Raw genomic sequence first — 115,343 nt, 5'->3', positions numbered from 1 at the left:
AGACGTTGGCCGAATTGCCTCATGAGCATCTTGAGCTCCTTCTGGATTTTTAGTGGCATGGACTTTAGTCGCTGCATATTGCTCGCCGTATTCTTTTTGTAGAAATTGTGAAGCTTCATGCTTAGCTACACTAGCGATTCGCGTGGAATCCGTTCGCATATAAGTTATGAGACCGACACTCCCCTGACGAGAACCCAAGTTAATTCCTTCATACAGCTGTTGTGCTAACATCATCGTTTTCCGCGTTTTAAAGTTTAACTTTCGGTTGGCCTCTTGCTGCAGAGAACTTGTTGTAAATGGTGGTGCAGGATAACGTTTCCGTTCTTTTTTCTGAACCTTAGTGACATCAAATTCTTGCTGACGATCAATTTTTTGTAAAATAGCTTGAACATCAGCTTGTGAATGTAACGCGAGCTTTTTATGATTAACACCATAGAAATTAGCCGCAAATTGATTCTTTTTTAAGCGACCAGCTTGAAAAATACTTGGGATGGTCCAATATTCTTCTGGTTTGAAATTGCGAATTGCCTTTTCACGATCAATCACCAATTTCAAAGCAACTGATTGAACCCGACCAGCACTTAAGCCCTTTTTAACTTTTTGCCATAAAATAGGGCTAATTGAATAACCAACTAAGCGATCTAAAATTCGCCGTGCTTGTTGAGCATCAACTAGATCCATATTAACATTTCGAGGGTGCTTAAAAGCATCCTTAACTGCATCTTTAGTAATCTCATTAAAAACTACACGGTTGTCATCTGCTAAATCCAATTTTAATAAATGTGCAACGTGCCAAGCAATAGCTTCCCCTTCACGATCTGGATCGGCTGCTAGATAAACTTTCTTAGCTTTTTTGGCTTCTTTTTTTAATTCTTTAATTGTATCCCCTTTACCTCGAATTGAGATATAAGTGGGTTCATAATCATGTTCGATATCAACGCCCATCCTGCTTTTTGGTAAATCACGCACATGACCCTTACTAGCTAAAACTTTATAATTACGACCTAAATACTTTTCAATTGTCTTAGCTTTGGCCGGCGATTCAACAATCACCAAGTTCTTTTTTGCTGGGCGGCGTTTGATAGTTTTTGAGCTAACCAACACGAAGCTCCTTTCTTAAATCAAGTCGCTTCAAATAATATGCCAGTTATTTCCCATTTGTCAAATCTTTTTTATCAAAAACCTAATTCTGTTAATAAATCTTGTGGTGCAAAATAGGGCCGTGCCCCAGCTGCAATCAATTCATTACAACCTTGAGATAATGAACTATCTAATGGTCCAGGAGCTGCCCAAACATTGCGATTTTCCTGGAGCGCAAGATTAGCAGTAATTAAACTTCCACTGTGATGTTTAGCTTGTGTAACTACTAAACTTTGACATAATCCAGCAATGATGCGGTTACGCTGCGGAAAAAAATAACGCTGGGGTTTAGTAGTTGGTGGATATTCTGATAGCAGTAATCCTCGTTGAGCAATCAACTTTTGTAATTTACGATTTTCAGCTGGGTAACAATAATCCACACTATTACCCACCACAGCAATCGTTTGACCACCGTTATCTAATGTAATTTGATGACACCAACCATCGGCTCCCTTAGCCAAACCACTAACAGTAACTATTCCGGCTTTCACTAAGGCAGGAACTAAGCTATGAACTACTGTTTGTGTATAAAAACTACTTTGCCTAGCACCAACGATAGCTACAATAGGCTGTTTTAATAAAGCTAAGTTACCTTGATAGTAAAGTAACGCTGGCGGATCATAAATTTCTCGCAATTGTTTGGGATAAGCAGAATCTAAAAAAGTAATTAATGGTATCAAAGGACCAATATTCTGTTGTAAGTTTTCGTGAAATAAAGTTCGTTTTTTGCTATTTATCTGTTGCTCGACAAAGTCTAATAATTGTTGTTGAGAGTAACCTTGTAAGCTCAGTTGACAAACTTTTAATAGAATTTTATTACTAACACAGCGCGTTTTTGATAAACGATATAATAATTGACGCAAACTCAAATCATCATCTCCATAATTTTTATCAAATTACGGATGAAAAGATAAATATTTTTTAACTGGTGCAAAAGAATGGCGATGAATCGGACAAGGACCTTGTTTTTTTAATCCTAGCAAATGCGCTTTCGTACCATAACCAGCATTTTGAGCCAAATCATAGCCAGGATAAGTTTGATCATACTTTTTCATCAACTCATCTCGATAAACTTTAGCCACAATACTTGCTGCGCCAATAGAAACACTACGGGCATCACCTTTTATCAGTTTAGTTTGTTCAATTGGCACCGGAATATGCATCGCATCAACCAATAAATGCGTTGGAACAACTAATAGATTTTCAACAGCTTTAGCCATCGTTAATTCGGTTGCATGATAAATGTTTTCTTGATCAATTAACTGAGGACTGCCAAGCGCAACACTTATGTCAATGGCCTCTGCTAAAATTTGTTTATACAGTTCATGACGTTTTTGATCACTCAATTGTTTGGAATCATTAATTTCAATTAAATCAACATCTGGGGGCAAAATAACCGCCGCAACTACTACCGGTCCTGCTAATGGTCCACGTCCAACTTCATCAATTCCGGCAACTAATTGTTCTCGCTGCCAAAAGGGTTGTTCAAATTTTTCTCGTTGCAAAAAAGCTTGCATTAAAGCCGCCTGTTTTTTTAATTGCTTTTGATGCTGAACTACCAGTTGCTGCACTCCACTTCTTGAATCTTGGGACAAATTATCCCAATCAGTCGCTGAAAGCTGCGGTGCTAATTTTTTAATTTGTTGAATGGTACACTTGGACCAATTAGTCATGAATATCAATCACCCGATCTAATGTGTATTTACCAAGTAATCCTTGCCGAATATCGTTAATAATTTTTATAGCTGCTTGATCATAAGCCTGATCATAACCCCATTTTTTAGTTAATTGAATTAATAATTCTGCTCCAGTTATTAATTGTTGTTCGGCATTTAGATGGTAAATTGCTTGCAATTTTTGAAAATATTGTCGTTGCCAAAATTCTAACGCATAAATTGCCAAATCCTGTTGTGGAACAACTTTATCACTAATTGCTTGTGTTAAAGCTAAATTATAACCCACTCGCTCTTCAGTAATTTTAGGCCATAAAACTCCTGGCGTATCTAACAATTCTAAATGATTTTTGGTTTTTAACCAATTTTGATTCTTAGTGACTCCTGGTCGATTTCCCGTCACAGCAACTTTTTTACCAACTAATTTATTTAATAAAGTTGATTTTCCAGCATTCGGAATCCCTATACACATGGCGCGAATAGTATAATTTTTCACACCACTTTGTTGATATTTTTTTAATTTAGAAGCCATTACTTGTTGAATCGCAGTTAAAACGCTTTGTAAATTATGAGTGTGCTGAGAATCCAAAGCAATTGCCAATTGTTGTTTTGCTTGATAGTAATTAATAAAACTGTTTGTAATCTGAGTATCTGCTAAATCTGTTTTATTTAAAATGATCAGCCGAGGTTTAGACTGAATCATTTGTTCTAAAATTGGATTAGTTGAAGAATATGGTAAGCGAGCATCACGGACTTCTAAAACAAGATCTACTAATTTTAAATGATCCTGAATTTGGTTTTTGGCTTTATTCATATGACCGGGGTACCATTGAATTGTCATATTATTTAGCCTCCAGCTTCTTAAATGCTTGATTTAACATTGGATCATTACCCTGAGCCTTTTTCAATAGTTGCTGGGTCAAAGTCTGGCGCGTCTTTGCATCCAAATTACCATTTTGCTCAGTCAAGTTTTGTTGTGCTTGAAAAGCTTTTAATGCCTGTTGCGTTGTTTCGTCTAATTGACCGTTTGCTTCAATCGTATAACCCAAAGCCTTCAGAACTTGCTGTGCAATTTTAACATCACCATTTGTTTGATTCAGTGTAATCGTTTTTTGATTAGTAAAGGATTTAATATTCAAATAATCTGGATATTTAACCTTAATGCTAGGTTGTAAACCACGGTGATTAATCCAAGAACCATTTGGTGTGAGCCATTTAGCAGTCGTAATTTTCATTTCCGAATTAGCAGTCAGTGGACTCAAAGTTTGAACAACACCCTTACCAAAAGTCTTCTCACCAATGACTGGAACCTTAGCTGATTGTTTTAAAGCAGCGGCAAAAATTTCTGCTGCACTCGCAGTTCCTTGGTCAACTAAAACAACCGTCGGTAATTTTACTTTATAACCATTAAGGTACTTAGAACTAGCCCGATAAGTCTTTTTACCATTAGTTCTAGAATCCATAATCATCAACTTTTTACCGTTTTTGACAAACATACTAGAAGCGCTCAAGGCCTGTTCCATCACACCACCGGGATTATTCCGGACATCAATTACTAATTTAGTAGCACCTTGACGCTGAACTTTTTGAATTTGTTTTTTTAATTCACTGGCGGTATGCTCTGAAAATTGTGTAATCGTAATTTCGCCCACTTTACCTTGCTTAGCGTCGATTTTACTCATGACCGTTGCAACTTGAATTGGTGCACGTACTAAAGTTTTAGTAAAAGTCTGTTCCCCACGTTTCAATTCCAGTTGAACCTTAGTTCCAGCTTTACCACGTGTTAACTGTGATGCCTGATCAACTGACATTCTAGCAGTCGAATGCTGATTAATTTTAGTAATAATATCTTTAGCTTTTAACCCTGCTTTGGCCGCTGGTGACTTAGGCATGGCAGAAACAATCTGAATCCCTGAATTAGACTGTTCAATAGTCGCACCAATTCCGGAAATCTTGCCAGAAATATTACTATTAAATGAATCTTGATCTTGATCGGCCATAAATTCCGAATATGGATCATCTAAGGCACCAACCATTCCCTTAATTGCGCCGTTAACTAACTTTTTGGATGACACTTTTTGATAATAATTTTGATTAATTGTGTCATAAACTTGTTGAACCTGACTAAAATCACCTGTATTACCTTGCGCCTTTAGTTGAACTGCTAAAAAGATAAACGTCCCAGCTACACCAACTATTACGCCAGCAATAATCGAAATGATTACCGTTGACCAAGTAAATTTCTTCTTCATAATAAAAATCGCTCGTTTCTAATTAAAATGTGCTTCTGATTCTTTATATTTAGTAAATGCTTGGTCGTAGATATCCATTGATGGTAGATAAGAACCATTGAGTTCCAAATATTCAGAAAGTTCGGTATAATCCTGTGCCTGTTTAGGAAAAGTTTGATCATAAAAAGCTGAATCTGCAAAATGTGCTAAAGCACTTGGATTATTAGGATCACGTTGAGTCATTAAATATTCATAAAAAGATTTTTCCATCAATAATACTGCTCCTAAAATTTGCTAGAATAAACACTAACTACAATTTTATTTTGTTTTAGGTCTAAATCATGAACCTTAAAATAATATCCATTGTCATTCTGATAATTTTGTAAATCAATATTAATCAGTTGTTTACCACTATCAATATTCACCCACGCCGGAAAATGATAATTATGTTGAATATAACCCAAAACAAAATTTAAAGGTATTCCTAAACGACCAATTTTTAGTTGCCGTGCCTTTAGTTGAACACCACCATTGGCAGTCGGATAAGAATCAGTTAACAGTTGAAAGTCAATCTTAGAACCTAATAAATCAGCACTACCTAATAATGAAATATGCTTACCAAACTGTAACCGATATTTAATATCTTTACTATTCAAATACTCGTTAATATAGTGATTGGCTAAGCGTTGCGCTTGCTGCTTAGTTAAAGTCACCTGAAAAACTGGTTTATCAGAAGCATTAGCTGGTGTGGGCTGTTTAGTAATTACTGTGGATTTAATGGGACGTGTTACAGCATAACCCACACTAACACTTCCAATTGCTAACACGGCTATTAAGATCAGAAAAGCCCATTTCCAAAGATTATGCTTTTTTTCAACACTACGTTTCATTGTAGATGAATCCACTCCTTTTGATTAAGATGCATTTGATGCCATAATTTTTTAGTCATTAACTGATATCCTCGGTGATTCGGATGAAAATAATCCTTTGTATATAGTAATGGATTAACCGTAGTTTTTTCCTTTTTAGAAAACTTCAACTTATGCGGATTAGCTAACGCCGAAACATCAACAAAATGCATCCGATAATTATCACGTGCTAAATCTTTACTAGATTGATTCCACTGAGCAACTGCTTGCTTCACGCTATGAGCCTTTTTAACATAAATTGCATAAGGATTATAAATTCCGATTAAAAAAATCGGCGCTTGATCATTGTATTGACGAATAGTCATAATCATCTGTGACATTTCTTGAACATACTGCTTATTTGCTTGATCAAATTGAGATTGTGACAATTGTAAACCATTTTTTTGCAATACATGCATAATATTGTTACCGCCAGCCGTAATTGTAATTAAATCACTTTGATGCAGCGCCTGTTGCAAATCTTTTTTAGTTTGCACTCGCTTTAAAATTTGCCCACTAGTTTCACCACTAATACCAAAATTTCCAACTAAAACTTGACGATGACTAGCTTTTTTTAAAGGCCGTTTAATCAAGGATGTGTAGCCACCTTGATGCTTACCATCACCAACTCCATAAGTTAAGGAATCACCAACGGCTAAAACTTTCAAAGGTTGCTTTTTTTGTGCTAAAACCGGATTACTAATAACTAAACCTAAACCTAAAGCCAGCAATAAACTCATTAATACTTTTATCTTACGCACACAATAAACTCCTTAGAAAAAAATTTTTAAGCAAATAAATCTGAGAAAAAATTATTTTCAAAACAACAATTTTTAAATTAGCTGTCTGAAATTTATTTAGCATGATCAATAGCTAAAAAATAAATTATCAAATAGTACAAAAAATTATTCATAATGATAAATAATAGCAAAAGCTCCTTGCCCAGTATGTGTCATAATAATTGGACTCGTTAACTCAATCATAGTCTTAATTTGCGGAAATTTTGATTGAACCTCTTGTTTAATTTGCTCGGGTAAAGTCGTATCACTAACATAAGACATACCAATTTCACTAATTTGCTTACCGTGCGCTTCAATATCGGAAATAGCCGTTTGCATAAAATTCTTGATTACTTTAATACCACGACCTTTTTTAGCAATCCCCAATTTATTGTTTTTTAATTGCACAACCACATCAATATTCAATAAAGAAGTCAAAGTGGCCGCCATTTTACCCAAACGTCCACCTTTAATAATATTTTCCGGATGTGGAATACAAACATACAATTGAGTCTGTGCTAAAATCTGCTGAATAACTGGCAAAATTTCTTGAACACTGGCACCTTTTTGAGCCATCTGAGCTGCTTTAATAACCTGAAAAGCTAACCCTCGATCAGTAGAACCACTATCAACAACTGTCACTTTCGTATCTGTTAGTTGTGCGGCTTGACGAGCAGCATCAACAGTTCCACTTAACCCCTTGGTTAAAGTGATTGCCAAAACTTCACTACCATCTTGGCCTAATTGATTAAAAGATTCTACAAATCGACCAATTGGTGGCTGACTAGTTTTCGGAAAATTATCACTCGCCAACATTTTTTGCGCAAATTCTTGACGACTAATATCTTGACCATCAACGTACTGTTGACCATCAATTTCAACAGTCAGTGGTACCACTGTAATTTGATACTGTTCAACTTCTTTTGGTGTTAATTGAATTGAAGAGTCAGTTAAAATTTTTACATTTGTCATGAGGAAACCTACCTTTATCATTTCCAGTCTTTAAGCTATAATCTAAAAAAGAGTTGTTTACTTAAAAGATTGTATCAAACGTTAACAACTTTAGCACATTTTTATTAATCAAAGGAGCTCTACTCTTGTCAAAAATTTTCACAAAACCGCAAAAGACTTCGCGGATTTATCGATTAACTAATGAAATATTTAGTGCCATTACTCATGGTATTGGCTTAGCCTTAGCTATTGTTGGGACAGTCTTATTGATTATTAAAGCCGCCCACCAGCATCCCCTTCAGCCAAAAGTATTATTTGCCTATCTAATTTATAGTTTTACACTAATTTTTTTATATTTATGTTCAACATTGTTTCACAGTTTATATTTTACGAAAGCCCAGCATATTTTCCAAATTTTAGATCATAGTTCCATTTTTTTATTAATCGCTGGAACTTACACCCCTTATTGCTTACTGGGAATTCCTAAACCACTGAATTTTATTCTATTAAGTATCATTTGGTTGACTACAGTTGGTGGTATTATTTATAAAATTTTTAATTTAGGAGCTCATCCCATCATCGATACTAGTTTATACGTTATTATGGGTTGGTTGGTCATTTTAGCAATGAAACCACTACATCAATCCCTAGGAACAGCCGGGATTACACTCTTATTTTGGGGTGGCATGGCCTTTACAGTTGGCGCTTTATTATATTCAATGCGGGGAATTAAATATATTCACGTTATCTGGCATGTTTTCGTTATGTTAGGAACGACCTTGATGTTCTGCTCAGTTTACTTTTATTTATAGAATTTAAATAAAATGCGCAAAAATGACACTTAAAAAGTTATTTATTAGTGATTGACCTTCCGTTGATATACTAAAAATTCATGTGCCCACTGATTATTTTCATCAACCTGACCAACTTGCCGTTTAATTAACTTAAATTGTTGATAATCCAAAGGAATCATCCAAGTATCGCCACTAAATTGTGCAGCGATTTTGGTTACATATAAATATTCAACTTGCTCTTGAAACATTTTAAACAACGAAAGTCCGCCAAAAATAAACACCCGTTGCTTTTCTTGAATCAGTTGTTCAATTTCCCGTTTAGAAGTTACAATTATTAGATTTTTTTGTTGGTGAAATCGTTCTGGATGACGCGTTAGAACAATATTACGTCGTTTGGGCAATGAACCATTGGGAAAACTCAGAAAAGTTTTTGCTCCCATGACAATCGTACTGTTTAAAGTTGTTTGTTTTAAATAATGCAGATCTGCTGGCAAATGCCACGGCAAATGTCCCGCTTGACCAATTAAATGATTTTGATCTTCAGCCCAAATATATGCTAACATCTGTTCTCCTTAAACTGCCACGGGGGCTTTAATTCCTGGTGCAGGATGATAACCTTGCAATTGAATTTGTTCCACCCTTAAGTTATCAAGATTGGTAATTTGGGGATCTAAAATTAATTGTGGTCCTTGCACCGGTTGCCGCGTTAATTGTAATTTAACTTGTTCCAAATGATTTTGATAAATATGGGCGTCACCTAAAGTATGGACAAACTTACCCGGTTTTAAGCCAGTAATGTGTGCTAATAGCTGAATTAACAACGCATAACTGGCAATATTAAATGGCACCCCTAAAAACAGGTCGGCACTACGCTGATACAACTGACAAGATAAATAACCATCATTAACGTAGAATTGAAATAAAGTATGACATGGTGGTAATGCCATCTTGTCCAAATCTGCTGGATTCCAAGCTGTCACTAACAACCGGCGAGACTGTGGGTTAGTTTTAATCTGTTCTACCACATTGGCAATTTGATCAATTTCACCAGTTTGTGTTTGCCAATGACGCCACTGTTTACCATAAACATTTCCCAGATCGCCAAATTGTTGTGCAAATTGTTGTTCATTCAAAATTCGTTCACAAAAAATTTGCTTTTGGCGCTGATATTCTTGATTAAACTGATCATCAATCAATGAGCGATGACCAAAATCCGTCATATTTGGTCCTTGATAAGCACTACTTTGAACATATTTTTCAAATGCCCATTCATCCCAAATATGATTATTATGTTCTAATAAATATCTGATATTACTATCACCACGCAAAAACCATAATAATTCAGATTTAATCAAACCAAACGGAACTCGCTTCGTTGTCAAAAGAGGAAAACTCTCCTGGAGGTCAAATTGCATTTGATAACCAAAGATGCTATAAGTTCCCGTTTTAGTACGATCAGCTTTGAAATGACCTTGAGTTAAAACTTGTTTTAGTAAACTTAAATACTGCATTTCATTACTATTAATAACCATTAGGTCTCCTTTTCTGATAACTCCAGCCAACGATCACTCGCTGTTTCTAATTCTTGATTAAGTTGCGTTAATTGCTGTTGATGCTTTAAAATTTCCTGATAATTATCGCCCTCAGTATTCATCAATTGTTCTAAATCAGTTTTTTGTTTTTCTAATTGCGTAATTTTAGGCTCTAAGTCTGCAAGTTCTAATTTTTCAGCATAAGTTAATTTATTAGTCTTAACAACTTTACTTGTTTTAGTTTTAGAACTAGTTTTAACTGCTGTTTGATTTTCCATAGCTGTTTGCTGTAGATATTGCGAATATGAACCCCAATAACGTTTTATTTGTCCTTGACCCTGAAAAACTAATAAATCATCTGTAATTTTATCTAAAAAATACCGATCGTGCGAAACAGTGACAACACTCCCTTGAAATTGTTCTAGATAATTTTCTAGAATCGTCATTGTTTCAATATCCAAATTATTGGTAGGTTCATCAAACAATAAAACATTTGGCTGTTGAATAAGTATTGCCAACAAATATAAGCGCCGCTGTTCGCCTCCTGACAAATCCCTAATAAAAGCTCCTTGTTGTTTTGGAGAAAATAAAAATTGTTCTAGCAACTGCGAAGCAGACATTTTATCTCCGGCATTATTAGCAACATTTTGCCCAATAGATTCCAAATACGTAATTACCCGTTTATTAGGATCCATTTGTTCAACTTGTTGTGTATAGTAGCCTATTTTGACTGTTTGACCAACAATTAATTGTCCTTTTGTTAATTGTTGCCTTCCGGCTAAAATATTTAAGAAAGTTGTTTTACCGGCACCATTAGCCCCAATAATACCAACATGTTCACCGGAATTAATTCGCAAAGACAAGTCTTTTAATAACACTTGTGTTCCAAAATTCAAACCAGCCTCTTTCAATACAAAAACATCATTGCCCAAGCGCTGTTGTTGAATATCAATATTCAATTGTCGAGAAGGAGTAGCATTCTGTTTTTGTAAGGTTTGACTTAATTCTTGAAAACGCGCTACCCGTGCATTTTGCTTCGTTCCTCGCGCTTGAACACCAGCTTGCATCCATTTTAACTCATGACGATATAAATTACGTTGATGCTGTTGAGTAGCCGCTAACGTAGCTTCATTTTGGGCACGCTGACGTAGATAATGTTCATAATTTCCACTATATTCTTGTAAATGTTGATTACTCAGTTCAAAAATGCGATTGGCCACCAAATTTAAAAAATAACGATCGTGCGTAACAAAAATTACAGCTCCTTGATAATTATTTAAAAACTTAGCTAACCAATTAATAGCACTTTCATCAAGATGATTAGTCGGCTCATCCAAAATCAATAAATCAGAGTCTGAAACCAAAATTTGAGCCAAACTAACGCGCCGCACTTGACCTCCCGACAATTCTTTAATTCTTTGATTGAATTGAGTAATCCCTAATTTAGTCAAGATGGTTTCTACCGTAGCTTGAAATTCCCAACCATCAATACGATCCATTTGTTCTTGAGCTTTAAAAAAACTCTGTGTTATTTTTTCATCAGTACTATTTTGGCTATAACTACTTAAAGCTGCTTCATATTGGCGAACCGTTACGTACAAAGGCTCATCACCTTGTAAAATTGCTTCTAAAACCGTTGCTTGTGGATTCAAATAAGGATTTTGTTTTAAATAACTAACCTGATAATCACGCGGATGATCAACAATTCCCTGTTTAACCAAGTGTTCATCCACTAGCGAATTCAACAATGTCGTCTTTCCGACACCGTTCAAACCCAGCAAGCCAATTCGATCTTGTCGTTGAATTTTAAAGTTCACATGTTCAAATAACGTTCGTGCACCAAAAGCTTGGTTTAATTCTGTGACACTTAACATCTTCATTGCTTAATCGTCCTTACTTACTAAATTTAATTGCCTTAGTGCCTGTAAAAGTGCCTGTTTTTGATTAGGTAGTTGATGTGCTAATACTTGTTGTTGTAACCATAATATATCTTGACCCACTTTAGGACCAGGAGTCAAGCTTAATTCCTGCATTAAAGTTCGCCCATCAACGGCTAAATCATGACTGTTTTTAATCGGTAAATCTTGATACCACTGAGCCAACATCTGTGCTTTAGGCAGATCATTAACAGCCCTTAAAAGCCGACAACAATTAGTAATTACTTGTTGTTGTGCTTGATAGACCGACCAAGTTGTTAAATGAGACCAATTTTGTAATAGTTGGACACTCTTTAGTGTGATTTTAACCACTTCATTGGATAATTTCCAAGCTTTTAAAAATTCACGTAAGCGTTGTGGATTAAAATGCCAGTACCAGCCTAATAAAGTCCAAACTTGCAATTGATCAACTAATTGCAACTTCGGATTTAATACCAGTAACTTATTTAAATTAGCATTAGTCAATTGCGGACAATAGTTATTCAAGTTAGTAGCTAGCATGGTTTTTAATCCTAATTGCCAGCCAGGAGCTTCCATTAATTTCAACCATTCATCACGTATCCGTTCAATGGCAATCTTGGATAATAAATGAGCATTTTCCAAAATCCCCTTCTGAGTTTGGTCAGTGATTTGAAAATTCAACTGTGCTTGAAATCTGACTGCACGTAACATTCTTAACGCATCTTCATGGAAACGTTCCTTAGCTTGTCCAACCGCTTTAATCTGTTGTTGTTGTAAATCGTTTAAGCCACCAAACAAATCAATTAATTGACCCTTAGTCGTCATTGCTAAGGAATTAATAGTAAAATCTCGTCGTTTTAAATCTTGTTCTAAAGAACGAACAAATTCCACATGATCAGGCCGTCGATAATCCTGATAACCCGACTCCGTACGAAAAGTTGTAATCTCATAATTTTGTGCAGCCGTAATAATCGTCACGGTTCCATGATCAATACCAGTATCAGCCGTATGTTTAAAAATAGTCTTAATTTCAGCCGGATAAGCACTAGTTGCTAAGTCAACATCATGAATCGGCCGTTTTAATAGCATATCGCGCACACACCCACCAACAAAATAAGCTTCAAAACCAGCTGCGGTAATTTTATCTAAAATAGGGATTGCCTGCGCCATGATTTTTGGGAAATGTTCAATTTTCATATTTTATTTTCAATTCCTCCCATAGTTCATTCATTTCCCAATCATCAGGTGCTAAGCGCAAATAGTTTTGTAAAGCAGTTAATAGCAACTTAGTTTGATCACTCTTACGTAAAAGATTAATCAAGTCCCGTAAATAATCAGGATTATCTTTAAATTCATCATAAATACTTAAAAATACTTTTTGGGCATCCTCCACCTGATCTAAGGCACTCAATGAGCGCGCGCGATTCCATTGTGCTTGACCATCGGTTTGCAATTGATCAACATATTGGTCTAATAAGTCTAAATTAGCCTGATGATCGGCTTGAAGCAAATAAATTCGACTTAGGGCTAACAATAAACTATTTGGTGCTGCTAAGTACTGAATACCTTGCTTCAACAATTTCACTGCCAGTTCCAAATCAGCTGTTTTTTCTGCACTGGTAGCAACTAGTTCATATAACAGTTCATTATATGGATCATAGCTTAAACCTTGCTGAGCAACCTTTAAAGCCGCAGCTGGTTGATTCTTAGCCAAAGCTAACCGACTTTGTAAAACATAACCGGCCGAATAATCAGGAGTTAATTCCAATAACTGCTCCACTAATTCTTGAGCCTTACTATAATGTTTTAACTCTAATTCTAGATTAGCATAATTATAGAGATTATCAGCATTAAAAAATTCAACCGCTGTTTTTTGATAATTTTTTTCAGCAGCCTCATAATTACCTAATCCAACTTGAGCAGCTGCTAAACGCTGATATAGAGAAATTCCTGAAAATTCTGTTACATCTTGATCTAGCAATTGTTCATAATAATCACTAGCCTTTTGAAACTGATTTTCGTTAAAATACAATTCCGCCAAAGCAAATTGAATAACGAACTCTTTAGGAGCCAATTTCAAGGCTGTCAATAGTTTTTGTTCACTAACCTCATATAACCCCAAAGTTTGGTAAAGATCAGCACTGACCATCAAAGAAGCCACGTAAGCATCTGAATTAGGCCTAACTTGTGCTAATAGATTAGTAGCTTCATCAATTTTGTCATCAGAAATCAAGATCTCTGCTAAATTAACTTTTAAAATATCTTCACGTGGTAATTGTTGCAATAATTTCCGGTAAATAGTTGCTGCATTATCCGTTAATCCCAACTGTTGTAATTGCTGTGCGATTGTATACAAGTCATCAACGCTATCATGTTGGAGCGCTTTTTTTAATAAAGCTTGTCCCTGTTGGAAATTGCCTTGCTGTAAAGCAGAAATTGCTTGTTCACCAAATGTCATCTTTCAAGACTCCCTTAAGTTAAAATAAAAAAGAGCGTTGAACAGTAATCTGCCCCACCCTCCAAATGTTATGTAAACTAAGATGACTATAAATACAACCGTAATTATAGTCATCTTATTAGATAAACAATCTTTTAAAAAATTATTTAACAGCGTCTTTTAATGTCTTACCAGGCTTAAATGCTGGAACATTACTTGCAGGAATGGTAATTTCTGCGTTTGTTTGTGGGTTACGTCCCTTACGGGCAGCACGATGACGAACTTCAAAGTTACCGAAGCCAATCAATTGAACTTTTTCACCCTTAACTAAAATTTCTTGGATAGAATTGAAGACTGCATCAACTGCTGCAGTGGAATCCTTTTTAGTTAAACCAGTTTTTTCAGCAACGCTTTGAACTAATTCTGCTTTATTTGCCATAATATTTTCACCTCCGTAAAGCAATGAAGTTGATCATCACTTAGTCGAAATGACGACTACCAAACCATCATTCTTTTAACAAATTATCATAAGATTGCCGAGCTAGCAAGGAATAATCACCTTTTTTTACAAACTTTTACAATTCTTAAGAAAAATTTCATTTAAAAAGCGCTAAAATTATCATTTTCTCATTCGCGCAATGATTTTAATTGGTGTTCCCGTAAAATCAAACATTTCGCGCAACTGATTAATAATAAAACGTTCGTAAGAAAAATGGAATAGTTCTGGATCATTAACAAACGCCACAAAAGTAGGCGGATTCACGGCCACTTGTGTCAAGTAATACACTCGCAAGCGCTTATTTTTGACGGTCGGTGCGGGCGCAATTGCTGTTGCTTTTAATAACAAATCATTCAAAAGCGACGATTGAATTCGCCGATTTTGATTTTCATAGACAGCACTGACCAATTCAATAATTTTACCTAGCCGTTGATTTTTTAACGCTGAAACAAAAATAATCGGTGCATAACTTAAATAACGAAATTCTTGGCGAATATAGTCAGTAAATTCTTGCATAGTTTTTTGATCTTTATGAGCTACAATATCCCATTTATTAACAACAATAATCACTCCACGACCAGCTTCATGAGCTAAGCCCGCAACTCTTTTATCCTGCTCGCGAATTCCTTGTTCACCATCTAAAACCATAACCACTACATCACTACGATCAATAGCGCGCATGGCACGCATCACAGAATACTTTTCCGTATTTTCATAAACTTTACCCCGTTTACGAATTCCGGCCGTATCAATCATGGTGAATAATTGTCCTTGTTCATCTAAAAAACTAGTATCAATTGAATCACGGGTTGTTCCTTCCATGTTCGAAACAATAACCCGTTGTTCACCTAAAATGGCATTTACTAACGATGATTTGCCGACATTAGGCCGACCAATAAAACTAAATTTGATAGTCGGGTCTTCATCAACCACTTGTTCATCAGGAAAATTCTGTACAATTTGGTCTAAAAGATCGCCCAAACCGATTCCATGAACTCCAGAAACCGGAAACGGTTCACCTAAACCTAATGCATAAAAATCGTAAATATCTTGGCGCTGTTCCAAATTATCCGCTTTATTAACCGCTAAAACTACGGGTTTCTTTGCTTTAAATAAAATACGTGCTACTGTTTCGTCTTCTCTAACAACACCAACACGACCATCAACTACCATCACAATGACGTCTGCTTCATCAATTGCAATTTCTGCTTGACTCTTAATTTCTTGATTAAGGGTTGTTTCTTCTAAAGTAATCCCGCCAGTGTCTATTAAAGTAAACTGCTTATTTAGCCACTCTGCATGAGTATAGATTCGATCGCGTGTTACCCCTGGAGTATCTTCAACAATGGCAATTCTTTCACTGGCTATGCGATTAAACAACGTTGATTTTCCAACATTCGGACGTCCGACTAATGCAACAACTGGCATTACCATTTGCTCACCTTCTTATTTGTGATTAAGCGGCTAAAACAATAAAATTAATGATTGTATTCTACTGAAAATTACACAAACATTAATTAATTATTGTGTGCCAAAATCAACAGTCTTTGCCTAATGATTTTGGTCTTAGCCTTATTTTTAAAATCTTTATTAAAAATCAAAAGAGGGTGGGACGAAAATACACCCACCCTTTTGACAAAATTAGAAAAAATCAAGGATTAACAATAAAGTTCATTACCTAACAATGGTATCAAACTAATTAATTATCATTGTTGATGAATTTAAAAGTTAACATCTCACCAAAATATATTAATTTTGGGAATCATCATCCACGATATCTCCCAATGCAAATCCACGTTCCTCATCTGGAAGAGTGTAGTCAGTATTATCTTCTTCATGAGACTCTGTAGACTTTTTAGCATGTGGATTTTCTGTCAATTCTTTAATCGACAAGCCCAAACGCTTTTGTTCTGGATCAACATTCAAAACTTTTAAGCGCACTTTCTGACCAGCTTGTAAAACATCTGCTGGCTTATCAATCCGCTCCCAAGAAATTTGCGAAACATGAACCAAACCTTCAACACCAGGTAATACTTCTACAAAAGCGCCAAAGTCAGTTAACCGTTTAACGACACCGTCAATTTCATCACCAACAGCAATTTTTTCTGCAACACTTTCCCAAGGTCCCGGTTGAGCTGCTTTCATTGATAGAGAAATTCGACCACGATCTTTATCAACATCCAAAACTTTAACTTTCACTTCTTGACCAACCTTTAAAACATCTGATGGTTGATTAACATGCGCATAAGAAATCTGAGAAACATGGACTAAGCCATCCATTCCACCTAAATCAATAAAAGCACCAAAATTAGTTAAGCGTGAAACCTTAGCTTCTAAAACATCACCTGGTAAAATTTTATCCATCACTTCTGCTTCACGAGCTTGCTTTTCTTGCGTAGCAATTTCCTTATGTGATAAAACAAAGCGATTCTTTGTTGGTTGAACTTCAATAATTTTCAAATCTAAAGTTTGACCCACGTACGGCTTTAAATCACGCACAAAATGGTCAGAAATCATTGAAGCAGGAATGAATCCACGTAAGCCATCAACTTCAACTAATAAACCGCTTTTAACAGTTCCAGTAACTGCTCCTTGAACTGTTGTATTTTCGTTCATTAAATCAACCATTTTAGTATAAGCTTTTTGATTTTCAATGCGACGTTTAGATAAAATAAAACTACCGTCTTCTTTATCATTTGCAGAATGCCGCACGACCAATAATTCTAGTTTATCACCAACTTGTGCCAGCTTATGAATATCAGCCTTCCGATCTGCAGTTAATTCACGCAGAGGAACAACTCCTTCAACACCAGAATTATCAATACCTACCACCAATTGATTATCTTCAACTGATAATACCTCCGCGGTAACCACATCACCAATTTGTACTTGATCAAAATTATCAAGTGCTTGCTCCATGGGATTTATGCTGCTATTCTCTTCAGCCATTTTTACATCCTCCTCGCCATCATTCGAAATCTATCTTAATGTAAAATCACTTCAATTACCAGTGCTATTCATCATTTCTTTAATTTTATTTGAATAATTTGCAGTGCTTTTTGAACAACTTGATTAATCGTTAAACCAGTCGTATCAAGAATTTGCGCATCTTTTGCTCGAACTAAAGGCGAAATTTTTCGATGAGAATCTTTATAATCTCGCTGTTCAATTTCCTTTGCAATTTGCGCTAACGGCGTTGTAATTTGCCGAGTCAAATTTTCCTGATACCGTCTTTGAGCACGCTCTTGAACGCTGGCGGTCATAAAAATTTTCACCTGCGCTTGCGGCAAGACGACAGTGCCAATATCACGGCCATCCATCACTACATCATTATTTTGAGCAAACTGTCGTTGTTGCTCCACTAATAAAGTCCGAACAGCTCCCAAAGCAGACACTTGTGAAACATTTTGTGAGATTACAGCTGTACGAATTACCTCTGTCACCTCATCTTCACCAGCAAATACCAGCTGTTTGCCTTGTTGTAACTTAAAAGTGATTGGATTTTCTTTCAAAGTAGAAACAATAGCTGCAGAATTACCATAATCAATCTTGTACCGATTAGCCAACCAAGTTGCTGCACGATACATAGCACCTGTGTCAACGTATAAATAATCTAATTTATGCGCAATTGCTTTGGCAATTGTGCTTTTGCCTGCTGATGCCGGTCCATCAATTGTTATTTGCATATCTTTTTAACTCCTATATCAAAAAGGGCTGGGACAAAAGTCACTTAATAGTTGTGTACTAACGACATTAAAAATTCAAATTTAAACTCAGAACTTTAAATACCACTAGCCGACATAAATTACTGACTTTTGGACGCAATGCAATAATGATTCAATGTTCATTAGCATTATTGTCCCAACTCTTTTATTTAGTGAACACGTAACCGCATGCCCGGGCGTAAAACAGTATTACTGGACATACCATTTAATTGATATAATTGCTGCGTAGTCATACCATGATTTAAAGCAATACGATACGCATTGTCATGCGCCTGCACTGTATAATAAGAACTGTCATCAGCACTACCATTGGCATTAGCTGTAGTAGCACTTGACTGTTGATCGTTGGTTGTACTACCAGCGCCAGCAGATTCGGCACTATTTTGATTCTGATCATCATTATTTGTTGCAGAGGACTCTTCTTTCTTATCAGTATCAACAGTCGGCTCAGTTGCAGCTTTCTTTTTATTAGGTGTCTGATCCAAATGTGATGTTACTTTTTTTGCTTTTTGTTTTTTAACTTGTTTAGTAGCTGTACTCTTAGGTTTAGAACTAACTGCTACTTTACTAGTATTATCAACCGCTGTTTTTTGATGTCCTGCAGACACTGCCGACCAAAAAATTGGTAAACACATAATTGCAAGCAAAACTACCACTAATGACCAAACCAAAACCTTATTACTTTTTTGAGTTTCATTACGTTGCACCCGTGAATACTCTGCAGAAGTTTCTGGTGTTTTTGAAGTAGATTTAACGGAATCTTTTTGTTCCCCCGTATCCTCTCCAAAGGTAGCTTCCCAAAGTTTAGGCTTTTTATCGCTCATTAATCTCACCTCTAATAACTATTAATTTTACCAGTTAATCAGAGAAATTTCACTAAAAATAGAAAAACTGAAAATAAATTATTAGAACTTTAAACGTCTCGTCAATAAAACACTCAAAATAGAATTAATGAAACCTTTAACTATATTAAATGGTACCACCCCAAATAAAACATATTTTTCTACTGGCATACCAATATTAAAATTTAAAACGGTCATATATAAAGGCATCAAGATAAAATAATTGGCCAACGATAAAACAATCGTTAAACTTAAAATCCCACTACCATAAGATAACCACAATGAATGATGACGTTGGAGTAGCAAAACTATTGGAATGATAAACGCCAAACTAGACAATAATGATGAAAAGTCACCAATTAAACTTGCAACATTCATCCCCATTAAAACCCAATGCAACAACACTTTACAAAAGGCCACTAAAACTCCAGTTGACATCCCATAAATTCCAAAAGCTAATAAAACTACTACATCACTAACATCCATTTTTAAAAATGAAAATCCCGGAATCAACGGTATTTCAATATACATCACTAAAGTAGCTAGCGCCGTTAATAAGGCGCCACCAATAACTTTATTATGAGATAACTTACTTTTTTCCATAAAAAAAACCTCCAACAAATCGTTGCAAGGCAAAAGAGATTGAGCTAAATATTAATAAAGCGTCAACATAACACTAATTTATCCCAGTCACTACGTTTTCTACCATCTGGACTATTACCATCGGTTTTGGAATTTCACCAAATCCACCATTACTGGGTTGCGGACTATCACCGCCGGTCAGGAATTGCACCTTGCCTTGAAAACGATAATTATTATAATTTTTGAAGAGCTTTGACTTCATCACGCGTTAAAAAGCGCCAGCCACCAGAAACTAAGCCGTTTAGCGTTAAAAATCCAACTTGCTCTCGTCTTAATTTTACCACATTAAATCCAACTTGTTTAAACATTTCTTTAACTTGATGGTTCATTCCCTCATGAATTACTAATTTAACCAAAGAAGTTTGACGCTTACGATCAACACTAATAATTTCCGATTTAGCAGGAGCCGTCTTCCGTCCCTTGATCCGAACCCCATGTCGTAATTGTTCCAAAGCTTTTGAAGTAACAATTCCAGAAATTTTAGCAATATAAACTTTATTAATCTGATTACTAGGATGCAACAAATGGTTAGTCAAGTCACCATCATTGGTTAATAATAATAATCCTGACGTGTCATAATCTAAACGACCAACAGGATAAATTCGCGTCTCAATAATATCCTTAAAGTAATCGGTCACTACTTTACGACCCTTTTCATCATGTACAGAAGAAATCACTCCGCGAGGTTTATAAAACAATAAATAGACTTTAGGAGATTTTTCAATTGCAATTCCATCGACTTCAATCAAATCACTAGTGGAAAATTTTTGGCCTAATTCTGTAATAGTTTGTCCGTTAACTTGCACCCGGCCAGCGATAATCAATTCTTCAGCTTTTCGACGAGAAGTAACGCCAGCATTAGCAATTATTTTTTGTAAACGTTCCTTTTGTTTCATTTATTTTTATCCTCTTTAAGAAAACAAATCAACATTTCCTTGTTGATCTAAATTTTGTATTTGAAAAGCCGCTAGTGGTGGTAATTTATCCAATGATTTTAACCCAAAATAGTTTAAAAATTCAGATGTCGTACCATACATTAACGGTCTACCTGGTGCATCCTTATGACCAGTAGTTTTAATTAAGCGTCGAGCAATTAAAGTTTGCAGCGTGGCACTACTATTTTTAACTCCCCGAATTTCATCAATTTCAATTCGAGTAACGGGTTGTTGATAAGCTATAATTGCCAAAACTTCCATTGCCGCAGAACTTAATTTACTGGCTTGTTCTGTCTGCCAATATCTAGCCAGTAAAGGCTGATACTTAGCTTTAGTCAATAGTTGATAGTTTTCTCCAAACTGTTTAATCAATAATGGGCAGCTTTTATCGCTCTGAAGATGTTGAATCAAAATTGCCATTTGTTGTCTAACACTAGCAAGATCTTTTTGTAGCAAACTTGCTAAATCCTCCAGCGCTATTCCCTGTTCACCCGCAATAAATAAAAGCACAAATAGTTGTTTTTGCACTAAATTCACCTCAATTTCACTAAAATATCTGCTTGAAAATCTAATTGAGTAACCACTACTAAGTGATCTTTAATCAATTCCAACAAACCCATAAATTTTGTTACTACCTCTTCAATAACACTGTTATGTTGTAACAATTCTTGAAAAGTAATTTGCGAATGATGTTGTAATCGATGAATAATTTGAGTTTGTGCTTGAGCTACTGAAATTGTTTCTTTTTTAGGCAATTGTGCTAATTGAAATTGTTGTTGTAATCGATCCAATAGATTAACTAAGCATAAAGCTAAATCATTACCGGTATAAGTTTGTGGTTTTAAAACAATCTTGCGCTCTTTTGGTCCTAAAGTTGGCGGACGACTATACATTTGTTGGCGTTGTTGTTCTAAATTTTTTAATTCTTCAGCTACACTTTGATAAATTTGATAAGTTAATAATTGTGCTACTAAATCACTACGCGGATCAGCAACTTCATCAATCATATCCTCAGGATAATCTTCAACAATAGGATCCTGTGGTAATAGCATTTGACTTTTAATGCGCATTAACGTTGCCGCCATCACTAAATAATCACCAGCAATATCTAACTGCAATGATTGCATTTGATGTAAATAATCCAAGTACTGCTGCGTAATTTGGGCAATGGGAATATCATAAATATTAATCTGTGATCGTTTAATTAAATGTAATAACAAATCCAAAGGACCATGAAAATCAGTTAAAATCAACTCTAATTGTTCCACTGCTAACCACCTAATGCTTTTTTTGCCACTGCAAAATCAAAGGTGTAATTTCTATTGTTCCCATAATTTTGCTATCAGGATAATATTCTTGCACTTCATCCAAAATTTTAAAGATTGTTACCTGTAAGCGTTCAGCAGGAATTAATGAAATATACCTTACCAAGACAATTCGCTTTTGAATTTCTAAAGCAATAATTCCAATAAAATCGGAATCAAATCGCCGATACAAAAACAATTGATGCCGATCATCTGTAGTATATAAATCCAATTCCATCTGAACATGATCTAAATCTTTCAACTCGGGCATATATGATAAAAAACCCATGGCAATTTTTTGATAATTATCACTATATTTAACTAGCATTTTAAACCTACGCTTTTGATTTCAACTTAATCCCCGTGGTAGTTTGTTCAATCAACTGTTGTTTCAATAAATGACCTAAAGCTCGTTTGAAACTACTCTTACTAATCCCAAAATATTGTTTAATATCCTGTGGAGCACTCTTATCATTGTAAGGTAAAGATTGACTAGATTGATGTTTTAAAACAGCTAAAATCATTGCCGCATCATCACCAATTTCTTCATATGCCCGCGGTTTTAAAGACAAATTAAGGTGATCAAAACTACTACCAATAACTCGCGCATGAACAACTTGACCTAATCGTGGCTCAACTTCGCGTTCACTAGGATGAATAAAACCTAAATAATAATCATTAGTTAAAACAAAACTACCACTCATTTTTAAACGATAAACTGTGGCTTGAACATTTTTATTCTGTAAATTTTGATTAGCTTTTCGACTTAATTGTTGAAAAACATTAGCATCAGCTAATCGACCCCACATTCGATTTTTACGATCTACTTTAACACTCACTAATAGTCGATCACCCTTTTGTGGCCATAATTTTTTTAATTCTGGTAAATCATCTAACGAAACTACTAAATCCTTATCCGGCAAACCAATATCAACAAAAACTCCCAAATCAGTCCGTACATCAACAACTGTTCCCCAGCCATAACGTCCGACGCCAACCCAAGGAATTTTGGGTGTCAAAATTAACTTATGTGCTTTATTTTCGTATAAATAACCTTGCAAATTTTTTTCATTAGAATCTACCAATTCTAACGGCGTCTGAAAGGTTTGACCAGCAATTGAAACAAAAACTGCCGTCTGATTTTTATCAATAATTTTTCCTGTTTGTATAGTTCCTAATAATTCTTGTAATTCCAAATCAACACCTCATTTATTTAATAAAGCCCAAAAAGTTTTGCTATCAAGAATAGTTAACCAATGATGACGTTTTTTATAAAGTAAAAAACTTAAATAACCTTACTTAATGCCGATATTCGCTAATATCGTCAAAATACAATAAGCCATTCCTGAGGCAATAATAGGGCCTGCGGCCATGCCCTTAAAAATAACTACGCCAACAATTGTCCCAAAAATCAAAGCCACTGTCATTTCTGGTGTGGCAGACAATAGATGCACACCCTTAGCTGACAAAACAGCTACTAAAATACCACAAATAACAGCCACATAACCTGCTGGTGATTTAAAGGCATTCAATAAATCAGAAAAGCCCACTTGACCTGTAGCAATAGGGACTAAGATGACCACTGAAATAATTGTAATTCCCCAATTCATTCCACGATTTTGAATAGTAGTTAACAAATGACTTGTATTAGGAATAGCTTTCAAAATTAAGATCACAATCGTTGCAATTAATAATGAATTATTCTTACTCAAAAATGATATTAATAAAATAATTAATAAAAAAAGCCAACTTTCCATCTAGTTTACTCCTCAACATTCAACATCTTACCATATAATTAACTTTCTTGCTCAAATCACTAGCACAAAAAAAGTAGGAACATTGTCCTACTTTTTATCTACTTGAATGAAATTTTATTAAAGTGAGTTGGAAGCACCACGATAAACATTACCACGACGAGAATCAACGGTAATAACTTCATCATCTTTAATCAATTTAGTAGCATCTTGAGCACCAACAATTACTGGAATACTTAAAGCAATTCCTACAACGGCAGCATTAGAAGTTAAACCACCATTTTCAACAACTAAAGCACTAGCTTTTTCAATTGCTGGGAAATAATCTTTATCAGTATTTTCAACAACTAAAATATCTTGATCACTCATCTTGTCAATTGCTTCTTGAGCACTGTGAGCAACCGTTACTTTACCAATAACAGTTTCATCACCAACGCCTTGACCCTTAACTAAGTTAGAACCAATCAATTGGATCTTCATCAAGTTAGTTGTACCACTTTCACCAACTGGTACTCCAGCAACGATTAAGATTAAATCGCCTTCTTTAGCAAAACCTAATTCTTGAGCCTTTTGAGTTGCTAAATCGAACATTTCATCAGTATTTTCAGGACGATCAGTAACTACCGGATAAACACCCCAGTTAACAGTTAAACCACGTTGAATTTTTTCATCAAAGGTAATAGCCAAAATATCAGCACTAGGACGATATTTAGAAATCATCCGTGCAGTATAACCGGAATTAGTTGCTGTTACAATGGTCTTAATTCCTAATTCTTGAGCTGTCCGCACAACTGATTCACCAATTGATTCAGTCGCATTAGAACCCTTGTATTCTTCAAAACGTTGTAAAGCCAAAGTATTAGAACCATCTAATTGTTCCTGAGTCCGAACATCAATCCGACTCATAGCAGCAACAGCTTGCACTGGATAATCACCGTTAGCACTTTCACCGGATAACATTGTCGCATCAGTTCCATCTAAAACGGCATTGGCAACGTCAGTTACTTCTGCTCGTGTTGGACGAGGATTTTCTTGCATGGAATCTAACATTTGTGTAGCAGTAATAACTGGTTTACCCAAAGCATTGCATTTCTTGATCAAATTCTTTTGAACAAATGGAACATTTTCAAATGGAATTTCAACCCCCATGTCACCACGAGCCACCATCAAACCATCAGAAACTTTTAAAATTTCATCAATGTTATCAATACCTTCTTGAGATTCAATCTTAGGGAAGATTTGAACTTGTTCTTGATGCTTAGCTTCTAATAATTCACGAATATCCAAAACATCTTGCGCTTTACGAACAAAACTAGCAGAGATGTAATTAATTTCATGATCTAAACCAAAATTGATATCATCAGTATCTTTTTCTGTAATACCTGGTAAACGAATTTCAACACCAGGGGCATTGACACCCTTTTTAGAACCAATTAAACCATCATTTTGCACAACGGTAATCAACTCTTTGTTAGCTTCATCTTTATCGGTGATTTTTAAATCAACTAAACCATCATCGATTAAAACATGACCACCAACATGAGTATCATCATATAAGCCAGGATAAGTAACCGCAATTTTTTCTGGATTACCTTTAAAATTAGGATCCATTGACACTCGAATAGTATCACCAGTATGAGCCTCAAACTTACCGCCCTCTTGTTCGGTAGTCCGAATCTCAGCACCCTTAGTATCTAACATAATACCAACAACTTTACCGGTTAACTTTTCGGCTTCACGAACCATATTCATCCGTGATAAATGTTCTTCATGGTCACCATGAGAAAAGTTAAAACGAAAAACATTGGCACCTGCTTCAATTAATTTAGAAATAGTTTCTACATCATTACTTGCAGGTCCTAAAGTACTAACAATTTTGGTTCTTTTCATCAATGTCTCTCCTTAAAAATAAATAAATTGAACACACCTAAATAGGATACCAGAAAACATCACTTAGCTAAAGACTTGTTTATCTCATATAAGCTTAAATCTGGATGATGCTTTTCGTCAAACAAATCGGTCATTGGATGATAAGTCAACTGATTGTTCTCTGTACCAATTGCAATGCCACCCTTACCTTGAGCCAATAAATCAACCGCATAAGCACCCATTTTACTAGCTAAAACACGATCCCGCGCGGTCGGTGAACCGCCACGTTGTACATGTCCTAAAACAGTACCCCGCGCGTCAAAATCACCATACTGTTTCAATTGCTCCATAAATTCATCAGCATGCATTACCCCTTCAGCTAAAACAATGATTGTATGTTTTTTACCGCGAGCTCGTAAACTTTGAATATTCTGAGCAATTTGAGCAATATCAAATTCTTTTTCAGGAACAATAATTTCATCAGCACCACCAGCAACACCTGCCCATAAGGCAATATCACCAGCGCCACGTCCCATTACTTCAATCACAAATGTCCGTTCATGACTGGCCGCCGTATCCCGAATTTTGTCAATTGATTCCACAACAGTATTAACAGCTGTATCAAAACCAATCGTAAAATCAGTGTATGGTATATCATTATCAATTGTGCCAGGCAAACCAATTGCGTTGTAACCATGTTCCGTCAAACGTAACGCTCCATGATAAGAACCGTCACCACCAATGACAACCAAGGCATCAATTCCGAATTTTTTAAGCTGTTCAATACCCTTTAATTGACCCTCAACTTGAGCAAATTCTGGATAACGAGCAGAATATAACTTAGTTCCGCCACGATTAATAATATCGCCCACGTCAGAACGTTCCATCTTAAAGATATCGCCAGCAACCAATCCGGCATAGCCATAATTAATGCCGTACACTTCAAACCCTAATGACATCGCCCTACGGGCAACTGCACGAATAGCAGCATTCATCCCAGGAGCATCTCCACCACTAGTCATGACACCTATTTTTTTCATCATTACACCTCACAGTTAATGAAACTACATACAAAATATACCATTATTTCCCCAAAAAAACAGTATCACTTTCCAGAAAAAGTTTATTATTGATAACTAACATTATTCATTCCAAAGGCTTGAATCAGCGATTTATAGCTTTCTTGGTCATAATTAATCCAATAAGTTTTTTTTAACAAAAGTTTTTCTCCATTTTCAGAAAAGCAAGCAATTACTGGAGTCAATCCCGAATATTTTTTGGCTAAAGCCATCAATTTCCTAATATTAGCATCATTTTTTTTCTGAAAATTAATAAATAACTGGTGTTGCGGAACTTTAGCCAGCAAAGATTGAGCTAAGATCATCTTTTCTACGATCATTTCCGGTTCTTGGCGTTGGTCTAAAATTCCTTTTAAATTAATCAAATAAACTTGATTAGGAACTAATTTTATTTTCTGAAAAGTTTTAGGAAAAACTGTTAACCGTAAGGTTCCAAATTGATCACTACCGGTAATAAAAGCCATTTGCTGACCTTTTTTTGTTCGAATAATTTTAATTTTTTGCAAAAATAATAAAATTAAAGCACGTTGAGGAAAATTAATTTGTTGACTAGAAACAATCGGATAAAACAATTTCAGCTTTTGAAATTTATCTACCGGATGGCCAGAAACATAACTACCCAGATATTGTTGTTCTTGATCAAGCTTTTCTAAATTACTATAGTCCGTAACTTTTCTATTTTTAGGCTTTAAAACATCAAACAAAGAAATGCTCTCTTTGGCTAAATATAAACTCTCTAATAAATCCGGCAATTGATCTGCCATTTGTCGCCGATTACTTTGAAGTTGATCAAAACAACCACTTAGAATTAATGGTAGAATAATCTCAACTTTTTTAAACCGTTCATCAATTCGCTTCAAAAAGTCTAATAAACTAGTATAAGAGCCCCTTTTTCGCTCTTGCAAAATATTTTGTATAAAATCCCGCCGCACATTTTTGATAAACAAAAAACCGAATCTTAAAGCTTGTTTTTCAATAATGAAATTAGCCTGACTTAAATTGATATCGGGCAGCAATAATTTAATTTTTTGTTGCTTAACATCTTGCAAATAAGTTACATATTTAACGTCATTATTCAAATTAGCATTCAATAAGGCTGCAAAAAAAGCTTGCGGATAGTGCGCTTTTAGATAAGCTAAATTATAAGCTAAACGACTATAAGCCACTGCGTGAGCTTTATTAAAACCGTAGTTAGCAAATTTTTCAATATATTCAAAAACCTGCTGTGCATTAGCCAACTGATGTCCCCGATTAACCGCCTGCTGTAAAAATTCTTGGCGTTGCTGCTCCATAATCTGGGGATCTTTCTTAGCAATTGCCCGTCGTAATAAATCCGCCTGTGCCAAGGAAAAGCCTGCCATCTCAGCTACTACTTGTAGGACTTGTTCTTGATAAACCAAGATGCCATAAGTTGGTTGTAAAATTTTCTTCAGCGAATCATCAGGATAACTAATTGGTTCTTGATGATGTTTGCGGGCTACAAAATGTTTAATATTTTGCATTGGCCCTGGACGATAAAGTGCATTAACTGCTACAATATCCGCAAAACCATGAGGTTGCACTTGTTTTAAAACTGAACGAATCCCTGCTGATTCAAATTGAAAGACCCCGTCAGTTGCCCCAGATGCAAACAACAAAATTGTTTGGGGATCATCTAATGGTATTTGAGTAGGATCAATTTTAACAGCTGTTGATTTTTCAATTAAACTTAAAGTTTGCGCTAATATATTAAGATTACGTAAGCCCAAAAAATCAATTTTTAATAGTCCCAAAGCTTCAACATTATCCTTAGTTTGTTGAGTCAACCAAGCTCCTTCGCTGCCACCATCTTGTAAAGCAACTATTTGAGTCAGTGGTTTTTCACTTAGGACAATTCCCGCTGCATGTGTTGAAAAATGACGTGGTAAACCTTCAATTTGCTGAGCAGTCTGAAAAATCAATTGATGCCGTTTTGATTGTTGAACTAAAGTTCTTAAAGTAGCTGATTGCTGATAAGCTTCAGCTAATTTAATGCCTAATTGATGAGGAATAGCATTAGACCATCGTTTGAGTTCTACTTGACTCAAGCCTAGTACTCGTCCCACATCCCGGATGGCCTGTTTGGCAGCAAAAGTCCCGAAAGTGATAATTTGTGCCATATGTTCTTGACCATACTTTTGTTGCATATACTGAACCAGTTCATCGCGGCGATTATCGGGAATATCCAAATCAATATCTGGCATATCAACCCGCTCTGGATTCAAAAAACGTTCAAATAAAAGATCATATTTTAAAGGATCAATTTGCGTGATTTGTAAAGCAAAGCTCACTAATGAACCTGCAGCAGAACCACGCCCTGGTCCAGTCAATATGTTTAATTGATGGGCTTGTTGTACAACATCACGAACAATCAAGAAATAATCTGCGTACCCCATTTGATTAATGACTGTTAATTCATATTGCAAACGCTGCTGATACTGATCAGGAACCTTTTGTTGACCGAATTTTTTTTGCAAACCCGCTTGTGCTAATTGCTGTAAATACTGTTGAGCTGACAACTGATTAGGAGTAGGAAAATGTGGCAACTGTGTCCTTTGAAAATTTAATTCCACTTGACAAGTTTGTGCTAAACTTTGCGTCGCTTGCAGAGCCTCTTTTAATCCCAATTGCTCGCATTGCTCAACTAAACTCGTTGCTGACCGCAGTGAATGATCAGTTACGACTCTTGTATCAGTCAATCGATCACCAGTAGCAACATGCTGCAAGACTTCTTGACTAAAAGCATCTTGTGAATTTAAATATTGAACATCGTCTAAAATAACACAAGGAAGGTGCTGTAATTGTCCTAAACGTTGACGTAATTTAATTTGCTCACTGGTAAAATTACGTAAATCTAATCCTAAATAAAGGTCATGAGGCTTAATTTGTTTTAAAATTTGTAAATAAGCAGGTGCTTTTTGCTGTGACAACAAAGTCTCCAATTCACTTTTAGCTTGAGGAATAATCAAAATTAAATCTGTTAGTAAAGTGGAATTTTTAGCGATATCAAAAGTTGGTTGGGTTTGAATCAATGTCGATAATTTTAATAATTGATGATAACCAGTCATATTTTTAGCCAAAACAATTAATTGATAACTATTCTGATGATCTAGTAAACCAGTACTTAATAAAGTCATCCCCAAAATGGGCTGCAATTGATTTTTCTTCGCCAATCGATAAAAATCAACTAAACCATAAGTCACATTAACATCAGTTAAAGCTAAAGACTGATAACCATTTTTTTTAGCCTGTTGCACTAATTGAGGTAGTCGAATTGTACTTTGCAGTAAAGAGTAACTACTTAAAACTTGTAGTTGTGTTGTCATAAGGGTTCTCACCCCTTTCAAGGTTAGGAATATTTGTTGGTTCAAGTTTTCTAATCGTCAGATTTTTGCTAACTGCTTAATTAACTAATCACTTCAATCCTAAATCATTAGTTAGTTGAAAGTACTGTTCACCAATCTTCTATACTACACAATATAAAATTATTTTTCCTTCTCAATTCTATCTTATCTTTTAAAAAGTTTCAGCGCATTTAAACTCAATTTTGTGGTAAAATCCATGTATGGAAGTGAGATGACCCAGATGAAATATTTAACAAGTTTATTTTGGATTTTGATTTACGGGCAAATCTTGGGTTACATGGGATCGGCTTTGACCAGTCACCAATATAGCCCAATGATTGCTTTTATTGTTTCAATTATTTTCACTGTTCTCTTTTGGATTTTAACAGCTAGTTTGAATCCTTCAAGTGGCAAACCCAAAAAAGATTAATATTTTACAATATTAATCTTAATTAAGAGATAGATTTTTGAATTTTAGCAAGGACTAATTTCCAAAATTAATTTGGGATTAGTCCTTTTAGTTTGCTTCTCAAAACAGTGAATCACAAGCTAGTAAATAGACAGCTTTTACTAAACCTCTCAAAATGTCACTTTAATTTCTTGTTAAATAAAAATAGATCTGACTTTTTGAAACTGCCACTTGTAAAACTCTCTGTTTAGAATGAATTGCCTTAAAAGTAGTTTGTTGATTACGAGTATGTTTGAGATCATGTTGCAACTTTTGCAGCACTTGCTGCGCATCAGCACCAGCTAAGTTGCACATTAAAGCTAAAGTTTGCACCATTGATTTTAAAGCGGCTTTGTTTTTCAAAGCCTGAATGGGAAACATTAAAGTAATTCCCATCAATTGCTGATTTTGAACATTGACTCGAATTGTTTGCTGAGAATTACTTATTAAATCAGTCACAGTATCTTTACTAGTCGGCGGTAAAATATTTTTTTGCATTACGGCATTATACTTTTGCGCAAATTGAAAATAAGTACTTAACGGCTTAGTAGCAACAATCTGTACTCGTTTTTGCAAAGTCGATTGTGCTAGTTTACTACGAATATTTAACTGTTGTTTTTGATTAGAACTAGCAACATTAATAATAAAATTTCCTTGTTGATTAGAAACTTTTCGCCAGTTAGAGCTGGAATTAAGTCGATAACTTACTTGGGCGCCCTTAGGCACTTGACCTTTAATCGTTGCCTGCATGACATTAGCGCGATAAGTTGTTTTATTAGTAGTTAAATAATTTTTATTTGAACAAGCTGTTGTTAACAATAGTACTGGTAGCAACATTAACCAAAACCATTTTTTCATAATTTGATCACCCAGATAAAATTTAAGACAGACTAAATAATTTAATCTGCCCTTAAATGATAGTAATTAATTTTCTTGATTACCAGCTACTACTTTTTTACCTTTGTAATAACCTTTAGGTGAAACATGATGATTCATCCGATACTCACCAGTTGTTGGATCAAATTGAATATTTGGTTGACTCAATTTGATATGACCACGACGTTGACGCTTCTTTTGTTTCGAAGTTTTTCTTGCTGGAACTGCCATATTTAATAACTCTCCTTTATAAACTTGCTTCTACAAATATATTCAAAATCTAAATAACATTCGTAATTACTTATCCATGTTACTATCATTTTAGATTGAGGGCAAGCCTTTTTATTGATTTTTCCTCTGTTTCAATCAAAGTTATTTTTTATTGCCCAACTTTTGGGTTAACAAATCCCCTAAGTTTGGTGCCAGTTGATAAGCCAAATAACCTAATTGCATAATTTTAGGACGATTTAACTCACGTACAGGATGACCAATACAAACAATTATATCTTGAGCTAATTTTTGCGGATCTAATTTAATCCAGCCAACCGATTTCAAATATTCACCAGTATGATCAGCAATTTTAAAAAAGTCCGTAGCAACTGGTCCAGGATTAACTGTCGTGACCTGGATATTAAATGGTCGTAATTCTAAACGCAAACTATCCGAAAATGCAATTACCGCTGCCTTAGTGGCTGAATAAACTGCTGATTTAGGTGTCGGCATTTTACCACCCATAGATCCTAAATTAATAATTTGACCTAATCTTTGTTCCATCATTTTGCCAGCCACATAACGTGTCATTAGCATAGTTCCCAAAACATTTACGCGCAACATTTTATTCCATAACGAATGCTGTGTGGAACTAAATTGTTCAAAGTCACCAAAACCAGCAGCATTAATCAAAACTTCGACCCGGTGATGTTGAGAAAAAATTTGTTTCATTGTCTGCTCAACATGTTTTGCCACACTGACGTCCAAGCTATAAGCATCGACAAAACCACTAGTTAATGCTTGGCATTGGCGCTGAACTTGCTTTAATTTTTCTGGATTACGTGCAATTAAAATTAAATTAGCATTTTTATGAGCCAATTGCCAAGCTAACTGCCGCCCAATTCCTGAAGAAGCTCCAGTTATTAAAACTGTTTGACTTTGCAAATGCTGTAAGGCAGAAATCCGCATTACTTACACCTCCTGATGATTAAACTTGATTTCAAACTGATCAAAATCTTTCACAACATAAGAATTAGGAAAAATTTGTCGGGCATCATTCAGCAATTCATAGAATTTGTTACCGACATAGCGTGCAGAAATATGATTCAATAACAATTGTTGGACGTGAGCTGCCTTAGCGATTTGTGCCGCTTGAGCACTAGTTGAATGAAAATGTTGCCGAGCTAATTTTTGTTCATGACCGGCCAACGTACTTTCATGAACTAATACATTAGCATTTTTGGCTAATTTGATACTAGCTTGACTATAACGCGTATCGCCAATAATTGTTACAATTCGTCCTGGTTGACTGGGGCCAACAAAATCTGCACCATCTAGTTTAGTTCCATCAGCCAATTCAACTAGCTCACCTCGTTTTAATTGTCCCAAAATAGGACCATTAGGCAAGTGATATGATTGCAATTTTTCTACTAATAATTCTCCAGGGTGTGGCTTTTCCTCAATTCGATAGCCATAACACAAAACCCGATGATCCAATTTTTGACAAGTAACTTTAAACGTCTCATCTTCAAAGACCAGCCCCGCATCTTTGAGTTCATGATAATTAATCTGATAACTCAAATGACTGTCAGACAAACGTAAACAAGTTTTGACATATTCTTTAACCCCTTGGGGACCATAAAGATCGAGCGGTTTTTGACCTCCTTGAAAAGAGCGTGAAGATAATAAACCAGGTAATCCAAAAATATGATCACCATGTAAATGAGTTATAAAAATCTTACTAATTTTCCGTGGGCGAATGGTGGTCGACAAAATTTGTTGTTGCGTACCTTCACCAACATCGAATAACCAAATTTCATTGCGCTCATTTAACAATTTTAATGCTAAGCTAGATAAATTACGTCCCTTGGAAGGTACACCCGCACCAGTTCCTAAAAATTCTAATTCCATATTTTACTCTTCCACTGTCTTTTAATATTTAGTACGCTTTAAAATTTCTTTTGCAATCAATAAACTATAATGTTCAGAACCTTGATCATTAGTATGCACTTGATCGTCGAAAAACCATTGTGGATGTTTCTGACTATACTTATACCAATCAATGATATTCAAATTAGAATAATGTTTAGCAGAAGTCACTAAAACATTATTAACTGGCTTTTCCCACGATCTGGTAGGCACATGAACATTAATCCAAAAAACTGTTCGTTTAGAACCAACGATTTGCATCACTTGCCGAACTTGTTGCTCACTGACTGCCCCATTAGTTCCCATACCAATTAAAATTGTTTGCGGTAAAACTTGTTCTGACTTATATTGCTGCAACAAATCTATCGCCACACCAATTCCCCGACTAACATCAGCATTAATGACCATCTTCGGAAAAATCTGACGCAAACCGCTAGAACCATCAACCATCACTGAATCACCAATTGCTAGAGCTGATAAATCTTGCGCTCGTTGTAAATCAAATTGTTTGATCCCTAACTGTTGATAACGGTGATTTACCGGATGATTTTTTGCAGCTTGTTGCCATTGCTGAACTTGTTGTTGATTATGCTTAATTATCGGTCTTTTTTTCAAGGCTTTTAAAGCTTGTTGATTATGTTGTTTATTAATCTGATGATTTTTCTTAATTTTATTGGCTAACTGACTGTGATTGACATCAGCACTAGCATGACCATTAGCTTGACTCAACCCCCAACTCCCAGTCACAACAATTGTTAAAATCAAGACTGTTCCTAGAATTTTAATTATAAAGTTGTTTTTATGCCAAAATTGTTGCCAATTAAAATTAGCTACTGGTCGTTCAACTAAATAATAAGAAATCAAGCTAACTATGACAATAAGTAGTACTTCAATAATTGGATATAAAAAACGATGATCAGCTACATTAGTGAACTTAGATTCAAAGAAAATCATTACTGGAAATTGATAAAGATAAAGTCCAAAGCTCAGCTTACCAATCCAAGCAAACAATGGATTAGTCAACAAACGATTCCAGACCGCGGCTGGATTAGCGACAATGGCAACTAAAATCATCGTTAACACTGAAAATATAAACATGCCACCGCGATAATTGAAAGAACTTGTGGCTTTCATTTTAAAAATAAAGCCCAACATAATTAGTAAACACAGACCACCACTAATATTCAAAATATTACGATCAAATTTGCGAACATCAGGCCGCAGACGATTACTAGGCCAAACAAAAGCCAACAAACATCCCAATAAAATGGAAAACATTCTAGTATCACTACCATAATAAATCCGACTAGGATCAACTTGTGGTTGATACAATAGCGCCATTAGAACCGCTGACAAAAAAGTTACTATTAACGTAATTAAAACTACTTTTTTTGTTGAAAATAATTTTAATAAGCCCAATAAAATGATAGGCCATAAAAAATAAAACTGACCTTGGATTGATAAAGTCCACATATGCGTAAACGGCGATTCATTGTTAGCAAAACGTTCAAAGTAAGATTGCCCATGTGAAATTTGCCAAAAATTATAGACATTCAATACGTTAGTTATAAAAATAGCTCGTAAATTTTTTAATAAATTACGTTGAAATAAAGCAATATATGCACTAGTACTGAATAACATCAATAATAATCCCGGATACAGGCGCCGAATTCTTTTACCGTAATATCTCTTTAAAGCAAAAGATCCTCGATCGCGCAACGAACGTAAAATCTGATCAGTTATCAAATAACCAGACAATACTAAAAAAATGGGTACTCCTAAGTAACCTCCTGAGAAAATCTCAGGATTTAAATGATACAAAATAACACCGACAACGCCTAATGTTCTTAAGCCGTCAAACCCTGTAATATAACGTCTAGTTTGCTTAATTTGTTCCACTAACCCTAACACACTCCAACTAACCTGTTGATTTTAAAATAACTTAACTTATAGTAACAACTTATCCCATCGTTAATTTAAAATTGCCGCTTAAATAACTTGCTTTTTTCACATAAATTAAGATAAAGCTGTGACAAGAATCGAATAAAAGCTGAGTATAAACTAGCTTAATTTTTGAAGCTGGTTTTTTAAACCTAAAAAATTAAGCGTAGTTAGACGCAAACTTTGTTTTCTTGGAACGCACTTCAAAAACACTGTAACGCACAAGTCAGTGTTCATTCCATTCTACCAAGACCATTAATCTTATATCCTCAGCCTTGAAAACAAAAATTTTCTAATTTATGAACTTCTTTACCAGAATTAACGCAAACTAATAAATTAAGATGAACTTTATTATTTAAAATTTCATCTACATTACATAAATTCAAATTCAAAGTCGTCAATAACTACCGTATCGCCCACATGAATTCCAGCTTTCGTTAAAGCTTCATCAACACCCATTTTTTTCAATTTACGAGCAAAGCGCATAATTCCATCTTGATAATTCAAATTACTACGCTGTAATAATGAGCTGACCGCTGAATTTTGAACAGTAAAAGTATGTTCATCAAGTTGCTCAACCTGAATCTCTTTTTTAGCATCTGGTTGATATTGATAAACTTTCTTCTCCACAGACTCATCGGTAACACTAGGAGTTAGATCTGGCGCAGTTGCCAAAGTTTGCGCTGTTTGTTGCAATAATTGTTCCACGCCCGCATGCGTAACACTGGAAATTTCAAAAACCTGTTGTAAATTCAAAGCTCGTTTAAATTCTTGTAAGCGTTCTTTAGCTCCGGGTAAATCCAATTTAGTTGCCACAATTAATTGTGGTCGCTTGAGTAGTTGTGGATCATATTGTTCTAATTCATGATTAATTTGTTGATAATCATCAACCGGATTCCGCCCATTATTGGGATCCATATCAATTAGATGCAAAAGTACTCGTGTTCGTTCGACATGTCGCAAAAATTGAAAACCTAAACCGACTCCTTGAGCTGCTCCGGTAATTAAACCAGGTAAATCAGCTAACACAAAATCTTGACCGTCAGCCAAACGGACCATCCCCAAATTAGGTTTTAAGGTCGTAAATTGGTAAGCCGCAATTTTAGGCTTAGCTTTAGTTGCAACGGACAATAATGTTGATTTGCCCACTGAAGGAAAACCAACCAAGCCCACATCAGCCAATAATTTCAACTCTAACTGAATTACTCTTTGCTCACCAGGTGTGCCGTTTTCAGCAATTTCTGGTGCCGTATTGCGTGAAGTTGCAAAATGAATATTTCCACGGCCACCATGCCCACCATGCGCTACAATCAATTCTTGTTGATCGTCAATTAAATCACCTAAGATTTCACCAGTTTGTTCATCACTAACCGTAGTCCCTGGTGGAACACTAATATAAACGTCCTGTGCATTAGCACCATGCATTGCTTTAGTCATGCCATTACCACCAGCTGGTGCTTTAAATTGATGTTGATAGCGAAAGTCCATTAAGGTTCTCAGACCCGTATCAACTTTTAAAATAATGTCACCGCCATTACCACCATCTCCACCATAAGGGCCACCTTTATCCACATATTTTTCATGACGAAAGGCAACCGAACCATCACCGCCAGCACCAGCTTTAACTGTTACTTTAACTTTATCTATAAACATGAAAACCTCCACTAACTCTTATCAATCATTAATTTTAACATAATTCATTCTAAAAAAGATGTCGTTCTTCAATAATCTTCATGAACACTTTTTGCTTTTTTTGGATGATTTTGAACGATAATGATTGATTTTGACAAAAAATATAGTATGATATTTCTTGGAGGTAAGATGTAAGTGATTACAGAACGCCGTAGACAAGTCATTTTAAAACAATTAGCTCAAAAAAATATCATTACCATTCATGATTTAGTGAATTTGACGGGCTCCTCTGAATCAACAATTCGTCGTGATCTTTGTGATTTAGAAGAACAAAGATTATTATCACGAATTCATGGTGGTGCTAAAAAAATCAATTCTTCATTATTAGAAGAACCTAAAGTTGCATTGCGAGCCACAATGGCTCCAGCAGAAAAAAAAGCAATTGCCAAAAAAGCTGCTTTTTTAGTCCACGATCATGCCATTATTTTTTTAGATTCTGGAACAACTATCAATGCAATGATCCCTTTTTTAGCAACTAAGCGTGATTTATTAGTTTTAACTAATAGTGTTGACAACGCAGCATTACTAGCCGATTATCAAATGCGTACCATCATGCTCGGCGGTTTTTTACGTAGCTCAACGAAAGCAGCTGTTGGTCAAAACGTGACGCAATATTTAAGTGACTGTCATCTAGATCAAGCCTTTTTAGGTACCAATGGCTTTGATTTACAACACGGCTTTACTACACCTGATCCTGAAGAATCTTTAGTTAAACAGGCAGCAGTACGACAATCTGATCAGGCTTACGTCTTAGCAGATAATTCAAAATATCAACAAACTCGTTTCAGTAAATTTGCAAAGTTAAGTGACGCAATTTTAATTACTGATCATTTAGCGGATGATATTATCCAACACCTTACCCCATATACCAAGATAATGGAGGTTATTGAATGATTTATACCCTTACTGCAAACCCTTCAATTGATTACGTTTTGCAGTTGCCAAAAATGATTTTGGGCGAAGTCAATCGCGTTCAAAATGATGTTAAATTGCCCGGTGGCAAGGGCATTAATGTTTCACGAATATTACAAGAACTTAAATTATCATCAACTGCTTTAGGTTTTGTTGGTGGACCGACTGGTGAAATGTTTAGTCGTCTTTTAGATCAGCATCAAGTTACTACTAATTTTACAAAAGTAACTGGTGACACTCGAATTAATGTCAAATTAAAAGCCGATCAAGAAGAAACCGAAGTCAACGGTCAAGGACCAAAAATCAGCAATCAAGAAAAGGCAAACCTTTTAGAAAAAATTGCGCCAATAAAAACCGGCGATGTTGTAATTATGGCCGGTAGTCTTCCTCAAGGTTTGGATCAACAATTTTATTTAGATATTGCCCAACAGGTCACTCAAAATGGAGCCGAATTTGTGATTGATACCACGGGGCAAGCTTTACTTGATACACTAGCCTTTCATCCTTTGGTCATTAAACCCAATCACCACGAATTAGCCGACTTATTTCATACTAGTTTTAACAGTTTAAATGAAATTATCGGTGCTGCCAGAAAATTATTAACCAAAGGTGCGCAACATGCCTTAGTTTCAATGGCTGGCGACGGAGCATTACTAGTTACCCCCGATATGGCCTATCAATGCAATGCTCCTAAAGACATTGTTAAAAATTCTGTTGGTGCTGGCGATTCAATGATTGCGGGTTTTGTCGGTACTTATATGAAAACTAATGATGTGCTCGAAAGTTTTCATGTTGGTGCAGCCTGTGGTTCTGCCACCGCATTTAGCGAAGACTTGGCTACCATTGACAAAATCAAAGAAGTCTATCAGAAAATTCAAGTTACCCAAATTCAAGCATAAGTGAGGCGTTAAAAATGGACTTAAAAGAATTACTACGTAAAGACGTCATGATCATGGACTTAAAAGCAACTACAAAAGAAGCTGCGATTGACGAAATGGTCGCTAATTACGTCCAAAAAGGTGTCGTGGATGATGAAAAATTATTCAAAGCCGACATCTTAAAACGTGAAGCAGAAACTAGTACTGGAATTGGGGACGGCATTGCTATGCCCCACGCACGTGATAAAGCCGTTAAAAAAGCCACGGTCATGTTTGCCAAAAGTGCCCATGGTGTTGACTATGACGCTCTTGATGGCCAACCAGTCTATTTGTTCTTTATGATTGCAGCTCCAGAGGGTGCTGACAGCTTACACTTGCAAGCCTTGGCCGCCCTTTCAGCTTTATTAATTGATCCTAAACTGGTAGCAGCTTTAAAGAAAGCTAATACCCCTGAAGAAGTACAAGAATTATTTGATCAAGCTCAAGCTCAAAAAGAAGCTAAAGAAAAAGCCCAAGCAGAACAGAAAAAACAACAAGCTGCTAACGAAGACTCAAAAGATGAACGTGGTTTTATTGTTGCCGTTTCTGCTTGTCCTAATGGAATTGCACACACTTACATGGCTGAAGCCGGTCTAAAAGAAGCTGCCGAAAAATTAGGTTTAGATATTAAAGTTGAAACCAACGGCTCCGAAGGTGTTAAAAATAAACTAACTCCTGCTGAAATTAAACGAGCTGATGGTGTAGTCATCACTGCCGATAAAAAAGTAGATATGGCACGTTTTGATGGCAAAAAATTAGTTAACCGGCCAGTTATTGATGGCATTAATAAACCAGAAGAATTAATTCAAAAGATTGAAGATGGCAAAGCACCAACTTACCACGCTAATCCCGATGAAGCTGCCGCTAGTGACGACGGTGAAATTGAAGGCAAATCTTTATGGTCTCGAATTTATGCTGACTTAATGAATGGTGTATCACACATGTTACCATTTGTTGTCGGTGGTGGTATTTTAATGGCAATTTCCTTCTTATTGGAAAATGTCACTGGTGCTAAATCCACTTCTTTCCTCTTCTTTAATGGTATTGGAAATTATGCTTTTAATTTCTTAATCCCTGTTTTAGCAGCTTATATTGCTGTTTCGATGGCAGACTTACCGGCCTTAATGCCTGGTTTTGTCGCTGGTTTTATGGCTTCACAAGCTAGTGCTAGTTTTGTTCATTCTACTAGCCCTGCTGGTTTTATTGGCGGTTTAATTGGTGGTTTCTTAGCTGGTTGGGTTGTCGTTGGCATGAAAAAATTCTTCAAGTTTGTACCAAAATCACTTGAAGGTATGAAGCCAATGCTCTTATATCCAGTCTTTGGTCTACTAATTGTCGGCGCTATTATGTACTTTGCCATTGATCCAGTCTTTGCTGTTGTTAACCAAGCAATTACTGATTTTCTAACACACATGGGAACTGGTAATGCTGTCTTATTAGGCGCTTTACTGGCTGGAATGATGGCTTTAGATATGGGTGGTCCGTTCAACAAAGCCGCTTATGCCTTTGCCATCGGAATTTTTACTAACACTAAAGATGGTGCTTTGATGGCTGCTGTTATGGCTGGTGGGATGATTCCACCACTCGCAATTGCCCTTGCTGCTACTATTTGGAAAAATAAATTTACTGAACAAGAACATCAAGCTGCAATGAGTAACTATATTTTAGGTGCTGCCTTTATTACTGAAGGTGCTATTCCTTTTGCCGCTGGTGATCCATTACACGTCATTGTTCCAAGTGTCATCGGTGCTGCAATCGGTGGTGGTTTAACTCAATTCTGGGGTGTTAACGTCCCTGCTCCGCACGGAGGAATCTTTGTTTCACCACTTTCCAACAAACCTTGGCTATTCTTATTAGCTGTAGTTATTGGCGCTATTGTAGCCGGTTTGATCTATGGTATTTGGAAACCAGCTATTAAAAAAGAAGCTACAAAATAATTTTTCAAAAAGTCCGACATTTTGCGGACTTTTTTTGTATCATAATATATTAGAAGAACATAAGAGAAAAGAGGTTTTTTATTTATGATCCTAGAAGCCTGTGTGGGTGAATTTTCACAAGTTCCCAAGGTAATTAAACGTGGTGCTAGCCGTATTGAATTAAACGCCGACTTAGCTCAAGGTGGGATTACCCCTAGTTTGGGCGTCATTAAAGCCACTGTTCAGTATGCTCATCAACATCAAATTCCCGTCATTGTTATGTTACGTCCGCGAGGTCGTAATTTTATCTATAATGCCACTGAATTACAAATTATGCATGAAGACGCTAAATTAATTGCCCAAGCTGGCGCTGATGGCGTAGCGGTTGGTATTTTAACCACTGGCCGTAAAATTAACACTGATGCTTTAAACTACGTTCTCGAAGATCTACCGTTACAACGCGTCTTTCATATGGCCTTTGATGAAATCAAAAATCAACCAGCAGCGATGGACTGGTTGATTCAAAATAATTTTAAAAGAATTCTAACACATGGTGGATCACTAGATAAACCTTTAAATATCAAACATCTTCAAGAATTAATTAATTATGCTAATGAACGCATTGAAATTTTACCTGGTGGTGGCATTACGCATAGTAATGTGCAGGATATTACCCATTTATTAGGTGTGAAACAGGCTCATGGAACTAGAATTGTATAAGTAGCAAATTGATACTACAAAAAAACGAGGCTAGGACAAAAGTCGTTTAACAGTTGAGCACTAACAGAATTAAATTTCAAAATTCGAACTGGACTGTGAAAATTTAATTTCGTTAGGCACAAATTGTTGACTTTTGGACTGCAATAATGAATTAATGTTCGTTTAATTTGAGATAAAATACGAACCTTAATCTTATTGTCCCAACCTCGTTTTTAACTTATATTTTAACTATTTATTAAGAAGCTTAAAATGTAGCATTATTTTCTTATTCTTGGTATTCACACAACCGGACATAAAAATTGGCTTCTGCCAAGGTCCGATATGGAAATACCCAAATTCCAGCCAAGCCTAAGGTTAGAGACACTAAGATCTGATAACCAATAAAACTTAGACTAAAAACAAAATACTGCCAACAATGCCCTTTCATCATTTTCCGACTCAAAGTAATTGCTTCACGATATTTGATTGGTTTACCCGCTTTTACACTATCACGATAAATATAAACTGCTTGTGAATAGCTAATAGCTTTAATAATCCCTGGTACAATCAGCAACAATGACCACAAAACTATCCAAACTCCAGCCAAAATCGACACCAACAAACTCCCAATAAAAGTTTCTCCCCGTTCAAATAGTACAAAAGATTTAGCAAATGGCTTAGTTAATGGTGTATCATTTCTCATCACATCAACAGCGGCTAAACTACCACTTAAATCAAAAACTTGATAACCAATAAAAGCTATTAATACCGAGCACATCATCAAGGTGCTAACCGAATGATTAGCTGATAAAGTGCGAACAGTTTGAAGAATTGCCAAATAAAAATAAAAAAATAACATCAATAAAAACATTTGCAGAAAAAAGCTAAAGTGCTGATTTAATTTACTTTTTGCACTCTGCTTTATCTCTTTTCTATCCATAAAATTTGCTCCCCCTGTAATTTAAGCATAATTAATCTTCCAAAGAAATTTCTTTTTCCCAATCTTGATACACTTGATTAAAACGAACTTCATCTTCATCACTGAAGCCTCTAAAAATGACTTGATCAATATCTTCACGATTAAAGAAGAAAGTTTGTTTTGGGTCAACTCCCTCTGGATAACCACACCCAAGATAATCAACAAATTGATCACTTTGTGTTGTTTCGTCTTGATACATAACTCCTCGACCAATAATCATCAATTTTTTAGTACCTTCTTTAAGATAAACCAGTGATCCTAAAGGTAACAACTCTTTATTTTCCATGTAACATTATTCCCTCACAATAATTTTTAATTGATTCTAAAACTGCTTATTTTATAGTTATCACCACCTCCTTTCATTTCATTGCAATTAGCAACCTAAATCTATTTCATTCGTTTCTTGGCGGAAAAACTAATATGATACTTAGCTTCATATTCGGATTGATATTTCTATCCAATAAAAATATCCTAAAAAGATTTTTATTGGATAGAAATAGAAAAGCATCAACGTTAACAAAAAAATTATAAATGGAACTTCTATAAAGGATTGAAAAATTTAGTACCTAATATTACTGCTCCATCACTAACTGCTTGCACTAAATCATGGTGTTTTTGGAACGACAGTCATTTTGGCACTAACAATGGTTAAATTAGTTTACAGAACTTGTACTTTGCGATCCAAAACCTGCTTATTATCAATAGCTTCTTTAATGAATGCGAACTTTGACCATATAACTAACTTCCTTTCCCTCAAATAACTGAACTACTTTTTATATCTACGATATCCAAAATTAACGCGATATTCTGCTTCATATTCGGATTGATATTTGTATAAATAGTAATATGACAATACACCTTTAATTGGAAAGTAGTATAACAATAAATAAATAAAGGCAATTATTATAATGGGTACTAAGAACAATCCTGTTGACAAAATTTTAATTTCATCACTAATTTGAAATCTATCTTTAAAAAAACTAAATAGAATCTTTAAAATGCCAACAGAAAGAAACATAATATTAACAAGCTTCAAAAACACATGAATCTTTTCAATAAAATTCCCTTTTATTTTAAATCGTTTTATACCTATTTTTTATATAAATAAATATATAATTCATAACAAATAAAAACTCCTAGCATACTTATACTAAAACACAATAACATGAAAACAGTTGAATCAATATTATTCAACGATCTATTTATATCAAAAATGATATTTTTAATAACAATAAAAACTAACATCATTAGTAAGGGAACAACGGTAAAAAATTCAGAAAGTCGCTCTAATACTAAATTATTAGACAAAAAAACTATTAAATATATTAATAAAGTCCACACCAAATATGCAATAAATAAATATAAAGCAATTTTGTTCTTATGAAAAATTAATAATTCTAAAAAGTAAAGAATTAAAAAGCCAATAAAAGACTTTGAGGAAACAATAAATATAGAGGTTTTACTTTCAGATAAATTTATTAAATGTTTCAATGAAAAAGCAGTAACATACTTGCTTTGTTTAAAAGACATTTGAAATAATTGCATGCGTTTATCCTTCTAATCTAATACATTAGACCAATTTATTTTGGACAAGTTTTTTTCAAATTTATGTTCAATTGTATTTGCTTTTTTCTTAAAATTATCAGATGTTTTAGGATCAATTAATTTCTTGATAAAAATTCCGAATCCAACACCCAATCCAGCAACAGCAAATCCAGTTATTACTTCAGGTCCAAAAATTAAACTTCCTATTGCTGCTCCATATATAGCTCCACTGACTGCTCGACCTAAATCGCGGTGCTTTTGATCAGTATAATCTGCTCCAGTATTTAATATAAAATCCCAACCTAAAGCTTTCTTAGTCGCATATTCTGTAATACCGGTCTTTTTAATAGCTTTAAAACTTCCTAAAGCTGTTTTTCCAACATGACCTAAATTACCATTGATGACGTCCAGGATATATTTATTAAACTTATTAAAATAACCGGCTCCTTTTTTGACTTCTTGCCAGAATATTTTTAATTCTTCTAGTTCTCGACCACTAGCCGTGATAGTTGCTGCTACTGCCAGTTTTCTAATGGCGCTAACTAGCTTTGGACTCTTAGTAATAGCTGTCATAATTTCTTTAGATTCCAAAATTGCTGTTAAGGCTCTTTTAGAATTAGCTTTAGCTATCATCTTTAAACGCTTATAATTATCATTCCCAATTACGTCTTTAATACTATCTATAAACTTATCAATCGCACGCTGCTCTTTTTGATTTTGAATAGTTCTAATACACCCTAATTTGACGGTTTGCTTACTCAAACCCTTCATCGTTGCTGTAGGTCTACGCTAATTAAATTGTTGGAGTTTATCCAAAGTATTTTTAGAATAGTTACAGACTTGTTTTAAATTAGATGCCGGCTCCTCACTTAAACTGCTCAAGCTAACAAGATCTGCCACTGATTTAATCGTATGATTACAACTTTCAATTTGGTCAGTCAGTGAACTTTGTTCACCGTGAAATTTTTGTTCAATGTCTTGAATATAATTCGAATCTAAAATGGCATTAGCACTCGAATCTACATCACTGGCAAAAACTTGCAGCAGTTTTTGGTATTGTTGTTGTAATTCAGTTAAGTCGTTAACTAAATTATGATTCAAACTCTTATGCGTTTTATTAGCATAATTAGCCATGGATCTTTTAGCCTGTCCCGAAAAGCCCGGTGTTTGTGGAACAGCAGTCATTTTGTCGCTAACATCTAATAAACTTTCTTTTGTGAAACTAATCTCGCGACTTAATTCTCGTTGACTATCAATAACTTCTTGAATTTTGATTTTGACCATCAGTTAATGTCCCACAGATCACTTATTATGCCTATTTTTAACAAAACTAACATGGTACTCTGCTTCATATTCGGATTGATATTTTTTTAAATAATATAGTGGCAAAAATAATTTTAAAGGGGCATACACAAAAATTAGATAGAGTTCTCCAAAAATCACAATAGGAATTAACAAAAAGAGAATTCCTATACTTTGTAGAATTCTGATGAAGGTTTCATTTGCAATAACCAAATATTTAATTTGAAAAATAAAAGCTAAAAAAAAATCACAATAAAAATAGTTGCAAATAATTTAAGCATTATTTTTTTTATCTTTTGTTTTTTAGCCACAGTAAATGACTTAGTATAATCAAAAGATTGGGTTGGTTTAAAGATGTTTTGTTTAAAATTGATATATTTAATAAAAATTATATAGATCAAAAATAATACAATAAATAAATATAAAACAAGTAAAAAGACAGTAAGTCTTATATTTATTGTTGATAAAACATCTGATAAAATGGAAAGAAACAATATAAATACTACGTTTATCAAATCCAAAAAAAGTGATGATCCTAAATAAAAGTTTTCTATGATCAAATTCCTACTAACGAAAAAATTATAAATATATAAGACGGCATTCAATACACATAGCATCAAATATAAAAACAAAAAATAAATAAAGAAAAATATTTTTTTATTAGAAATTTCAAACGTGTAAAACATAAATAAAACAAAGATATTCAGTATACTAACAACAATAAAGTCATGTACAGTTTTCTTAATAGTAGTTTTACTTTTAGCATCCTTAATCAAACTGGTAATAAAACTTAAATTTATTTTTTTACTATCTTTAAACGTGAAGTTGAACATTTTTTCTGCCTTTATTAGAAAAACCATTACTCCAGTTAAACTGTGAAAATGATTTACCTATATTTTTCTCAAAGTTATGTGCATCATTTTTATATTGATCAACACGATGTGGATGGAAAAATTTAGTCCACAAAGAGTAGGAACCTACAGCTACGCCTAATCCAATAGCAACAGGCATCCATACTCCACTTCCAACCATCGCTACTCCTAATAATGCTCCACTGACTGGTCCAATATCAAAAATAGTATCAATTGCTCCATCACTCACTGCTCGACCTAAATCGTGATGCTTTTGATCAGTATAATCTGCTCCTGTATTTAGGATAAAATCCCAACCTAAAGCTTTCCTAGTCGCATATTCTGTAATACCGGTCTTTTTAATAGCTTTAAAACTTCCTAAAGCTGTTTTTCCAACATGACCTAAATTACCATTAATGACGTCCGGGATATATTTATTAAACCTATTAAAATATCCGGCTCCTTTTTTAACATCTTGCCAGAATGTTTTTAATTCTTCTAGTTCTCGACCACTAGCCGTGATAGTCGCTGCTACTGCCAGTTTTCTAATGGCGCTAACTAGCTTTGGACTCTTAGTAATAGCTGTCATAATTTCTTTAGATTCCAAAATTGCTGTTAAGGCTCTTTTAGAATTGGCTCTAGCTATCATCTTTAAACGTTTATAACTATCATTTCCAATTACGTCTTTAATACTATCTATAAACTTATTAAGTGCGCGCTGCTCTTTTTGATTTTGAATATTTTCAATACTTTTAATCTGTGACCCCAATTTGACTGTTTGCTTACTCAAACCCTTCATCGTTGCTGTAGGTCTACGCTAATTAAATTGTTGGAGTTTATCCAAAGTATTTTTAGAATAGTTACAGACTTGTTTTAAATTAGATGCTGGCTCCTCACTTAAACTACTCAAGCTAACAAGATCCACTACTGATCTAATCGTATGATTACAACTTTCAATTTGGTCAGTCAGTGAACTTTGTTCACCGTGAAATTTTTGTTCAATGTCTTGAATATAATTCGAATCTAAAATGGCATTAGCACTCGAATCTACATCACTGGCAAAAACTTGCAGCAGTTTTTGGTATTGTTGTTGTAATTCAGTTAAGTCGTTAACTAAATTATGATTTAAACTTTTATGCGTTTTATTAGCATAATTAGCCATTGATCTTTTAGCCTGTCCCGAAAAGCCCGGTGTTTGTGGAACAGCAGTCATTTTGTCACTAACGTCTAATAAACTTTCTTTTGTGGAACTAATTTTGCGACTTAATTCTCGCTGACTATCAATAACTTCTTGAATTTTGATTTTGACCATCAGTCAATGTCCCCCAGATCACTTATTATGCCTATTTTTACCAAAACTAACATGGTACTCTGCTTCATATTCGGATTGATATTTTTTTAAATAATATAGTGGTAAAAACATTTTTAAAGGAGCGTAGATAAAAATCAAATATAGGACCATAAAAATCAGTACAGGAATCATAACAAAAGAATAAAAAGTATATTGTAGAGATCTATAATTTATTGAAAAATGTTTAATCATCATTTTCTTAATAAAATCGAAAGTAAACACAATAAATAGCAATAAGCCACTATATTTAACTATTATACGTAACCAAGTATCTATTTGATCTATGACTAATTTATTTTGTGTTTTGCCACTAATTTTTTTATAAAAGCCTAAATAGTTTTTATAAACAGTGGTGACAAATAAAATAAAAATCAACAAACAAATACTATAAAAAATCATTAAGTTAATTAACGACATTTTATTGACTATTGAAAAATAAATAAATAGCAATAGCATTATAAAGATATCAATTAAATTAACCAGTTCTAATATATTAGCCACAATCGTTTCAAAGATCCAGTTTCGAGATATTACAACTACTGGTAATAAAATAAAAATACTAATAATTGTAAATGTGACGGAAGCAAACGAAATAGTATTCATAATAAATATTAATTTTTTTTGAGATAAAACAATAATCATAGATAAAAATAAAATCATTAAACAGCATAGAATTAGAACAAAAATATCTTTAAAAGTACGTTTTAAAAGACTTTTTTTTCTTAATTCATCCAATAGCAAAGTAATTGTATAATTATTGGTTAAAATTTCTTTACTTTTTTTATAAGACAGGTTTAACATAGTTTACACTCCTAAAAACATTATTAAACTTAACCTGTGAAAATTCTTTCCCTATATACTTTTCAAAACTATGAGCACCACTTTTAAATTGATCATTAACATGTGGATTAACAAATTTTGTAATTAGTATTCCTGTGCCAAATACAACTGCCAATCCTATAACTAAAGGACTTGTACTAATTGCAGATACCGTTAAAGCAGCACTAACTGGACCAAGTTCAAAAATACTATCAATTACGCCGTCGCTAACCGCCCTGCCTAAATCATGATGCTTTTGCTCTGCATAATCAGCACCTGTATTTAAAATAACGTTCCAGCCCAAGGCTTTAGGAGTCCCATATTCTGTTAGTCCTGATTTTTTAATTATTTTTAAACTACCTAACATTGTTTTGCCAATATGACCAAAACTACCATTCAAGACGTCTGGTAAATACTTATTGAATTTATTAAAGTAACCTGTTCCTTTTTTAACATCTTGCCAAAAATTATTTAAATACTCTAAATCTCTTGCACCTGTAGCTATGGTATAAGCCGTGACTGATTTAACCAATTCTTTGACCAATTTAGGATATTCACTGATTAATTTCATAATTCGGTCAGATTCTAATATTGACTTCATTGCTTTTTCAGGATCAGTTTTTGCTATCATCTTTATCCGTTTGTAATCATCACTGTCCATGACACCTTTTAAACTGTCCAATAATTTCTGCACAATTGTCTTTTCTTTTTCTGACTTGATTTGACTAATACTTTTAATCTGTGACCCCAATTTGACTGTTTGCTTACTCAAACCTGTCATCGTTGCTGTGGGACTACGCTGATTAAATTGTTGGAGTTTATCCAAAGTCTTTTTAGCAGAATTACAGACTTGTTTTAAATTAGATGCTTGCTCCTCACTTAAACTACTCAAGCTAACAAGATCCGCTACTGATCTAATCGTATGATTACAACTTTCGATTTGTTCGATCAACGCCCCTTGTTCACTATGAAATTTTTGTTCAATGTCTTGAATATAATTCGAATCTAAAATGGCATTAGCACTCGAATCTACATCACTGGCAAAAACTTGCAATAACTTTTGGTATTGCTGCTGTAATTCAGTTAAATCGTTGACTAAATTATGATTTAAACTTTTATGCGTCTTATTAGCATAATTAGCCATGGATCTTTTAGCCTGTCCCGAAAAGCCCGGTGTTTGTGGAACGGCAGTCATTTTATCACTGACGTCTAACAAGCTTTCTTTCGTGGAATTAATCTTGCGACTTAGTTCTCGTTGACTATCAATAACTTCTTGAATTTTGATTTTGACCATCAGTTAATGTCCCCCAGATCACTTATTATGCTTATTTTTACCAAAACTAACATGATACTCTGCTTCATATTCAGATTGGTATTTGTAAAGGTAATACAGCGGTAAAAACTGCTTTAAAGGCATATATATAAACAAAAAATAAAACCCAAACGATAAGAAAAAAGGTATCATAAATAAATAAAATCCTATATTCTGGACAACTGTAACAATAGTTCCATGAATTAAAATAGTATCCCTCGTTAAGCACATTACATCGATTATAAAAATTAATAAAAAAATAACAATACAAACATTTAAAATTCTTTGTCGGATTTTTTGTTTCTTACTATAGATTTTAGTATAGTCATATATGGTTGATCTTTTAGTAGTAGTTAATTCGCTATTCAAATCATAGTAACTAGTAAAAGCTTTAAAAACAGCAAGTATTGCATTAACAATATATAAAACATAAAGTAGAACAAAAGTAGATTGTTTTAAAAAAAATGGCATTTCTGAAAAAGCAAAAATAAAAAACATAAAAATCATAATAGTAAAATTTAAAAACAATAAAAAAACAGTCCAGAAAGCTTCTATTAAAATATTTTTAACAAACAAAAAATTATACATGTAAATAAAAGAACTAGAAACAATCAATATTAGATAAGCAAACAAAAAGAAATTCATATAATATATATTATCATCACAGAATTTAAATAAGAGGCATAAAAGTAAACCAATTAAGTCAAATCCAACAATTAATATAAAATCCGCAAAATTTTGGCGAAATAAAGATTTTTTTTTAAAAATTTTAAAAATTTTAAAAATTTCATCAATAACATATGAAGTTAATTTTTTGCTTTTTTCAAATGTTAGATTGAACATATTCTTTCCCCCTTAAAACATTTTTCAGATTAGTTTTAGAAACTGTTTTTCCTATACTTTTTTCAACATTATGTGAACCATTTTTCACCTGATCAACGAAATGAGGCCTTATAAACTTAATTCCCATCAAGGACAATCCTACAACTGCTCCTATTCCAGCTCCTATCGCGGCAGGAACCCATGCACCACTTCCAACCATCGCTACTCCTAATAATGCTCCACTGACTGGTCCAATATCAAAAATAGTATCAATTGCTCCATCACTCACTGCTCGACCTAAATCGTGATGCTTTTGATCAGTATAATCTGCTCCTGTATTTAATATAAAATCTCCCACTAAAGATTTCTTAGTGGCATATTCAGTAATACCGGTCTTTTTAATAGCTTTAAAACTTCCTAAAGCTGTTTTTCCAACATGACCTAAATTACCATTGATAACGTCCGGGATATATTTATTAAACTTATTAAAATATCCGGCTCCTTTTTTAACATCTTGCCAGAATGTTTTTAATTCTTCTAGTTCTCGACCACTAGCCGTGATAGTCGCTGCTACTGCCAGTTTTCTAATGGCGCTAACTAGCTTTGGACTCTTAGTAATAGCTGTCATAATTTCTTTAGATTCCAAAATTGCTGTTAAAGCTCTTTTAGGATTGGCTCTAGCTATCATCTTTAAACGTTTATAATTATCATTTCCAATTACGTCTTTAATACTATCTATAAACTTATTAAGTGCGCGCTGCTCTTTTTGATTTTGAATATTTTCAATACTTTTAATCTGTGACCCCAGTTTGACTATTTGCTTACTCAACCCCTTCATCGTTACTGTAGGACTACGCTGATTAAATTGTTGGAGTTTATCCAAATTCTTTTTAGCAGAGTTACAGACTTGTTTTAAATTAGATACCGTCTCCTCACTTAAACTGCTCAAGCTAACAAGCTCTGCCACTGATCTAATCGTATGATTACAAATTTCGATTTGTTCGATCAGCGCCCCTTGTTCACTATGAAATTTTTGTTCAATGTCTTGAATATAATTCGAATCTAAAATGGCATTAGCACTCGAATCTACATCACTGGCAAAAACTTGCAATAACTTTTGGTATTGCTGCTGTAATTCAGTTAAGTCGTTGATTAAATTATGATTTAAACTTTTATGCGTCTTATTAGCATAATTAGCCATGGATCTTTGAGCCTGTCCCGAAAAGCCCGGTGTTTGTGGAACGGCAGTCATCTTGTCACTAACGTCTAATAAACTTTCTTTTGTGGAACTAATTTTGCGACTTAATTCTCGCTGACTATCAATAACTTCTTGAATTTTGATTTTGACCATCAGTCAATGTCCCCCAGATCACTTATTATGCCTATTTTTACCAAAACTAACATGGTACTCTGCTTCATATTCGGATTGATATTTTTTTAAATAATAAAATGATAGAAAAATCTTTTTCGGAATATATGAGAATATTAAATAAATTCCAGAAGTAATAATGGCAGGAACCAACAAATAACAAATCAATATATTTTCAATAATCCTAACTAGAATTTCATTTTTTACAATTAAATATTTAATTTGTAAGGCCAAAATTAAACCACTCGTCAAAGAAAAAAATAATTTAAAAGTCCTCATAATGTTTTTCTCTAATTTTTGTCTCTTAGATAAAACCATTCCTTTAGTATAATCAAATTGAGTAGGAACTTTTTTTAGTGACATATGACTATTAAGAATTTTATATATTTCAATAAATATAATTTCAAGATATATGCAGCAAAGAAATAAAAAAAGCACTTTATTCAATATCATATTAATACTATAAAAATAAAATATTACTACAATTATTATTGCAATAACAGCATATAAAGAAAGTAATAATCCCCTATAAAAGCTTTCAAGTATAAGATCTTTGCCAATAAATAAATTATAAATATAAAAGATAAAATTTATAGCAAGTAATGACAAGCATAACAATACAAAAAAATCCATAAAGCAATATCTTTTGTTGAAAAACTTAAGTGTGAGGCAAACGAATAATATTAACAAATCAAAAACATTGAGTACAATAAAATTATGAAATTTTTGTCTAGTAGGAGATTTACTTCTGATTATCTTTAACAAATCTTCAACAATATTAAAAGTCAACTGTTTACTTTCTTTAAACGAAAAGTTGAACATTGTTTTTACCCCTATTTGAAAAACTATCATTCCAGTCAATCTGTGAAAATGATTTACCTATATTTTTTTCAACATTATGTGCACCATTTTTAAATTGATCAACAATATGTGGCTTAAAAAACTTCAATCCCAACGTAAAAGAGCCTAGAGCAACTCCAAAAAATGCAGCTGGTATCCAAAATCCACTTCCAACCATCGCTACTCCTAATAATGCTCCACTGACTGGTCCAATATTAAAGATAGTATCAATTGCCCCATCACTCACTGCTCGTCCTAAATCATGATGTTTTTGGTCAACATAATCTGCTCCTGTATTTAATATAAAATCTCCCACTAAAGATTTCTTAGTGGCATATTCAGTAATACCGGTCTTTTTGATAGCTTTAAAACTTCCTAAAGCTGTTTTTCCAACATGACCTAAATTACCATTGATGACGTCTGGGATATATTTATTAAACTTATTAAAATAACCGGCTCCTTTTTTAACATCTTGCCAGAATGTTTTTAATTCTTCTAGTTCTCGACCACTAGCCGTGATAGTTGCTGCTACTGCCAGTTTTCTAATAGCGCTAACTAGCTTTGGACTCTTAGTAATAGCTGTCATAATTTCTTTAGATTCCAAAATTGCTGTTAAGGCCCTTTTAGGATTTGCTTTAGCTATCATCTTTAAACGCTTATAATTATCATTCCCAATTATGTCTTTAATACTGTCTATAAACTTATCAAGTGCGCGCTGCTCTTTTTGATTTTGAATAGTTCCTATACTCTTAATCTGTGACCCTAGTTTGATTGTTTGCTTACTCAAACCCTTCATCGTTGCTGTAGGCCTACGCTGATTAAATTGTTGGAGTTTATCCAAAGTCTTTTTAGCAGAGTTACAGACTTGTTTTAAATTAGATGCCGGCTCCTCACTTAAACTGCTCAAGCTAACAAGATCTGCCACTGATTTAATCGTATGATTACAACTTTCAATTTGCTCAATCAGTGAACTTTGTTCACTATGAAATTTTTGTTCAATGTCTTGAATATAATTCGAATCTAAAATGGCATTAGCACTCGAATCTACATCACTGGCAAAAACTTGCAATAACTTTTGGTATTGCTGCTGTAATTCAGTTAAGTCGTTGACTAAATTATGATTTAAACTTTTATGCGTCTTATTAGCATAATTAGCCATGGATCTTTTAGCCTGTCCCGAAAAGCCCGGTGTTTGTGGAACAGCAGTCATTTTGTCGCTAACGTTTAATAAACTTTCTTTTGTGGAACTAATTTTGCGACTTAATTCTCGTTGACTATCAATAACTTCTTGAATTTTGATTTTGACCATCAGTTAATGTCCCCCAATATCTTGCGCTAACTTTTGATCTTGCTTGACTAATTGAGACTCCGTTTTTTTAAATTGCCCCACGTCATTTTCAACTACTGTATGATATTTTTTTATTAAACTATCCATTTTATTACTCAGCTGTAATATTTGCTCAAATGGATGCGCATTAGTCCTATTAAAGCGGTGTAATTTCAAATTTGCTTCACCTAAGTTGACAGCTGCTTTTTTAGCATTTGCTACTTTATTTTCAAATGCCCCAACATTAATTGCGATCTTAGTCATTAATTTCCCCTCTTAATCACTTGCTAATTGTGAACACTGCTGCGATAATTCCCGAATTTTCCGATCAATGGCACTCAGATCTTGTTGTAAAACTTGAGAATTTTTATTGCAACTTTGTTGGAATTTTTCGTATTCCTTCGATAACTTATTTTTTCTTTCACCTTGCCACTGGCTACTGGTAATGGAAGTGTGAATCTTAGTAATTTTTGCAATAATCTGCGTTAATTTAGTTTGATCACTAGATAATTTAGTTTTGGCTTTCTGTAGTTTAGCAATTTTTTGCTTTAAATTATTGATTGCTGTTTCATTTTTTTTGCTCATCAACTTCACTCCTTAATCAACTTTCTTCTTTTACCATCAGCTCGGCAACAAAAACCTAGTAGTAACAAACTACCTATAATTAAAGCCCATGTACTACGTTCATCAGACTCACCTGTTTGTGGCAAAGTGGCCGCTGAATCGGTGCCTCCTGTTTGTTGATTATTGTTTGGATCAAGACTATTACTTGCACTACTACCACTATCGTGATTAGGAGTACCCGCCGTTGGTTGACTACTAGTAAAATTATTGGCATCAGTGGCTGCATTATTCCCACCATTTTGCGCAGGTTTTAGTGTTGGATCAGAAACATTATTTCCCGGGTCATTAACTTGATTATGATTAGCTGTTTGCTGAGACGAATTTACATCATTAGTAGACGTAGTAGTATTAGTCGTGCTATCAATAGCTGGTTTATAGTAAAGTGTGACTGTCTGTTTAGAACTAGTAAATACACCACTTTCCTGGCCGACTAAATGATCAAAAGTATAACCACTGATTTTTAAGCGCTCAACATTATAAGTGTCACCAAGATTGCCCCGTAAAACCACATTATTGGCTAATTCTTCTTTGGTAATAGCATCTAAATACCGAACCGTCACATCTTGGCCTGTAACCTGTTGATCTTTTCTATACATAAAAGTTATCGTCTGAGGTTCTTTGGTATAAGTTCCCGTCGTTTGACCATCAACATGGTCGTATAAATAGCCAGGAATATCCAATCGCGAAACATTGTATGTCTCGCCGAGTTTACCTTTAGTAACCACGTTAGTCGCAACACTATTTTGGGTATCTTGATCTAAATAGCGCACAGTTAAAGTCCCTGTCGTGGCTTTTTCTTGATAAATCAAGGTCACAGTCTGTTTGTCAGTCCCAAATTGTCCAGTCAAATTACCATCCGCTTTAAAATATTCATAATTATCCACAGCATAATCATGGGGATCAACACTAAAACTTGTCCCCACAGGGCCACTAATTGTTTGCGAATTTTGAATGGCGGTTCCCTGATCATCTACAAATTGCACCACTACTTGACCATCAGCCACAACGGGTTTTTGCGCATCATCATCTTTCGCAGAGTAACTAAAAATCACAGATTGTGGCTCTTGGCTATACGTGCCATTAACGTTCCCCGTCACGTCTTTAAAATGCATCCCATAAAATGTTTTTTGTTCTGCATAATATGGTTGACCAACCTTACCTTCTAAGGTAACTTCACTCATCACACTACCAGTATCAAAGTTAATATATTGAACTTTAACTTTCCCAGTTTCACTAGCAGGATCTTCCGTCGAACTATCAGCAGGCTTATCAGGCTTGGTGGTGGTCACTGCTTTGGTTAGATCATAGCTTTTTTGTAATTTTTTAAAATTAGCTTCTTGGGAATTATTTAAATCAAAGGTTTGAGCCTGAATACTCATTAAATTGCTCGTTAACAACTCCACTAATAATGTTGCTACCAAAAAAATTGCCGTCAGTTTATTTTTCATTCATTTACTCCTTAATTTTTAAACTATTCCTAATTGGTGTAGCCTTGAATGATTTACTGGATAAGTCGCTAATAACATTCCTTGCACGACTGTTCGGAAATTACTACTGGTTAAATTCTCACAAGTAATCATTGTAATTTCCGGCATGGCCAAGTGATCATCAATTAAGTCCACTTGGCGATTGGAAACTCCCGTTAAAACTTTGGTGACTTGATATTTATAAATTAACTTTAAATCAGTTAAATAAACTTCATTCCCAACTTGGGTTTGATGCAAATTATGAAAAATAGTTTGATTATTCATATAATGACCCGCTAAAGCGTAATTACCAGCCCCCATAATTTGATTAGGCTTCATAGTTGTCACACCCGTCAGTAAATTATCACCGTTTGGACCATAACCTTGAAAAACATAATTTTTAATATGAACTTTAGGAATTATTAAATAACCGATTGGCTGTGCTTGATAATTCCAAGCTCGCAAAAGATCGCTAGCTTTCACTTCGTGAACATCATGAGTGTCAAAGTTAGCCTTTTGTTGCCGATTATGAACAATCTTTTGATGACTGACAGTTTGTGTTTGGTTTAAATAATGTTTCATTAACCAGTCATGTCCTAAAGGGCTACTAATCAAGCCATAAGCAATTAAAACTAAACTTATACTAAGCACTAAAACGGATAAAATTATTTGAAAAGTTTTTTTCTTAATAATAAACACCTTCTTTAAAATGATTTATTTAGGAATTCTGATTTTTTTATAGGAACGCTTTTTAAAGTAATAAGATTCGTCATCTTTGAGATACTCCTCATTAGAGATGTATTTAACGTTGATCAACTCTTGATCTGTCAGCCGACTCCCTAAAATACCAACCTTAATTTCAGCTTTGAGTGCTCGCGGTAAATCTTCAAAACTACCGGTAAGATATGACAAATAAGTGTTGATTACCAGATGTAATCCCAAATTATGTCCCTTTTGAATAATTTCTAATAAGTTAATTTGATTCTGATCTGCCAGATTAGCAATTTCTTCTAAATCATTGAAATAAACCAAATATTCCTCAGTTGATTGTTCACCCTGTAGAAGCTTTTTTAATTGTTGCAATTGCTCCACAACTTTGGTCTCAGAAGCTTGGGGGTCAACAACTAAGGTTTGATATTGCCCTTGTTGCGCTGCTAATTGCTGTCGAATTAAAACATCATACAGCTGATATTGTTCTTCCGTATCATTCAAAATGGTAAAGTAATTATCATGTTCCAAATCAAAGGTGATGGGCTTAGTAGTTGCTGTATCTAAACCTAAAGCTAGTTGATCACTAGCGCTAGTAGCCATTGTTTGAAAAATATCCCATGTAAATTCTTCAGGAATCATTGGAATTGCTGGTGGTAATTTCCCTTGCCAATCAGCTTTCATTTGTAACGTTAATTGCTTAATATTTTCTAAAATTTCTAAAGAACTACTACCTTGAGCTGGCAATAAAGTTTGAATCAAACGCACAGTATCTAACTTCATTAATCCACGACCGGGTTGATCATCAATTGCTAATTTTGAGCGCCCTACAATATCGGTCGTTTCATTACGATCAAACAAGAATAAGGAAATTTGCGTTTTAATATTCGACAATAACTGAATTCTCAACGCAGCTTGTCGATTGGCCGTCAGCAAAAGATAAATACCAACATTGGCTCCTTCACGTGTAATCTTATCTAATAGACTATTAAACCGATCACTCCAAGCAACTTCTTTGGCCGCATCCATAGCATCAATGGCAATTTCAATTATGGGCAACTGTTCATCAGTAGCACTAATGTATTGCTCCAAATTAGCCACTCCAGCTAAACTCAACAAATGCTTGCGGTGATTAATTTCTTGTTCGATAATTTCCTGAAACTTAAGAATTTTTTCCGTTTCATCAATTCGAATGAGATCAGCTACTTGCGGCAAATCACGCAACGCTAATAAACCGTTAGTACCAAAGTCGAGTAAATAAACATTCAATAACTCGGGGGAATTTTGCTGACATAATCCTAAAATCAAAGTTTGAATAAAGGTACTTTTCCCATAGCCTGGACTCCCAAAAACAGCTAAATGTTTAGCTTGTAAAAAATCAATAACTAGCGGCTTTTGTGCTTGCTGATCCGGATAATCTGCGATTGCTACCGTAACTTGTAAATCGGCTTGCGTTTTCAACCAATTTGTTTGGTAATCAGTCGTCACATAATCTTGATAGAACAACTGCTGTCCCAGTGGTGGCAGCCAAGGTTGTGGTAACCGTTCAATCTTTTGTTTGTGAGCAAACTGGGCAATATAGTCAATGACCGCCGTTAATTCCGAAACCTGGTCTGTTTTTTTGTCTGCCTTAACTTTTGTTAAACCACTTAAATCAGTTGCCCAATTTTCATACTGCCCCAATTCATTAATCCGATATAATGGATGATACGTTTGCGTTTTTGTAGCTGTTGGTTGATAATCTTTGCCACTATAAGCACTTTGAAACAATTCATAAATTTCGTTATTACCAACTTGTAAATACGCCCGCCCAGGTTCGACAATTGAGGCCGCATCGGGTGTATGCAAAATTTCATTGGAATCCGATTGATCTTGAACTTTTAAAGCAATTTTAAAACGAGAGTTACTCCAAATTTGTTCATTAACTACTCCACTTGGCTTTTGGGTGGCCAAAATCAAATGGATTCCTAAAGAACGACCAATACGGGCAGTGGAAATCAACTCTTGCATAAAATCGGGCTGTTCGGCTTTTAATTCTGCAAATTCATCACTAATCAAAAACAAATGTGGCATAGCTTTGGTCGCCACTTGGTCATGATACAGTTTTTGGTATTCGTTAATATGGTTAACTTGATATTGACCAAACAATTGCTGACGTTTCTCTAGCTCAGCTTTAATGGAGGCTAGCGCCCGTAAACTCTGACTACCATCTAAGTTCGTAATCGTTCCAAGTAAGTGGGGTAATTTGTTGAATAAGTTGGCCATCCCGCCACCTTTATAATCAATCAACAAAAAACCAACATCATCTGGATGAAAATTAATGGCCAACGAAGCAATGTAAGATTGAATTAACTCTGACTTTCCTGAACCTGTAGTTCCGGCAATTAGCCCGTGAGGGCCGTGTGCTCTTTCATGCAAATCTAATTTAACAATGTCATCTTTGCCCCGCTGGCCTAAGGGGACAGCCAAACTTTTATAAGGTAAATTAGTGGCCCAGCGTTGTTCTAAGTGCAATTCTTCCACTTTTTTGACATCGTAAAGTTCCAATAACCCCACCGAAGCTGGTAAAGAATTTTTTAAACTTTCCTTATGATCTAACGAAGCTAACCGCCGTAAACTCAAATCTAAATCTAAAGCGGCCACAGAATCGGGAATAAATTTTTGATTAGCTAATAATCCCGCTTCAATCACAATTTTGGCCTGCTGGCTATCTTCATATTCCACCACAGTTTGAACGTGTTCTGGCAAATCAGCCAGTGTATCTTTCACAAAGATGACCGCCACACCCAATTGGGAAATATCCCGTGACAGATATTCCATGATACTGTGGTTGATAATCAATTCCTCATCTTGGATAATCAAAATATAATATGGTGAAAAATTAAGCGCGTGATCTTTATTTTCTTCTTTAACCATTTGTTCACGATCTTTCAACAGTTGAAATAAAGCTGTTAAAATCTGATCTCTAGTTTGTTCATCATCAACAAAATTTAAAGTATTACTCTCATTAGAACGAAAATGCTGCAACCAGCGAAATTCTTGCCAGATATCTTGTTGCTGATTAAAAACCGCAATAAAACGCACATCATGATAACTATGAAAAGTTGCACTCTGTAAAATAATATTTTTTAACGCTAAATCAACCTGGTCGCGATCACCAACTAAACCAACCCCCCCGTGAATCAAACTAACCGTTAAGGGGGCTTGTTCAACCTGCTCAGCTTGTTGATAAACCTCTTTGGCAGCAGTTAGTAGTTCATCATGACTTAATTCTTGGGGCGTAAAATTAACTTGGTACTTGCCAGTAATATTACCTAGACCCAAGCGCACTGTTAAAAAATCCGTTTGAAACTTATTTTTTTCGTAAATACGGGAACTATTATTTAAAATTAAATCCTTAATTGCTAGTGGTGCTGGAAAATGATATTGCAAAGCTAATCGAGTTTGTTGCTTTTGGTCTTGAATTTCCACAATCTTTGTCTGTAAATAATCCAGATAGTCTTGATGACGTTGCTGCGCTTTTTGTTGTTGTTCTTTTTTATCACTAAAGTAACTACTAATGGAAAAAGCCACGGTGGTAATGCTCATAGCCCCCATCATAATCATGGTGGTTAAGTTGTGACTGATTAATGACATGAAAATGGAAGCTGCGACCATCACTAATGGTGGCGCAATTGTCTTTAATAATTTATTTTTAGCAGCCTCTTGTTTGGTCGGTGGTGCATCGAGGGTAATTTTGGCTTGTGGCAAAGTCCGAATGACCCGCGGCGAGCGATGATATTCGGGATAATCAGCAGTATAAGCACTAAAGAGTTGGTGCTGATGAAACAGCGAACTACGAATGAACTTATTTAAAGGATCTGCTAATATTAGCCAACCGTCAGCCTGTAAGCTAAATTCTAAATTATCAATGGCCAAAACATCACCATAAGTAAAATTAAATGGTTCTTGTAAAACTAAGCGATGATTAAGATACAGTGGTAACTCAAACGTACCTTTTAACTGAAATTGTTGCGGGTTAGTCGTTGGAGTAATCAAAAAATTAACCGCACTCGCCAGTTGGAGATCGTTGAAAACTTGTGCACCAATACTAATATTTTGCGTTGCGGATAATTGAGCGATATCAAAGCTCCATTGAGTCAAAGGCAGTGGTACTAATAGTAATTTAACTTGCTCAGCAATTTGACACACTTGTTTTACTGGAATTTTTTGCTCGTTGACCCAAAAATCTTGCTGGTGATCAAGCTGGATTTGAAATGATTGTTTTAATTCAGGAACATAATAAAAATCATGATAATCCGTACTTAAAGTAAATTGAGTTTGGTTAGTCGTGTCTAACTTTAGGACCGAATAACTATTTTCAAGCCAGAGATATAATTGATACTGTTCAGCCATTGTTTTCTATTCTTTCTTTAATTTTTTAGTGTAGGTATGAATCAATTTCGAGTACTTATCTAACAACTTTTGTTTTTTCGCTCCAGTTAAATGTGGATTACTGTTTGCTTGTGAGTATAACTTGGTATAGGAAAAAAGAATTAATTGCTGATCACCTAAATATTTGGCTAAGTCTAAAGATTCATTAAAATTGCCTTGACCATCATAAATCCAATATTTCAAATAGTTAGGATCAGCATTCATTGTTAAAGATTTCTTGATGTTTGATTGCTGATTGTGATTAAGATTATTCACACTAACGTAGGCATCGGCCAACATCAACTGCTGAACTTTCGGCATCTGTCGAACCTTCGTTTTGCCTAATCGCTCAATGGTTTGATCATAATCTTGTTCTAAATAAGCACCCGTACCTGCCACTAAGTCCTGTTTTTGGGGCAATTCGACCATGACCAAATACAGCAGTATAAGCGTCACAACACTCAAAAAAATTGATTCAATCACAAAACCCCATTGATAAAAATGAAATTGCTTTTTCGAGGCTACTACTAATTGATTTTGCTCAAATTTTAAAGCACGTTGGTACTCCGTTTTAAGCTGCGTTGCGATAGTAGTCACATTCTTCGCGCGAATGATTTTTTTATACTTAGAACCAGTAAAACTTTTATCATTCATTAATCCTTGATATAGCCGTTTAAATGAATATTTATTGTTTGATAAAACCATAATGATAAAAGCTTTTAACTGCTTTAATAAATGAGCATTACTTTCTGGCACGGCAATGCCCACGGCTCCCCGATGCAAAACCTTAGGTCGTAAATTAAAGTCAAATAAAATATTATCCGGATGCACTAACGCAACAATGCGTGAATTCCGTAATTGCCATAATTCCAATAAGTTTAGGCATAATTTTAGACGTTCACTTTTTGATAGGTTGCCCGCCAATTGTTTAAAAGTCGACCATTTTTCGGTATTTTGATACTTTAGTAGCCAAGATTGATCTTGTGCCTGCATGGTCAAGGGTACCAACAGATCATGTTGAAACTTCAAATAATCAATTAATTCAGCCTTTTGCACCCGGCCAGGTGTTAATTCTTCAACAATCTGCTCTTGATCAAATTCTTGCAATACATATTCGTGATTATCAATTGTAAATGTTCGTACTTTTTTATCCACACTATCTCCTCCGTTATTTTCACGCTCTACAAAATTGCCAAAATGTCGCCATCTGCCAGCGGATAATCTGCTAACACGTCCGTATTGGCCAATACTAAATTTTTGGTTTTAACCTTGATGACGTTAATTAAAGAACTGGCCGCAAAATTGGTCTGTTCCTGCAAACCATCAACTACTAATGCAATTAATTGATTAACTGTGATTTCCAGGGGAATTCTTAAATCTTGCACGTAATTGCTGGCAGTTATTTGAATCGTGACATTAATATATTTCATCGTTGAAATAATCTCCTTATTGCCTGTTTATGCCGTCCGGCTGCTACTCCTACCACAATAAAAATTACCATCATGATCGTTATTAACCCCCATTTTAATTGCTGAATTACAGTCCTTGAATGAAAAGCCTGTGAATGTTGTAATGAATTACTGACCGTTACTTTAGTTTGGAAAAGTTGTTGCGTAATTTGGGAAGCGGAGAAATTATTTTTAAAACTAACTTTTTGACTAAATAATTGTTGCTGGGGCCACTTAGTATTCTGCCAAGTCCGATGCTGGCGTCGTTGCTGCTGTTGCTTGAGACTATCGGGGCGAAAAAAATCAGCGTCAGCACTAAATTGTCCACTTTTCGTGTTTTCATCAGCGGTTGTTTGACTACTATTTAAAATTGAATTATTAATCGTCATTTTGCCATTATTACTGGTTGGCTGTGCTGCCCAGCAGTTAGTTACTGGCAGCCAAAATATTGCCCCTAGCAAAACTAGTTTATTGATGAAACTAAGACCTATTTTTTGCCACATATCTTTTTTCCCTAAATAATAAATTAACAATCAACAATACAATTAATAACAATCCCAAAAGCAAGATTAGCAGGACACTATCAACTTGGTTCTTAAAAAGATTTGTATAAATATCTTCAACTTGTTGAAACGGCGACAAATACTTCAAAAAGAAGCCGACCCAGCGACTTTGAGTTAAATATTGACCCAAGGCTGGTGTGTAAAAAATATATTCAATAAAACAGAAAGCCAACAAAAATTTTCCCAAAGCATCAAAAACGCGCAACAGAAAAATCAGGATTTCAATCATGACTGCTTGAATTAAAGTCGCTAAAATTAACCATAAGTGAGGACTCAAGAAATCTTTCACCAAAGATTTCGAAGTCCAGGCGACTAAAAAGCTAATTACTAACACTAAAAGCAAGGTATATTGTTGGTACAATGAATGCCGTTCTTGATCATCGGCCAAATCCAGCTGCTGTCGAAAAAATAATGGTTTTAATTTTTGCTGGTCATTACCGACAACCAACAAAGCCGTAAAAGCACTAATAATGATATTGGCCAAGGTTAAAAAATAAGGAAAAATTGAACTCAGATTACGAATCGTTCCCGCATTTTTAAATTTCAACGGTTGGGCCAAATTTCCATAAACTTTCCGCGCCGCATTATCATCATTCTTGGTGTTACTCATTGATTGATTAAAATTCTGACTGTAGTCACTATTAGCTTTGGCAATTGCTTGCCAATTGTTAAGTAACGAATTAGCATGCTGCAATAACTGATTACCACTTTGAACAAACGCTTGTGAATCATCACTAATCGCTGACGTAGACTGCGCTTGATTAGTCAGAGTTTGATCTAATTGTTGCGCTTGCGTGAACATTTGTTGCAACGATTGCTGTAACTGCGACGTTTGTTGCTGAGCTTGAACACCACTTTGGTTTGATAACTCTGTAATCGGTGAAAAATCTAATTGTGGTGGCAAACTGATTAATTGAGTATTTAAGTCCACCACCGGTGACATCATTGTTAAATGTTGATGATAACTACTCAATTGTCCTTGATATAATTGTTGAATTTTTAAAACTAATTTTTCAAAGTCATTATTAGCCTGCTGATTTTGTTGTAACTGGTCCTGATACTGCGTACGGATTTTGGTAACCGAATCACTAGCACTATTCAGATTAATTAAAACTGCTAATAAATTTTGTTCTAAACTAGCATTCGGACTTGCATTCGCAACTTGGAAAGTCGTATTCGTTGAAGTAGTTACCGTCTTAGGTTGGAACGTTTGGGTTTTATTAAAGACATTGATTAAGGTATCTGCTTGACTTAAAGTGAGCAGCAAGTTTAAATACTGATTATTTAAATTGCCCGTGTTAGTTTTCAAGTCTGTGATTACTCCTTGATTTAAGGCTGGGACATCAATCGTCAAGGAATAATCAATATTTTGGTTTGTGACCAATGTTTGGGGGATTACCGTAACTACTTGTTGCTCACCTTGATTATCAATTGCTAATCCCTGATCTTGAACAGTCACTGTCACATTTTCAGACGCCAGTTGTTGTGCGAGGTCAGCTAAATCTACTTGTGTACTACTAATATTTAAAAAGACTTTTTGGTTGGCTGGTAAAGTCAAGGTGAGTGACTGATCAGCTGCTGTTAGTTGTGATTGCTGCAGCTGCAGTGCTGTGGCTTGAAAATCATTAGTCGCACAAAAATTTGTGACCAACGTTAATTCAGCTTGTAATTGTTGTGCTTGCTGCTGAGTTAATTCGCCATCATTACTAATCTGATCTAAAATTTGCGCACTATTGGTGGGCAACTGCGCTGTGGTTTCCGTAATCATTTGCTGCAATTCTTGTTGCATATTTTGCAATTGATCAGTCACCACGGTAGTGTTTTCTTGGTTATTAGTCTGAATTAACGTTTGCTTTTGAAGTAGCGCCAAACAGCGGTTAATTTTGTCACGCGTCAAACCTAATTGTAATTGCTGATTATTTAATTCTTGAAGCAGCGGCGGATCCTCTGTAGTCAGCCACACTGGTGAATTTAATAGCTCGCTAATTTGAGTTTGCAATTCATAATCTTGCAATTGATTAGCATTTGAGCTTTCATCATGCATAATTGTTTGAAATGTATTATATTGATTGGAAAATGTATTTAAAAAGTTATTATTGTTGGCTTGAATTAACGAATTAGCACTATTTGTTAAAGTACTCAATTGTTGGTTTGCTTGATCTTGCATAACTTGAACTTGATCATTAATTTTTTGAAAACCATCAATGCCCTGATTTTGCAACAAGTTATTCAAATTATGATCAGCTAGTGGTGCATTAGTTGTTTGCTGAGCATCATTAAGCAATGGTGTCGATCCAGAATCGTGATACTGCTTCAAAAAATCAGCTAAGGGATTATTAATATTTCCTTGTAAATTCCGACTGAGTTGCTGTTCATTGATATTAACTGTGGTTAAATGTTGCTGAGCTTGATGCAGGTTAAACAAGATACTGGCCAGATACATTTCTGTCACTTTGTAATTTAATTTATTCAAAATGTTATTAGTTAATTGCGAAATTTTATTTTGGATGACAGAACTTTTATTTTCCCGCAATTTATATAAAACTTTGGTCTTTTTAAAATCAGCAGTTTGAAACTTTAAAATTTTCTGTGAAAAATTAAATGGCAAAATGATAATTAAGTCATAGCGCTTATGTTTCAAACCATTTTCGGCCACATCACGGGGAACTGAATACCAAGAAATATCATGGTCGCGCGTCAATAAATTAACAAAGTCGGTGCCAAAATTATATTGTTGATTATTAAATTGTCCACCGTGATCTTCGTTAACTAACCCCACTTGTAGGACTTTGTTTGCATTAGGATCTTTAGTTTGTTTAGTGCGAAAAGCAAAGAGCGCAATCGTCAAAGTGACGATCACTATCAAAATTGTAGCAATAATATTTTTATTATTATATTTTATAAAGTTAGACAGTTTTCCTATCACAAAATTTATCTTCCTGTAATTAAATAGTTTGATTGTTGCTAATGAAAGGTATTAATTAAGTATTAGTAATAAATTGAACCGGTTTATTACAAAATAATTTGTCCGTAATTATAAATTTTAGGCAAATTTACGTAAAAGAAGAGGTTGGGACAATAAGATTAATGATCGTATTCTATTTAAGTTCAACGAGCACTAATTCCTTATTGCGTTCCAAAAGTCAGCAGTTGAGCCTAATGATCTTCATCTTTTAAAATTCCGTTCGAACCTAAGATTTAAGTCCATTAGTGCTCAACTGCTAAATGACTTCTGACCCAGCCTCTAGTCTAATTTAACTAGCTCCAAGATTGACCAATTTGATTATCTGTATCTTCCATTGCTTGGGCAGATTTATCCAATTGTGACTTAATCTCGCGCAATAGTTGTGAAAATTGTTTTACTTTACCAGATAACTCTTGAAATTTAACATCATACTTTTCAAAAGCGTTACCTTTCCATTCAGCTCTAATTTGTTCTTGTGTGCTCTTTAAATCACTTAAAATATTATCAACACTATCAGCTCCCCGAGTATAGTGCGTTGCTTGTGATCTTAGTTCTTCTGGTGTAACAGCAATTTGTCCTGCCAAAATAACTACCTCCATAAAATAATTTTAAAAATCTATATAATTATATCAAAAAAAAATTATAATTAAACCATCATTTATGCTTGTATAAACGTTGATTTAATAAGAAAATACTTTTATAAGTATCATTTTTTAATGGTATTTGTATAAATAATTAATTTTTAAAAAAAGATATTTCAACAAGTGAACTATCAAACGTTAATCCGTCTATTTTTAGGCACTAAATAATAATCTAGCTGTTATTTTTTTCTCAACAAAACAAAAATCTTAATATTGTCGTCAAAAGTGTTTTTTAATATAAATAGCAATAAATATTTATGTAAAAAAGCAAAATATATCTAATGAAATAATTATATTTTACAATATAGAAATCAAGGAGAACTATCTAATGTATTTTATTGGATATAAAAAGGAGCTGGAACAATCAGTCAGCAGTTGGTGCCTAATATTGCTAAATTTACCAAATCAAGTTCGAATTTGGCAATTTAAACATTATTAATCAACTACTAAGCGACTTTTGTCCCAGCCTCTCAAAATAATACTTTCTGTAGTGTAACTTTTTAAGTTTAAAAATCTAATTGTTAGAACACGGCCGAATATAAATTCTAGAAGACAAATGCTTCCAGAATTTATTTATCCTAATATTTTCATATTTACCGTTAGAGCTTGTTTGAGCTTTTTCAGTCGTATATAACTCAAGAGTATGTCGAATTTTATTAGGATCATTGCTACTACCTCTGGAAATAAAGTTTGTAAAATCAGGTAAAAGTTCCTCCATCTGCTTTTCATTCAAGAACATAGAAATAGTTCGTCCTTCAATATTTTGATAAATAACAAATAGCTTATAGTATACTAGACCAAATTTATCTTTCTCTTCGTAAATTTGAATCTTTCCGTACCAAATATTCATTAACCTAGGATCCGGTAAATAATGCTTTTTCTTAGAATTCTCTATTTTATCAAAGAGTATACTTAGCTTAATAGTACTTCCGTTCTCAAGTAATTGTTCTGTATCTTTATTGTTAACAACAGCCCTAAGCGTATTTAAACTAGGGTGACGAATCACAATCTTCTTATTTTTATTCGAACTAGTCTGATTCCTAGTAATAATTTTAACTGTATCACTTGGAGCACCTGAAATTTTAGACATGAATGTCTTACTTTCTTTATCTAAAGTATTCTTATAAAATTTTAAAAATGCTTGTCTAGACTGATAGACTTTATCTTGCTCATGATTCTTTTGAAATTGAGCTTGTTTTACTTGATTAATATCACATGTATGTTGAGTAATTGCATCCGGCATATTTTTAAAATAAGGACTAACTTTTTTGCTATAAGGAGCCGCTAGTAAAATTGGTGCCTGACATTTTCCACCGTTAACTCTATTATTTCTATTACAAACAAAATCATGAGGATCATAACCGTTTCTAACTAATTCTCTTGCCTGAAATGAATCAACATTTTCACCATATTTTAAATGATCATATTCCTTTGTCAGATGTGCATTTTCTAATACCATTTTTCTCCCCCAAAAAATTGAAGTATCTAGCGGCGCTAGTTAACTTTGATAACTTTCTATGTCAATCTCACAAAAGTCATTTCAACTTGTTGTTTGACACTTTCAAATAAAAAAGAAAGTCTTCTTTTTACGGAAAACTTTCTTTTATTTTAATTAACTTTAATTCAATTTAACATCCACATCTTTCACCCAATCATTATTACCAACTTGATAATAACGATGACCATTAACCGTTAGGACTTGATCAAAGTTCCAAGTAGCTTGACGAGTTAAATGTTTATCTGTGGAGCGACTTAAGAAACCAATTTGTGGTTGATAATGATAAATCGGTGCCGCTTGTTCTTTCAAGATTAAGGTTCCGTTCTGTGGCTTCGTGACAATTGCGGTTGTCATGACCGTAACATCAAGGGCTCGCACATATTGATGTGGAGCGACTTGATAATAAACTTGTCCGTCAGCTAATGTTTCTTGCGCATTAACTAACCACTGTGTGCCCGTTGGCAATTGCTGCTTCAGCGCGGCACCTTGATCACTATACACGGTGATGAAGTCTTGACCCGCAGTTGGTTGCACGGTAATTACTCCATCAATGATTTGCCGTTTACCAATCTTAGTGTAGTTGACATCGTCAGCTTTAACATATTCATTGGCACCTACGCGATAATACATCGTGCCATCATTTTGCGTATAAATATAATCGACTTTCCAATCAGTATTGGCGGCTAAGACTTGCTCCAACTGGTGACCTTGCTGGTCATACAAGTGAATGAAACCACCCGTGACATCGGGTTTAACAATCGCAATGCCCGGATTGCGAACGCTATGACTTTGACTCAAGCCACTACCTAAATTATCAGTTAAGTTGACACTACCCGTGCCCGCTAAACTATTAATGCGTTGAATCCAATCATTTTGGGCTTGGTTAACGGCTGCGACACTTGTCGCTTGTTGCACTTGGTCAATGCCCGCACTTTCAGCATGCCGCACCGCAAAGATCCGATCTTGGCGTTTATCAGCGTCTAAACTGGTATTGTTCTCTAAGTTCTTAACCGCTTGATCAGCTGCTTGATGAATGGCATTAATGGCAACCGCACTAGCTTGCGCCACTTGGGCTTTAACCACTTCATCAGAGATACTATTTTCCCCTACTACTTCGGCAGCATGAGCAGCATCAACACCTTGGCTTTGATCAATTTGATCTTTGGCCGCTTGATAGGCCGCATCCACCTTGTGTTGAGTGTCGTCTTTTTGTTCAGGTGTTAAGTCAGTTAAATCGTTCAACTGATCCGTGGTATCTTGATAATGTTGCTCTAAAGTGGTCAGGCTATCATCTTTAGCTTTCGTCACTTGAACCACTTGTTGCATGTTTTCAATTCCGGTTTGTTTGTGCGGATCAACTTCTGACAAGTTAGCTTCAGTAATGCTGCCTTGCGCTGCTTGATAAGCGGTCTCCAACAAACCATTCAAACTGTCAATTTGATCCTTATAATGCGTTAAACCATTAATCTTGGCTTGTTCTTCTTGATAGGTTTGCTTTAATTCCTGCATCGCTTGGTTCTTGTGGTTAATCAAAGTCTTAGTGTCATTTAATTGCGTAATTCCGGTTTGTTGAACCTGATCCACACCACTTTGATCTGTTGCCGCTAAGATTTGATCAATGGCTGCTGTGGCTTGTTGACTAATTTGACTCTGCAAAGCCGTTTGTTGCTCTTCATTCAAAGCTTTGGTAGCATCATAAGCTTGTTGGGCTTGTTTTTGCGTTTGCTTAATCTGTTGCACTGCCTGGGCTTTTTGTTGCGCTAAAGTGACTTGTTGTTTCATTTGCTCAATGGTTTGTTGTTGTTCACCAACAATATTATTGGCCACCGTTTCCTGTTTAATTTGGCTTAAACCAGTTTCATAAGCAGTTGTAACTTGTTGTTGTAATTGGTTAACTTGGTCACTACTTAAATTACCACCTTGCGCTAAACTACCTAATTCTTGTTGTTCACGATTTAACTCATCAGCTAAAGCATTCCAAGCGGAATTTTGTTGTTGCTTCAAGTCTGTTACTTGCTTAATGTTTTTTACACCATCTTTAGCGGCTTGGGTAATAGCAGCAGCCGAACTTGCTTGATTGATAACGGCAATCGCCTGCGTTTTTTGGTTCTGCACGTCTTGTTTCAAGTTATCTTGGTCAGCTTGATAATGATTTAAGCCCGCAATTACCTCATTAGCGGCCGTTGCTGCTTGATCAACTTTTTGCATGGCTTTATTGATCGTCTCGGCTAAGTCTAACGTTGGCCGTAACTTCTGTTTTTCTTGCGTGAGCCAACTTTCAGTAACATCGGTGGTTTCATTTAAATCATTTAACATCGCTGTTTGTTCGGTTGTGACTTGCTCTAATAAATTATTAACTTGATCAGCGGTTAAGTGACCGTCTTTGTCCGGTTTACCTAAATCTTGAATTTGTTGCTTGGCATCATTGACCGCTTGGTTAATACTTGCTTGTAATTTCTGCTTCTGTTTAGCAGTCGCTACTAATTGATCTAATGCATTATTTTGTTGACCAGCAGCATTAGTGACATCTTGCGCCGTCTTACTGGAATCTTGTTGTGCCGTTTCAATGGCACTCACACCATTAGTTGCTGTTTGGTCAGCTTGGTGTTGTAATTGATTGATTTGGTCTTGGTCTAACTTGTTGTCGCCTTGACCTAAATCATTAATCTTTTGCTTATTAGCAGCTAATTGTTGAGCTAAAGCCACAATTGCTTGAATAGCGGCGGTACCTTTGTCAAAGGCCGTAGTTTCCTTAGTGTTATCTTTCATACCAGTTAAGGCTGTGTTAGCAGCGGTATTGACTTGATTTAAGAAATCAGTTTGTTGCTCAGCACTGATATTCGCTAAACCAATTAAATCATTGTTGGCTTGCCCTAAAGTTGTCGCTAAATTAGTTAAGTCTGTGATAACTTGCGTCTTGACTTGAGTCTCCTCAACGCTCGTTGCTGTCTTGATTTGAGTAGTTAAAGCAGATTTAGCTTGATTCAATTGATCCTTAAATTGTGTCTTTTGCGCAGCCGTCAAACCAGCTGTGGTTTCAAGCTGATTCTTAGCGGTGGTAATTTGTGTCTGCAAGGCTGTTAAGGCCTTGTTTTGAGCCTGCGGTAACTTCAGTAACTTATTAATAGCTTGTTTTCCATTTTGAGCTAATTGGTTCAAATCAGTCGTTGTCGTAGCATTAGTAATTTGTTCAACAATTGGGTCTTTAGTCGTTGTAACTTGTTGTTTCAAGCCAGCTTGTTGGTCAGTTAATTGATCCAACTTACCAATAGCAGTATTAGCGGCAGTAACAGCTGAATTAACCACACCCATGGCCGTATTCATATTATCAGCTAAATCAGTTACTGGCTTAAAGTTCTTTGTTTCTTGATCAGTTAACCAATTTTCTGGTACATCAGTAGCATTTTGTAAGTTAGTTTCAATCGTTGTCTTCGCTGCCGCTAACTGAGCTAATAACTTACCAACTTGTTGAGCTTCATCAGTTGGCGTCGTACCACCAGTTAGGTTATGACCAGTGGTACCGTCACCTAATTCTTTAATGTGATTGACTGCAGTATTGTAGTCACTTTGTAACTGTTGCATAATTGTAGCTTTTTGGGTGATTGTAGTTTTAATCTTCTGTAATGCGTCAACTCCCGCTTGCCCCTTAGCTTGAGCAGCAGTTGAATCTGTAGTACCCAAGACATCATTGACAGCATCTTTGTATGTTGTATTAATGGAACTGACAAAAACATCATGTTGTGCACTTGTTAAATCACTACTGTTACTTAAAGCTGTTTCCACATCTTGTTTAGCAGTAGCTAATGCCCCTAATTGCGTATTTTGTTCTTTTAAAGCGGCCAACAAGTCGCGGACATTAGATTGCGCTAAGGAACTAATAGATTCTAAAGTTTTTTTGCTTGCAGCTTTAATCTTACCAACTTCAGTATCGTATTGGTCTTTCAACTTCTTCAAAGCCGCAGTTAAGTTATCACCAAAGTGATTGCCAGCAGCACCATTTAAGTCATTCACACCATTGTTATAAATGGTTTCCAGATCATCCCAAGCCGTTGCCTGGTCTTGTACTAACGCAATTACACCCTCAATATTTGTCACTTCAGCAGTAGTTTGCGCCGACATATTGGCAGTAGTTGCATCTCTTAAATCAGTTTGAGCGGTTTGATAAGCTTGCTCTAAAGTTGTCATTAATTGATCACCAGTAACCAAATCATCATGATGGTGTAAATTACTCAAAGCATCCTTGGCTGTTTGATAAGCGGCTTCTACTGTTTGCATAGCCGTATTCATAGCCTGAGCTTTAGTCACAACATCAGTTAAGGAGCTCGGTTCTTGGGTACTATCAAAGCCTGGTTTAGCAGCATCCGTTTTAACTTGTTCATAAGCACTAGCTAAATCAGCTAATAACTTACCAACTTGCGTACTAGGATCACTTGAATCAACAGCACCAGTTAAATAACCACCTTGATTATTACTTGCAGCTAACTTATTAATATTATCCTTAGCAGTATTATACCAACCAGCTACTTTACTTAAATTACCGGATAAGTTTTGCGCCGCTGTAACAATCGCATCAATTGCTGTTTTACCATTACTTAAAGCTTTATCAGCATTTTCAATACTATCAGCTTTCTCAATATTCTGATTTGCTGTCGTTTGGGCGCCATCAGTGGTATTGGTAATTTGATCTTGATACTTTTGAATATCTGTTGGTTGCAAGGTGTCCGTCAAATGACCAATTATGTCACTCGCAGATTGCGCATAGCTATCTAATTGGCTTTGATTATCAGCTTTATGTTCCGCCAATTGCGCTTGATCAACCACTTTTTGTAACGCCGTTTCACCGGTGGTTTCCGCACCATCAGTACCATTGGTAATAGCTGTCACTGCATTGTTATAAGCTGTCTTAACTTGGCCTTGATACAACCCCTGTTTCTCTTCGCTTAAATGACTTAGTTTATCAGCAGTTGTCGCTGCTTGAGCTGTTTGGTAAGCAGTTTGTAACTTACCCATGTCTGTATTCATGGTTCTTGCTTTACCAGTTACTGCCGTGAGCTTTTGCTCCTCTGTTTCTTCGTTGAAGTTTGCCCCAGGATTTTCTAAATCACTCAAGACTGTATCGTAAGCCGTACCTAATTGTTCCACTAAGGTATCCACTTGTGACTTATGTTCGGCGTCAGGCGCTGTGGTTGTTAAATGCCCTTGTTTATTGTCGCCTAAATTAGTAATGTTTTCCTTTTCGGTATTGTACCAATCAGTAACTTTATCGGCAGTTGTAGCTTGACTAACAATATTGTTAATCTTTGCTTGAGCAGCTTGATAAGCACTAGCAGCCTTTGTTGCATCAGTAGCACTGTCAATGTTGGCTTGCCCTTTAGTTTGTTCGGTTTCTGTATTTGAATCAGAACTTGTAATTAGTTCTTTATACTGTTGCTTTTGTTCATTTGTTAAATGCGTTAAACCATTAATTTGGTTAACAGCAGCCGTGACCCCATTTTGAAGTTGCGCACCAGCTAACTTCTGGGCAATTTCCTTCAAGCCCGTATTAACAGTAGCATTAATTTGGTCTTGGGTTGTGGTTGTGACAATCAAAGAATCCAAACCACTAACTGCCGTATTATAAGCACCAGCAATGTTATCTTTATAAGTTTGTGGATTAGTTAAGGCGGTTAAATCAGTGTTGACGGTTTGTTCGGCATCATTTTTAGCGGTTTGTAGTTGCGTCATCGCTGTATTTAACTTGTTAGCTAACGCGGTAATCGGAGCACAATTGGTTGTTTCTTCACTGCTTAACCAAGCGTCAGTCAAAGTATCAGCTTGCTGCAAATCGGTTTTAATTGTCGTTAAAGCTGTTGATAATAAAGCTAAGAGCTGTTCAACTTGTTTAGTTTCCTCCCCACTAGTTAAATGATTATTGGCTTGCCCTTCAGCCAAGTCTTTAATGGCTTGGACTTGTGTATCATAATCGGTTTGTAACTGAGTTAAAAGTTGATTCTTCTTGGTAATTAAAGTGGCTAAATTATTTAACGCCGTAACGCCATTTTCTTGCGCCGTGTCTAAGTCATCTTCGTCTTCACCAGCCAAAACCGCAGTAACTGCATCATCATAGATCTTGTTAATCTGCGTTGTGAGTGTGTCTTTCTGATCTACCAAATTAGTTGCATTGGTCACTGCCGTATCAGCAGCAGTTTTAGCAGTTTGTAAAGCATTTAGGGCAGCATTCTTGTCTGTAGCTAAACTTAAAACATCATTAAGCTGCATTTGCCCTAATTTCCGTGCTAATTTAGCAGTATCTTTATTAGTGGCAGCAATAATATCAGCTTGAGCAGTTTGGTAGTCCTGATTCAGTTCAGTAATAATCGGGTTCAATTGTTCCGTCGTTAATTGGCCACCATTAGTTTGATTTAAAGCATTTAACGCTGCTAAATCATTAGTCTGTGTACCATCAAGTTTATTTAACTCATCATCTTGAGCTTTAACTAATTCCAAAACTTGCTTAATGGCCGTAGTCCCCGCATCTTTCAAATCAGCCAGAGTATCCGTCGTTGCGGTCGTCAAATTATTAACTGCTGTTGTATAAGCTTCATCAATTTGACCACTCAACTTGTTCTTGGGATCCAGCAAATCAGCATGGCTCAAATTATCCAAATCTGTGTGCGCATCCGCTTTTGCTGTATTTAAGGATTGCACTGCATCACTCATGCTTTGTGCAAAGTCCGTCACCGCCGTTAGTTTTTGGTGTGCTGTTGTCGTGTCAAAAGCAGCCCCATTATTAGCAAGATCCTGCAAAACAGTTTGATAAGCATTCTCTAATTGTGTCAATAATGTCTCAACTTGGGACTGATGATCTTCATCTGGCGCTTGAGTTGTTAAATGCCCTTGTTTATCGTCACCTAAATTAGTAATTTTTTCCTTTTCGGTATTGTACCAATCCCCAATTTGACTAGCCGTTTGAGCTTGTGTCACAATCTTCTCAATAGCCTGTTGACCCGCAGCTTCAGCAGCATTCACATCTGTCTCACTCGTAGCTTGGTTAATTGCCATCACGGCTGCTGATTGCGCCGTATTCTTGGTTGGATCAGAACTAGTAATTTGTTCTTGATAAGCAGTAATTTGATCAGGCGTTAAATTATTCAAGTCACCAATGACGGTTAGTTCTTGATTAACGTAATCTTGCAATTGGGCTTGAGCCAAGCCTTGAGTAATACCTAAGACGGCTTGATCTTTGGCTTTGTCAATCGCTGTTTGGTCAGTAGCACTATTAATGTCACTTTTAGCTTGATTATAAGCCGCATCAATTAAGGTTTGGAAGGGTTCTTGTTTAGCGGTGGTATCTAAGGTTGCCAAGTTATTATGCAACGTATTGAAAGCCGTATTATACTTCTCAGTAATAGCTTGCATGGCATCATGCTTAGCTTGCGCTAAACTGACAATTGCCGCAATATCAGCAGCCGGATCACTAGTAGCAGCGGTAGCGGCCGCATTAGTAACATCATCTTTATCTTTCTCTGGATCTTTTTGTGCCGTATCAATAGCGGCTAAACCATTGTTAGCAGCTGTATTAGCCTGATCTTTTAAATTCGAAACTTGATCGGAAGTTAAACCATCCGCACCACCTAAATCATTAATCGTTGTTTCATCCGTATTTAACCGCGTAGCTAAGGCGGCAATGGCATCCATGGCAGCTTTGCCTTTATCTAAGGCTGTTTGGCGACCAGTATCATCACTAGCAGTATTATAAGCACTTGTTGCCGTAGTCAAAGCTTGGTTAACTTGCGTCAAAAAGTTATTAACTTGCGTTTCGTTTAATTGCCCGGTAGGGTCTTGGAAAGCTTTAATTGTTTGTTGATCAGTATTGAAAGTGTTAGCTAAAGTTGTGACCGAATCAATCAAGGCTTTACCATTATTAATAGCGGCTATTAAAGCGGCAGCAGGATTAGGGCCACCATCAGGATCAGCAGGATCAACGTCATCATCGCCGACTTGACTAACTAACGCTTTTGCTTGTTGTAAAGCCGTATCAAACGCCCCATTAATGGCATTAATTAAATCCGTTTGTCCCGTAATATTAGCTAAATTATCCGCAGTAGTCTCACTACTATCATGGTAGTTCTGTAAAGTAGTCAAGGCATCTTGTTTTGCATCAGCTAAGCCTTCCATGTTAGAAGTAACTTCAGGGTCGAAGTCTAAAACCGGACTGTCTACAAAATCTTTATTAGCAGTTAAAACTAGATGATCACCCTTTTGTAACATATTTGCGGGTAAGGAAAAACTAAAGTTGCCATCAGCATCGGAGTGGGTAATATAATATTTTTCATTACGCCAACCACCGTTGCTTTCCAATAAATTATCTGGAAAATCTATTGTCGTTCCATTGACATGTTTGAGCTGAACTTTAATAAAAGCGTTGCCTAGATTAGTTTTACCTTTGATTTTTTGTTTATCAAAAGACAATTTCGTTGAATTTAGAACAAAGTCTAGCGAATTGTCATAATCAGTATCAACTCCAGTTCCTCTAAATTCAATTTTTCCACCAATTAATTTATTATTATCAAGTATATTCTTTACTTTATTTTCAATATCTTTAGTAGGTCCAACAATTTCACTGGTTCTCTCATAAGCAAGGAGTTGTATCGGTCTAATGTAGTCATTATACCAACCATCACCATCATACATAGCAAACTGTAATTTATTCAATGGAAAAATATTATCTTCAGTAATCAAATTGACATTATAAAGGTTAAATTTATTCGAATAGGTTTCACTTCCAATCAACTTAGCTTGATTATTGGTAGTAGCATCTAATAGAAATTCTATAGGATCAATTATATTTACAGGAGAAACAACAGCATCTAACAAAATTTGACGACCAGTACCATCGGTTTGAATCTTAAGTGATCCTCCATAAACATTGAAATGACAACCATTATCTATTCTTAATAAATAACCAGCATAATTCTTCATATCTTGACCAATAATCTGAAAAGTCCCGCCTTTGTTGACAGTAATATTCGAAATCGATAAATATACTGCTCCTCTTTGTGGATCTAAATAACTGTTAGTATGAACGTTAAACTTGGCATCTTGATTAATTACTAGCTGAGACCTGCTAGTAATTAACATTGGAGTAATACTATTTAATTGATCAACAGGTTGAAAATCAATATTAACTTTAGATCCTTCATCTAAAATCATGGAACTCCCATCCAAATCAATAAAATAATCTCCACTATTAGTTTTTTCTTTATAATGAGCATTAATAATTGAGCCAGATTTCATTTCCACAGAACTATTTTTCGGAACATAAAAAAGATATCCAGTCTTAATATCTAACTGGCAATTAGTTTCAAAAAACAATTTAGTATATGATAAAGCAAAACTACAAGCCCCTACATAATTCATTTGCGTATTATTTATTGGTGAAACGTAGGGAGTTAAATTATCGACAGTTATATTTCCAGATAAGTGAAGTTCATTGTTAAAAAGATTACCATCTTTAAAAACACTCATTGAATAAATAGCAACATTATTTAAATAGTACTTAGAACCATCATGTAATCCCTGAATTAGATAAGACCTATCATAAAGTTGCAAATTATTAAAACGCAGTGTACCTGCAATATCAAAGGAGCCATAACTTTCCAGTATATAATTACTGCCAGTATCACTTTCAATTGTTAGATCAGAACTAGCTGCCGCGGATAGAGAAGTAGAAGTAATCAAGATATTGCTGGTTAAAATAATTGTTTTAGTATTTGCATCTTTATATGCCGTAATGAATTCATCTGCAGTGTCTACCTTCACAACGCCATCTTCAGCTAAGTTAGCAATTTCTGGATTTGTAGTTTCATCATTATTGTTATGTACTACAGTTTGGTTGTTATTATTGCCAGAATTACTATTAGTTGGTTGATTAGAATTGATATTTGCTTCGTTAACGTTACTGTCACTTGTATTATTACTAGAGCTTATATTGGCATCATCGTTATCGCTTACATTAGAGCTACCTATTGAACTAGTCGTACTGTTTTCAGTAGTACCACCCTCTACTTGCTGATTGTTATTAGTTGATTCGTTTACGCTGCTATCCGCAGTATTGTCGATTGTCGATTGTCGATTGTCGATTGTCGATTGTCGATTGTCGATTGTCGATTGTCGATTGTCGATTGTCGATTGTCGATTGTCGATTGTTACTGCCATTTATTTCACTAGGATCGGTTGTCTGAATTTCTTCTCCTGGTGCTGCTTGATCAAACTTGCCTTGATCATTAACTTCATCGGCTTTAATGGTCGTTTTATTAGCCGTTAACCACAATGTTGATGAGAATAGTGTCACGCCCATGGTTGCTAACAATCTTTTACTTCGATGCATTAGAATACGCTCCTTTGGTCGTCTAAAATATTTACGTTTTTTGGAAATGATTTTGATTATGTTTAACTTGAATTCAATAAATAATTTATCAAGTTATAATCTATAAATAATCTTAATCTCTCATATATTTCATATTATAATTGGTTAATTAGTGATAAATCAAACCTTATTTGACAAAAAACTCTTAAAAAAGACCATTGTGATTTATATATCACACAAAATGACCGTTTTATTTTTTCACATACTTGCGGTCAATGTTGATTTAATCACATTTATTCTTGTGAACGATTTTTTTAAAAATAGCAAAAATCTAAATGTTAAGTTTTTCTTAAGATTCTTAAGTTTTTATTAAGTTCCAACACTAGCGTTGGATAAAATGCCTATTTTTTAGTCCATCCAAAAAGACTAACTGCGTTTTAAATCATATAGGCTATTCTCAAATTTTGTTCTGAATTCATCAAATATTATGGTTAATTTTAAACATTCAAAGACTAATCAATTAATTTGGTTTTTAATTACCATCGTAACGTTTGTAGAACCTCCAACTTAATTAGTGCTTCCAATTCAAAAAGATATCTGAAGTAGTTCAATTTTCTTAATATAATTGCTGACGACCTGCTTTTTAGCAGATCTTTTCCTTCGAATTAACTAGTACAAATAAAGTAGTTGCATTTAAATCATAATGATCTAAATCAGGCAACGTAAAAATCCACTACCACATTTATTACAAGATTAGTTGTAATAAATCTCTGATTATTCAAAACTTTAATCAGTTTTTATTTAAAAATGCTTGCGAATTAAACAAAACAAGCCTTATTATAAGTACATAAAACCATTGAGGTGTTTATAAATTGAAGAAACAATATAGGATAATATCTCTAAAACGTATTTATTCGAATAATAAAAAGATAAGTAGTAAAATCGACGAATTGCAATTTTACAGAGATATTTCTTCAACAATTAGTTTATTTTTGACTTTGATAAACATTATAATTTCACTTTTACTAAGTATTGTTCCTCGAAAAAACATAGTTATAACAACAATAATTTTAAGTGTTATTATGATTCCATATTCTTTTGTGATTAGTAGTACTTTGCATTGTAACTTAATGATTTATAACTTAAAAAGATATGGTTATTTCAAAATATTATCGCCTTCGATAAAATACTTTAAATTAAGAAAAATGAGCAAATATGAAATATCATTAATGCTTTTGCTTTTAGTAGGATCTTCATTGCTTGGAATTCTTATATCTTTCATGTTACCGAGTATTTACACTTTATTAGCAACTTTTATTATTTGGTCCATAGATTTGATTATTATGTTTGATTTAGGATTTGCAATTCAAACTCTCATCAATAAAAGAAACAACGAATTCATAAAATCATAGAAAAATTTTATGCTGTAGATCAATAGACGTTAATTTACGCAAATAAAAAAAGTGTTGACGAAATTAATCATCAACACTCTCATATTATTCAACTACTACATTTACTAGGCCAAAAACACTATTTACCAATCTTGCGCACAGGGGTTAAAGATAATGATAATTTAATCGTTTGAGCCGTCGTTTGCGAAATACCTAATTTCATCAAATCAGCAACTGGTGCTTCCTTAATTTTTTTCACGGAACCATAATTTTTTAACAACTTAATTCGTGTTTTGGGTCCCACACCCTTAATACTTTCTAATTGCGAAGATAAGGCATTTTTGCTGTGTGTTTGGCGATGGTAAGTGATCACAAAGCGGTGCACTTCATCTTGAATGCGCTGCAATAAATAAAAGCCCTGACTTTTACGATCTAAGGGCACCACCGTTCCTTCTTCGCCCGTAATCAAATGAGAAGTACTGTGGTGGTCATCTTTGACCATCCCAGCTACCGGAATATGAATACCTAATTCATTATGCAACACATCTAAAATCACTCGTAATTCAATTAACCCACCATCCATTAAGATCAAATCAGGCAGCGGCTTGTGCTCTTTTAACAAGCGGGAATAACGTCGATAAATCACTTCCCGCGTATTAGCCGATTCATCAGCACCATTATGCTGCTCCAACAAATCTTTAATCTTATACTTACGGTAATTAGCTTTCACGGGCTTGCCATCGACAAAACTCACCATCGCCGAAACCGCATCGGCGCCTTGAATATGTGAATGGTCAAATGATTCAATCACGTGTCCATAAGGTAAGCCCAAAGCTTGAAAGATTTGTTTTTGTGCACCAACTGTTTGGCGATTATCCAATTCCATCAGCCGAAATTTTTCTTCTAGCGATAATTGAGCATTATCGCCGGCCATCTTTAACAAATCCCGTTTGGTACCGCGTTGTGGCGTTCTAAAAGGCACATGGAGAATTTCTGCCAGTGATTCTTTGTCAACCGTTTGCGGCACCAAGATTTCATGCGGTAAAACATTATTCTTGCGATTATAGAATTGTAAAATAAAGGTTGCTAATTCTTCTTCTGGCGTGTTGATACATGGGAAAATCCGTTTTTCCCGCTTCATTAACCGCGCTTGGCGAATAAAGAAAACTTGCACGGAAATCCAACCCTTATCTACATAAAAATTGAATAAATCACGAGGCGTATGATCATTGGAAATAATTTTTTGCTTTTCAACTGTTTGTTCAATATAATGCAACTGGTCACGTAGTTCGGCAGCCCGTTCAAATTTTAAATCAGCCGCTGCTTGCTCCATTTTCTTTTGCAGTTGCTTTTTAACGGTTCCAACATTACCATTTAAAAAGCTTTTAATATGCTTAATTTGTTGTTGATATTTACTAACGGGCACTTCTTTAAAACAAGCTCCCAAACATTGCCCCATATGATAATACAAGCAAGGACGTTTTTGATAGCCATTGCACCGACGTAACGGGTAAACTTTCTGTAAAAAGTTGATCGTTTCTTCAGCGGCATAAACATTGGGATACGGACCAAAATAAAAGCCACCATCTTTTTTGACTTGACCAGTAATAATCATTTGCGGATCTCGTTCATTGGTAATCTTGATATAAGGGTAACCAGTACCCTTTTTTAGTTTAATATTAAAGTAGGGTTGGTGCTTTTGAATCAGCGTAATTTCTAGTAAAAAAGCTTCTTTATCAGTGGACGTTACGATCGTTTCAAAATCGCAAATTTCACTCACTAACTTAGCCGTTTTACCTTCATGTGAACTTTTAAAATAGGAACGCACCCGATTTTTTAAATTTTTAGCTTTACCAACATAGATAATTTTGGCATTGATATCTTTCATCAAATAACAGCCTGGACGATCAGGCAATAACGCTAATTTATGTTCTAAATATTCTGTTGCCATTCCGGTCTCCTAGTTGTAAACTTGTCTTAATTATTCTACTCTGACTGACTAAAAATACCAACTATTTTGCGAATGTTTGTTTGCCTGTCAGCTTGCTAATCTATGTTATACTAATCAATAACATCAATTAACAAGGAAGGTGTAATCATGGGCTTAACCGTTAAACGCGAAAATAATTTTGAAAGTTTATTTGATAAATTTGCTTCCCTACCAGATGAGACACAAAAGGATTTAAAAACGGTAAAAGAAACTGAAAGTAAATTAAAACAAAATCAAGACAAGAAAAAATGAGGCTCTGAGAGTCTCATTTTTTAATTATTAATTTTTTTATTCTGGATAACCGGCAGGATGTTTTTGTAACCAATTCCAAGCCGAATCAATAATTGTTTCAATATCGGTATACTGGGAGTGCCAACCCAATACTTTTTGAATCTTGGTGCTATCTGCCACCAAAGAATCAGGATCACCACCACGTCTTGGTGCATCGACAGCTTTAATCTCTACACCAGTTACTTTGCGTGCGGCTTCAACAATTTCTTTAACGGTGAAACCTTGCTTGGAGCCAATATTAAAGTAATCACTTTCGCCACCTTGGCGCAAGTACTGTAAGCCTAAATAATGAGCTTGCACCAAATCCAAAACATGGACGTAATCACGAACATTGTAGCCATCCCGCGTTTGATAATCATTACCACACATATCAACGTGGTCTCTTTGGCCTAAGGCTGCTTGCAAAACAATAGGAATTAAATGGGTTTCGGGACGATGATCTTCGCCTAAATCACCATCTAAGCGTGCTCCCGCCACATTAAAGTACCGGAAGGCTAACCACTTAATATCATAAGCGGCACCATCCCAACGCATAATTTGTTCCATCATTAATTTTGTTAAACCATAAGGATTGATCGGTTCTTTTTTGTCGTCTTCTTTAATTGGTACCTGCTCTGGTGTACCATAAACCGCTGCTGACGATGAGAAAATTAATTTTTTAACTTGGTGATCATTCATCACGTGAATTAAATTAATTAACCCCACCACATTGTTGTCAAAGTAATCATTGGGCTTATCAATGGACTCAGGTACTTGAATATAAGCACAAAAATGAAAAACAGCTTCAATTTCCTGCTCTGTAAACACCTGCTCTAAAAAGGCCCGATCACGAATATCGCCTTGATAAAAAGGCACAGCCTGCGGCACAGCCGCCCGGTGCCCACGACTCAAATTATCGACCACGACAACGTCTTCATTATTCTTTAATAATAGGTCGACCATATGTGACCCAATATATCCCGCTCCACCTAACACTAAAAGCGCCATAGCTAACCTCCATTAAATATATGATTAAATCCTTGTGAACCATCTCTTTTATTATAGACATTTTTAACTGCCAATGACAATTTTATTATTAACTAATAGAACTAATTATTGGAGCCTGATTTAAAATCCAACTTCTTGCCTAAATTGTTAAATCAAGTGCAACAATCCAGGAAATCTAACTTAAGGCTTTGAATTGTTGTTGAAAACATTCTAATGCTGAATGATAATTGAGTATTTTTCGGTGTCTTTGATTAAGAACTAATTGGATCTTTTGAATTGCCTCAATCGAATATTTACGCAGTGATTTACCTTTAGGGATGAACTCTCTGATTAAACCATTTTGATTTTCATTACTGCCTCTTTCCCAGGGGGAATACGGATGCGCATAATAAATCTGTGGCCCCTTAACCTGATCTAATAACCGGAATTCTGAACCATTATCAAACGTAATACTTTTAAAGACTTGTGGCTTTTTATCAACTACTGCTTGTAAAGCTTGCAGACAAGTTTGCGCATGATAATTAGGAATTTTAACTATGATTTCATACCTAGTCTGACGTTCAGTTAATGTTAGAAGTGCCGGTTCACTGGCCTGGCGCTTACCTTTGACCAAATCACCTTCCCAATGACCAAAAGTTGTCCGTTCTTGAACCTCGTAAGGGCGTTGTTCAATGGTAGTTCCGGCCAACCGCTTGTTGTTCACTCGTGAGCATGTTTACAGACTTTAACATGTCTGCGCATTTTAGCAGGTAAATCAATGTTCTTAATTTTCAAACGATTTTGGTCAATATAGCGGTAAACAGTGGAGGTTTAAGGGCAGGGTTCTTGAGGATAAACTTTTTTTTAAATAATGTACTAGACTATCAATACTTTCAACTCATGGCCTTTTATGCAAAGCTTTAGTCAAGAATCTGAAGAAGAAACGACAAGACCATTCTAAACCGTGGGAATGACAGTTTTGCCGCTTTTGTTCATGGATAATCTGTGCAGTATTAGCATAATAATGGCTAACCAAAAAATAATCATAATTCCTTTGTAGAGTGAATCCACGCTGAATTTCGCGATAGATAGTACTACGTGAACGTCTTAATTTACGTGCAATATCTGCGTAAGAAAAACCTAAATCATAATATGCTTGGATTTTGCTTCTTTCTTCAGGAGAGAGTTGTTGATAATGGTGTTGCGTGTTAGACTGAGATTGGGTCATGGAGAATTACCTGCCTTTTTGTTTGAACACTTTAAGTTTAGGTCTCCATGGCCTATTTGTATACTTTATTTTTGTTGCACTTAGATTTTAAATCAGGCGCTGAAAAATAAATTAAAGATTGATATACTTAATATCGTTGAAGGGCATTCAACCCCATCATGCAAAAGAAAACCACTTTTGCCAAAGCTACCGTGTACCAAAGAACCAAAATTATTGAGAGGAAGTATTACTTCATGAAAAGCAATAAGTTTTACTCACTATCAGCTGCTGCGTTATTAGCTCTAGCCGTCGGTGGAAGCGCACACACCAAAAAAGTCAACGCTGCAACTTACAACTATCCCGTTGCAACAGCTACCCAAAAGCCAAATTCACAGCTTTATGATTCAAAGGGTACTGCAACAGGTAAAGTAGTTCCAGCTAATTCTGATTGGCGTGTTAGCGATATGCAAACGATCAATGGCCAAAAAATGTACAAAATTGCTCCTAACACTTGGCTTCCTAGCTCTGAAAGCTATAACAACTTTGCCCCAACAGCCTACAATTACCATGTTGTCCGAGCGTTAAGTTTCAAATCTAAGTACATTTCGCTCTTTGACAAGAATTTTAATTTGGTAGAAGCTCGTTTAGTTCCTAATTTCTCTGACTGGAAAGTTGGTAAAGTAAAAACTGTTAATGGCACAACCTACTATCAAATTTCAGCTAATGACTGGATCAGCTCTAAGGACTGTGTAGCTAACTTCTCTGTAAATGGAACTAACAATACCAATTCCAGCAACTCCAATAGTAATTCAACTCCTGACTACTCTACCAAGCCAGAGGACGCCAATGGTTTACACTGGTATTGGGATCCAAATTTGAATAGTTGGGAAGCCGATCTTCCAACTACTATTACAAGTGGAAATTCAAGTAACTCTAGTCAAAACTACTCATTCGACGCTCAAGCTACCCAACAGGCAATGATTAAAGAACTAAATCGTTTACGCACCATGAACGGTTTAAATCCACTTCAAGAGAACTCTGAACTTTCTAGCTTCTCAATGGCCAGAGCACAACGTTTGGCTGATGCTGGTCAATTAGATAACCATGCTGGCGCGTATAGTCCTAATAGTACCTACATTTTAACGGCTGAAAATCTTGGTGAAGATTTTCTTCAACCTACCCCTGAAAAAAACGCAATTACAGCCATTAGTGGTTTTTTCCACGAAATTGGTAGTACTAGTGATGGACACAGAAAAAATATGTTAGATCCATATTTCACTCAAATTGGTATGGGAGTAGCAGTTGATAACAAGGGAACAATGTATGAAGTGCAAACATTCGCTACACCTACATCAGATATTGACTATAGTCAAATCAATCAAATTAATGATTATCACGACAGCACACCTGCCCCAACTGGTGTTTACGATCACTAAAATTAACCTTGCAAGAATCCCTTGCAAGGTTTTTATTTACCAAAAACAAAAAGACCTTGATTTTTAATCAGAGTCTTTTGAGGTTTTTCTATTGCTAAATCTTTAAAACACGTTCAGTATAGCATAGTTTCAATTTCTGTGTTATCATTGGTATTGAAAAAGAGTCAGCGCTTGAAACACTGACCCTTTTGTAAAGTTGCCAAAGCGGTGACTATTCAAATTTTTTATAATATATTCAAATAGCTATCTAGCCAGGCACGGCTAAGGACAGCTATTTTTTTGTATCAACGATCATTATGCTTATCAATATATGATAACAACGCTATGATAAACATACCGATATTAATTGAAGAGCGTCTGATACTGACACCTTGCTAGTCCTTTCTTTAGGATCTGGGATTATAGTTTTTACACCATAAGCACCACTCCCTTTCCAGGAATAGCCACCGCCTTAGCATTTACTTTGTTGTTTTTATGGTATCATAAAACAATTTCTAAATTCTTTGATATCAATAGTGATTTTTGTGTTAAAAAGGGATTAGTCTACACACAATCGCTCCCTCTAAGGCAGTGATAACTCTAAAAATAACTTTAAACAAACCGTCCTATAACTCGTCAAAGTTAATGTGGACGGTTTTTTTACTTTAAATTAATTACTGATTAATCATTGAATAAAGCGGGTGTTAATTAATTCCATTACTGTTACTCGAAAGATTTTCACCCTTTTCATTTAATTCTAAAATTGCAATACCGCAATTAAGTGCCTTCTTGACATAACTAGCGATCAATGCACGAAAAGGTAGCATTTCATGCTGAGCCGACCTGGCTTTTTCTAAAGCCGCCAGATACTCATTACGAGGTTCTTGCGCAGGATTGATATTAATGATTGGATAATTATTTTTAAGTAAAACAAAATTCATCAAGAGCCTTGCTGTCCGACCATTTCCATCTCGAAAAGGATGAATTGAAACAAATTTTTGGTGTAAATCCGCCGCATACTGCACCGGATGTAACTGCTGATTAGCAGTCTTACTCCACATAATTAAATCCTTGATCGCCTCAGGAATATTATAGGGAGCTAAATATGGATGATCTTCTGAACCATATGGCCAAACTGCAATGGTTCGATAATTACCGGCATCAGTTTGTGGAACGATAGTTGTCATTGTCGCAATTCGATTTAAATTTCTAATGTCAACGGCATTTAATTCAACTTGTTTGCTCACCAATTCCAACATGTAATCATAAGCCTGATTTAAATCAAGAATTTCCAAGGCTTCTTGGTGATTTTTGCTAGGGATAGCTGCCGCTGATCCCTCACCAATCAGAGTAGCTGTTTCACACTGGCTCATAGAATTACCCTCAATTGCTGCAGAAGACCAAACATGCTTTATCCGAGCATTTCTTTCAAGTTGTTCAACTCTCCCTTGGGTTAGCGGTTGATATTGATTCATTTTTATTTTTAATGCAGTCAATTCTTTTAATCTAGCGTTATAATTCATCAAAATCACCTCTTATTAACTACTAGTGTACCACGCTCAATCTAGTTTAAAATTCTCATAAGAAGTTGAAGTATAGTTTAATTAACATGCTCAATTTCCAGATGATAACGTGGATTAATAAAATAGTTAACAGTCAGAAGCTGCTGTTTACATCCCAAAATAGCCTTAAGTCCAAATCAACTTAAGGCTATTTTATTAATCATTTTAGTCAGAGTAAGACTTAATTTAAACCACTATGAGCTTCAATCCAAGACCAAACTTCTTCTTTACCTTGCTTCGTAACCGAACTAAACAATTGTAATTGATCACGTTGGTTTAATTGCAAAGTTTTAGTAACTAATGCAACAGTTTTATTCCATTGATTACGTTTCACTTTATCCATTTTAGTCGCCACAACCAATGTCGGAATCTTATAATAGCTCACAAATTGATACATTGACACGTCATCCTCACTAGGAGCACGTCGACCATCGACCAAAATGATAATTCCACCTAGTTGCTTGCGTGTGGTCAAGTACTCTTCAATCATGGTACCAAAAGCCGCTCTTTTTTGTTTCGAGACTTTCGCATAACCATAACCCGGAACATCAACTAAATATAATTGTTCATTGATTTCATAAAAGTTAAGGGTTTGCGTTTTACCAGGAGTACTGGAAGTGCGGGCAAAATTTTTCCGACGAATTAACGTATTAATCAAGGATGATTTACCAACATTCGAACGTCCAGCTAAAGCTATTTCCGGATATTGATCGGTGGGATACTGAGCCGAACTAACGGCACTCAAATCCATTTTGACATCTTTAATTTCCATTAATTAAGCAACCTTACCTTTACTGTCGTATAAAAATGGCTTTTGCACACCTTCAACAGACTTTTTAGTTACGACCACCCGCTTAATATCATCACGACTGGGTACTTCATACATCGTATCCATCAAAGTAGCTTCAATAATCGACCGTAATCCCCGCGCACCAGTATTGCGTTTCAAAGCTAAATCAGCCATGGCTTCCAAGGCGTTTTGATTAAATTCAAGTTTTACATCGTTTAAGGCAAATAACCGTTGATATTGTTTAACCAAAGCATTCTTCGGTTGAGTTAAAATTTGCACTAAATCGTTTCTTGTTAACTGATCTAGCGTTGTAATGACGGGAATCCGTCCAATAAATTCGGGAATAATCCCAAACTTCATTAAATCTTCTGGAATCACCTGCTGCATCAAGTGGACGGGATCATTTAATTTGGCTTGTTGATCTTGATTTTTACCAAAACCAATCGTTTTTTCACCTAAACGATTCTTAATAATCTCATCAATGCCATCAAAAGCACCACCAACAATAAATAAAATATTGCGCGTATTGATTTGAATCATTTCTTGTTGAGGATGTTTACGACCACCTTGCGGCGGTACACTAGCGATAGTGCCTTCCAGAATCTTTAGTAAAGCTTGTTGAACACCTTCACCAGAGACATCACGAGTAATTGAAACATTTTCGCTCTTCTTAGCTACTTTATCAATTTCATCAATGTAGACAATCCCGTGTTCTGCCTTTTCCACATCAAAGTCCGCATTTTGTAGCAATTTTAATAAAATATTCTCAACGTCTTCCCCCACATAACCAGCTTCAGTTAAAGTGGTGGCATCGGCAATCGCAAATGGTACTTGCAAAATTCGGGCTAACGTTTGCGCTAAATAAGTTTTACCAGACCCCGTTGGTCCAATCAATGCAATGTTACTTTTTTGCATTTCAACTGCTTGATCATCATCTGCTAATTGGCTATTAACCCGTAGGTAATGGTTGTAAACTGCCACTGCCAGATTTTTCTTAGCTTCTTTTTGACCAATAACATATTGGTCTAAAATTTCCATAATTTCTTTAGGTGCTGGTAAATCAGTAATTTCTAGTGATTTTTCATTATCTTCGTCAACTGCATCATCAATAATCTGTTTACATAATTCAACACATTCGTTACAAATATAAACACCAGGACCGGCGACAATTCGTTGAACCTGTTCTTGGGATTTACCACAAAACGAACAGACAATTGCACCATTATCATTGGTACTATCAGACATATATTATTTCCTCCCAATTTAAGTCTAGTGCTATCTTTTTAGCATTAAAAAGATTAACATAGACCCTAAGAAAAGTAAAAAATAAACTTTTACTCTTTTTAATTATACACGAAAGTGAGGATTATCGGTATGAATACGGTTGGAATTATTGGTCAAGGTCACGTTGGGGCAACAACTGCCTTAGTTATGGCGCAAAGAGCTCAAGTAGGTAAACTAGTCTTAATTGATAAAAATGCGCAAAAAGCACAATCAGAACAAATGGATCTCCAAGATCAAATGGCGTTATTACCAAACAATATGACCATTGATATTCAAGACTATGAAGCAGAAAAATGGGACAAATTGCATGATTTAGACGTGCTTATTTTTTGTCCGGGCAAAATTTCGGCCTTAATAGATCATGGTGGTGAACGGGATTACGAATTAAGTTTAACCAGTCAAATGGTTCATGAAATTGCTCCTAAAATTAAAGCTTCTGGTTTTGATGGTGTTATTATTACTATTACTAACCCCTGTGACGTAATTGCTAAGATGCTCCAAGTTGAAACTGGTTTAGCCCCGCAACAAATTATTGGTACGGGAATTGGTTTGGAAACGGCGCGCATGCACCGTGCCATTGGGATGGCTACTCAGCATAATCCTCATGACGTTACAGGCTACGTATTAGGCGAACACGGTGATACCTTATTTGTCGCCTGGTCCAGTGTTAAAGTTGCTGGTCAACCATTAACTAACTGGCACTTAGACTTGCCTGAGCTCCGAAAACAAACTGCTACTGGCGGTTATACCATTTTCTTTGGTAAACATTATACTAATAACGGGATTGCTACCATTGTCAATCAGATGGCTGAGGCCGTCTTTACTGATGCCAATGTGGCGATGCCGGTTAGTTGTTATGATGCTAAAGAACAAATTTACATTGGCCAAGTTGCTGTTGTTGGGCAAAAGGGTGTCCAAGCCATCGTCAATCTACCTTTAACGACTGAAGAACAACAAGAATATCAAACTTCTGTCCAAGCAATTAAAACCAATTATGCAAAAGTAAAATCCAACTAAAATTGTTCGTTGTTGAACACAGTTTAAGAGACAATCATTAAAACCACGAAAAAAAGCATTGCTGCTATCATATCCTGTTAAAAAGAATGGGATTGAACAAGCAATGCTTTATTTAGTTAATTGACAAACTTAATTTATTTTTGAACAGCAGTATCAGTCATCATGTCGACAACTTTCTTAATAGCAATATCATGATCTAACATATCTTCTGATAAGGCATTCTTAACAGCTTCTTCTTGCATGCCGTAATCATGAGCTAATTCTTTAACTTCTTCGTTCCGTTCATCGTCAGTAATCTTGATATCTTCAGCTTTCACGATAGCTTCTAACAACAAATTAGTCTTAACACGTTTTTCTGCACCTTGACCAAATTGCTTCTTTAAATCAGCTTCAGTTGAACCGGTCATTTGGTAATACATTTGTGGATTGATACCTTGACGTTGAATATTGCCCAAATATTGATCAACTTGATTTTGAACATCCGTGTCAATCATTACTTGTGGAATTGGTTCAAAGGTAGCATTTTCAATTGCTTTATCAACTGCTTGGGTCTCAATCGCATCTTCAGCAGCTTGTTGACGTTGTTCTTTCAAACGATCATTAATTTTAGTTTTCAATTCTGCTAAAGTATCAACATCTTCATCAACGTCTTTAGCAAAATCATCATCTAATTTTGGTAATTCTTTAGTCTTAATTTCGTGAATTTTAGTTTGGAAATGAGCTTCCTTACCTGCTAAATCTTTAGCTTGATAGTCTTCAGGGAAAGTAACCTTAACATCGACGTCATCGCCACTTTCATGATCAATTAATTGATCTTCAAAACCTGGAATAAAGGAATTAGAGCCCAATTCCAAAGAATAGTTTTCCGCACTACCACCATCAAAGGCTTTGCCATCAACAGTACCCTTATAGTCAATCACAACAGTATCACCTTTTTGTGATTTGCCTGATTCTTTCAAAACGAGTTCTGCTTGTTGTTTTTGTAAGCGTTCCAATTCAGCTTGAACATCATCATCAGTGACTTCGGTATTTTGCTTCTCAACTTCCAAGCCTTTGTAATCACCTAAAGTAACTTCAGGTTCCACAGCAACTGTCGCGGAAATTTTCCAAGGCTTGTCAGCTTCCATACTATCAATTGAAATTTCAGGTTGACCAACCGGTTTAATTTCGGTATCATCAATCGCTTGTGAATAAGCATTTGGTAATACTTCATTTAAAGCATCTTGATACAATGCTTCTTCACCATACATTTGATCAAAGATCACACGTGGTACCTTACCCTTACGGAAACCAGGCACATTCAAACTCTTACGTACTTTCTTAAAAGCAGTATCTAATCCTTGTTTAATTGTAGCTTGATCAATTTCAAATGTTAATTTTCCATTTTGTTCTTTTTCTTTCGTCCATTCAGCTTTAGCAGCCATAATATCCCTCCGGTACTCAATATCTCATACTTTATCCATCTTACCCTAAATAAAATAACTTGTAAATGTTACAAACTATTATTATACCAAAATTTATGTACAAAAAAAGTCTGGCTCACCAGACTTTTCATTGTTACACAAATTAGTCTAAAATTTCAGTAACAACACCGGCACCAACAGTACGTCCACCTTCACGGACAGTAAACTTAGTACCTTTTTCGATAGCAACTGGAGCGATTAAGTCAACTTCAAAAGTAACGTTATCACCAGGCATAACCATTTCAACACCATCAGGTAATTCAATTACACCAGTAACATCAGTTGTATGGAAATAGAATTGTGGACGATAGTTGGAGAAGAATGGAGTATGACGTCCACCTTCTTCTTTAGTTAAGATATAAACTTCACCCTTAAACTTATTATGAGTTTGGATGGAACCTGGCTTAGCTAAAACTTGACCACGTTCGATTTGATCACGGTTAACACCACGTAACAAGACACCAACGTTATCGCCAGCTTCACCTAAATCAAGTGTCTTACGGAACATTTCCAAACCAGTAACAGTTGAATGACCATCTTCAGCATGTAAACCAACGATATCAACTTCATCACCGATCTTAACTTCACCACGATCGATACGACCAGAAGCAACAGTACCACGACCAGTAATTGTGAAGACATCTTCAACAGGCATTAAGAAAGGCTTGTCATTACTACGTTCAGGTGTTGGGATATATTCATCAATGGTATCCATTAATTTTTCAATAACTTTAACTTGTTCTGGATCGCCTTCCAAAGCTTTCAAAGCGGATCCACGAATAACTGGAATGTCATCCCCAGGATAATCGTATTCTGATAATAATTCCCGAACTTCCATTTCAACTAAGTCAACTAATTCATCATCATCAACTAAGTCAGTCTTGTTCAAGAAGACAACGATATAATCAACACCAACCTGGTGAGCTAATAAAATATGTTCACGAGTTTGAGGCATTGGACCATCAGTTGCCGCAACAACCAAAATAGCACCATCCATTTGAGCAGCACCAGTGATCATGTTTTTAACGTAGTCAGCATGTCCTGGGGCGTCAATATGAGCATAATGACGCTTTTCAGTTTCGTATTCCACGTGAGCCGTGTTAATAGTAATCCCACGTTCTTTTTCTTCTGGAGCCTTATCAATATCAGAATAATCTTCAGCTTTAGCTAAACCTTTATCAGCTAAGACTTTAGTAATCGCAGCTGTTAAAGTTGTTTTACCGTGGTCAACGTGACCGATTGTACCAATATTTACATGGGGCTTAGTTCTTTCATAATGTTCTTTTTCTGCCATGAAAAGAAACCTCCTATTTGTCATCTGAATTATCTTCACAAAAAAATATAAAGAGCATTGCAAAGACAACTCTTTATGCAAAAATTATACTACTTTTGGTTCCAAAAACAAAGCGATACCGACCAAAAATATACTCTTAGTAGTATACAAACTGAGTTATCAAATGTAAACCAATTTTTTAAAATTAATTGAATAAACTTAATAACTCTGTTAATTTATCCAACCACCTATTTACTTTAACAGCTTTTACAGGTTTTTCAAGTGATTGCTTATTTTTTTCCAAATTTAAGCGCTGTTTTAAACATTGTAACCATAAATTAGGATCAGTGACAATTTCATCAGTAAACGGATATAACATCGCTGCTAATAAATTAACTTCATCTACTAACGGTGAATTATTCTCTGCTTGTAATTGTTTTTGCCAAACACTTAAGGTTGTTAACTGATAAATCAACGGTTGTTTTTGCGGAACAAAAGTCAGATCTTGACCAAAAAAACTAATCGAAATGGTCGTCGTTACTTTTAACTTAACTAATTCCTCAACAACTCCCGCTTTTAGTAACGGATGTAAATACGGGTTTTGCAACAATAATTGACTAGTCTGTAAATAATCAGCTCGTGAAAGACAGTGCAATTGCAAAATGAGAGCAGACTGTTGAGCCAAAGGTAACGTGACGATAGTTAAAGCTTGCTTTTTTAGTTTTTCAAATAATTGTGGCTGCTGTTGTTGATAAAATCGTTGGTGTTCTTGAATAATTGCTGAAAGTTGAGACTTGAACTTTGTATCTAAAACTGGCGCTGGTGCTTGTTCCAATATTTGCCAGGCTTGCAGAAAATTATGGTTTCCAATTAAAACATCAATAACTAATGCTAAATGAACCCGATCCTTCAAATACTCGTCCACATTAGTTTGAATCAATTCCCAAGCTACTTGGTCTTCTTGGGCTTGATGCCAAGCTTGAGCCACCGCAAATTGCAATTGCAAACTAGGATTTTCTTGATAAGCTTGATCTAAAGTTTGAGCTGCCAAATGATAATTTTTTTGCGCTTGATATTGCTTAGCCTTTTGTAACAAGGCTTGATATTGCTTAGCCTTTTGTAACAAGGCTTGATATTGTGGTTTATCCATCAATGATCCTTTATCCTTTAAAAATTCTGTCCAACCAAAAAAAAGCTGGGAGCAATCAGTTTCCTGAACGCTAATTGTACAAATCCCACGCTCATTTTCACTTAATGCTTGACCAAAATCAAGCTTTTATCTTAAATATTAAGTCCCAAGAAAAGCTCTGACTTTAATATTTATTCCAGTTACCTGATTTTTCCCAACTTATTATTTTGAAGCATTACTATGTTGAACTTTCCGGTGCCGATTTTGATTAACTTCCATAATCACTGGCAAAATTACCGGATGACTCTTTGTTTGTTCCCATAAAAAATGATTTAAATCTTCACGAACATCTTGCTTTAATTCTGACCAATCAAAATCTTTATGCAATAAATTATTTTCCACCGCTTGAATGACTATCTCTTGACTTTTAGCTAACAATTCCGGCTTTTCTTCTAGGCCGGAAAAACCACGGCCAGTTACTTGAGGTTGTGCCATAATTTTCTTCTTTTTTCGATCAATAGTCACTACAGCAATAAAGACTCCATCTTGGGACAACAGTTGCCGATCACGTAAAACAATCGTCCCAATATCACCAATACCAACACCATCAATCATGGTATCACCTGCAGTAACTGCTTGACCAAGATGAAATTGATGTTTCTCATAGCTAAGAACATCACCATTTTGTAAAATAAACACGTGATCTTTATCTAACCCAGTTTCCAAAGCAATTTTAAAATGAGCATCTAAATTGCGGTATTCGCCTTGAACCGGAATCACATTTTGTGGATGCAAAATATTAATCATCAATTGTAAATCACTTTTAGAAGCGTGACCGGAAGTATGCAGACCAGAATCACTTAAACTTTTAACTTCGCCACCGGCCCGAAAAATCAAATCACGAGTCTTCGCAACAGTGGTTTCCATCGCGTGTGAAGGAGTCGTCGTTAAAAAGACCAAATCTCCCTCTTCAATATGATAAAAATGATGGTGGCTAGTGGCCATCTTTTGTAGAATTTTAATCGGCTCACCCATGCGACCAGTTTCAATAATAACAACTTGATCCTTCGGCAATTTTTCGGCTTGACGAGCGGTTACTAACAACCCATCGGGAACTGTCAAATAATTTAATTTAATCGCCGTTCGAACAATTTTGGAAGCACTTTGTCCTGTCAAAACCACCTTGCGGTGTGTTTTCTGCGAAGCATTAAAAATTTGTTGCATCCGTAAAATATTAGAAGCCACGGAAGCGACAATAATGCGCCCCGTTTGATATTCAAAAGTTTCCCAAATAAAATTATAGATATCCCGTTCATCAGCTGCCGGATAAGGTGATTCGGCATTAGCTGAGTCACTTAACAAGGCCAAAACCGGTTCCCGCCCAATATCTGCCAAACGTTGATAGTCAGTCTGATAAGTTTGGTCTGCTGATTGATCAAATTTGAAATCACCCGTATAAACAACTTGACCAACCGGCGTGCGTACCACAATCCCTAATGAATCTGGGACAGAATGCGTTGTCTTAAAGAAAGAAATACTTAGTTTTTCAAAATCAATGGCTGTTTTGGCATCAATGACCTGAAAATTATTAAAGCCGCGACTACGCTTACTATTCTTTGTCGCAATTTTCGCTAATTCAATCGTCAATTTTGAGCCAAAGACTGGAATATCATTTTCACTTAATAAATAAGGCAAAGCACCAATTGCATCAGCATGACCATGTGTGAGAAAAATCCCCACTACTTTATCAATATTTTCTTGAATATAGGTAAAATCAGGTACTACTACATCAATCCCCAATAATTCACTATCTGGATATTGTAAACCACAATCCAAAATCACAATTTCATCACCATATTCTACTGCATACATATTTTTTCCGTTTTCACGTAAACCACTCAACGGAATAATTTTTAAATTTTTCAAAAATTTCACCCTTCTTATAATCTTAATAATAATGATTAAGTCTAGACAAAAGCTGTTCACTGACTATGTACTGACCATAAAACCACACCATAACTGTCAATTTTTAGAATACAAGAATCAGAATGCTATTGCTCCATTAACTAGTTATTAGCTGAAAGTATGATTAAAACACAGTATGAAACCATTCCAATAATTTTTACTATTATGGAGTTATCAATTTGCCAATCCCAGTCTTTGATAATACTCAATTAATTCAAAATCTAAATAGATCTTGCTGTCACTTAGTGACCAACTGAAAGCATTTGTCTAATTGTAGCACATCTCAGAGCCTTTTCCTAGAAAGAACATTTTCTCGCTCATACCACACAAGCTAAACATCTTACCAATTAAAACCATTTTAATATATGTACAAAAAAACTGTCCGAAAAATTCAGACAGTTGACCAGATATTAACGACGTAATCCTAAACTTTGAATTAAATCACGGTAACGGTTAACGTCACTCTTTCGTAAATAAGCTAATAAATTACGACGATGACCAATCTTCTTTAACAAACCAACATAAGAATGATGATCCTTTTTGTTAGTCTTTAAATGATCATTTAAGTTATTGATTTCATAAGTTAAAATTGCAATTTGGACTTCTGGAGAACCAGTGTCGCCTGCTTTGCGTCCAAATTTTTCAATTAATTCTTGCTTCTTTTCTTTAGTAATTGCCATAAAACTCTAACCACCTTAGTTAAATTAATTCAGCCAGACTGTGTTGACGTCGGTGTAACATTCAACAAAGCATAGCTAATATATAGTTGAATATAACTTAATTAATCCTAAAATGCAAGAATTTATTTAGAATCATTGCAAAACAAACCCGATTTTAGTATACTTTTAGGGTATTGGAATGGTCACGGAGGTGAATAAATATGCCACAAATTAAATCAGCTATTAAGCGTGTACGGACATCTGCTAAAGCAAACGAACGTAACACAGCACAACGTAGTGCAATGCGCACAACGATTAAAAAGTTTGAAACAGCTGCTGCCAATGGTGCTGAAGATACTCAAGAATTATATCGTCAAGCAGCACGTGCTATTGATATGGCTAAGTCTAAGGGCTTAATTAAAAAGAACAAAGCTGCACGCGATAAGTCACGTTTAGCTGCTAAAATTAAATAATTAATTAAACCTAAAAAGACGGACTTTAGCCCGTCTTTTTGTTTGTAGTAAATGCAATCATAAATAATTCAAATAAGCGTTGCTTATTAGCTTGGCCAGTTTTCATTTGATAGTCCATTTCGATTAATTCGGAAAGGGCTTTTTTTAATTGTTGTAAATCGTAATTTTTGATTTTTTGCAGCGCTAATTTTACGCGATATGGATGCACTTGCAAAAATTGTGCTAATTTACCTTGTGACATTCCTTGACCAGCTAAAATTTTCACTTGCAACAGCAAGCGGATTTGACTCTGTGCTAGCGCCGTTAATAAAATTGGATCATTATTTAACAGTAATAATTGCCGGTAAGTTTGTTCTGCTAGCTGTAAATTATGCTGCAAAATAGCATCTAAAAGATCAAAAACATTGTCATCTAAAGATTGTGGAACCAATTGTTTTACCGTTTTTAATTGAATCATTTTTTGATCTTTTGCATACAAGAACAATTTCTTCAACTCCGAACTAGCTAAAGAAAAATCCCCTTTGGTTCTTTGTACTAATTCTTTGAGGGCCACTGGTTCAATTTGAAAACCATGCTTATTGATTTGTTGCTGTAAATTTTTTTGAAGATCTTGGGGTGATAGTTTTTGTACTTCAATTACTTGCGCTTGTTGTTTTAAAATTTTTGTAATTTTTTTACGTTGATCCAACTTATCATAGGTTGCAAAAATTACAAATATCGTCGTCGGTTGTGGTTGTTGAATATAATCCAATAATACTTGAACGTCTTGCTCGACCGCATTTTTAGTGCGTGAACTACTTAAAAAAACTGGATTAGTTACCATCACCAAGCGATAGTCGCCTAAAAATGGTAACATGTTGGCTTCGCCAACCGCTTCTTTGACATCAACTTGCTCTAAATCAAATTCTGCTACGTTTAATTCTTGTTCTTCTGGCGTTAAAACTTTCAAAAATAATTGCCGCACTTGCTTAATTAGTTCATTTTCTGAACCATTAACTAAATAAAGTGGCGCTATTTGTTGCTTTTCTAAAGCTGTTTGTAATTCACTAATTTTCATTGATTTCTTTCCTTGAAAAAACTTGCCACCATTGCTGATGTCGATAATTATAATTCCAAGTAATCATACCATGCTTTGCGGTACTCAAAGAAGGAATTCGTAATTTTTTTAAAGTCCGCATGGTTTCCGGACTTGGATGTCCATAACGATTGTGGCGACCAACTGAAATTAAAACTAGTTTAGGTTGAATTTGTTGTAAAAATTTTTTCGAACTAGCTGTTTTACTACCATGGTGACCGGCTTTTAAATAATCTATTGTTTGATTGTGCTGCGGAAATAATTTCAATTCATTTTCCTGATTTAAATCACCGGTAAATAGCCACTTTTTACCCTGAATTTGCACCATCAGGCTCAAAGAATCTTCATTTTTACCATTCGATAAATGTGGCGGCCAGACGACTTGCATAAAATCTTGATGTGGTAATAAAATCCGATCATGTAAATGCAGTTTTACATATTTAATTTTAGTAGCAAAAGGCTGTAATTTATCGGCAACTGCCGGTATTTTTTGCATACCATCCGCCATATAAACTGCCCGTACTGGAAAATTCTGTAGCAAAACAGCTAAATCTCCAATATGGTCCGCGTCTTGATGCGATAAAAACACTCCATCCAAATGCGTAATAGCTCGATAACGTAAATAAGGAATGGTAATTGACTGTACCCGATTATTTTGGGAATGGTACTTACCAAAATTTAACTTCCCACCCGTATCAATCAAATAAGTTCGTTTTAAAAACGGCGTAGTAATTAAAATACTATCTCCTTGACCAATATCAATTAAACTAACTTCACCATTTAGGGGAAAATGTTGTAAGCCAATAATTAAGGCATAACTACCAATTAAAACAAAAATTTTATTCTTGGTTGGCTGTTGGGCAATAACTAAGGTCCATAATAATAAAATTAATAAAATAAGCACACTCAATTGACCGACAGTAATTTGGCTCCAGCTAGCATGAGATAAAGATTCAATCGGACTATAAATATAATTAAATAGTGCTTCCAAATGATTAATGATCCAAGCATTCCGCTCAACAATCACACTAAAAATAGTTAAAGGAATAATCATTTTTTCAAAAATTGGCGTCAGACACAAATTAGCCCCAAAAGTCAGCCAACTAAAGCTATAATTATGAAAAATTAAAATTGGTACGCTAATTAAATTCATTAGTAATGATTGCTGCCAAATATTACTTTGCTGGATGACAATCAAGCCATAGGACAATAAGTAGCTCAATTGACCAGCTAGCGTCCACAATACTTGTGGTACAAAAATACTGTGAACGATTAACGTTATAGCAAATAGGTCATTGCGTGAAAGCAACCAATGTCCTTTATCATTTAACATTTTAAACATCTGCCCGATACAAGCTCGCCACACACCAATGCCACTTCCAGTTAATACCGCAATAATTGGCAACGAAATAATAATTAACCATTCCAAATAATCTTGGCGAATTTTCAAAGCACCCGCCAATTTGGATATCCAATTAACTAACAAATAAATATGCAAACCAGAAATACTAAAAATGTGGATAATTCCCAAATTAGTTAAGCCTTGACGCAAATCTTGTTCTTGGTTATCAAATTTGCCCAACAGTAAGCTACTAGCATTAAGATTTAACCAATGAGGCAATGCTTGCATTTTTTTTAATAACTTAAAACGCCAAACATGCAACAATTCAATTAAACTATGTGGCGAACGCAATTCAATTTTTAAATGTTGCGCCGTTGCTTGAAAGTAAATTTTTTGTGTTTGCTCATATTGACGGTAATCAAATTCACCAGGATTAGTGGCTGCACTAATCTTTTTCCAAGCAAAATCACCTTTTAAAATAATTATTTGCGGTCGCGTTACCTTAAAGTTACCATTAGCTCCCCAATTAACTGATTGATTTTTAACTTGTCCTTGACCATATAGCCAATCAGGACGGCTATTGAATTGATCTGGGTAAACAACCACTTCATTGGTCGTGGGTATTTTGGGCTTTAATGGATTGCTTAAAACATATCCCAGTAGACCCATCGTTAAAAGTAACAGTAAAACCGTATATTTATGGTTCAACAAAACGACGCCAATAATTAATAAACTTAAGATTAACCACAGTTTACTTTTAGTAATCAATATAGCAATTGTCAGCTGTAAAAAAATTGCGCCAAATAAAAACCAACCTCGCTCAAACACTAAGTTGATCCTTCAAATTTTCAACTGTTTTGTCACCAATTCCTTTAACATTAGTCAGATCTTCTATTTTATTAAAACTACCGTGATCTTGACGATATTGAATAATTGCTTGAGCTTTTTTGGGTCCCAAGCCATTAATTTGCTGTAATTCTTCGGCAGTCGCAGAATTCAAATTTAAGCTCTTAGTCGAATTACCAGAAGCTGATGCAGTAGTCGCTGCCGTGGTTGTGGCTGAGCTATCAGCCTGATTTGTCGGCGTAGTTACAGTTTGGTCAGGAACAATGACTTGACTCTGATCGTGCAGCTTTTGGGCTTGATTGATTCCTTTCAAATTTGCTTTAGCTGTTGGTCCACCAGCATGTTGGATGGCATCATAAATCCGCGCCGAAGCTAGCAAATGATAAACCCCTGGTTTATTGACTTCACCTTGCACATCAACAATAATAGTTTTGGGCTCACTAGCACTAGTTGATGGTTGCTTTGTTTTCGTGGACTGCTGTACTACTGGTGGCTGCACATTTGACGTCGATAGCGTTGTACCAGGCCAAAATTTCCATAACAGGGCACCGACAATAATTATCCCACCTAATAGCCATTGCCAATAATCTTGTAACCAATCTTTTATTTTAAACACTTAATTCACCCAATCATAATTACAAAAAAAGTTCATCATTTTTTGTTTGATGAACTTTTTAAATAATGAATGGCTTGATTTAAATTATCAATGGGAACAATTTTCATGGATGAATGTAAACGACGTGCCGTTTTTTGAGCCACACGATAGTTACTTTGATAATGTGAATCTAATTTCAGTTTAGCTTTGGTAACTGAATCCCGCGGAGCTAGAAAAATCTTTGCTCCTTTTCGTTCAGCAGCCACAACTTTTTTATCAATTCCACCAATTGGTCCAACTTTACCATCCGCAGTAATAGTCCCAGTCCCCGCTACTTTTTGTCCGTGAGTTAAAGTTTGATGAGTTAATTGACTATAAACTTGTAAAGCAAACATCAATCCCGCCGAGGGACCACCAACGTCTCCAGCATCAATTTTGACACTAGGACTAGTCTTAATTTTAACTTGATCTACTAATTGAATTCCTAATCCCCATTGTTTAGTATGTGGCAGGTGTATTAGCTTTTGTCGCGTTCGTTTAGTCTGACCATGATGTTGATAAGTGATTTGAACTTTAGAATTTGCTTGCTGTTGTTTAACATATTTCATAAAAGCCTGAGAACTAGCAAAATGATGACCATTAACTGCCGTAATCACATCACCGACTTGTAATTGTGATCGAAAATTAGACTGAGCTAATATCGACAAAACATAAACGCCTAAATATTTTTGTTTAACTAAGCGGTGATCAGCTCTAAAAGCTGCAACAATTGCATTATTACTAGCACTTTGCATATAGTACTTTTGCATCTGCAGATATTGGGCATTACTATCATTATCCATTAAAGATTGCCGATCAACTACATCATGAAAAGGTAAGCTCTGACCTAATAACCAAGTCAAAGGTGTCGCTTGACTTAATTCAACGGTAGTGAAGTACAAGTTAGAATTTTGTGTTTGGTGTTGTACTTTAATTACTTGATCAGTGGGGGTAGCTTCCCCTGGCGCTTCTATAAAAATGGGCAACGGCCACAAAACAAAGCTCAGTAATAAGACTAATAATCCTAAAGTAATTAACCAACGCTTAAACTTCATTTGCCGGACCGTAACTTTTCAATTAAAGCTTGCTCAACTATGGCTGGTACTAAATTATGAACTTGCCCCCCATAAGCAATAACTTCTTTAACCATACTGGAAGATAAGTACATATATTGCGGCTGAGCTACTAGATAAAGTGTTTCTAAATCAGAATTTTGTAATTGATTAATTTGTTGCATGGAAATTTCATAATTTAAATCAGCAGCTGTTCTTAAGCCTCTCACTAACCAATGTGCCTGCAATTGCTGCGCTACATTGGCTACTAATTGATCAGCTTCCACTTTTACTTGCACGTTAGTTAATTGTAAAGGCGCCAACGACTTTGTGAGCAATATTTCTTTTTCGGTGAAAGAAAACGTATAATTTTACTAGTATTATTCATAATAATTACATATAGCTGATCAAATAATTTACTAGCGCGACTAATAATCTCTAAGTGACCATTGGTTACAGGATCAAAACTACCAGCATAAATACCAACTTTTTTCAAAATATGTGCCTCATTTACTTTAATTGCCAAATTTGAACATACGTTTGATTATATTTTTTTAACGCCACAACTTCAAATTGTTCAAGATCCGGTGTCGTTAATTCATAATCTGTTTCAATCATAATTAATGCTTGTGCCTTTAATAGTCCTAATTTAATCGCCTGTTGAATCAATTCCAGCGTAACATGTTGTGCATAAGGCGGATCTAACAAAAGTAAATCCAACTTCACGTGTTGCTGCTGCAAAGTCAATAAAGCTTTTTTAGCTGGCTGTTTTAACAGTTCAAAGTTTTGGGGACTACGTGTTTTAGTAATATTTTCTTGAATCACTTGTTGTGCTTGACGATTAGAATCTACTAAATACATTTTCGACAATCCTCGTGAAACAGCTTCAATACCCAATGCACCAGTTCCCGCAAACAAATCGCATCCCACAGTCATTGCTGATAAATAGGGAGCTAACATATTAAACATTGCTTCTTTGACTTTTGCCCCCGTCGGCCTAGTATTACGTCCCTTAACCGGTAGTAAATTTAAGCCATGAAAGCGGCCAGCAATTACACGCATTACTTTTTTACCTCACTATGCTTTAATTGTCTATCCTGTTCGGCCGGAATTAATAAACTAGCAACATTGCCTATTTTATCATCAAAATCAGTCTCTAGATCTTGGCGTGGTGATAGTTCAATTTTAGTAACAAATGGTAATTTATTAATTTCTTTAATTTGCTGTTGTAAATGAACTTGATTCAAATACATAATGGCATAGTTCATTTTAAAAGAAACATAAATCACCGTCCCAAAGCGGCGCAATTTCTTACTGGGACGACTATTTGACATCCAAATAATCACTTCTTGACGTGGTATTAATTTCACTTTTTAACCTACTTTCATAATTTGATCAATTCTTTGTCGTTTTAAATTAGCCGAAACGTTTAAACAAATACCAATACAAATAGATAGTACCAATTGACTTGATCCACCATAACTAATGAATGGTAATGTCACACCGGTAATTGGCAACAACCCAATTACACCACCCACATTAAATGAAGTCTGAACAAACAATAACGTTGCTACGCCATAACATAATAACGTCCAGTAAGCATTAGTAGCGTGTAAACCGAGATAGATAATTCGCGCAATTAAAATAAATAACAAGCCTAAAACTAAAATAACGCCAACTACTCCTAATTCTTCACTAATAATAGCCAAAATAAAATCCGTATAAGGTTCGGGCAAATAACCTAATTTCTGAATACTATTGCCTAAACCGCGACCAAATAAGCCGCCATTATTAACAGCGTAATAAGAATTTACCAGCTGAATGCCCCCCGTTTTTTCCAATTCAAATGGATGAAAGAAAGCCATCAAGCGTTTTAACTTGTAAGAAGAATCGGTTCCAACAATTAATTGATGTTTAAACCAAAAATACGAACCGACAAATAAAGCTATTAAAATGATAACTACTGTCACAACATACTTCATATCTAAGCCCGAACTAAAGGTTAATAAAAAGACAATTGCGGCTAAAATAGCTGCACCGCCTAAATCTGGTTGTAAAAGAGTCAATAAAATAATTAGTCCTGATAATAAAATTGGGGGAAATAGTTCCGTCAACATGGGTCCTAAAGCCTGTTGTCGAATTTTAAGACTGCGAACACTAAAAACTTTCGACAAGTACAAAATTAATGCCAACTTAGCTAATTCCAATGGTTGCAGATTAATAGGCCCCAACTTAATCCAAGCAGATGCACCATTAACCATGGCCGTCGGATGAAAATGTTTTTGCATCAACAAATAAATTAATAACGCTATGACACCTATTAAAAAAAATTGAACAAAAAATTTATTTTTCAACAAATCAATTTTAAAAAGATAAAATAACAAACTTAATAATAAACCAATCAGAACATAAATTAATTGCCGCTTTAAATACACAAAGTTAGTTAGTCCTTGTAAAATTGCAGCATTGGAGCTGGCAGAATAAACCATAATGATTCCTAGTGCTGATAAAATCACAAAGGGGATGAGAATCCAATAATCAAGATTTTTAAATTTAAATTTCACTGATCTGTTATCACTCTTTTCCCTAGTTTTTTTCATTATATCATTTTAAAAACAATTATTCTTTACAAACGTGAACTACATCGGCATTAGCAAACCGATTTTTAAGAATATACTTAACTCGCTAAGTTGCTGGTTTAATCAAGACTAAAATAACAAAGTGTGTGTTTAAAGCACTATTTTACTTGATGTACTTTAAAACGTTTTTTGAAGATCTTCTTTTTATTCAAGACCAGTTGTTTCATATTAAAGCCACATTGACCTCTCGACTAGAAATCTTGTTACATTGTGGAATGTCCTATTTGGAAAAGTCTTCCGTGAATAAGTAAAGAACAGCAGCTGCAATCAGATTGCCAATAAATATAAAGCAATAACCAGACTGTTATCCTTCTAAAATCTAAAATCTAAAATTGCTTCCCGAAGCTTAGTAGTAAAATCCCTAAGTGTAATGCCCGAAGTGATTCAAGTTAATTTGATAGTCATAAAGAATTGATAAAGTTGTTTGCTGGCTATTATCATATAAATACATAATAGCAGCTTACAAAAAGCAAAAATCCTAGATAAATTTTCCATTCAAGAAAACTATCTAGGATTTTTAGCAAAGGTCAGATTTTTCGACCTCAGCCTTTACTTTTTAATTGTTAAACTACTAAGATAAATAATTATTAATCTTTAACAACTTTCCGTTTTTTATCGGCCTTTTTACGTTCGTTAGTGTTCAAAATTTTCTTCCGTAAGCGAATACTTTGTGGGGTTACCTCACAATATTCGTCTTCATTCAAAAATTCGATTGATTGTTCTAAAGACATCTTCTTTGGTGTTTTAATTGCCGCAGCATGATCTTTTCCGGAAGCTCGAGTATTGGTTAAATTTTTACCCTTGGTAACATTAACAGCAATATCTTGATCACGACTACTTTGCCCAACAATCATGCCTTCATAAACGTCAACACCAGCACCAATGAATAACTGGCCGCGATCTTCAACAGATTGTAAACTATAAGTCGTCGACGGTCCTTGATTGATTGAAACTAAAGCTCCACTCCGTCGACCAGGTTCCCAATTCTTAATTACTGGCAAGTAGGAATCAAAAGCATGATTCATAATACCATAACCACCAGTTTGAGAAAGAAATTCGGAAGAATATCCAATTAAACCACGTGAAGGTGTCAAAAATGTTAAACGAGTTTGACCGTTACCGGTACTTTCCATGTTTTTCATTTCGCCTTTACGTTGAGCCATTGAATCAATGATCGTGCCAACATATTCATCAGGAGTATCAATTTGAACCAATTCAAACGGTTCACAAACTTTGCCATCTACTTCTTCATAAATAACTTCGGGACGAGATAATTGTAACTCAAAACCTTCCCGACGCATCTCTTCAACTAGAATAGATAAATGTAATTCACCACGTCCAGAAACAATCCAAGCACCAGCAGTTCCAGCATCTTCAACTTTTAAAGACACGTCTGTTTGTAATTGTTGTTCCAAACGATCTTGAATCTTACGGGCAGTAACCAAGTCGCCTTCGCGACCGGCAAATGGAGAGTCATTAGCCAAAAAGGTCATTCTTAAAGTCGGTGGATCAATCCGTAATACTGGTAAAGCTTCAGGATGATCAACTGGCGTAACCGTTTCGCCAACGAAAATATCTTCCATACCTGATAAACCAATCAAGTCTCCAGCTTGAGCTTCTTGAATTTCCACACGTTTCAAGCCAAAGAAACCAAAGATTTTAGTCACCCGGAAGTTTTGCTTGGATCCATCCAATTTCAAAACGGAAACCTGATCACCGATTTTAATCTTACCACGGAAAACTCGACCAATCCCTACACGGCCAACGTAATCATTATAATCTAACATCGCTACCTGAAATTGCAATGGTTCATCACTATTGTCAACAGGAGCCGGAATTGTCTTTAATATTGTGTCGAACACTGGTTTCATAGTATGTTCTTGAGAATCAGGGTCAGAATCATAGCTAGAAGTACCATTCACAGCTGAAGCATACACTACTGGAAATTCTAATTGATCTTCATCAGCTCCTAAGTCAATGAATAATGACAAAACTTCATCAACAACTTCTTCTGGACGAGCACCCGGGCGATCGATTTTATTAATAACAACAATTGGTGTCAAATGCTGGTCTAAAGCCTTTTTCAAGACAAAACGTGTTTGTGGCATTGTTCCTTCATAGGCATCAACTACCAACAAAACACCATCAACCATTTTCATAATTCGTTCCACTTCACCACCAAAGTCGGCGTGTCCTGGGGTATCTAAAATATTGATCTGAGTATCTTGATATTTAACCGCTGTATTTTTAGATAAAATAGTAATTCCACGTTCTTTTTCAATTGCATTAGAGTCCATTGCCCGATCACCTAATTCCATGTGTTCAGGTAAAGTATCTGACTGCTTTAAAAGTTCATTAACTAATGTTGTTTTACCATGATCGACGTGAGCAATAATAGCAATATTGCGAATATCTTCTCTTGTTTTCAAAAGCTTAGCTTCCTTCCATTGATCTAAATGTGAATCACCTATGGGCACTCAAACACGTACCTTTACTTGGAAACAGACGTGAACTATATCGTACCAAAATACGAGTTTCTGGCAACAGACCTAATCATTAAAATTTAGCAGTGACAAAACATGAATTTAAGACCAAAATCAGTAATTAATATCAAGTCGTCTTAAACAACATAAATTCATCGTATTCTACATTTTACTCAGGCTTGTTCCAAGCCAAACTATTCTTTTTAAAATCTCAATCTATGAATTACCAAATTTTCATTGATTAAAAACACAGGTTTAAGAAATCTTTCAAATAATGAAAGTCCCTAAATAATTCTGAACCTTCTTAGTTGACGTCTTGTATAAAAAAGCTGTGATTGTTGGAATCACAGCTTTTTAACTAAGATAGTAATCTCTTAGCTTTTTTTGTTGCGCATTTCGTTCCGATAACTACAGTTTGTGATTGTAACATATTTAAAGGTTGATCGTCAATGGTCAAAGTTTCTAAACCCAGCGGTAAACCGATCGCTAAACCGGCCGCTAAGTCCCATGGTTGCAACTTAGAAATATACAAAACCTCTTCTCCTCTTAATAAATGAATTATACTAATTCCAGCGCTACCATAAACTCGCAAACCACTACTTCTGTGACGAACAGCTTGATATTTTGGTTGATCTAAAAAACGATTGCTAATCATTACTAAACCATTTTCTAATGTCTGATTAGTCAATTGGGTTAACGACTGGCCGTTCACAAAACTGCCAGTACTGGGTCCACCATAATATATTCGATCTGCCATAACATCAGCAATTGCTCCAAAGATTGGCTGGCCGTTAAAATAAACACCAATCATTGATACAAACTGATTATGCAATTTAATAAAATTCATGGTTCCATCAATGGGATCAATAAAGAAGACTAATCCTTGCAAATTTTTGACATTATCACCAAATCCTTCTTCACTGATAAAACGTGCTTGAGGAAATTTTTCTCTCAAATAACCAATTATTTGTCGTTCAATATTTTTATCACGTTCAGTCACTAAATCCGTTCTACTGGATTTAAATTGAATTTGTTTAAAAGCGGAATTTGTCCGTAGTTGATTTTTAACTTTTGTTAAAATATCTAAAACATGCCATTGAACATTAAATAAATCCACCATGATTAACCCCAAATAATATTGGTTCTATGTAAAGCGGTGTTGATAAAATCACTCATCAACACTCAATATTATAGAACCCTAATATTTACTAACTACATTTTATGGCAAAACAACAAAAAAATCGACGTATAAACGCCGATTTTTCGTCAAAATATTTAATACAGCTATTAAATATTTGTTGGATAACCCATTAACATATCTGCAGCTTCTTGAATTGGTTCACCCAAAGTTGGATGTGGATGAATTGTCAAAGCAACATCTTCTTCATTTAATTGGCAGTTAACCAAAATACTTAATTCAGATACCAAAGTACTTGCACTTGGACCAACTACTTGACCACCCAGTACAGTACCCGTCTTCTTATCTGAAATCAATTTAACAAAACCATCAGCACTGTCTAATGATACTGCCCGAGCATTACCGGCAAATGGGAACTTAGCAACTTTAATATCCTTACCTTGTTCTTTAGCTTCATCCTCAGTTAGACCAACACTAGCCATTTCAGGATCATTGAAGCAAACAGATGGAACACTTAAGAAGTCGTTAGCCGTCTTTTCACCCGAGATAGCACCAGCAGCAGTCTTACCTTCAAAGAAAGCTTTATGAGCTAAAGCAGGACCTGCTACAATATCACCAATGGCGTAAATGTTAGGAACATTCGTCCGACCTTGTTCATCAACTTTGACCAAACCACGATCTGTTAACTCAACGCTAGTCATTTCCAAGCCAAAATTATCAGTATTTGGCTTCCGGCCTACAGAAACCATCACATAGTCAGCTTTAATAGTTGAAGCTTTGCCATCAACTTCATAAGTGACAGCAACACTATCTTTAGAAGACTTAGCTTCTTTAGCCATAGCACTAGTGATAATATCAATACCTTTAGATTTAAGATTCTTTTCTACAATTTTGACCATATCGCGCTCAAAATTAGGAATAATCTTATCCGTTCCTTCCAGAATAGTAACGTGTGAACCTAAATCAGCAAATGCACCAGCTAATTCAGTACCAATGTAACCACCACCAACAATTACTAATTCCTTAGGAAGTTCTTTAACATTCAATAACCCTGTTGAACTCAAAACACGGTCACCAAATTTAAAACCTTTAATTTCAATTGGACGACTACCAGTAGCCAAAATTAAATTATTAAATTTAATTGTTTGACCTCCGCCATTATCCATAAATTGCTTAGGTCCTGTCGACATTACACGTAATTGATGATCATTATCTAAAAAGGCTTCGCCTTCGATCATTTCAACTTTGTGCTTCTTTAACAACATTTTGACGCCATTAGTCATACGTTTGACCACTTTGTCATCTTTCCAAGCTTGTGTTTTAGTGAAATCAATCGCAACATTATTAGTAGTAATACCATATATTGAACCATCTTTAGCTTCACGTAAACGGTGGCCAGCCTGAATTAGAGATTTAGAGGGTACACAGCCGACGTTCAAACAAACGCCACCATAATATTCTTTTTCGATAATAGTGACTTTCTGACCTAGTTCAGCTGCACGAATAGCAGCAACATATCCACCAGGTCCAGCACCAATAATAACTGTATCTTTTTGTTCTACTTCAGACATTACTTGATTAACCCTCCATTAATAACATTTCTGGATCATGCAATAAACTCTTCATCATGTTCAAAGCTTGTTGTGCCAAAGCACCATCAATCAAGCGATGATCATAACTCAAGGAGAGCTTCAACATATTACCAACTTTAATAGAACCATCTTCAGCAACATAAGGTTCTTTAGCGATCTTACCCATACCTAAGATAGCAACTTCTGGTTGATTAATAACTGGAGTAAACCAGCCACCACCAATAGAACCAACATTACTAATTGTAATAGAACCGCCACTCATAGCCTTTGCACTTAATTTATTATCATAAGCTGCTTGAGTATTTTCGGTAATTTCCTTAGCAATTTCGAACATACCTTTAGAATCAGCATTTTTAATGTTAGGTACATACAAACCATGATCAGTATTTGTAGCAATACCTACATTGTAGTAATGCTTATAAACGATTTCGTTAGTTGTACCATCAATAGAAGCATTAAATTCTGGGAATTCTTTCAAAACTGCAACAATTGCTTTGACGATATAAGGTAAGAATGTTAGTTTAATACCCTTATCTGCAGCCAATTGTTTATATTTCTTGCGGTTAGCCATCAAAGCGGAAACTTCGACATCATCAAAACTAGTAACATGTGGTGTAATCTTTTTACTTTCTGACATTGCTTTAGCAATTGCTTTACGTGTCATACTCATCTTTTCACGTGTTTCTAATTCAGGTTCATCAGATTTATATGGCTTAATTGGTGTAGCCGTTGCTTCTGCAGCAGGTGCTGCCGTTGCTTCTGGTTGAGCCGCACCATTAAAGTTATCAACATCAGCTTTTGTAATTTGACCATGCTTACCTGAAGGAGTAACTTGCGATAAGTCGATTCCCTTATCACGAGCATATTGACGAACAGATGGCATTGCCAAATAATCTTGATTAGCTTGCCCAGTTGGAGCAGCTGCAGGTGCTGGCGCAGCATTACTCTTATTATCTTCTGCGGCTGGTGCAGCAGCTGCTTTATCATCAGCTTTTGGAGCATCATCCGGTGTATCTGGAGAACCATCATCAATAATAATTAAAGGATCTCCAATTTCAACTGTATCCCCTTCTTGGGCCACAATTTGTTTAACTTTACCTGAAACAGGAGAAGGCAATTCAGAAACTGACTTATCGTTTTGAATTTCAACTAAAGAATCATCTTCTTTAACTTCGTCGCCTTCTTTAACTAACCAGTTAGCGACTTCACCTTCAGCCATTCCCTCGCCTAATTCTGGAAGCGTAAATTTAAATGCCATGTAATAATCCTACCTTTCAAATCTGATTAGTAATTTAGAATTTCTTTTGCTTTAGCAACAATTGCATCTTTACGAGGAATCCAAACTTCTTCTGCTAAAGCGAATGGATAAACTGAGTTAGGCGCAGCAACGCGACCAATTGGTGCATCCAAAGACATAATAGCATCTTCAGCAATTGCAGATGCAACTTGTGCACCGACACCAGCCATCTTTTGAGCTTCTTGAATAACAACAACTTTATGTGTTTTTTCAATAGACTTAAAGATTGTTGCGGTATCAATTGGTGAAACTGTTCGTAAGTCAATAACTTCAGCCGAAACATTGTCTTTAGCTAATTCTTCAGCTGCTTTTTGAGCTTCTTGAACTTGAGCACCATAAGCAACTAAGGTAATATCATTACCTTCTTGAACAACATTTGCTTGATCCAAAGGAACACTATACTTTTCATCAGGAATATCGTCCTTCATTGAACGATAAAGTTTCAAATTTTCCAAATAAAGAACTGGGTCATTATTTTCAATTGAAGAAATTAATAAGCCTTTGGCATCATAAGGATTACTTGGCATCACAACTCTTAAACCTGGAACGCCAACAAAAAAGTTTTCAAAGTTATCTGAGTGCATTTCAGCTGTGTGTGTACCACCGCCATATGGTGAACGAATGGTAATTGGACTAGTCTTCTTACCATTGAAGTGATAACGCATCCGTGCCATTTGACCAGCAATGGAGTCAACACCTTCTAAGGTAAAACCAGAAAATTGAATTTCTGGTAATGGACGCCAGCCAGTTAAACCCAAACCAATTGACAAACCTAAAATACCCGATTCGGCTAATGGGGTATCAAAAACACGATCCTCACCATATTTTTCTTGAAGACCTTGTGTAGTTCTAAACACACCACCATTTTTACCAACATCTTCACCAAAAATCAAAGTCTTAGGATCATCTTTTAATTCAATATCTAAGGCATCTGTAATAGCTTGAATATATGATTTTTTAGTCATGTTATTTGGACTCCTTTTCTTCAAATTCAGCAATTTCAGCTTGCATTTCTGGAGTAGGAACTTCAAAAGTCCGCTTCAACATATCAGAAACTTTATCTGGTTCAACAGCATCTGCTTCTTTTAAAGCATCTTTAAATGAATCTTTATATTGCTTTGTTAATTCCTCTTCGTGTTCATCGCTCCACAAACCTTTATCAGTCAAAATCTTGCGCATTCTAATTAATGGATCACGATCTAACCATGGCTGTTGTGCTTCCTTGGAACGATAACGACTTGGGTCATCACCAGCTGAAGAGTGAGCACCATAACGGTCAGTCAATGTTTCAATCATCACTGGACCATTACCAGCTAAAATATACTCACGAGCAGCCTTAGCTACACTATAACAAGCTAAAATATCCATACCATCAACTTGGACAGCTGGAATACCAGCAGCAGCAGCCTTTAATGTCAATGCTTTAGCAGCAGTTTGCTTTTCTCTTGGCACAGAAATAGCATAGTTATTATTTTGAACAATGAATAATGCAGGAGCTTGGAAGGCACCAGCAAAGTTCATTCCTTCATAGGAATCACCTTGAGAAGTACCACCATCACCTGTATAACTAAAGGCAATCGCATCTTCACCATTTTTCTTCAAACCTAAAGCAACACCAGCAGTTTCTAGATAAGCAGCACCGATGATGATTTGCGGCATTAATGCCCGTGCTTCAAATTCGTTACCCTTAACATGTCCACGAGACCACAAGAAACCTTCCGTTACTGTAGCACCATGTTGGATTAATTGAGGAATATCACGGTAAGCAGGCAGTAGAAAATCTTGCTTCTCCATCGCCATAACTGTTCCCATTTCAGTAGCCTCTTCACCAGCTGTCGGAGCATAAAAGCCCATCCGACCTTGACGAGAAAAATTCATCGTTTGTTCATGAAGAGCACGTTCCCAAACCATCTTTTCCATGAATTCTACCAATTGGTCATCGCTAAAACTGTCGAACACTTTTTTGTTAACAATCTTAGCATCCTGATCAACAACTTGAATCGGAGCAGGAAAATCTGAAAGATCTTGTTTAATTTTGGAAAAATCAACAATAGAACTATTTGCCATATTTTACCATTCCTTTCGCAACCTTCAATTTTATTTGTAAGGGTTTCCAGTGGTTATTTTAACATTTTTGTTTTCTAAATCCAAGTGTATAGTTAACTAATTTAACGATTTTTTTAACAACTATCATCAATAGCTGCTATTATGCTATTATTATGTTTAATAATATTTAATCAACAGAAGAGGTTTAATTTTTTTATGTACATGATGAAAGACATTACACGTGATGGAAATCCAGTTTTAAGAAAAATAGCTCAACCAGTAAAATTCCCCCTGAGTAAGAAAGATCAAGAATTAGCTCATGATATGATGGAATACTTGATTAATAGTCAAAATCCTGAATTTGCGCAAAAACACCATTTAAGAGCTGGTGTTGGTTTAGCAGCACCTCAAGTTGGCGTATCCGAACAAATGGCCTCAGTTTTAGTTCCTAGTGATGATCCAGATAATCCACAAAACTATTTATTAAAAATTACACTAATTAATCCCGTAATTATCTCTAACTCTGTTCAAAAAGCCCAATTAGCTGAAGGTGAAGGCTGCCTTTCAGTTGATCAAGATGTCCCTGGTTATGTTCCTCGGAGTGCGCGTATTACTGTCCGCTACCAAGATTTCAATGGTGAAACTCAAACCATGCGAGTTAAAAATTATCCCGCTATTGTCTGTCAACACGAAATTGATCATTTAAACGGTCATTTGTTCTATGATCATATTAATAAAAAAGCTCCTTTCAAAGCTGCAGAAAATACTATTATCATCTCTTAGAAAATTTAAAATAGAAGTTTATTTAGTCCGCCTCAAAATCTTATAGCTATAAAGTCAACAACTTTTATCTAAAAATCCAATGCTAGTAATCACTTGTGGCTACTGACAATGAATTAATCTTTGGTTGACTTCCGTAAAGATTACAGTTAATAAACCTTACCCTTTTCCATCAACCAAATCTTTTAGTCCCAATAAACTGAAATAATTAAGAAACTAAAATTGTGCAAAATTTGCTAATTCAGGTAATTTTTTAATTTTAATGGATTAATGAGTTTGTGTTAATAATCTAGTTTATATACAAGAAACACCAGATGTGATAACATTTACTTAACTGTTGATCTAATCAACCACCCACAATGTTTAGTATCTGAAAAAATTTATTTAAAATTTGAATTTAAGGAGCATTTTAATTTGATTTATAAAGTTTTATACCAAAACAATAGTGTCAAAAATCCA

98 protein-coding genes, 1 pseudogene and 1 riboswitch (2 of these 100 only partly in view) are annotated in these 115,343 nt (G+C 35.3%); of the genes and pseudogenes, 12 read left to right on the top strand and 87 right to left on the bottom strand.

What is annotated here, in order from left to right; all coding sequences use genetic code 11:
- From topA to AC3B7A_RS08490, 9 genes are all read right to left on the bottom strand, one after another.
- Positions 1-1,101, bottom strand: the 5' portion of a protein-coding gene (topA, locus tag AC3B7A_RS08530) for a type I DNA topoisomerase (RefSeq protein ID WP_489755676.1). 1,011 nt of this gene lie to the left of the window's left edge; only the first 1,101 of its 2,112 coding nucleotides appear in the window; it begins with the start codon at positions 1,099-1,101; its stop codon lies beyond the left edge, outside the window.
- A gap of 74 nt (positions 1,102-1,175) precedes the next feature.
- A complete protein-coding gene (dprA, locus tag AC3B7A_RS08525) occupies positions 1,176-2,009 on the bottom strand; it encodes a DNA-processing protein DprA (RefSeq protein WP_489755675.1) in 834 nt (277 codons plus the stop codon).
- Between the two features lie 27 nt (positions 2,010-2,036).
- Positions 2,037-2,813, bottom strand: a complete 777-nt coding sequence (rnhB, locus tag AC3B7A_RS08520) for a ribonuclease HII (protein WP_489755674.1) — start codon at positions 2,811-2,813, stop codon at positions 2,037-2,039.
- Entirely contained in the window at positions 2,806-3,654 is an 849-nt protein-coding gene (ylqF, locus tag AC3B7A_RS08515) for a ribosome biogenesis GTPase YlqF (protein ID WP_489755673.1), read from the bottom strand. Before ylqF ends, rnhB begins: the two co-directional genes overlap by 8 nt.
- A 1-nt stretch (position 3,655) precedes the next feature.
- A complete protein-coding gene (locus AC3B7A_RS08510; RefSeq protein ID WP_489755672.1) occupies positions 3,656-5,065 on the bottom strand; it encodes a S41 family peptidase in 1,410 nt (469 codons plus the stop codon).
- Between the two features lie 18 nt (positions 5,066-5,083).
- Positions 5,084-5,314: a YozE family protein gene (locus AC3B7A_RS08505; protein WP_489755671.1), complete on the bottom strand. Its 231-nt coding sequence runs from the start codon at positions 5,312-5,314 to the stop codon at positions 5,084-5,086.
- 14 nt (positions 5,315-5,328) lie between these two features.
- The gene (locus AC3B7A_RS08500; RefSeq protein ID WP_489755670.1) at positions 5,329-5,934 is read right to left on the bottom strand and encodes a YpmS family protein; all 606 of its coding nucleotides are present in this window, start codon (positions 5,932-5,934) and stop codon (positions 5,329-5,331) included.
- Entirely contained in the window at positions 5,931-6,713 is a 783-nt protein-coding gene (locus AC3B7A_RS08495; protein ID WP_489755669.1) for a GDSL-type esterase/lipase family protein, read from the bottom strand. The genes AC3B7A_RS08500 and AC3B7A_RS08495 overlap by 4 nt, the downstream gene beginning before the upstream one ends.
- Positions 6,714-6,857: 144 nt before the next feature.
- Positions 6,858-7,703, bottom strand: coding sequence for a DegV family protein (locus AC3B7A_RS08490; RefSeq protein ID WP_489755668.1), 846 nt, complete (start codon positions 7,701-7,703; stop codon positions 6,858-6,860).
- A gap of 125 nt (positions 7,704-7,828) precedes the next feature.
- Here AC3B7A_RS08490 and trhA point away from each other — a divergent pair, with 125 nt between their 5' ends.
- Positions 7,829-8,494 (top strand): PAQR family membrane homeostasis protein TrhA, encoded by a 666-nt coding sequence (gene trhA / locus AC3B7A_RS08485; protein ID WP_489755667.1) that lies wholly within the window; start codon positions 7,829-7,831, stop codon positions 8,492-8,494.
- A gap of 44 nt (positions 8,495-8,538) precedes the next feature.
- On the opposite strand, the gene AC3B7A_RS08480 is transcribed toward trhA, so the two are convergent.
- The 20 genes from AC3B7A_RS08480 to AC3B7A_RS08385 form a co-directional block, all read right to left on the bottom strand.
- Complete coding sequence (locus AC3B7A_RS08480; protein ID WP_489755666.1) at positions 8,539-9,039, bottom strand: dihydrofolate reductase; 501 nt, start codon at positions 9,037-9,039, stop codon at positions 8,539-8,541.
- Positions 9,040-9,048: 9 nt separating this feature from the next.
- Positions 9,049-10,008 carry a thymidylate synthase gene (locus tag AC3B7A_RS08475; RefSeq protein WP_489755665.1) on the bottom strand — a complete coding sequence of 320 codons (960 nt, stop codon included), beginning with the start codon at positions 10,006-10,008 and terminating at the stop codon, positions 9,049-9,051.
- Positions 10,008-11,888: an ABC-F family ATP-binding cassette domain-containing protein gene (locus tag AC3B7A_RS08470; RefSeq protein ID WP_489755664.1), complete on the bottom strand. Its 1,881-nt coding sequence runs from the start codon at positions 11,886-11,888 to the stop codon at positions 10,008-10,010. Before AC3B7A_RS08470 ends, AC3B7A_RS08475 begins: the two co-directional genes overlap by 1 nt.
- Before the next feature lie 3 nt (positions 11,889-11,891).
- Positions 11,892-13,103 (bottom strand): CCA tRNA nucleotidyltransferase, encoded by a 1,212-nt coding sequence (locus AC3B7A_RS08465; protein ID WP_489755663.1) that lies wholly within the window; start codon positions 13,101-13,103, stop codon positions 11,892-11,894.
- Positions 13,093-14,364, bottom strand: a complete 1,272-nt coding sequence (locus tag AC3B7A_RS08460; RefSeq protein WP_489755662.1) for a tetratricopeptide repeat protein — start codon at positions 14,362-14,364, stop codon at positions 13,093-13,095. The genes AC3B7A_RS08465 and AC3B7A_RS08460 overlap by 11 nt, the downstream gene beginning before the upstream one ends.
- A 142-nt stretch (positions 14,365-14,506) precedes the next feature.
- Positions 14,507-14,782, bottom strand: coding sequence for an HU family DNA-binding protein (locus AC3B7A_RS08455; RefSeq protein ID WP_489755661.1), 276 nt, complete (start codon positions 14,780-14,782; stop codon positions 14,507-14,509).
- 180 nt (positions 14,783-14,962) lie between these two features.
- Positions 14,963-16,276 (bottom strand): ribosome biogenesis GTPase Der, encoded by a 1,314-nt coding sequence (gene der, locus AC3B7A_RS08450; protein WP_489755660.1) that lies wholly within the window; start codon positions 16,274-16,276, stop codon positions 14,963-14,965.
- 315 nt (positions 16,277-16,591) lie between these two features.
- A complete protein-coding gene (gene rpsA, locus AC3B7A_RS08445) occupies positions 16,592-17,791 on the bottom strand; it encodes a 30S ribosomal protein S1 (protein ID WP_489755659.1) in 1,200 nt (399 codons plus the stop codon).
- A 71-nt stretch (positions 17,792-17,862) separates the two neighbouring features.
- On the bottom strand, positions 17,863-18,528 hold the full coding sequence (gene cmk, locus AC3B7A_RS08440; RefSeq protein ID WP_489755658.1) for a (d)CMP kinase: 666 nt from the start codon (positions 18,526-18,528) through the stop codon (positions 17,863-17,865).
- Positions 18,529-18,716: 188 nt separating this feature from the next.
- Entirely contained in the window at positions 18,717-19,391 is a 675-nt protein-coding gene (locus tag AC3B7A_RS08435) for a LysM peptidoglycan-binding domain-containing protein (protein ID WP_489755657.1), read from the bottom strand.
- Positions 19,392-19,472: 81 nt separating this feature from the next.
- Positions 19,473-20,012, bottom strand: a complete 540-nt coding sequence (locus AC3B7A_RS08430) for an ECF transporter S component (RefSeq protein WP_489755656.1) — start codon at positions 20,010-20,012, stop codon at positions 19,473-19,475.
- A gap of 90 nt (positions 20,013-20,102) precedes the next feature.
- Positions 20,103-20,220: riboswitch (FMN riboswitch) on the bottom strand.
- A 4-nt stretch (positions 20,221-20,224) separates the two neighbouring features.
- Positions 20,225-20,947: a pseudouridine synthase gene (locus AC3B7A_RS08425; protein WP_489755655.1), complete on the bottom strand. Its 723-nt coding sequence runs from the start codon at positions 20,945-20,947 to the stop codon at positions 20,225-20,227.
- 15 nt (positions 20,948-20,962) lie between these two features.
- Entirely contained in the window at positions 20,963-21,514 is a 552-nt protein-coding gene (gene scpB, locus AC3B7A_RS08420; protein ID WP_489755654.1) for an SMC-Scp complex subunit ScpB, read from the bottom strand.
- Positions 21,515-21,519: 5 nt separating this feature from the next.
- Positions 21,520-22,254: a segregation and condensation protein A gene (locus AC3B7A_RS08415; protein WP_489755653.1), complete on the bottom strand. Its 735-nt coding sequence runs from the start codon at positions 22,252-22,254 to the stop codon at positions 21,520-21,522.
- A 10-nt stretch (positions 22,255-22,264) separates the two neighbouring features.
- Positions 22,265-22,618 carry an N-acetyltransferase gene (locus tag AC3B7A_RS08410; RefSeq protein ID WP_489755652.1) on the bottom strand — a complete coding sequence of 118 codons (354 nt, stop codon included), beginning with the start codon at positions 22,616-22,618 and terminating at the stop codon, positions 22,265-22,267.
- A 7-nt stretch (positions 22,619-22,625) separates the two neighbouring features.
- Positions 22,626-23,486: a DNA-binding protein gene (locus tag AC3B7A_RS08405; RefSeq protein ID WP_489755651.1), complete on the bottom strand. Its 861-nt coding sequence runs from the start codon at positions 23,484-23,486 to the stop codon at positions 22,626-22,628.
- Positions 23,487-23,585: 99 nt separating this feature from the next.
- Positions 23,586-24,047, bottom strand: coding sequence for a DUF441 domain-containing protein (locus AC3B7A_RS08400; RefSeq protein ID WP_489755650.1), 462 nt, complete (start codon positions 24,045-24,047; stop codon positions 23,586-23,588).
- A 117-nt stretch (positions 24,048-24,164) separates the two neighbouring features.
- Entirely contained in the window at positions 24,165-25,934 is a 1,770-nt protein-coding gene (pyk, locus tag AC3B7A_RS08395) for a pyruvate kinase (protein ID WP_489755649.1), read from the bottom strand.
- Between the two features lie 59 nt (positions 25,935-25,993).
- The gene (pfkA, locus tag AC3B7A_RS08390) at positions 25,994-26,953 is read right to left on the bottom strand and encodes a 6-phosphofructokinase (protein ID WP_489755648.1); all 960 of its coding nucleotides are present in this window, start codon (positions 26,951-26,953) and stop codon (positions 25,994-25,996) included.
- Positions 26,954-27,039: 86 nt separating this feature from the next.
- Positions 27,040-30,336, bottom strand: coding sequence for a DNA polymerase III subunit alpha (locus AC3B7A_RS08385; RefSeq protein ID WP_489755647.1), 3,297 nt, complete (start codon positions 30,334-30,336; stop codon positions 27,040-27,042).
- 259 nt (positions 30,337-30,595) lie between these two features.
- On the opposite strand from AC3B7A_RS08385, the gene AC3B7A_RS08380 reads away from it, so the two are divergent.
- Positions 30,596-30,784 carry a YjzD family protein gene (locus tag AC3B7A_RS08380; RefSeq protein ID WP_489755646.1) on the top strand — a complete coding sequence of 63 codons (189 nt, stop codon included), beginning with the start codon at positions 30,596-30,598 and terminating at the stop codon, positions 30,782-30,784.
- Between the two features lie 162 nt (positions 30,785-30,946).
- Here the strand turns inward: AC3B7A_RS08380 and AC3B7A_RS08375 are convergent, their stop codons facing one another.
- The 6 genes from AC3B7A_RS08375 to obgE all read right to left on the bottom strand — a co-directional run bounded on the left by AC3B7A_RS08375 (position 30,947) and on the right by obgE (position 37,411).
- Positions 30,947-31,660: a hypothetical protein gene (locus tag AC3B7A_RS08375; RefSeq protein WP_489755645.1), complete on the bottom strand. Its 714-nt coding sequence runs from the start codon at positions 31,658-31,660 to the stop codon at positions 30,947-30,949.
- Positions 31,661-31,726: 66 nt separating this feature from the next.
- The gene (rpmF, locus tag AC3B7A_RS08370; protein ID WP_489755644.1) at positions 31,727-31,909 is read right to left on the bottom strand and encodes a 50S ribosomal protein L32; all 183 of its coding nucleotides are present in this window, start codon (positions 31,907-31,909) and stop codon (positions 31,727-31,729) included.
- Positions 31,910-32,050: 141 nt separating this feature from the next.
- Positions 32,051-32,857 (bottom strand): SDR family NAD(P)-dependent oxidoreductase, encoded by an 807-nt coding sequence (locus AC3B7A_RS08365; RefSeq protein ID WP_489755643.1) that lies wholly within the window; start codon positions 32,855-32,857, stop codon positions 32,051-32,053.
- A gap of 3 nt (positions 32,858-32,860) precedes the next feature.
- On the bottom strand, positions 32,861-33,799 hold the full coding sequence (rnz, locus tag AC3B7A_RS08360) for a ribonuclease Z (protein WP_489755642.1): 939 nt from the start codon (positions 33,797-33,799) through the stop codon (positions 32,861-32,863).
- Positions 33,800-33,820: 21 nt separating this feature from the next.
- Positions 33,821-35,716 carry an acyltransferase family protein gene (locus AC3B7A_RS08355; protein WP_489755641.1) on the bottom strand — a complete coding sequence of 632 codons (1,896 nt, stop codon included), beginning with the start codon at positions 35,714-35,716 and terminating at the stop codon, positions 33,821-33,823.
- Between the two features lie 414 nt (positions 35,717-36,130).
- Positions 36,131-37,411: a GTPase ObgE gene (gene obgE, locus AC3B7A_RS08350; RefSeq protein ID WP_489755640.1), complete on the bottom strand. Its 1,281-nt coding sequence runs from the start codon at positions 37,409-37,411 to the stop codon at positions 36,131-36,133.
- A gap of 174 nt (positions 37,412-37,585) precedes the next feature.
- On the opposite strand from obgE, the gene AC3B7A_RS08345 reads away from it, so the two are divergent.
- From AC3B7A_RS08345 to AC3B7A_RS08330, 4 genes are all read left to right on the top strand, one after another.
- Entirely contained in the window at positions 37,586-38,344 is a 759-nt protein-coding gene (locus AC3B7A_RS08345; RefSeq protein ID WP_489755639.1) for a DeoR/GlpR family DNA-binding transcription regulator, read from the top strand.
- Entirely contained in the window at positions 38,341-39,261 is a 921-nt protein-coding gene (gene pfkB / locus AC3B7A_RS08340; RefSeq protein ID WP_489755638.1) for a 1-phosphofructokinase, read from the top strand. Before AC3B7A_RS08345 ends, pfkB begins: the two co-directional genes overlap by 4 nt.
- A 14-nt stretch (positions 39,262-39,275) precedes the next feature.
- Positions 39,276-41,216 (top strand): PTS fructose transporter subunit IIABC, encoded by a 1,941-nt coding sequence (locus AC3B7A_RS08335; RefSeq protein WP_489755637.1) that lies wholly within the window; start codon positions 39,276-39,278, stop codon positions 41,214-41,216.
- A gap of 84 nt (positions 41,217-41,300) precedes the next feature.
- Complete coding sequence (locus AC3B7A_RS08330; RefSeq protein WP_489755636.1) at positions 41,301-41,915, top strand: copper homeostasis protein CutC; 615 nt, start codon at positions 41,301-41,303, stop codon at positions 41,913-41,915.
- Between the two features lie 265 nt (positions 41,916-42,180).
- Here AC3B7A_RS08330 and AC3B7A_RS08325 read toward each other — a convergent pair whose 3' ends face one another.
- From AC3B7A_RS08325 to uvrC, 27 genes are all read right to left on the bottom strand, one after another.
- Positions 42,181-42,834, bottom strand: coding sequence for a DUF975 family protein (locus AC3B7A_RS08325; protein WP_489755635.1), 654 nt, complete (start codon positions 42,832-42,834; stop codon positions 42,181-42,183).
- 31 nt (positions 42,835-42,865) lie between these two features.
- The gene (locus AC3B7A_RS08320) at positions 42,866-43,159 is read right to left on the bottom strand and encodes a DUF4176 domain-containing protein (protein ID WP_489755634.1); all 294 of its coding nucleotides are present in this window, start codon (positions 43,157-43,159) and stop codon (positions 42,866-42,868) included.
- Positions 43,160-43,962: 803 nt separating this feature from the next.
- On the bottom strand, positions 43,963-44,418 hold the full coding sequence (locus AC3B7A_RS08315; RefSeq protein ID WP_489755633.1) for a hypothetical protein: 456 nt from the start codon (positions 44,416-44,418) through the stop codon (positions 43,963-43,965).
- A 12-nt stretch (positions 44,419-44,430) separates the two neighbouring features.
- Positions 44,431-45,180, bottom strand: coding sequence for a hypothetical protein (locus AC3B7A_RS08310; protein WP_489755632.1), 750 nt, complete (start codon positions 45,178-45,180; stop codon positions 44,431-44,433).
- Positions 45,181-45,207: 27 nt separating this feature from the next.
- Entirely contained in the window at positions 45,208-45,702 is a 495-nt protein-coding gene (locus AC3B7A_RS08305) for a T7SS effector LXG polymorphic toxin (RefSeq protein WP_489755631.1), read from the bottom strand.
- Between the two features lie 831 nt (positions 45,703-46,533).
- Complete coding sequence (locus AC3B7A_RS08300; protein WP_489755630.1) at positions 46,534-47,361, bottom strand: hypothetical protein; 828 nt, start codon at positions 47,359-47,361, stop codon at positions 46,534-46,536.
- 27 nt (positions 47,362-47,388) lie between these two features.
- Positions 47,389-47,883, bottom strand: coding sequence for a T7SS effector LXG polymorphic toxin (locus AC3B7A_RS08295; protein WP_489755629.1), 495 nt, complete (start codon positions 47,881-47,883; stop codon positions 47,389-47,391).
- Between the two features lie 18 nt (positions 47,884-47,901).
- Positions 47,902-48,723 carry a hypothetical protein gene (locus AC3B7A_RS08290; protein WP_489755628.1) on the bottom strand — a complete coding sequence of 274 codons (822 nt, stop codon included), beginning with the start codon at positions 48,721-48,723 and terminating at the stop codon, positions 47,902-47,904.
- Positions 48,704-50,035: a T7SS effector LXG polymorphic toxin gene (locus AC3B7A_RS08285; protein ID WP_489755627.1), complete on the bottom strand. Its 1,332-nt coding sequence runs from the start codon at positions 50,033-50,035 to the stop codon at positions 48,704-48,706. The genes AC3B7A_RS08290 and AC3B7A_RS08285 overlap by 20 nt, the downstream gene beginning before the upstream one ends.
- 18 nt (positions 50,036-50,053) lie before the next feature.
- The gene (locus AC3B7A_RS08280; protein ID WP_489755626.1) at positions 50,054-50,896 is read right to left on the bottom strand and encodes a hypothetical protein; all 843 of its coding nucleotides are present in this window, start codon (positions 50,894-50,896) and stop codon (positions 50,054-50,056) included.
- Complete coding sequence (locus tag AC3B7A_RS08275) at positions 50,877-52,226, bottom strand: glycine zipper family protein (protein WP_489755625.1); 1,350 nt, start codon at positions 52,224-52,226, stop codon at positions 50,877-50,879. The genes AC3B7A_RS08280 and AC3B7A_RS08275 overlap by 20 nt, the downstream gene beginning before the upstream one ends.
- An 18-nt stretch (positions 52,227-52,244) precedes the next feature.
- Positions 52,245-52,877: a hypothetical protein gene (locus tag AC3B7A_RS08270; protein WP_489755624.1), complete on the bottom strand. Its 633-nt coding sequence runs from the start codon at positions 52,875-52,877 to the stop codon at positions 52,245-52,247.
- A 169-nt stretch (positions 52,878-53,046) separates the two neighbouring features.
- The gene (locus AC3B7A_RS08265; RefSeq protein WP_489755623.1) at positions 53,047-54,393 is read right to left on the bottom strand and encodes a T7SS effector LXG polymorphic toxin; all 1,347 of its coding nucleotides are present in this window, start codon (positions 54,391-54,393) and stop codon (positions 53,047-53,049) included.
- A 3-nt stretch (positions 54,394-54,396) separates the two neighbouring features.
- A complete protein-coding gene (locus AC3B7A_RS08260) occupies positions 54,397-54,675 on the bottom strand; it encodes a TIGR04197 family type VII secretion effector (protein WP_489755622.1) in 279 nt (92 codons plus the stop codon).
- Between the two features lie 12 nt (positions 54,676-54,687).
- Positions 54,688-54,996 (bottom strand): YwqH-like family protein, encoded by a 309-nt coding sequence (locus AC3B7A_RS08255; protein ID WP_489755621.1) that lies wholly within the window; start codon positions 54,994-54,996, stop codon positions 54,688-54,690.
- Positions 54,997-55,001: 5 nt separating this feature from the next.
- Positions 55,002-56,483, bottom strand: coding sequence for a MucBP domain-containing protein (locus AC3B7A_RS08250; protein ID WP_489755620.1), 1,482 nt, complete (start codon positions 56,481-56,483; stop codon positions 55,002-55,004).
- An 18-nt stretch (positions 56,484-56,501) separates the two neighbouring features.
- Positions 56,502-57,083, bottom strand: coding sequence for a class A sortase (locus AC3B7A_RS08245; protein WP_489755619.1), 582 nt, complete (start codon positions 57,081-57,083; stop codon positions 56,502-56,504).
- Positions 57,084-57,215: 132 nt separating this feature from the next.
- Positions 57,216-61,604: a type VII secretion protein EssC gene (gene essC, locus AC3B7A_RS08240; protein ID WP_489755618.1), complete on the bottom strand. Its 4,389-nt coding sequence runs from the start codon at positions 61,602-61,604 to the stop codon at positions 57,216-57,218.
- Positions 61,605-61,610: 6 nt separating this feature from the next.
- The gene (essB, locus tag AC3B7A_RS08235; protein ID WP_489755617.1) at positions 61,611-62,777 is read right to left on the bottom strand and encodes a type VII secretion protein EssB; all 1,167 of its coding nucleotides are present in this window, start codon (positions 62,775-62,777) and stop codon (positions 61,611-61,613) included.
- A 26-nt stretch (positions 62,778-62,803) separates the two neighbouring features.
- Positions 62,804-63,052, bottom strand: coding sequence for an EsaB/YukD family protein (locus AC3B7A_RS08230; protein ID WP_489755616.1), 249 nt, complete (start codon positions 63,050-63,052; stop codon positions 62,804-62,806).
- On the bottom strand, positions 63,049-63,573 hold the full coding sequence (locus AC3B7A_RS08225; RefSeq protein WP_489755615.1) for a hypothetical protein: 525 nt from the start codon (positions 63,571-63,573) through the stop codon (positions 63,049-63,051). The genes AC3B7A_RS08230 and AC3B7A_RS08225 overlap by 4 nt, the downstream gene beginning before the upstream one ends.
- Positions 63,551-66,559, bottom strand: coding sequence for a type VII secretion protein EsaA (esaA, locus tag AC3B7A_RS08220; protein WP_489755614.1), 3,009 nt, complete (start codon positions 66,557-66,559; stop codon positions 63,551-63,553). Before esaA ends, AC3B7A_RS08225 begins: the two co-directional genes overlap by 23 nt.
- A 332-nt stretch (positions 66,560-66,891) precedes the next feature.
- Positions 66,892-67,182 (bottom strand): WXG100 family type VII secretion target, encoded by a 291-nt coding sequence (locus AC3B7A_RS08215; protein ID WP_489755613.1) that lies wholly within the window; start codon positions 67,180-67,182, stop codon positions 66,892-66,894.
- Between the two features lie 571 nt (positions 67,183-67,753).
- Entirely contained in the window at positions 67,754-68,698 is a 945-nt protein-coding gene (locus AC3B7A_RS08210) for a hypothetical protein (protein WP_489755612.1), read from the bottom strand.
- A gap of 159 nt (positions 68,699-68,857) precedes the next feature.
- Positions 68,858-78,934: an SLAP domain-containing protein gene (locus AC3B7A_RS08205; RefSeq protein ID WP_489755611.1), complete on the bottom strand. Its 10,077-nt coding sequence runs from the start codon at positions 78,932-78,934 to the stop codon at positions 68,858-68,860.
- Entirely contained in the window at positions 78,819-79,106 is a 288-nt protein-coding gene (locus AC3B7A_RS08200; protein WP_489755610.1) for a hypothetical protein, read from the bottom strand. The genes AC3B7A_RS08205 and AC3B7A_RS08200 overlap by 116 nt, the downstream gene beginning before the upstream one ends.
- A gap of 1,509 nt (positions 79,107-80,615) precedes the next feature.
- Positions 80,616-82,427 carry an excinuclease ABC subunit UvrC gene (uvrC, locus tag AC3B7A_RS08195; protein WP_489755609.1) on the bottom strand — a complete coding sequence of 604 codons (1,812 nt, stop codon included), beginning with the start codon at positions 82,425-82,427 and terminating at the stop codon, positions 80,616-80,618.
- Positions 82,428-82,574: 147 nt separating this feature from the next.
- Here uvrC and AC3B7A_RS08190 point away from each other — a divergent pair, with 147 nt between their 5' ends.
- Positions 82,575-82,718, top strand: a complete 144-nt coding sequence (locus AC3B7A_RS08190; protein WP_489755608.1) for an SPJ_0845 family protein — start codon at positions 82,575-82,577, stop codon at positions 82,716-82,718.
- Positions 82,719-82,754: 36 nt separating this feature from the next.
- Here the strand turns inward: AC3B7A_RS08190 and galE are convergent, their stop codons facing one another.
- Together galE and AC3B7A_RS08180 are read right to left on the bottom strand one after the other, a co-directional pair.
- Positions 82,755-83,744 (bottom strand): UDP-glucose 4-epimerase GalE, encoded by a 990-nt coding sequence (galE, locus tag AC3B7A_RS08185; RefSeq protein WP_489755607.1) that lies wholly within the window; start codon positions 83,742-83,744, stop codon positions 82,755-82,757.
- A 175-nt stretch (positions 83,745-83,919) separates the two neighbouring features.
- Positions 83,920-84,951: pseudogene (locus AC3B7A_RS08180) on the bottom strand (IS30 family transposase).
- Between the two features lie 233 nt (positions 84,952-85,184).
- On the opposite strand from AC3B7A_RS08180, the gene AC3B7A_RS08175 reads away from it, so the two are divergent.
- Positions 85,185-86,366 carry a CAP domain-containing protein gene (locus AC3B7A_RS08175; protein ID WP_489755606.1) on the top strand — a complete coding sequence of 394 codons (1,182 nt, stop codon included), beginning with the start codon at positions 85,185-85,187 and terminating at the stop codon, positions 86,364-86,366.
- A gap of 683 nt (positions 86,367-87,049) precedes the next feature.
- On the opposite strand, the gene AC3B7A_RS08170 is transcribed toward AC3B7A_RS08175, so the two are convergent.
- The 3 genes from AC3B7A_RS08170 to clpX form a co-directional block, all read right to left on the bottom strand.
- Complete coding sequence (locus AC3B7A_RS08170; RefSeq protein ID WP_489755605.1) at positions 87,050-87,868, bottom strand: Fic family protein; 819 nt, start codon at positions 87,866-87,868, stop codon at positions 87,050-87,052.
- A 220-nt stretch (positions 87,869-88,088) separates the two neighbouring features.
- Positions 88,089-88,679 carry a ribosome biogenesis GTP-binding protein YihA/YsxC gene (yihA, locus tag AC3B7A_RS08165; RefSeq protein WP_489755604.1) on the bottom strand — a complete coding sequence of 197 codons (591 nt, stop codon included), beginning with the start codon at positions 88,677-88,679 and terminating at the stop codon, positions 88,089-88,091.
- Positions 88,680-88,682: 3 nt separating this feature from the next.
- A complete protein-coding gene (gene clpX, locus AC3B7A_RS08160) occupies positions 88,683-89,942 on the bottom strand; it encodes an ATP-dependent Clp protease ATP-binding subunit ClpX (protein ID WP_489755603.1) in 1,260 nt (419 codons plus the stop codon).
- 129 nt (positions 89,943-90,071) lie between these two features.
- On the opposite strand from clpX, the gene AC3B7A_RS08155 reads away from it, so the two are divergent.
- Positions 90,072-90,998, top strand: a complete 927-nt coding sequence (locus tag AC3B7A_RS08155; RefSeq protein WP_489755602.1) for a lactate/malate family dehydrogenase — start codon at positions 90,072-90,074, stop codon at positions 90,996-90,998.
- A 134-nt stretch (positions 90,999-91,132) separates the two neighbouring features.
- Here AC3B7A_RS08155 and tig read toward each other — a convergent pair whose 3' ends face one another.
- From tig to rpsO, 5 genes are all read right to left on the bottom strand, one after another.
- Positions 91,133-92,422, bottom strand: coding sequence for a trigger factor (tig, locus tag AC3B7A_RS08150; RefSeq protein ID WP_489755601.1), 1,290 nt, complete (start codon positions 92,420-92,422; stop codon positions 91,133-91,135).
- Between the two features lie 142 nt (positions 92,423-92,564).
- The gene (gene tuf, locus AC3B7A_RS08145; protein ID WP_489755600.1) at positions 92,565-93,755 is read right to left on the bottom strand and encodes an elongation factor Tu; all 1,191 of its coding nucleotides are present in this window, start codon (positions 93,753-93,755) and stop codon (positions 92,565-92,567) included.
- A gap of 184 nt (positions 93,756-93,939) precedes the next feature.
- Positions 93,940-94,884, bottom strand: coding sequence for a hypothetical protein (locus tag AC3B7A_RS08140; protein WP_489755599.1), 945 nt, complete (start codon positions 94,882-94,884; stop codon positions 93,940-93,942).
- A gap of 201 nt (positions 94,885-95,085) precedes the next feature.
- Positions 95,086-96,789, bottom strand: a complete 1,704-nt coding sequence (locus AC3B7A_RS08135; RefSeq protein WP_489755598.1) for a ribonuclease J — start codon at positions 96,787-96,789, stop codon at positions 95,086-95,088.
- 449 nt (positions 96,790-97,238) lie between these two features.
- Positions 97,239-97,508, bottom strand: a complete 270-nt coding sequence (gene rpsO, locus AC3B7A_RS08130; protein WP_489755597.1) for a 30S ribosomal protein S15 — start codon at positions 97,506-97,508, stop codon at positions 97,239-97,241.
- A gap of 200 nt (positions 97,509-97,708) precedes the next feature.
- Here rpsO and rpsT point away from each other — a divergent pair, with 200 nt between their 5' ends.
- Positions 97,709-97,960, top strand: a complete 252-nt coding sequence (rpsT, locus tag AC3B7A_RS08125; RefSeq protein ID WP_489755596.1) for a 30S ribosomal protein S20 — start codon at positions 97,709-97,711, stop codon at positions 97,958-97,960.
- A gap of 25 nt (positions 97,961-97,985) precedes the next feature.
- On the opposite strand, the gene holA is transcribed toward rpsT, so the two are convergent.
- The 15 genes from holA to AC3B7A_RS08050 form a co-directional block, all read right to left on the bottom strand.
- Positions 97,986-99,017, bottom strand: coding sequence for a DNA polymerase III subunit delta (gene holA, locus AC3B7A_RS08120; protein ID WP_489755595.1), 1,032 nt, complete (start codon positions 99,015-99,017; stop codon positions 97,986-97,988).
- The gene (locus tag AC3B7A_RS08115; RefSeq protein ID WP_489755594.1) at positions 99,007-101,205 is read right to left on the bottom strand and encodes a DNA internalization-related competence protein ComEC/Rec2; all 2,199 of its coding nucleotides are present in this window, start codon (positions 101,203-101,205) and stop codon (positions 99,007-99,009) included. The genes holA and AC3B7A_RS08115 overlap by 11 nt, the downstream gene beginning before the upstream one ends.
- Positions 101,198-101,839: a ComEA family DNA-binding protein gene (locus AC3B7A_RS08110; RefSeq protein ID WP_489755593.1), complete on the bottom strand. Its 642-nt coding sequence runs from the start codon at positions 101,837-101,839 to the stop codon at positions 101,198-101,200. Before AC3B7A_RS08110 ends, AC3B7A_RS08115 begins: the two co-directional genes overlap by 8 nt.
- A 35-nt stretch (positions 101,840-101,874) precedes the next feature.
- Complete coding sequence (locus AC3B7A_RS08105) at positions 101,875-102,912, bottom strand: SepM family pheromone-processing serine protease (protein ID WP_489755592.1); 1,038 nt, start codon at positions 102,910-102,912, stop codon at positions 101,875-101,877.
- Complete coding sequence (locus AC3B7A_RS08100; RefSeq protein ID WP_489755591.1) at positions 102,909-103,232, bottom strand: nucleotidyl transferase family protein; 324 nt, start codon at positions 103,230-103,232, stop codon at positions 102,909-102,911. The genes AC3B7A_RS08105 and AC3B7A_RS08100 overlap by 4 nt, the downstream gene beginning before the upstream one ends.
- Positions 103,214-103,405 carry an adenylyltransferase/cytidyltransferase family protein gene (locus tag AC3B7A_RS08095; protein ID WP_489755590.1) on the bottom strand — a complete coding sequence of 64 codons (192 nt, stop codon included), beginning with the start codon at positions 103,403-103,405 and terminating at the stop codon, positions 103,214-103,216. The genes AC3B7A_RS08100 and AC3B7A_RS08095 overlap by 19 nt, the downstream gene beginning before the upstream one ends.
- 14 nt (positions 103,406-103,419) lie before the next feature.
- The gene (rsmD, locus tag AC3B7A_RS08090; RefSeq protein ID WP_489755589.1) at positions 103,420-103,971 is read right to left on the bottom strand and encodes a 16S rRNA (guanine(966)-N(2))-methyltransferase RsmD; all 552 of its coding nucleotides are present in this window, start codon (positions 103,969-103,971) and stop codon (positions 103,420-103,422) included.
- Positions 103,971-104,279: a YlbG family protein gene (locus tag AC3B7A_RS08085; RefSeq protein WP_489755588.1), complete on the bottom strand. Its 309-nt coding sequence runs from the start codon at positions 104,277-104,279 to the stop codon at positions 103,971-103,973. Before AC3B7A_RS08085 ends, rsmD begins: the two co-directional genes overlap by 1 nt.
- Before the next feature lie 3 nt (positions 104,280-104,282).
- Positions 104,283-105,473 carry an FtsW/RodA/SpoVE family cell cycle protein gene (locus AC3B7A_RS08080; RefSeq protein ID WP_489755587.1) on the bottom strand — a complete coding sequence of 397 codons (1,191 nt, stop codon included), beginning with the start codon at positions 105,471-105,473 and terminating at the stop codon, positions 104,283-104,285.
- Positions 105,474-106,135: 662 nt separating this feature from the next.
- The gene (gene typA, locus AC3B7A_RS08075; RefSeq protein ID WP_489755586.1) at positions 106,136-107,977 is read right to left on the bottom strand and encodes a translational GTPase TypA; all 1,842 of its coding nucleotides are present in this window, start codon (positions 107,975-107,977) and stop codon (positions 106,136-106,138) included.
- A gap of 412 nt (positions 107,978-108,389) precedes the next feature.
- Positions 108,390-109,151 (bottom strand): inositol monophosphatase family protein, encoded by a 762-nt coding sequence (locus AC3B7A_RS08070; protein WP_489755585.1) that lies wholly within the window; start codon positions 109,149-109,151, stop codon positions 108,390-108,392.
- 167 nt (positions 109,152-109,318) lie between these two features.
- Positions 109,319-110,740 (bottom strand): dihydrolipoyl dehydrogenase, encoded by a 1,422-nt coding sequence (gene lpdA, locus AC3B7A_RS08065; RefSeq protein ID WP_489755584.1) that lies wholly within the window; start codon positions 110,738-110,740, stop codon positions 109,319-109,321.
- 7 nt (positions 110,741-110,747) lie between these two features.
- Complete coding sequence (locus tag AC3B7A_RS08060; RefSeq protein WP_489755583.1) at positions 110,748-112,019, bottom strand: 2-oxo acid dehydrogenase subunit E2; 1,272 nt, start codon at positions 112,017-112,019, stop codon at positions 110,748-110,750.
- Positions 112,020-112,045: 26 nt separating this feature from the next.
- Positions 112,046-113,023: an alpha-ketoacid dehydrogenase subunit beta gene (locus AC3B7A_RS08055; protein ID WP_489755582.1), complete on the bottom strand. Its 978-nt coding sequence runs from the start codon at positions 113,021-113,023 to the stop codon at positions 112,046-112,048.
- Position 113,024: 1 nt separating this feature from the next.
- Complete coding sequence (locus AC3B7A_RS08050) at positions 113,025-114,125, bottom strand: thiamine pyrophosphate-dependent enzyme (RefSeq protein ID WP_489755581.1); 1,101 nt, start codon at positions 114,123-114,125, stop codon at positions 113,025-113,027.
- A gap of 195 nt (positions 114,126-114,320) precedes the next feature.
- Here AC3B7A_RS08050 and def point away from each other — a divergent pair, with 195 nt between their 5' ends.
- Together def and AC3B7A_RS08040 are read left to right on the top strand one after the other, a co-directional pair.
- Positions 114,321-114,887 carry a peptide deformylase gene (gene def / locus AC3B7A_RS08045; RefSeq protein ID WP_489755580.1) on the top strand — a complete coding sequence of 189 codons (567 nt, stop codon included), beginning with the start codon at positions 114,321-114,323 and terminating at the stop codon, positions 114,885-114,887.
- A gap of 411 nt (positions 114,888-115,298) precedes the next feature.
- On the top strand, positions 115,299-115,343 hold the 5' end (the start) of the coding sequence (locus tag AC3B7A_RS08040) for a DNA-directed RNA polymerase subunit epsilon (RefSeq protein ID WP_489755579.1). Its footprint extends 177 nt past the window's final position; 45 of the gene's 222 nt are visible here — the first part of the coding sequence; it begins with the start codon at positions 115,299-115,301; the stop codon falls past the right edge of the window.

It is taken from the genome of Bombilactobacillus sp. ESL1202 (assembly GCF_058107125.1).
This window is presented reverse-complemented; position numbering and strand designations above follow the sequence as displayed.

Excerpts from the sequence above, each read along its gene's own strand:
- rnhB (WP_489755674.1), bottom strand. The coding sequence starts at position 2,813 with ATGACTAATTGGTCCAAGTGTACCATTCAACAAATTAAAAAATTAGCA.
- ylqF (WP_489755673.1), bottom strand. The coding sequence starts at position 3,654 with ATGACAATTCAATGGTACCCCGGTCATATGAATAAAGCCAAAAACCAA.
- AC3B7A_RS08510 (WP_489755672.1), bottom strand. The coding sequence starts at position 5,065 with ATGAAGAAGAAATTTACTTGGTCAACGGTAATCATTTCGATTATTGCT.
- AC3B7A_RS08505 (WP_489755671.1), bottom strand. The coding sequence starts at position 5,314 with ATGGAAAAATCTTTTTATGAATATTTAATGACTCAACGTGATCCTAAT.
- AC3B7A_RS08500 (WP_489755670.1), bottom strand. The coding sequence starts at position 5,934 with ATGAAACGTAGTGTTGAAAAAAAGCATAATCTTTGGAAATGGGCTTTT.
- AC3B7A_RS08490 (WP_489755668.1), bottom strand. The coding sequence starts at position 7,703 with ATGACAAATGTAAAAATTTTAACTGACTCTTCAATTCAATTAACACCA.
- AC3B7A_RS08480 (WP_489755666.1), bottom strand. The coding sequence starts at position 9,039 with ATGTTAGCATATATTTGGGCTGAAGATCAAAATCATTTAATTGGTCAA.
- AC3B7A_RS08475 (WP_489755665.1), bottom strand. The coding sequence starts at position 10,008 with ATGGTTATTAATAGTAATGAAATGCAGTATTTAAGTTTACTAAAACAA.
- AC3B7A_RS08470 (WP_489755664.1), bottom strand. The coding sequence starts at position 11,888 with ATGAAGATGTTAAGTGTCACAGAATTAAACCAAGCTTTTGGTGCACGA.
- AC3B7A_RS08465 (WP_489755663.1), bottom strand. The coding sequence starts at position 13,103 with ATGAAAATTGAACATTTCCCAAAAATCATGGCGCAGGCAATCCCTATT.
- AC3B7A_RS08460 (WP_489755662.1), bottom strand. The coding sequence starts at position 14,364 with ATGACATTTGGTGAACAAGCAATTTCTGCTTTACAGCAAGGCAATTTC.
- AC3B7A_RS08455 (WP_489755661.1), bottom strand. The coding sequence starts at position 14,782 with ATGGCAAATAAAGCAGAATTAGTTCAAAGCGTTGCTGAAAAAACTGGT.
- der (WP_489755660.1), bottom strand. The coding sequence starts at position 16,276 with ATGGTAATGCCAGTTGTTGCATTAGTCGGACGTCCGAATGTTGGAAAA.
- rpsA (WP_489755659.1), bottom strand. The coding sequence starts at position 17,791 with ATGGCTGAAGAGAATAGCAGCATAAATCCCATGGAGCAAGCACTTGAT.
- cmk (WP_489755658.1), bottom strand. The coding sequence starts at position 18,528 with ATGCAAATAACAATTGATGGACCGGCATCAGCAGGCAAAAGCACAATT.
- AC3B7A_RS08435 (WP_489755657.1), bottom strand. The coding sequence starts at position 19,391 with ATGAGCGATAAAAAGCCTAAACTTTGGGAAGCTACCTTTGGAGAGGAT.
- AC3B7A_RS08430 (WP_489755656.1), bottom strand. The coding sequence starts at position 20,012 with ATGGAAAAAAGTAAGTTATCTCATAATAAAGTTATTGGTGGCGCCTTA.
- AC3B7A_RS08425 (WP_489755655.1), bottom strand. The coding sequence starts at position 20,947 with ATGAAACAAAAGGAACGTTTACAAAAAATAATTGCTAATGCTGGCGTT.
- AC3B7A_RS08410 (WP_489755652.1), bottom strand. The coding sequence starts at position 22,618 with ATGCTAGTTAAATATAGTGATAATTATCAAAAAATTGCCATGGGTTTT.
- AC3B7A_RS08400 (WP_489755650.1), bottom strand. The coding sequence starts at position 24,047 with ATGGAAAGTTGGCTTTTTTTATTAATTATTTTATTAATATCATTTTTG.
- pyk (WP_489755649.1), bottom strand. The coding sequence starts at position 25,934 with ATGAAAAGAACCAAAATTGTTAGTACTTTAGGACCTGCAAGTAATGAT.
- pfkA (WP_489755648.1), bottom strand. The coding sequence starts at position 26,953 with ATGAAAAAAATAGGTGTCATGACTAGTGGTGGAGATGCTCCTGGGATG.
- AC3B7A_RS08385 (WP_489755647.1), bottom strand. The coding sequence starts at position 30,336 with ATGACAACACAACTACAAGTTTTAAGTAGTTACTCTTTACTGCAAAGT.
- AC3B7A_RS08380 (WP_489755646.1), top strand. The coding sequence starts at position 30,596 with ATGAAATATTTAACAAGTTTATTTTGGATTTTGATTTACGGGCAAATC.
- AC3B7A_RS08375 (WP_489755645.1), bottom strand. The coding sequence starts at position 31,660 with ATGAAAAAATGGTTTTGGTTAATGTTGCTACCAGTACTATTGTTAACA.
- rpmF (WP_489755644.1), bottom strand. The coding sequence starts at position 31,909 with ATGGCAGTTCCAGCAAGAAAAACTTCGAAACAAAAGAAGCGTCAACGT.
- AC3B7A_RS08365 (WP_489755643.1), bottom strand. The coding sequence starts at position 32,857 with ATGCGGATTTCTGCCTTACAGCATTTGCAAAGTCAAACAGTTTTAATA.
- rnz (WP_489755642.1), bottom strand. The coding sequence starts at position 33,799 with ATGGAATTAGAATTTTTAGGAACTGGTGCGGGTGTACCTTCCAAGGGA.
- obgE (WP_489755640.1), bottom strand. The coding sequence starts at position 37,411 with ATGTTTATAGATAAAGTTAAAGTAACAGTTAAAGCTGGTGCTGGCGGT.
- pfkB (WP_489755638.1), top strand. The coding sequence starts at position 38,341 with ATGATTTATACCCTTACTGCAAACCCTTCAATTGATTACGTTTTGCAG.
- AC3B7A_RS08335 (WP_489755637.1), top strand. The coding sequence starts at position 39,276 with ATGGACTTAAAAGAATTACTACGTAAAGACGTCATGATCATGGACTTA.
- AC3B7A_RS08330 (WP_489755636.1), top strand. The coding sequence starts at position 41,301 with ATGATCCTAGAAGCCTGTGTGGGTGAATTTTCACAAGTTCCCAAGGTA.
- AC3B7A_RS08325 (WP_489755635.1), bottom strand. The coding sequence starts at position 42,834 with ATGGATAGAAAAGAGATAAAGCAGAGTGCAAAAAGTAAATTAAATCAG.
- AC3B7A_RS08320 (WP_489755634.1), bottom strand. The coding sequence starts at position 43,159 with ATGGAAAATAAAGAGTTGTTACCTTTAGGATCACTGGTTTATCTTAAA.
- AC3B7A_RS08315 (WP_489755633.1), bottom strand. The coding sequence starts at position 44,418 with ATGCAATTATTTCAAATGTCTTTTAAACAAAGCAAGTATGTTACTGCT.
- AC3B7A_RS08305 (WP_489755631.1), bottom strand. The coding sequence starts at position 45,702 with ATGGTCAAAATCAAAATTCAAGAAGTTATTGATAGTCAACGAGAATTA.
- AC3B7A_RS08295 (WP_489755629.1), bottom strand. The coding sequence starts at position 47,883 with ATGGTCAAAATCAAAATTCAAGAAGTTATTGATAGTCAGCGAGAATTA.
- AC3B7A_RS08290 (WP_489755628.1), bottom strand. The coding sequence starts at position 48,723 with ATGTTAAACCTGTCTTATAAAAAAAGTAAAGAAATTTTAACCAATAAT.
- AC3B7A_RS08285 (WP_489755627.1), bottom strand. The coding sequence starts at position 50,035 with ATGGTCAAAATCAAAATTCAAGAAGTTATTGATAGTCAACGAGAACTA.
- AC3B7A_RS08280 (WP_489755626.1), bottom strand. The coding sequence starts at position 50,896 with ATGTTCAATCTAACATTTGAAAAAAGCAAAAAATTAACTTCATATGTT.
- AC3B7A_RS08275 (WP_489755625.1), bottom strand. The coding sequence starts at position 52,226 with ATGGTCAAAATCAAAATTCAAGAAGTTATTGATAGTCAGCGAGAATTA.
- AC3B7A_RS08270 (WP_489755624.1), bottom strand. The coding sequence starts at position 52,877 with ATGGATTTTTTTGTATTGTTATGCTTGTCATTACTTGCTATAAATTTT.
- AC3B7A_RS08265 (WP_489755623.1), bottom strand. The coding sequence starts at position 54,393 with ATGGTCAAAATCAAAATTCAAGAAGTTATTGATAGTCAACGAGAATTA.
- AC3B7A_RS08260 (WP_489755622.1), bottom strand. The coding sequence starts at position 54,675 with ATGACTAAGATCGCAATTAATGTTGGGGCATTTGAAAATAAAGTAGCA.
- AC3B7A_RS08255 (WP_489755621.1), bottom strand. The coding sequence starts at position 54,996 with ATGAGCAAAAAAAATGAAACAGCAATCAATAATTTAAAGCAAAAAATT.
- AC3B7A_RS08250 (WP_489755620.1), bottom strand. The coding sequence starts at position 56,483 with ATGAAAAATAAACTGACGGCAATTTTTTTGGTAGCAACATTATTAGTG.
- AC3B7A_RS08245 (WP_489755619.1), bottom strand. The coding sequence starts at position 57,083 with ATGAAACATTATTTAAACCAAACACAAACTGTCAGTCATCAAAAGATT.
- essC (WP_489755618.1), bottom strand. The coding sequence starts at position 61,604 with ATGGCTGAACAGTATCAATTATATCTCTGGCTTGAAAATAGTTATTCG.
- AC3B7A_RS08230 (WP_489755616.1), bottom strand. The coding sequence starts at position 63,052 with ATGAAATATATTAATGTCACGATTCAAATAACTGCCAGCAATTACGTG.
- AC3B7A_RS08225 (WP_489755615.1), bottom strand. The coding sequence starts at position 63,573 with ATGTGGCAAAAAATAGGTCTTAGTTTCATCAATAAACTAGTTTTGCTA.
- AC3B7A_RS08210 (WP_489755612.1), bottom strand. The coding sequence starts at position 68,698 with ATGGTATTAGAAAATGCACATCTGACAAAGGAATATGATCATTTAAAA.
- AC3B7A_RS08205 (WP_489755611.1), bottom strand. The coding sequence starts at position 78,934 with ATGGCAGTAACAATCGACAATCGACAATCGACAATCGACAATCGACAA.
- AC3B7A_RS08200 (WP_489755610.1), bottom strand. The coding sequence starts at position 79,106 with ATGCATCGAAGTAAAAGATTGTTAGCAACCATGGGCGTGACACTATTC.
- uvrC (WP_489755609.1), bottom strand. The coding sequence starts at position 82,427 with ATGGCAACAGAATATTTAGAACATAAATTAGCGTTATTGCCTGATCGT.
- AC3B7A_RS08190 (WP_489755608.1), top strand. The coding sequence starts at position 82,575 with ATGGGCTTAACCGTTAAACGCGAAAATAATTTTGAAAGTTTATTTGAT.
- galE (WP_489755607.1), bottom strand. The coding sequence starts at position 83,744 with ATGGCGCTTTTAGTGTTAGGTGGAGCGGGATATATTGGGTCACATATG.
- AC3B7A_RS08175 (WP_489755606.1), top strand. The coding sequence starts at position 85,185 with ATGAAAAGCAATAAGTTTTACTCACTATCAGCTGCTGCGTTATTAGCT.
- AC3B7A_RS08170 (WP_489755605.1), bottom strand. The coding sequence starts at position 87,868 with ATGAATTATAACGCTAGATTAAAAGAATTGACTGCATTAAAAATAAAA.
- yihA (WP_489755604.1), bottom strand. The coding sequence starts at position 88,679 with ATGGAAATTAAAGATGTCAAAATGGATTTGAGTGCCGTTAGTTCGGCT.
- clpX (WP_489755603.1), bottom strand. The coding sequence starts at position 89,942 with ATGTCTGATAGTACCAATGATAATGGTGCAATTGTCTGTTCGTTTTGT.
- AC3B7A_RS08155 (WP_489755602.1), top strand. The coding sequence starts at position 90,072 with ATGAATACGGTTGGAATTATTGGTCAAGGTCACGTTGGGGCAACAACT.
- tig (WP_489755601.1), bottom strand. The coding sequence starts at position 92,422 with ATGGCTGCTAAAGCTGAATGGACGAAAGAAAAAGAACAAAATGGAAAA.
- tuf (WP_489755600.1), bottom strand. The coding sequence starts at position 93,755 with ATGGCAGAAAAAGAACATTATGAAAGAACTAAGCCCCATGTAAATATT.
- AC3B7A_RS08140 (WP_489755599.1), bottom strand. The coding sequence starts at position 94,884 with ATGGATAAACCACAATATCAAGCCTTGTTACAAAAGGCTAAGCAATAT.
- rpsO (WP_489755597.1), bottom strand. The coding sequence starts at position 97,508 with ATGGCAATTACTAAAGAAAAGAAGCAAGAATTAATTGAAAAATTTGGA.
- rpsT (WP_489755596.1), top strand. The coding sequence starts at position 97,709 with ATGCCACAAATTAAATCAGCTATTAAGCGTGTACGGACATCTGCTAAA.
- holA (WP_489755595.1), bottom strand. The coding sequence starts at position 99,017 with ATGAAAATTAGTGAATTACAAACAGCTTTAGAAAAGCAACAAATAGCG.
- AC3B7A_RS08105 (WP_489755592.1), bottom strand. The coding sequence starts at position 102,912 with ATGAAGTTTAAGCGTTGGTTAATTACTTTAGGATTATTAGTCTTATTA.
- rsmD (WP_489755589.1), bottom strand. The coding sequence starts at position 103,971 with ATGCGTGTAATTGCTGGCCGCTTTCATGGCTTAAATTTACTACCGGTT.
- AC3B7A_RS08070 (WP_489755585.1), bottom strand. The coding sequence starts at position 109,151 with ATGGTGGATTTATTTAATGTTCAATGGCATGTTTTAGATATTTTAACA.
- lpdA (WP_489755584.1), bottom strand. The coding sequence starts at position 110,740 with ATGTCTGAAGTAGAACAAAAAGATACAGTTATTATTGGTGCTGGACCT.
- AC3B7A_RS08060 (WP_489755583.1), bottom strand. The coding sequence starts at position 112,019 with ATGGCATTTAAATTTACGCTTCCAGAATTAGGCGAGGGAATGGCTGAA.
- AC3B7A_RS08055 (WP_489755582.1), bottom strand. The coding sequence starts at position 113,023 with ATGACTAAAAAATCATATATTCAAGCTATTACAGATGCCTTAGATATT.
- AC3B7A_RS08050 (WP_489755581.1), bottom strand. The coding sequence starts at position 114,125 with ATGGCAAATAGTTCTATTGTTGATTTTTCCAAAATTAAACAAGATCTT.
- def (WP_489755580.1), top strand. The coding sequence starts at position 114,321 with ATGTACATGATGAAAGACATTACACGTGATGGAAATCCAGTTTTAAGA.